The organism is Sporolactobacillus terrae, from assembly GCF_019930545.1.
In the GTDB taxonomy this organism is placed as follows: Bacteria; Bacillota; Bacilli; order Bacillales; family Sporolactobacillaceae; genus Sporolactobacillus; species Sporolactobacillus terrae.
On the sequence record NZ_CP082837.1, the window covers coordinates 2,074,219 to 2,189,561 of the forward strand.

120 protein-coding genes, 1 pseudogene, 5 riboswitches and 1 other annotated feature (2 of these 127 only partly in view) are annotated in these 115,343 nt (G+C 45.6%); of the genes and pseudogenes, 35 read left to right on the forward strand and 86 right to left on the reverse strand.

Annotation, left to right across the window (positions count from 1 at the left end; translation table 11 throughout):
- A protein-coding gene (locus K7399_RS09850) for an aldo/keto reductase (RefSeq protein WP_028975829.1) crosses the window boundary here: on the forward strand, positions 1-232 show its end. Its footprint begins 704 nt before the window's first position; the window shows 232 of its 936 coding nt (coding positions 705-936); the start codon falls outside the window, past its left edge; the stop codon is at positions 230-232.
- A gap of 501 nt (positions 233-733) precedes the next feature.
- Here K7399_RS09850 and K7399_RS09855 read toward each other — a convergent pair.
- Complete coding sequence (locus K7399_RS09855) at positions 734-1,624, reverse strand: DMT family transporter (protein ID WP_028975830.1); 891 nt, start codon at positions 1,622-1,624, stop codon at positions 734-736.
- 166 nt (positions 1,625-1,790) lie between these two features.
- Here K7399_RS09855 and K7399_RS09860 point away from each other — a divergent pair, with 166 nt between their 5' ends.
- On the forward strand, positions 1,791-2,306 hold the full coding sequence (locus tag K7399_RS09860; protein ID WP_028975831.1) for an O-acetyl-ADP-ribose deacetylase: 516 nt from the start codon (positions 1,791-1,793) through the stop codon (positions 2,304-2,306).
- A 349-nt stretch (positions 2,307-2,655) separates the two neighbouring features.
- On the opposite strand, the gene K7399_RS09865 is transcribed toward K7399_RS09860, so the two are convergent.
- The 5 genes from K7399_RS09865 to K7399_RS09885 form a co-directional block, all read right to left on the reverse strand.
- The gene (locus K7399_RS09865) at positions 2,656-3,855 is read right to left on the reverse strand and encodes an MFS transporter (protein ID WP_037562722.1); all 1,200 of its coding nucleotides are present in this window, start codon (positions 3,853-3,855) and stop codon (positions 2,656-2,658) included.
- Between the two features lie 56 nt (positions 3,856-3,911).
- Positions 3,912-4,355 (reverse strand): GNAT family N-acetyltransferase, encoded by a 444-nt coding sequence (locus K7399_RS09870; RefSeq protein ID WP_028975833.1) that lies wholly within the window; start codon positions 4,353-4,355, stop codon positions 3,912-3,914.
- Positions 4,356-4,372: 17 nt separating this feature from the next.
- Positions 4,373-5,170: an aminoglycoside phosphotransferase family protein gene (locus K7399_RS09875; protein ID WP_223362291.1), complete on the reverse strand. Its 798-nt coding sequence runs from the start codon at positions 5,168-5,170 to the stop codon at positions 4,373-4,375.
- A 124-nt stretch (positions 5,171-5,294) separates the two neighbouring features.
- Positions 5,295-5,816, reverse strand: a complete 522-nt coding sequence (locus tag K7399_RS09880; protein ID WP_028975834.1) for a GNAT family N-acetyltransferase — start codon at positions 5,814-5,816, stop codon at positions 5,295-5,297.
- Between the two features lie 218 nt (positions 5,817-6,034).
- On the reverse strand, positions 6,035-7,069 hold the full coding sequence (locus tag K7399_RS09885) for a threonine aldolase family protein (RefSeq protein WP_028975835.1): 1,035 nt from the start codon (positions 7,067-7,069) through the stop codon (positions 6,035-6,037).
- A 154-nt stretch (positions 7,070-7,223) separates the two neighbouring features.
- Here K7399_RS09885 and K7399_RS09890 point away from each other — a divergent pair, with 154 nt between their 5' ends.
- Entirely contained in the window at positions 7,224-7,337 is a 114-nt protein-coding gene (locus tag K7399_RS09890; RefSeq protein WP_223362292.1) for a putative holin-like toxin, read from the forward strand.
- A gap of 905 nt (positions 7,338-8,242) precedes the next feature.
- On the opposite strand, the gene K7399_RS09895 is transcribed toward K7399_RS09890, so the two are convergent.
- The 9 genes from K7399_RS09895 to K7399_RS09935 form a co-directional block, all read right to left on the reverse strand.
- A complete protein-coding gene (locus K7399_RS09895; RefSeq protein WP_028975837.1) occupies positions 8,243-8,800 on the reverse strand; it encodes a hypothetical protein in 558 nt (185 codons plus the stop codon).
- Positions 8,801-8,814: 14 nt separating this feature from the next.
- On the reverse strand, positions 8,815-9,594 hold the full coding sequence (locus K7399_RS09900; protein WP_028975838.1) for a creatininase family protein: 780 nt from the start codon (positions 9,592-9,594) through the stop codon (positions 8,815-8,817).
- 74 nt (positions 9,595-9,668) lie between these two features.
- A complete protein-coding gene (locus tag K7399_RS09905; RefSeq protein WP_010024009.1) occupies positions 9,669-10,484 on the reverse strand; it encodes an energy-coupling factor transporter transmembrane component T family protein in 816 nt (271 codons plus the stop codon).
- Positions 10,477-12,144 (reverse strand): ABC transporter ATP-binding protein, encoded by a 1,668-nt coding sequence (locus K7399_RS09910; protein ID WP_028975839.1) that lies wholly within the window; start codon positions 12,142-12,144, stop codon positions 10,477-10,479. The genes K7399_RS09905 and K7399_RS09910 overlap by 8 nt, the downstream gene beginning before the upstream one ends.
- Positions 12,145-12,159: 15 nt before the next feature.
- Positions 12,160-12,723 (reverse strand): phosphoribosyltransferase family protein, encoded by a 564-nt coding sequence (locus K7399_RS09915; protein ID WP_028975840.1) that lies wholly within the window; start codon positions 12,721-12,723, stop codon positions 12,160-12,162.
- Positions 12,724-12,869: 146 nt separating this feature from the next.
- Positions 12,870-12,972, reverse strand: a riboswitch (purine riboswitch).
- Positions 12,973-13,004: 32 nt separating this feature from the next.
- Positions 13,005-13,430, reverse strand: coding sequence for a hypothetical protein (locus K7399_RS09920; protein WP_028975841.1), 426 nt, complete (start codon positions 13,428-13,430; stop codon positions 13,005-13,007).
- Positions 13,431-13,648: 218 nt separating this feature from the next.
- Entirely contained in the window at positions 13,649-13,828 is a 180-nt protein-coding gene (locus K7399_RS09925) for a hypothetical protein (protein WP_010024014.1), read from the reverse strand.
- A gap of 219 nt (positions 13,829-14,047) precedes the next feature.
- Complete coding sequence (locus tag K7399_RS09930) at positions 14,048-14,533, reverse strand: GNAT family N-acetyltransferase (protein ID WP_028975842.1); 486 nt, start codon at positions 14,531-14,533, stop codon at positions 14,048-14,050.
- 46 nt (positions 14,534-14,579) lie between these two features.
- Positions 14,580-15,053, reverse strand: coding sequence for a GNAT family N-acetyltransferase (locus K7399_RS09935; protein ID WP_028975843.1), 474 nt, complete (start codon positions 15,051-15,053; stop codon positions 14,580-14,582).
- Positions 15,054-15,134: 81 nt separating this feature from the next.
- Here K7399_RS09935 and K7399_RS09940 point away from each other — a divergent pair, with 81 nt between their 5' ends.
- Positions 15,135-15,779 carry a copper homeostasis protein CutC gene (locus tag K7399_RS09940; RefSeq protein ID WP_028975844.1) on the forward strand — a complete coding sequence of 215 codons (645 nt, stop codon included), beginning with the start codon at positions 15,135-15,137 and terminating at the stop codon, positions 15,777-15,779.
- Here the strand turns inward: K7399_RS09940 and K7399_RS09945 are convergent.
- The 5 genes from K7399_RS09945 to K7399_RS09965 form a co-directional block, all read right to left on the reverse strand.
- Positions 15,776-16,810 (reverse strand): dipeptidase, encoded by a 1,035-nt coding sequence (locus tag K7399_RS09945; RefSeq protein ID WP_010026125.1) that lies wholly within the window; start codon positions 16,808-16,810, stop codon positions 15,776-15,778. The genes K7399_RS09940 and K7399_RS09945 overlap by 4 nt on opposite strands.
- Before the next feature lie 92 nt (positions 16,811-16,902).
- On the reverse strand, positions 16,903-17,541 hold the full coding sequence (locus K7399_RS09950) for an ABC-2 transporter permease (protein ID WP_028983503.1): 639 nt from the start codon (positions 17,539-17,541) through the stop codon (positions 16,903-16,905).
- Positions 17,531-18,400, reverse strand: coding sequence for an ABC transporter ATP-binding protein (locus K7399_RS09955; RefSeq protein WP_037562725.1), 870 nt, complete (start codon positions 18,398-18,400; stop codon positions 17,531-17,533). The genes K7399_RS09950 and K7399_RS09955 overlap by 11 nt, the downstream gene beginning before the upstream one ends.
- Positions 18,397-18,780 carry a GntR family transcriptional regulator gene (locus K7399_RS09960; protein WP_028975847.1) on the reverse strand — a complete coding sequence of 128 codons (384 nt, stop codon included), beginning with the start codon at positions 18,778-18,780 and terminating at the stop codon, positions 18,397-18,399. Before K7399_RS09960 ends, K7399_RS09955 begins: the two co-directional genes overlap by 4 nt.
- Before the next feature lie 238 nt (positions 18,781-19,018).
- Complete coding sequence (locus K7399_RS09965) at positions 19,019-20,557, reverse strand: C39 family peptidase (RefSeq protein WP_081791706.1); 1,539 nt, start codon at positions 20,555-20,557, stop codon at positions 19,019-19,021.
- A gap of 327 nt (positions 20,558-20,884) precedes the next feature.
- Here K7399_RS09965 and K7399_RS09970 point away from each other — a divergent pair, with 327 nt between their 5' ends.
- From K7399_RS09970 to K7399_RS09995, 6 genes are all read left to right on the forward strand, one after another.
- A complete protein-coding gene (locus K7399_RS09970; RefSeq protein ID WP_028975848.1) occupies positions 20,885-21,469 on the forward strand; it encodes a cupin domain-containing protein in 585 nt (194 codons plus the stop codon).
- A 129-nt stretch (positions 21,470-21,598) separates the two neighbouring features.
- Positions 21,599-22,255 carry an ABC transporter ATP-binding protein gene (locus tag K7399_RS09975; protein ID WP_028975849.1) on the forward strand — a complete coding sequence of 219 codons (657 nt, stop codon included), beginning with the start codon at positions 21,599-21,601 and terminating at the stop codon, positions 22,253-22,255.
- Positions 22,252-23,013: an ABC transporter permease gene (locus K7399_RS09980; RefSeq protein WP_028975850.1), complete on the forward strand. Its 762-nt coding sequence runs from the start codon at positions 22,252-22,254 to the stop codon at positions 23,011-23,013. The genes K7399_RS09975 and K7399_RS09980 overlap by 4 nt, the downstream gene beginning before the upstream one ends.
- Before the next feature lie 370 nt (positions 23,014-23,383).
- Positions 23,384-24,292 carry an RpnC/YadD family protein gene (locus K7399_RS09985; protein WP_037562727.1) on the forward strand — a complete coding sequence of 303 codons (909 nt, stop codon included), beginning with the start codon at positions 23,384-23,386 and terminating at the stop codon, positions 24,290-24,292.
- Positions 24,285-24,515, forward strand: a complete 231-nt coding sequence (locus K7399_RS09990; RefSeq protein WP_223362293.1) for an RpnC/YadD family protein — start codon at positions 24,285-24,287, stop codon at positions 24,513-24,515. The genes K7399_RS09985 and K7399_RS09990 overlap by 8 nt, the downstream gene beginning before the upstream one ends.
- The gene (locus tag K7399_RS09995; RefSeq protein WP_028975853.1) at positions 24,508-24,738 is read left to right on the forward strand and encodes an RpnC/YadD family protein; all 231 of its coding nucleotides are present in this window, start codon (positions 24,508-24,510) and stop codon (positions 24,736-24,738) included. Before K7399_RS09990 ends, K7399_RS09995 begins: the two co-directional genes overlap by 8 nt.
- A gap of 227 nt (positions 24,739-24,965) precedes the next feature.
- On the opposite strand, the gene K7399_RS10000 is transcribed toward K7399_RS09995, so the two are convergent.
- Positions 24,966-25,472 (reverse strand): type 1 glutamine amidotransferase domain-containing protein, encoded by a 507-nt coding sequence (locus K7399_RS10000; protein ID WP_028975854.1) that lies wholly within the window; start codon positions 25,470-25,472, stop codon positions 24,966-24,968.
- A gap of 134 nt (positions 25,473-25,606) precedes the next feature.
- Between K7399_RS10000 and K7399_RS10005 the strand changes: the two genes are divergently transcribed.
- Together K7399_RS10005 and K7399_RS10010 are read left to right on the forward strand one after the other, a co-directional pair.
- Positions 25,607-26,014, forward strand: a complete 408-nt coding sequence (locus tag K7399_RS10005; RefSeq protein WP_028975855.1) for a winged helix-turn-helix transcriptional regulator — start codon at positions 25,607-25,609, stop codon at positions 26,012-26,014.
- A gap of 136 nt (positions 26,015-26,150) precedes the next feature.
- Positions 26,151-27,188, forward strand: coding sequence for an HD-GYP domain-containing protein (locus tag K7399_RS10010; protein ID WP_051577774.1), 1,038 nt, complete (start codon positions 26,151-26,153; stop codon positions 27,186-27,188).
- A 52-nt stretch (positions 27,189-27,240) separates the two neighbouring features.
- Here the strand turns inward: K7399_RS10010 and K7399_RS10015 are convergent, their stop codons facing one another.
- The 11 genes from K7399_RS10015 to ilvB form a co-directional block, all read right to left on the reverse strand.
- Positions 27,241-28,311: a GGDEF domain-containing protein gene (locus K7399_RS10015; RefSeq protein ID WP_051577775.1), complete on the reverse strand. Its 1,071-nt coding sequence runs from the start codon at positions 28,309-28,311 to the stop codon at positions 27,241-27,243.
- 539 nt (positions 28,312-28,850) lie between these two features.
- The gene (locus K7399_RS10020; RefSeq protein ID WP_051577776.1) at positions 28,851-29,948 is read right to left on the reverse strand and encodes an ABC transporter ATP-binding protein; all 1,098 of its coding nucleotides are present in this window, start codon (positions 29,946-29,948) and stop codon (positions 28,851-28,853) included.
- Positions 29,938-31,677: an ABC transporter permease gene (locus K7399_RS10025; RefSeq protein WP_051577778.1), complete on the reverse strand. Its 1,740-nt coding sequence runs from the start codon at positions 31,675-31,677 to the stop codon at positions 29,938-29,940. The genes K7399_RS10020 and K7399_RS10025 overlap by 11 nt, the downstream gene beginning before the upstream one ends.
- Positions 31,678-31,696: 19 nt before the next feature.
- On the reverse strand, positions 31,697-32,731 hold the full coding sequence (locus K7399_RS10030) for an ABC transporter substrate-binding protein (protein ID WP_028983512.1): 1,035 nt from the start codon (positions 32,729-32,731) through the stop codon (positions 31,697-31,699).
- A complete protein-coding gene (gene surE, locus K7399_RS10035; protein WP_051575217.1) occupies positions 32,718-33,524 on the reverse strand; it encodes a 5'/3'-nucleotidase SurE in 807 nt (268 codons plus the stop codon). Before surE ends, K7399_RS10030 begins: the two co-directional genes overlap by 14 nt.
- Positions 33,521-34,306 (reverse strand): sugar phosphate isomerase/epimerase family protein, encoded by a 786-nt coding sequence (locus K7399_RS10040; RefSeq protein ID WP_128166962.1) that lies wholly within the window; start codon positions 34,304-34,306, stop codon positions 33,521-33,523. The genes surE and K7399_RS10040 overlap by 4 nt, the downstream gene beginning before the upstream one ends.
- Before the next feature lie 443 nt (positions 34,307-34,749).
- Positions 34,750-35,526, reverse strand: a complete 777-nt coding sequence (locus K7399_RS10045; RefSeq protein WP_128166964.1) for an ABC transporter ATP-binding protein — start codon at positions 35,524-35,526, stop codon at positions 34,750-34,752.
- Between the two features lie 15 nt (positions 35,527-35,541).
- Positions 35,542-36,546: a threonine ammonia-lyase gene (locus K7399_RS10050; protein ID WP_206612211.1), complete on the reverse strand. Its 1,005-nt coding sequence runs from the start codon at positions 36,544-36,546 to the stop codon at positions 35,542-35,544.
- 31 nt (positions 36,547-36,577) lie between these two features.
- Positions 36,578-37,612, reverse strand: coding sequence for a ketol-acid reductoisomerase (gene ilvC / locus K7399_RS10055; protein WP_028975860.1), 1,035 nt, complete (start codon positions 37,610-37,612; stop codon positions 36,578-36,580).
- 49 nt (positions 37,613-37,661) lie between these two features.
- Positions 37,662-37,922, reverse strand: a complete 261-nt coding sequence (locus tag K7399_RS10060) for an ACT domain-containing protein (protein ID WP_028975861.1) — start codon at positions 37,920-37,922, stop codon at positions 37,662-37,664.
- Positions 37,923-37,926: 4 nt separating this feature from the next.
- On the reverse strand, positions 37,927-39,633 hold the full coding sequence (gene ilvB / locus K7399_RS10065; RefSeq protein WP_028975862.1) for a biosynthetic-type acetolactate synthase large subunit: 1,707 nt from the start codon (positions 39,631-39,633) through the stop codon (positions 37,927-37,929).
- A 669-nt stretch (positions 39,634-40,302) separates the two neighbouring features.
- Between ilvB and K7399_RS10070 the strand changes: the two genes are divergently transcribed.
- Positions 40,303-40,878 carry a hypothetical protein gene (locus K7399_RS10070; RefSeq protein WP_028975863.1) on the forward strand — a complete coding sequence of 192 codons (576 nt, stop codon included), beginning with the start codon at positions 40,303-40,305 and terminating at the stop codon, positions 40,876-40,878.
- A 465-nt stretch (positions 40,879-41,343) separates the two neighbouring features.
- Here the strand turns inward: K7399_RS10070 and K7399_RS10075 are convergent, their stop codons facing one another.
- Complete coding sequence (locus tag K7399_RS10075; protein ID WP_028975864.1) at positions 41,344-41,703, reverse strand: DUF805 domain-containing protein; 360 nt, start codon at positions 41,701-41,703, stop codon at positions 41,344-41,346.
- A gap of 539 nt (positions 41,704-42,242) precedes the next feature.
- Complete coding sequence (locus K7399_RS10080; protein WP_028975865.1) at positions 42,243-43,835, reverse strand: alpha-glucoside-specific PTS transporter subunit IIBC; 1,593 nt, start codon at positions 43,833-43,835, stop codon at positions 42,243-42,245.
- A gap of 495 nt (positions 43,836-44,330) precedes the next feature.
- On the opposite strand from K7399_RS10080, the gene K7399_RS10085 reads away from it, so the two are divergent.
- The 6 genes from K7399_RS10085 to K7399_RS10110 all read left to right on the forward strand — a co-directional run bounded on the left by K7399_RS10085 (position 44,331) and on the right by K7399_RS10110 (position 48,672).
- On the forward strand, positions 44,331-45,692 hold the full coding sequence (locus tag K7399_RS10085) for a 6-phospho-alpha-glucosidase (protein WP_206612236.1): 1,362 nt from the start codon (positions 44,331-44,333) through the stop codon (positions 45,690-45,692).
- 191 nt (positions 45,693-45,883) lie between these two features.
- On the forward strand, positions 45,884-46,297 hold the full coding sequence (locus K7399_RS10090) for a MurR/RpiR family transcriptional regulator (protein WP_051577780.1): 414 nt from the start codon (positions 45,884-45,886) through the stop codon (positions 46,295-46,297).
- Complete coding sequence (locus K7399_RS10095; RefSeq protein WP_128166966.1) at positions 46,252-46,668, forward strand: SIS domain-containing protein; 417 nt, start codon at positions 46,252-46,254, stop codon at positions 46,666-46,668. Before K7399_RS10090 ends, K7399_RS10095 begins: the two co-directional genes overlap by 46 nt.
- Complete coding sequence (locus K7399_RS10100; RefSeq protein ID WP_028975867.1) at positions 46,665-47,162, forward strand: hypothetical protein; 498 nt, start codon at positions 46,665-46,667, stop codon at positions 47,160-47,162. Before K7399_RS10095 ends, K7399_RS10100 begins: the two co-directional genes overlap by 4 nt.
- Before the next feature lie 109 nt (positions 47,163-47,271).
- Positions 47,272-47,775 (forward strand): PTS sugar transporter subunit IIA, encoded by a 504-nt coding sequence (locus K7399_RS10105; RefSeq protein WP_010023382.1) that lies wholly within the window; start codon positions 47,272-47,274, stop codon positions 47,773-47,775.
- 42 nt (positions 47,776-47,817) lie between these two features.
- A complete protein-coding gene (locus K7399_RS10110) occupies positions 47,818-48,672 on the forward strand; it encodes a Cof-type HAD-IIB family hydrolase (protein ID WP_028975868.1) in 855 nt (284 codons plus the stop codon).
- Between the two features lie 207 nt (positions 48,673-48,879).
- On the opposite strand, the gene K7399_RS10115 is transcribed toward K7399_RS10110, so the two are convergent.
- Positions 48,880-49,473, reverse strand: a complete 594-nt coding sequence (locus K7399_RS10115) for a C39 family peptidase (protein WP_028975869.1) — start codon at positions 49,471-49,473, stop codon at positions 48,880-48,882.
- Between the two features lie 99 nt (positions 49,474-49,572).
- Positions 49,573-49,764, reverse strand: a complete 192-nt coding sequence (locus tag K7399_RS10120; RefSeq protein WP_028975870.1) for a hypothetical protein — start codon at positions 49,762-49,764, stop codon at positions 49,573-49,575.
- A 434-nt stretch (positions 49,765-50,198) separates the two neighbouring features.
- Between K7399_RS10120 and K7399_RS10125 the strand changes: the two genes are divergently transcribed.
- A complete protein-coding gene (locus K7399_RS10125) occupies positions 50,199-51,710 on the forward strand; it encodes an AMP-binding protein (RefSeq protein ID WP_028975871.1) in 1,512 nt (503 codons plus the stop codon).
- A gap of 221 nt (positions 51,711-51,931) precedes the next feature.
- On the opposite strand, the gene K7399_RS10130 is transcribed toward K7399_RS10125, so the two are convergent.
- From K7399_RS10130 to K7399_RS10165, 8 genes are all read right to left on the reverse strand, one after another.
- On the reverse strand, positions 51,932-52,558 hold the full coding sequence (locus K7399_RS10130) for a precorrin-2 dehydrogenase/sirohydrochlorin ferrochelatase family protein (RefSeq protein WP_223362294.1): 627 nt from the start codon (positions 52,556-52,558) through the stop codon (positions 51,932-51,934).
- On the reverse strand, positions 52,536-53,285 hold the full coding sequence (locus K7399_RS10135) for a sirohydrochlorin chelatase (RefSeq protein WP_028975873.1): 750 nt from the start codon (positions 53,283-53,285) through the stop codon (positions 52,536-52,538). The genes K7399_RS10130 and K7399_RS10135 overlap by 23 nt, the downstream gene beginning before the upstream one ends.
- A gap of 1 nt (position 53,286) precedes the next feature.
- The gene (gene cobA / locus K7399_RS10140) at positions 53,287-54,063 is read right to left on the reverse strand and encodes a uroporphyrinogen-III C-methyltransferase (RefSeq protein WP_010023394.1); all 777 of its coding nucleotides are present in this window, start codon (positions 54,061-54,063) and stop codon (positions 53,287-53,289) included.
- A gap of 14 nt (positions 54,064-54,077) precedes the next feature.
- A complete protein-coding gene (locus K7399_RS10145; protein ID WP_010023396.1) occupies positions 54,078-54,296 on the reverse strand; it encodes a DUF3906 family protein in 219 nt (72 codons plus the stop codon).
- A 6-nt stretch (positions 54,297-54,302) separates the two neighbouring features.
- Complete coding sequence (locus tag K7399_RS10150) at positions 54,303-55,931, reverse strand: nitrite/sulfite reductase (protein ID WP_028975874.1); 1,629 nt, start codon at positions 55,929-55,931, stop codon at positions 54,303-54,305.
- Positions 55,932-55,956: 25 nt separating this feature from the next.
- Complete coding sequence (gene cysC / locus K7399_RS10155; protein ID WP_028975875.1) at positions 55,957-56,565, reverse strand: adenylyl-sulfate kinase; 609 nt, start codon at positions 56,563-56,565, stop codon at positions 55,957-55,959.
- Between the two features lie 16 nt (positions 56,566-56,581).
- The gene (sat, locus tag K7399_RS10160) at positions 56,582-57,736 is read right to left on the reverse strand and encodes a sulfate adenylyltransferase (protein WP_176557804.1); all 1,155 of its coding nucleotides are present in this window, start codon (positions 57,734-57,736) and stop codon (positions 56,582-56,584) included.
- Positions 57,737-57,825: 89 nt separating this feature from the next.
- Positions 57,826-58,563 (reverse strand): phosphoadenylyl-sulfate reductase, encoded by a 738-nt coding sequence (locus K7399_RS10165; RefSeq protein ID WP_128167353.1) that lies wholly within the window; start codon positions 58,561-58,563, stop codon positions 57,826-57,828.
- Between the two features lie 230 nt (positions 58,564-58,793).
- Positions 58,794-58,910, reverse strand: a riboswitch (SAM riboswitch).
- Positions 58,911-59,552: 642 nt separating this feature from the next.
- Here K7399_RS10165 and K7399_RS10170 point away from each other — a divergent pair.
- From K7399_RS10170 to K7399_RS10185, 4 genes are read left to right on the forward strand one after another with little or no spacing between them, the layout of a single operon-like run.
- Positions 59,553-60,557, forward strand: a complete 1,005-nt coding sequence (locus K7399_RS10170; RefSeq protein ID WP_420542172.1) for a sulfate ABC transporter substrate-binding protein — start codon at positions 59,553-59,555, stop codon at positions 60,555-60,557.
- A gap of 49 nt (positions 60,558-60,606) precedes the next feature.
- Positions 60,607-61,440, forward strand: coding sequence for a sulfate ABC transporter permease subunit CysT (cysT, locus tag K7399_RS10175; protein ID WP_028975878.1), 834 nt, complete (start codon positions 60,607-60,609; stop codon positions 61,438-61,440).
- 23 nt (positions 61,441-61,463) lie between these two features.
- A complete protein-coding gene (gene cysW / locus K7399_RS10180; protein WP_028975879.1) occupies positions 61,464-62,330 on the forward strand; it encodes a sulfate ABC transporter permease subunit CysW in 867 nt (288 codons plus the stop codon).
- Between the two features lie 38 nt (positions 62,331-62,368).
- Entirely contained in the window at positions 62,369-63,424 is a 1,056-nt protein-coding gene (locus K7399_RS10185; protein WP_028975880.1) for a sulfate/molybdate ABC transporter ATP-binding protein, read from the forward strand.
- A 144-nt stretch (positions 63,425-63,568) separates the two neighbouring features.
- Here the strand turns inward: K7399_RS10185 and K7399_RS10190 are convergent, their stop codons facing one another.
- From K7399_RS10190 to K7399_RS10275, 20 genes are all read right to left on the reverse strand, one after another.
- Complete coding sequence (locus K7399_RS10190; protein WP_028975881.1) at positions 63,569-63,817, reverse strand: hypothetical protein; 249 nt, start codon at positions 63,815-63,817, stop codon at positions 63,569-63,571.
- Positions 63,818-64,060: 243 nt separating this feature from the next.
- Positions 64,061-64,621 carry a maltose acetyltransferase domain-containing protein gene (locus K7399_RS10195; RefSeq protein WP_028975882.1) on the reverse strand — a complete coding sequence of 187 codons (561 nt, stop codon included), beginning with the start codon at positions 64,619-64,621 and terminating at the stop codon, positions 64,061-64,063.
- Between the two features lie 168 nt (positions 64,622-64,789).
- Positions 64,790-65,725, reverse strand: coding sequence for an L-lactate dehydrogenase (locus tag K7399_RS10200; RefSeq protein WP_028975883.1), 936 nt, complete (start codon positions 65,723-65,725; stop codon positions 64,790-64,792).
- 189 nt (positions 65,726-65,914) lie between these two features.
- Entirely contained in the window at positions 65,915-68,089 is a 2,175-nt protein-coding gene (locus tag K7399_RS10205; RefSeq protein WP_420854097.1) for an anthranilate synthase component I, read from the reverse strand.
- 55 nt (positions 68,090-68,144) lie between these two features.
- Positions 68,145-68,385: a binding site (T-box leader), on the reverse strand.
- Positions 68,386-68,446: 61 nt separating this feature from the next.
- Positions 68,447-68,710: a hypothetical protein gene (locus K7399_RS10210; RefSeq protein ID WP_128166970.1), complete on the reverse strand. Its 264-nt coding sequence runs from the start codon at positions 68,708-68,710 to the stop codon at positions 68,447-68,449.
- Positions 68,711-68,743: 33 nt separating this feature from the next.
- Positions 68,744-69,196: a GNAT family N-acetyltransferase gene (locus K7399_RS10215; RefSeq protein ID WP_010025452.1), complete on the reverse strand. Its 453-nt coding sequence runs from the start codon at positions 69,194-69,196 to the stop codon at positions 68,744-68,746.
- A gap of 25 nt (positions 69,197-69,221) precedes the next feature.
- A complete protein-coding gene (locus K7399_RS10220) occupies positions 69,222-69,980 on the reverse strand; it encodes a MurR/RpiR family transcriptional regulator (RefSeq protein WP_128166972.1) in 759 nt (252 codons plus the stop codon).
- Positions 69,981-70,115: 135 nt separating this feature from the next.
- Positions 70,116-71,813, reverse strand: a complete 1,698-nt coding sequence (locus K7399_RS10225) for a glycoside hydrolase family 13 protein (protein ID WP_276530136.1) — start codon at positions 71,811-71,813, stop codon at positions 70,116-70,118.
- The gene (locus K7399_RS10230; RefSeq protein WP_128166974.1) at positions 71,806-72,225 is read right to left on the reverse strand and encodes a PTS sugar transporter subunit IIA; all 420 of its coding nucleotides are present in this window, start codon (positions 72,223-72,225) and stop codon (positions 71,806-71,808) included. The genes K7399_RS10225 and K7399_RS10230 overlap by 8 nt, the downstream gene beginning before the upstream one ends.
- A 48-nt stretch (positions 72,226-72,273) precedes the next feature.
- A complete protein-coding gene (locus tag K7399_RS10235; RefSeq protein WP_223362295.1) occupies positions 72,274-73,089 on the reverse strand; it encodes a PTS system mannose/fructose/sorbose family transporter subunit IID in 816 nt (271 codons plus the stop codon).
- A complete protein-coding gene (locus K7399_RS16170) occupies positions 73,082-73,570 on the reverse strand; it encodes a PTS sugar transporter subunit IIC (protein WP_241557109.1) in 489 nt (162 codons plus the stop codon). Before K7399_RS16170 ends, K7399_RS10235 begins: the two co-directional genes overlap by 8 nt.
- Positions 73,552-73,887, reverse strand: a complete 336-nt coding sequence (locus tag K7399_RS16175; RefSeq protein ID WP_241557110.1) for a PTS sugar transporter subunit IIC — start codon at positions 73,885-73,887, stop codon at positions 73,552-73,554. Before K7399_RS16175 ends, K7399_RS16170 begins: the two co-directional genes overlap by 19 nt.
- Before the next feature lie 69 nt (positions 73,888-73,956).
- Positions 73,957-74,433: a PTS sugar transporter subunit IIB gene (locus K7399_RS10245; protein ID WP_128166977.1), complete on the reverse strand. Its 477-nt coding sequence runs from the start codon at positions 74,431-74,433 to the stop codon at positions 73,957-73,959.
- A 427-nt stretch (positions 74,434-74,860) separates the two neighbouring features.
- Positions 74,861-75,379, reverse strand: coding sequence for a GNAT family N-acetyltransferase (locus tag K7399_RS10250; RefSeq protein WP_128166979.1), 519 nt, complete (start codon positions 75,377-75,379; stop codon positions 74,861-74,863).
- A gap of 306 nt (positions 75,380-75,685) precedes the next feature.
- Complete coding sequence (locus K7399_RS16355; RefSeq protein WP_476749665.1) at positions 75,686-75,850, reverse strand: glycine zipper domain-containing protein; 165 nt, start codon at positions 75,848-75,850, stop codon at positions 75,686-75,688.
- A gap of 50 nt (positions 75,851-75,900) precedes the next feature.
- Entirely contained in the window at positions 75,901-77,133 is a 1,233-nt protein-coding gene (locus K7399_RS10255; protein WP_128166983.1) for an IS110 family RNA-guided transposase, read from the reverse strand.
- 654 nt (positions 77,134-77,787) lie between these two features.
- Entirely contained in the window at positions 77,788-78,168 is a 381-nt protein-coding gene (locus K7399_RS10260) for a VOC family protein (RefSeq protein ID WP_206612213.1), read from the reverse strand.
- Positions 78,169-78,350: 182 nt separating this feature from the next.
- Positions 78,351-78,803, reverse strand: a complete 453-nt coding sequence (locus K7399_RS10265) for an HIT family protein (protein WP_128166984.1) — start codon at positions 78,801-78,803, stop codon at positions 78,351-78,353.
- 315 nt (positions 78,804-79,118) lie between these two features.
- Complete coding sequence (locus tag K7399_RS10270) at positions 79,119-79,631, reverse strand: GNAT family N-acetyltransferase (protein WP_028975892.1); 513 nt, start codon at positions 79,629-79,631, stop codon at positions 79,119-79,121.
- Positions 79,632-79,686: 55 nt separating this feature from the next.
- Positions 79,687-80,151 carry an ASCH domain-containing protein gene (locus K7399_RS10275; protein WP_010024934.1) on the reverse strand — a complete coding sequence of 155 codons (465 nt, stop codon included), beginning with the start codon at positions 80,149-80,151 and terminating at the stop codon, positions 79,687-79,689.
- Between the two features lie 223 nt (positions 80,152-80,374).
- On the opposite strand from K7399_RS10275, the gene K7399_RS10280 reads away from it, so the two are divergent.
- The gene (locus tag K7399_RS10280; RefSeq protein ID WP_028975893.1) at positions 80,375-81,313 is read left to right on the forward strand and encodes an aldo/keto reductase; all 939 of its coding nucleotides are present in this window, start codon (positions 80,375-80,377) and stop codon (positions 81,311-81,313) included.
- 99 nt (positions 81,314-81,412) lie between these two features.
- On the opposite strand, the gene K7399_RS10285 is transcribed toward K7399_RS10280, so the two are convergent.
- Positions 81,413-81,571 (reverse strand): NUDIX hydrolase, encoded by a 159-nt coding sequence (locus tag K7399_RS10285; protein WP_160168686.1) that lies wholly within the window; start codon positions 81,569-81,571, stop codon positions 81,413-81,415.
- Positions 81,572-82,021: 450 nt separating this feature from the next.
- On the opposite strand from K7399_RS10285, the gene K7399_RS10290 reads away from it, so the two are divergent.
- Genes K7399_RS10290 through K7399_RS10300 form a run of 3 tightly spaced genes read left to right on the forward strand, consistent with a single transcriptional unit; the run spans position 82,022 to position 84,649 of the window.
- Positions 82,022-82,540 carry a glycosyl-4,4'-diaponeurosporenoate acyltransferase CrtO family protein gene (locus K7399_RS10290; protein ID WP_037562745.1) on the forward strand — a complete coding sequence of 173 codons (519 nt, stop codon included), beginning with the start codon at positions 82,022-82,024 and terminating at the stop codon, positions 82,538-82,540.
- Between the two features lie 14 nt (positions 82,541-82,554).
- Positions 82,555-83,691 (forward strand): MGDG synthase family glycosyltransferase, encoded by a 1,137-nt coding sequence (locus K7399_RS10295; RefSeq protein WP_028975895.1) that lies wholly within the window; start codon positions 82,555-82,557, stop codon positions 83,689-83,691.
- Between the two features lie 40 nt (positions 83,692-83,731).
- The gene (locus K7399_RS10300; protein WP_028975896.1) at positions 83,732-84,649 is read left to right on the forward strand and encodes a lysylphosphatidylglycerol synthase domain-containing protein; all 918 of its coding nucleotides are present in this window, start codon (positions 83,732-83,734) and stop codon (positions 84,647-84,649) included.
- An 82-nt stretch (positions 84,650-84,731) separates the two neighbouring features.
- On the opposite strand, the gene K7399_RS10305 is transcribed toward K7399_RS10300, so the two are convergent.
- Positions 84,732-85,145 carry a CBS domain-containing protein gene (locus tag K7399_RS10305; RefSeq protein WP_028975897.1) on the reverse strand — a complete coding sequence of 138 codons (414 nt, stop codon included), beginning with the start codon at positions 85,143-85,145 and terminating at the stop codon, positions 84,732-84,734.
- 341 nt (positions 85,146-85,486) lie between these two features.
- Between K7399_RS10305 and K7399_RS10310 the strand changes: the two genes are divergently transcribed.
- Positions 85,487-88,048 carry an EAL domain-containing protein gene (locus tag K7399_RS10310; RefSeq protein WP_051577783.1) on the forward strand — a complete coding sequence of 854 codons (2,562 nt, stop codon included), beginning with the start codon at positions 85,487-85,489 and terminating at the stop codon, positions 88,046-88,048.
- 39 nt (positions 88,049-88,087) lie between these two features.
- Here the strand turns inward: K7399_RS10310 and K7399_RS10315 are convergent, their stop codons facing one another.
- The 9 genes from K7399_RS10315 to K7399_RS10350 form a co-directional block, all read right to left on the reverse strand.
- Positions 88,088-88,246, reverse strand: a complete 159-nt coding sequence (locus K7399_RS10315) for a Fur-regulated basic protein FbpA (protein ID WP_081788005.1) — start codon at positions 88,244-88,246, stop codon at positions 88,088-88,090.
- A gap of 88 nt (positions 88,247-88,334) precedes the next feature.
- Positions 88,335-88,442, reverse strand: a riboswitch (SAM riboswitch).
- Positions 88,443-88,508: 66 nt separating this feature from the next.
- Positions 88,509-89,687 carry an amidohydrolase gene (locus tag K7399_RS10320; protein ID WP_028975898.1) on the reverse strand — a complete coding sequence of 393 codons (1,179 nt, stop codon included), beginning with the start codon at positions 89,685-89,687 and terminating at the stop codon, positions 88,509-88,511.
- A gap of 18 nt (positions 89,688-89,705) precedes the next feature.
- Positions 89,706-90,812 carry an iron-containing alcohol dehydrogenase family protein gene (locus K7399_RS10325; protein ID WP_028975899.1) on the reverse strand — a complete coding sequence of 369 codons (1,107 nt, stop codon included), beginning with the start codon at positions 90,810-90,812 and terminating at the stop codon, positions 89,706-89,708.
- A gap of 26 nt (positions 90,813-90,838) precedes the next feature.
- Positions 90,839-92,149: an O-acetylhomoserine aminocarboxypropyltransferase/cysteine synthase family protein gene (locus tag K7399_RS10330; RefSeq protein ID WP_028975900.1), complete on the reverse strand. Its 1,311-nt coding sequence runs from the start codon at positions 92,147-92,149 to the stop codon at positions 90,839-90,841.
- 38 nt (positions 92,150-92,187) lie between these two features.
- Positions 92,188-93,264, reverse strand: a complete 1,077-nt coding sequence (locus K7399_RS10335) for an Ldh family oxidoreductase (RefSeq protein ID WP_028975901.1) — start codon at positions 93,262-93,264, stop codon at positions 92,188-92,190.
- 11 nt (positions 93,265-93,275) lie between these two features.
- Positions 93,276-93,692 (reverse strand): GNAT family N-acetyltransferase, encoded by a 417-nt coding sequence (locus tag K7399_RS10340; RefSeq protein ID WP_028975902.1) that lies wholly within the window; start codon positions 93,690-93,692, stop codon positions 93,276-93,278.
- Positions 93,693-93,699: 7 nt separating this feature from the next.
- The gene (locus K7399_RS10345; RefSeq protein WP_028975903.1) at positions 93,700-94,857 is read right to left on the reverse strand and encodes a trans-sulfuration enzyme family protein; all 1,158 of its coding nucleotides are present in this window, start codon (positions 94,855-94,857) and stop codon (positions 93,700-93,702) included.
- Between the two features lie 52 nt (positions 94,858-94,909).
- Positions 94,910-95,041 (reverse strand): hypothetical protein, encoded by a 132-nt coding sequence (locus tag K7399_RS16180; protein ID WP_263282744.1) that lies wholly within the window; start codon positions 95,039-95,041, stop codon positions 94,910-94,912.
- 132 nt (positions 95,042-95,173) lie between these two features.
- Positions 95,174-95,272, reverse strand: a riboswitch (SAM riboswitch).
- Between the two features lie 159 nt (positions 95,273-95,431).
- The gene (locus K7399_RS10350; RefSeq protein ID WP_201770037.1) at positions 95,432-96,091 is read right to left on the reverse strand and encodes a hypothetical protein; all 660 of its coding nucleotides are present in this window, start codon (positions 96,089-96,091) and stop codon (positions 95,432-95,434) included.
- 684 nt (positions 96,092-96,775) lie between these two features.
- Here K7399_RS10350 and K7399_RS10355 point away from each other — a divergent pair.
- The 3 genes from K7399_RS10355 (at position 96,776) to K7399_RS10365 (ending at position 99,763) form a co-directional block, all read left to right on the forward strand.
- On the forward strand, positions 96,776-97,813 hold the full coding sequence (locus K7399_RS10355) for an ABC transporter substrate-binding protein (RefSeq protein ID WP_028975904.1): 1,038 nt from the start codon (positions 96,776-96,778) through the stop codon (positions 97,811-97,813).
- A 199-nt stretch (positions 97,814-98,012) separates the two neighbouring features.
- A complete protein-coding gene (locus K7399_RS10360; RefSeq protein ID WP_201770038.1) occupies positions 98,013-99,005 on the forward strand; it encodes an ABC transporter permease in 993 nt (330 codons plus the stop codon).
- A complete protein-coding gene (locus K7399_RS10365; RefSeq protein ID WP_028975906.1) occupies positions 98,999-99,763 on the forward strand; it encodes an ABC transporter ATP-binding protein in 765 nt (254 codons plus the stop codon). Before K7399_RS10360 ends, K7399_RS10365 begins: the two co-directional genes overlap by 7 nt.
- A 128-nt stretch (positions 99,764-99,891) precedes the next feature.
- On the opposite strand, the gene K7399_RS10370 is transcribed toward K7399_RS10365, so the two are convergent.
- From K7399_RS10370 to K7399_RS10400, 7 genes and pseudogenes are all read right to left on the reverse strand, one after another.
- Positions 99,892-100,647 carry an undecaprenyl pyrophosphate synthase gene (locus K7399_RS10370; RefSeq protein WP_128167006.1) on the reverse strand — a complete coding sequence of 252 codons (756 nt, stop codon included), beginning with the start codon at positions 100,645-100,647 and terminating at the stop codon, positions 99,892-99,894.
- 165 nt (positions 100,648-100,812) lie between these two features.
- Entirely contained in the window at positions 100,813-101,607 is a 795-nt protein-coding gene (locus K7399_RS10375) for a DUF817 domain-containing protein (protein ID WP_128167008.1), read from the reverse strand.
- A gap of 204 nt (positions 101,608-101,811) precedes the next feature.
- Positions 101,812-102,287 (reverse strand): annotated as a pseudogene (locus K7399_RS10380) (DUF2975 domain-containing protein).
- A gap of 257 nt (positions 102,288-102,544) precedes the next feature.
- Complete coding sequence (locus K7399_RS10385; RefSeq protein WP_128167010.1) at positions 102,545-103,171, reverse strand: YcnI family copper-binding membrane protein; 627 nt, start codon at positions 103,169-103,171, stop codon at positions 102,545-102,547.
- A 21-nt stretch (positions 103,172-103,192) separates the two neighbouring features.
- The gene (locus K7399_RS10390) at positions 103,193-104,944 is read right to left on the reverse strand and encodes a copper resistance CopC/CopD family protein (RefSeq protein ID WP_223362296.1); all 1,752 of its coding nucleotides are present in this window, start codon (positions 104,942-104,944) and stop codon (positions 103,193-103,195) included.
- Between the two features lie 173 nt (positions 104,945-105,117).
- Positions 105,118-105,225: riboswitch (SAM riboswitch) on the reverse strand.
- Between the two features lie 52 nt (positions 105,226-105,277).
- Complete coding sequence (locus K7399_RS10395; protein WP_162198726.1) at positions 105,278-105,436, reverse strand: FbpB family small basic protein; 159 nt, start codon at positions 105,434-105,436, stop codon at positions 105,278-105,280.
- Positions 105,437-105,665: 229 nt separating this feature from the next.
- Positions 105,666-108,728: an MMPL family transporter gene (locus K7399_RS10400; protein ID WP_128167016.1), complete on the reverse strand. Its 3,063-nt coding sequence runs from the start codon at positions 108,726-108,728 to the stop codon at positions 105,666-105,668.
- A 345-nt stretch (positions 108,729-109,073) separates the two neighbouring features.
- Here K7399_RS10400 and K7399_RS10405 point away from each other — a divergent pair, with 345 nt between their 5' ends.
- From K7399_RS10405 to K7399_RS16260, 3 genes are all read left to right on the forward strand, one after another.
- The gene (locus K7399_RS10405; RefSeq protein WP_028983560.1) at positions 109,074-109,628 is read left to right on the forward strand and encodes a TetR/AcrR family transcriptional regulator; all 555 of its coding nucleotides are present in this window, start codon (positions 109,074-109,076) and stop codon (positions 109,626-109,628) included.
- Positions 109,629-109,729: 101 nt separating this feature from the next.
- Complete coding sequence (locus K7399_RS16255; RefSeq protein WP_307723003.1) at positions 109,730-110,068, forward strand: LysR family transcriptional regulator; 339 nt, start codon at positions 109,730-109,732, stop codon at positions 110,066-110,068.
- 25 nt (positions 110,069-110,093) lie between these two features.
- Positions 110,094-110,618, forward strand: coding sequence for a LysR family transcriptional regulator substrate-binding protein (locus tag K7399_RS16260; protein ID WP_307723004.1), 525 nt, complete (start codon positions 110,094-110,096; stop codon positions 110,616-110,618).
- Positions 110,619-111,595: 977 nt separating this feature from the next.
- Here the strand turns inward: K7399_RS16260 and K7399_RS10415 are convergent.
- The 4 genes from K7399_RS10415 to K7399_RS10430 all read right to left on the reverse strand — a co-directional run.
- Positions 111,596-114,064, reverse strand: a complete 2,469-nt coding sequence (locus K7399_RS10415; RefSeq protein ID WP_164875499.1) for an FAD-dependent oxidoreductase — start codon at positions 114,062-114,064, stop codon at positions 111,596-111,598.
- An 87-nt stretch (positions 114,065-114,151) separates the two neighbouring features.
- Positions 114,152-114,385, reverse strand: coding sequence for a glutaredoxin family protein (locus K7399_RS10420; protein ID WP_028976645.1), 234 nt, complete (start codon positions 114,383-114,385; stop codon positions 114,152-114,154).
- Between the two features lie 287 nt (positions 114,386-114,672).
- On the reverse strand, positions 114,673-114,975 hold the full coding sequence (locus K7399_RS10425; RefSeq protein WP_128167020.1) for a rhodanese-like domain-containing protein: 303 nt from the start codon (positions 114,973-114,975) through the stop codon (positions 114,673-114,675).
- Positions 114,976-115,051: 76 nt separating this feature from the next.
- A protein-coding gene (locus tag K7399_RS10430; RefSeq protein ID WP_223362600.1) for a rhodanese-like domain-containing protein crosses the window boundary here: on the reverse strand, positions 115,052-115,343 show its 3' portion. It continues 53 nt past the right edge of the window; only the last 292 of its 345 coding nucleotides appear in the window; its start codon lies off the right edge, out of view; the stop codon is at positions 115,052-115,054.

Consider the following 115,343-nt stretch of genomic DNA (forward strand, 5'->3'; position numbering starts at 1 on the left):
TCCAAAATTTCCAGAATTGAATCAGAAGATTGATGAAATCGCTAAGAAATACGGCGTCAGCAATAACGCCATCGCCGTTGCTTGGATTCTGCGTCATCCGGCCGAGATGCAGGTCATTCTTGGCACGACGAATATCGATCGTGTCGCCGCATCTGCCAAGGGTGCAGATATCACGTTAACGCGTCAGGAATGGTATGACATTTACCAGGCAGCCGGCAACAAACTCCCATAATAATAAAATTAAAAATCTCCGAATATGCCCCGGAGACGAAAAGACCGAGCCGCGGCTCGGTCCTTTTTTGTAGGTAAAGAAACATTCATGACCCGCTTGGGGGGCGCGGGACACCGCCGGAATGAAAATACCCTTGAGATAAAGCGTCTAACTTGTATTTACGTACAAAAGTGAACGATTTTACCCTGTCTTCAAACCAATAAAACAGTGTCATGGCTGAGCATCAAAGCGGAGGTACTCGGGCGCCTAGTTGATGCTTACCAGCGAGACTACGCAGATTCCTGCTTGCCTGAGTAGGCTCGAGGTGCGCGGTCGCGCCCTGTTGATGCGAGTAACCGAAGCGACGATTCACCACCATTCAATACAACAGTTCCAACTGCGAACTGGTTGATAAATCACGAAAAGTGGTCGATAAATGTTTCAAACTGGTCGATAAATCACGAAAAGTGGTCGATAAATCGCACAAAACAGTTGATGATCCAGCCAGATGTTACCGCGTCCCTAACTGACCGTACGCCTCGATCCAGCTCCCAGCTTCGTTTCAGTAATCATGATTGTACTGCTCAAGATCAGTACGAGCCCCGCAACCGTACCCACAGACAGCCTTTCACCGAGCAGCAGCATGCCCCAGATTACACCATAGAGTGGAACGAGCAGGGTCACACTCAGTGTCTTCGTTGGGCCAACACTTTTGATAAGGTAGAAATAAATAAGGTAGCCGACTGAGGTTGATAGCACAGCCAAACAGAATACGGATACCGCGATCGAAATCGTCATGCCCTGCAATCGACCGACTGTCGGTACACTGAAGGGAAGCAATACTAAACCTGCGGCTAGCTGTTGCCCAATCGCCAAAGTCAAAGGAGCTTCAGATGCAAAATGCAGCTTTGTGTACACACCGCCAATCCCATAGCAGACAGAAGCAACCAATGAAAAGAAAATCGAAAGCAACACAATCGGTGAATGGCCAAGATGGCCCCATCCGGCAAGAATGGCCACCCCGGCAATGCCAATGAACATACTCAGCATTTTACCGGCACGCAATCGTTCCTTAAGCCAAATCGCTGCCGCAAGCAAGGCAAAAAGCGGCGTGGTTGCGTTTAAAATTGACGATACCGAAGCCGTCACATGCAGCTCTGCAGTTGCAATCATGGTAAAAGGAATAGCCGCATTTACAGCGCCAAGAAGAAGATACTGCTTCCACTTTTGTCGAAAATCCGGCATCTTGCGGATCGCATAGGCGTAGATCAGCAAGGCAAAACCGGCAATCAGCACACGCAGATCAATTAATAAAAACGGTCCAAGCACCGGCGCAGCAACACGCATAAACAGAAACGAGCCGCCCCATAAAGCGCCGAGTATATTTAATAGTAAGAAATCTCTTAGTGCCATTGATTCCATCCCTTCTGCTCTTTCTTTTCATCTATCGTCATTGGATAAGCACGAGGCGTCAACGATAAAATGCAACATGCTTTATTTAACCGCAATCCTTTTTAACATGCATTGAAACGATGTATAATAACCTCAGAATAAACGTCTTGACATGGAGGGAAGAAAAATGAAAAACATAGCGATTATCCTCGGTGATATTACGCAAGTCGAAGCAGACGCGATTGTCAACGCAGCAAACACAACACTGCTTGGCGGAGGCGGTGTCGACGGTGCCATTCACCGCGCTGCCGGACCGGAGCTGCTTGCGGAATGCCGAACCCTGAACGGATGCCGGACCGGCGCAGCAAAAATAACCAAGGGCTATCGTTTGCCGGCGCGTTATGTGATCCATACACCGGGTCCCATTTGGCAAGGTGGTGCAAATCACGAGCGTGAACTGCTGCAAAGCAGCTATTTAAACAGCCTCAAACTTGCCGATGCACATGGCTGCCGAACGGTTGCTTTTCCATCCATCAGTACCGGTGTTTACCATTTCCCGCTCGAGACCGCCGCACCGATCGCCCTTCAAACAATCCGCGAATTTTTGAGTACATCCAAGAGTGTCGCACAGGTTACCTTGGTTTGCTTTGATCCCGTCACAAAACATGCTTACGATCGGTCACTAGCTGACCTTGATGAATAACAGCGATTGGATCCATTGGTTCCGGTCATCTTCACTCCATGGAGAAAACGGTTCACTTTTTTTCATTAAAAAAGGAAAGAATCATAAGAATGAGTCCCGCAAAGGATATTGCAAACATCAATGCTTGATATACCGTCATCGCTCTCGCCCCGCTTATCTAGAACTGCCGCGTCTCCCAGCTCCCACGTCTAAAAGATTATGTATCTAGTATACCAAACAGGAACATATGTTCTCAATAGTCTGTTTGTCCCCTTTTCTTTATCTGGATTGCAAAAGCAAAAAAATGCTTCAGATCCAAAAAATGAACGATTAAAGCAATCCCCGCATCGATCGAGATGCGGGGAGTTGATCACGCTTCTTTTGCGGTCAAGCTTCGTTCACTCGGAAGGAACAAGGTGAGAATGGCTGCGAGCATCGGAAGAATACCGAACAGGCCAAAAATCGTATAGATGCCATACTGATCGGAAAGCCAACCGATCAGCGTAGCACCGATTCCTCCGGCACCAATCCCAAAGCCGACCATCAGCCCTGAGACCAATCCAATGTTCTTTGGAAACATCATTTGCCCGTAGACCACGGTAACCGCAAATGAAGACAGCACGAAGAATCCGAAAAGGAACAAGACAATAATCGATAAAACGCCATGTACATGAGGCAGCAGCCAAGCAAAAGGAATGGTGACCGCCATTGAAAGAAACAGCAGCCATTTGCGGCTGATTTGATCGGAGACGCGGCCGCCGATAAAGGTGCCGACCGCACCGGCAGCTAGAAAAAGGAAGGTCAACAATTCCCCGTCCTTCAACGTAAACCCTTGGTGCAAGTAAAGAAACGGCAGGAATCCGGCAACACCAATCTGTGTCCAAGAACGCAAGATCACCACAAGCGTGAGCAGGATAAGACCAGTCACATGGTTGCGTCCTTGAATCAATTTCTGCCTTTTTTTATTCATCTCCAAACTTCTCTGGTACCAGGGCATCACCGAGAACACGAGCAAAAGCCCGGCAAGAGCGGCAATTGCAAACCAGCCGAGCCCATGCAGCCCCGTCGCAATTAAAAATAAGGGGAGTACCAGTGGACCGGCCGCCTGGCCGAAGTTCCCGCCGACTTGGATGATTGCCTGTGCAGTCCCTCTGGCTGTTCCCGCCGCCATGTAAGCACCGCGCATCGCTTCCGGATGAAAGATTCCAGAACCGATCCCGGATACGGCAACACATAAGAGCAGTAGCCAGTAGACCGAAGCAAATCCTGAGGCGGTCAACCCAAACCCGCACAGACAAATGCCCATTGGCATGAACCACGCATTCGGATATTTATCGGACAGTACCCCGAACACCGGTTGAGCAACCGATGACGTCAGCATCGAGACAAAGAGAATGAGTCCGGCTTGGGTATAATTAAGGTCAAACGCTTGTTTATATAAAGGCAAAAGCGCAGGTACAAGCCCGGTGGTCATCAGATCATTGATAAAATGCACACCACTGAGACTGAACAATTGTCGTTTTGCAGCCAGTCTTGGCTTCACCCCCGCTTCTTTTAATGCAAGATTCATTGATTTTCCTCCTAATCTAGCCGTGAATATCCGTGATGACCGCCATTTTCATTTCATCACCTTTTTTCCATCCGTACATGGGGAATGTCATCGAGCAGGAACACATCCGAGATTGTTTTGAATCCGAAACGGGCATACAACGCTTGAACATAATCTTGTGCTTCAATTTCAATCGGCTGCTTTGGAAAATGTTCTTCGATCACTTGCAAGACTTTGCCAATCAATTGATTCGCAAGCCCCTTTCCACGCTGATCCTTTCGGACAAGTACCCGTCCGAAGGTCACCAAACCGCCTTCTTGGAAAATCCGCGCATAAGCGGTCACCACACCGAACGCATCGGTTGTATACACATGAAGACTTTCCAGATCATGGTGATCGATTTCATGATAGGCACATTCCTGCTCAACAACAAAAACCGTCTCCCGTGCACGCAGCAGTTCATAGACTTCCTTTCCAGAGAGGTCGTCAAATCGTTTCACATGCCACTTTTCTGCTGTCATTTCTGCCTCTCCCCCATTTAACGCCGATACCATTTCGGTACAACATTTTGAAAATGATCGTACGCGTCCATTGCTTTTTTGATCTCGCGCTTCATCACATCAACCTCTCCGGCGCCATAATCAATCGCCCAAGGAATGGAACTGATCATATTCGTCGCCATATAGAGCGCCATTAATGGAAAAAAGGTCTCCGATATTTGGTTGTCGAAATAACCATTGATGCGTCCGGATGCAAAAGCCGGGCTCACTCCGGCACACCAGGAGATCCGGTTGAATTCTTCCCACGGATCCCCGTAATCCATCCGATCAAAATCGATAATTCCGATCATTTTCTCTTTTGTAATCACCATATTGCCGCAATGATAATCACCGTGCTGCAGAGATTGTGGGCGGTCCTTGAGTAGGCCGCGCTGCTCCTCAATAAACGCAATGATCTGCTCTGCGCCTTCTACGTGAATCCCGCAACGTACATATGCGGTTAATTTCCTGTCAATCTTATCATTGTAAAATTGAGTCCAGTTCGGCTGATCTTCCGGCGCCGGAATCGCGTGAATTCGGCTCATCGTTCTCCCCGCTTCGCGGCCGAGCAGGTACTGCTCTTCAAGATTAAGTGTCGAGAGCACTGCCGCTGCATCTGATCCGTCTAGCCAGGTCATCAATGTATAGCAGCATCTCCCATGATCACACCAGCCGAACGCGATCGGCTTGGTTGTTGCAATGGGCAGCGTGCGTAGTGCCTGTAAAGCATCAAATTCTCGTTTTCTCCGTTCGAAGAATTCGCCAGCTAGAGACACGCAGCAGAAACGTCTGCTCATCGGCAGTCACAACATATTTGCGGTCATGCGACCAACCGGCCTGAAGCGGTTTAACTTCTGTCCAAGCCTCTGATCCGGGTATTGATAAAAATTGGCCGGTCACAGTGTCACCCCCACCGCCTTATTAATCAATCAAGAGGCCCATATGTACGGTGCTATAAAACACACCGTCGATCAATAAATCACGCGTAATCAACCCGTCCTGAACAAAACCGAACGATTCATAAAGCCTAATCGCGCGTATGTTGTCCGAGCGAGCCATCAAGTTGATCTTACGGATGATTCCGGTCTTTTTGCTCCAATGGATCAAGTGCGACAGGAGCGCACGACCGATCCCTTTTCCCCAATAGTCTTTGCGCACGCTGATGCCGAATTCGCCGACATGTGCTGTTCGCTTGCGTTTCCCGCCCTCGAAGTTCAGAGTGCCGACAATTGTGCCGTCATATTCGGCAACAAGAAACACAGCGTTGTCTTTTTTCGCATAACGTTCAAAGAGGGCTTCCTCTTTCTCAACCGTCAACTGAAGCTCGTCAACCGAACCATAGGTTAAAAAGTCGGTCTCGCCTGCAATACGGCTCAGATAAGCCAAAACTGGTGCTGCATCCGATTTTCTCGCTTCGCGAATCGTTCGTTTGCTTTCACTCATGATCGGTCACCCTTTTCAGCGATGATGTTATTAATCGATTATTTTATCGAAACCGCAGTAAATGTCATGCACCAATGGCCCAATGCTGAGTGAGTTGCCGGAAAAGGAGTGCGGCAAAGGCCATGGTAGCAAAAATTAGCCTATTTAATTGGCCAACTAGTCGAAATCTCTTTACTTAATGGTCAAGCCATATCAGGGATTCTTTGCAGCTCTTTCATTCAATTCACTGCTTTTGCTTTTAAGGTTTCAATAAATGCGTCAACGGCTTCTTCCTTGGTTGCCCATGAAGTGACCAGTCGGACCGCTGAATGATCCGCGTCAATCTGCTCCCAGTCATAAAAATAAAACTGTCTGCGCAGCTGCTCAATCACGTCATGAGGCAAGATCGGAAAAATCTGGTTGGAAACCGGCGGCGTCAGGAAGGCATAACCCGCATCCTGGATGGCCTTACTGAGTTTGAACGCCATTGCGTTCGCATGCGCAGCAAGATCCGAATACAAATCGTCACGGAACAAAACGAGAAATTGGATCCCGGTCAGTCGTCCTTTGGCAAGCATCGCACCCTTTTGCTTCATTAAATAACGGAAATCTTCTTTAAGCGCGTCGTTACAAATCACCAGTGCTTCGCCAAGCAGCGCGCCATTCTTTGTCCCGCCGATATAGAAAGCATCGACCAATTTGGGCAGATCACTCAATTCCAGGTCATTGACCGGCGAGCTCAGCGCTGATCCGAGTCGCGCACCGTCTAAATAGAGGTAAAGCTGATGACTTTTGCAAAAGGAACTCAGCGCTTCGAGTTCGCTTTTTGTATAGACAGCGCCGTTCTCCGTCGTATCGGATATGTATACTAGCTTTGGTTTGACCATGTGTTCATCCGGGTGCGCATCGAGCATTGCCTGAATGCCTGCAACGGTTAGTTTTCCATCTTTTCCAGATGAGACCGCCAACACTTTATGCCCGGTCGCTTCGATTGCACCGGTTTCATGAACGTTGATATGACCCGTATGCGCGGCGATCGCCGCTTCATGCGGCCGCAAAAATGCCGCGATTGCGATCATGTTCGTCTGCGTGCCTCCAGTCAGAAAGTGAACGGCAACATCGGAACAAGCCATTTTCTTCTTAAGCAGCTCGGCCGCTTCCAGTGAATAACGGTCCTCACCGTAGCCTTCTTCCTGAACGAGATTGGTATCAACAAGCGTATTGAGAATTTGCGGGTGCGCGCCCTCACTATAATCATTTTTAAAACTGTACATTGCGACTTTTCACCTCAGCTGTCTGATTTTTCAAATCTACCCATTATGGCAAATGATCCAAATTTTGTTACTTACAGGATACAATAGAAATGGCGCGAATAAAGCAAAGAGCGGATTACTATGCCGATCCCCGAAAGAAGGGGGGCGGATAAATATGACAGTATATGAAGCACTAACACTTGCAATAGCTTTTTCTAGTTTATTGATCACACTAATAGGAGTCGTTGTAAGTATTATCGTCGTACTGTCAAATAAAGATAAAAAATAATCCGCCTCTTACGCTTTTGACCGAGCTGAGGTGGATTATTTTTGCTATTACCCTTCTGCGTAGGTTCTGCCCATTGCAGTTCGTTTGCCAAGCCGTTGGTGGTGGAACACCAACGGTATTATTTTATTCAGTATCTAAATTAATTATACACAAGACAGTGAGGGGAATCAATCTTGGAGAAAAATTACGCCTCAATGAATGTCGACGGATTAAGAAAGGAATATCATGACATGTGGCTGCCCGCAATGAGGGCAAGTGAACGTCGAACCCCTGTGAAAATCAAGATAAATGTGAAAACCACCATTTTTCTGATCCAGTACATAGACAGAGACGTACCGGGGGGCCTCAATATTTAGTGCCGCTTTTTCTTTTTTTTGGATATTTGATTTCATAAAGTAAACGTTCCTTGAGTTTTGGATTAAAGAAACTAGAAATTATTTTTTTCGTGTCCAATGTCCATCGAATTTCAGAACATACTCACCTTGCGTGGAATCCCATTCTTTATTGTAATTTGTCGTAGGATAAGCACTCGATATAAAGGTATCGGTCAACACATTTAGTGTAACCGATGGATTGATCCAGGGAAATCACCAATCCTCTTGCCCTAACAATGACTGGTATGTTGCTTTCTGGAATTACAACGCCATCAGCATTCCAAAATTTTCTAGGTTTTCGAGTCTCAATCCCATCAACCGCATGGCTAACGACCCACTGGCTCACCGTCTACGCTTAAAGACTGAAGTTTCCTTCAGCCTTCCAAGATTCGTTATGGATGGGTGGCGCTCTTATTCGATGGGGGTCACACCCACTATAGGCCACGACTTTGCTCAGTCGCCCTATTATTTATCAGGACAATAAAAAAACCATCCCACACCTGGTATGAGATGGCTCTGAACTGATGATCGTCAGATACGCGGAATGATCGTCTGAATCCGTTTGAGACGCGGTGCGAGCAGTACAACGACAAACGGTGTGAGTGCGATCGGCACAACATCTGCAATCCCAATCCATACGACACAGTACCAGTAGCCGAGTCCGGTGAAGAATGACAGAGAAAAGCTCGTTGCAAGAATCATCAAACAACCGAACAGGAGCGACCAGAACAATGATTGCCAAATAAAGGCCGCTTTATTTTCAAGAAGTTTTTCAAGCGGCTTTTTCCGCGTCATAATATAGGCTGGAAGTGCCGCACTTAAAGCAACGGTAATCCCGTCTGCAATTAAGGTATGAGGAGCAATGAAGTAACCACCGAGCAGTGACCAAACCAATGTGCCGATGTAGCCGGCAAAAAATCCGGAAACCGGGCCGAATAAGAAACCAATAGCAGGAATAATAAACGCAAAAGTTCTGAAATGCACGGCACCCGGAATCAGCGGAATCGGGCTGCCGTATGCCCAGAGCACGCCGGTAAATACACCAAAAATAACGAAAAAGATGATGTTGACAAAGGTAAATTTCTTCACGGGAAAACGCCTCCTCAATAATTTGTTTTTGCAAATGCGCAAATAATATGCTTAAGCTCTTTGACGGCATAGTCAAACAGCTTTTTGCCTTTTTCAGCAGTAGCGTAGGTTGGTGCACCGATCACGCCGCTTTTCGTCACATCTTTTGTCTTCCAGCCGGCATTGTACGGTCCGAATAAGGTCACAAAATCGTTGTCGCGCAGCGCCTCAACCGGATCCTCATCCACCGCAAGTTCCATATGAACCGTTTCAGGGGCCGCGTGCAGCATGAGCGATGTCTCCAGCTCGCATGCATGGAAGACGCCGTATGTACCGGATTCTTTCAAGCCTTCAAGCCCCTTGTCCCAAAATGAGGTAAACCACCAATCGAACACAAACACATCCATAGTGAAATCAATGCGCAGATCGCGGCTGATCATGTTGAGCATGTCGGTATTGCCGCCATGGCTGTTAAACAGCACCAGCTTCTTAAACCCGCTTGCTGCAATCGCCCCAGCAATGTCATGCAGCACGGAGTAGTAGGTCTGCGTGCCGTAGGTAATCGTGCCGGCAAAGCCCATGTGCTCATTGCTCTTGCCGACATTCAGCAGCGGAGCAAAGATCAGCGCGCCTTCATCGAAGCTTTGTGTAGCAATAAAATGATCGATTAACTGAGATAAAATAATGGCATCGGTGCCCACTGGCAAATGCGGTCCATGCTGCTCGGTCGCCGCAGTCGGCAGAAAAACAATCGCCGAATCTTTATCAATGGCTGCAAGTTCATCACGCGTTAAATTCTCCCATTTTGAAATCATTAGGAATTCCTCCTGTACCATTATTTAAAATGTTCAAAAATCAGCGGTTACAAACAGGGAATTTAATCAATTCCCTAGATTTGAATATAGAATCGAATTTGTAAAACAATCGTCATTACGGTCGCTGCGATCGTTGTGGCAGCAAACCAAAAATCGGATCGGCCGGCACTAATGGTTTGGTAGGAAGTCCGCTTTACTTTAAAATTGAGTTTGTAATAATGCATGGCCAGCGAGATCGCATGCCCTTTGCTCAACACGCGGAACAGGAGCGGCAGCGACACAATGACATAATTTTTTAATTTAGCAAATGCGCTGCATTTATCGACTTCCAGTCCGCGCGACTTCTGCGCTTCCATAATGGTCGCAAATTCCTGAACGATCATCGGAATGATCTGGAATACAAGCCCGACACCAAAAGCAACCGCGTACGGCACCCGCCATGATTGGAGTCCAAGAATGATTTGGCTGAAATTCGTCGTCAGTATCACGGTATAGAACGCGGAGATCATTAGGAAAATCCGCAGTGCGTACACCGCTCCTTTATAGAAATCAAACCATTCCAAACTGAACACATACGCATGACCGAACAATGAGAACCCTGATCGGAAGATGGCCGGTCCTTCATTCACTGTAAACAGCCCAAGCACCAGCCACAGCAGGAAAATAAATAGGAGCAGTACCTTGACTTTGTTTGCCAGCACCAGTATATAACTGCCGATTCCTCCAATCAGCCAGATGGCGATGAAAACAAGAAAAAGGAATAAGAGTGCCGCTCCGCTCTTCACAAAAGAAGTTAAAACCGACATGATGATAAAAAAGACAAATTTGCTGCGCGGATCAAGCCGGTGCAGGAACGAATTCAATTCAACATACTGCAGAAAGTCACCCACGTTCTGCACCCCCGATTTTCTGAAGTTCATCAATTTGAGCCGCGAAACTTGCGACGTCGCAGGCAAGCGGAGACAGTCCCAGTTTCTTCGACAAGCGAACCACCGGAGGAAGGTCGATTTGAATTTTCTCGAACAAAGCTTCATTTTCAGCAAGCTGCTGCACGCTGCCAGCCGCAAGCTTCTCTGCATGATCAAGAACGAGCAGCTGATCGGAGAGCTTAAAGACCAGCGGAATCTCATGACTGATGAGGATCACGGTCTTGCCCTGCTCCTTCAGTTTGTGGATAATTGCCTCCAAATGGCGACGTAAATGCAGATCCATACCCAGTGTCGGTTCATCCAAGATGACTACTTTGGCGCTTGAAAAGAGAACCGAGAGAATCGTTAGCAAATGCTTTTTACCCATCGACAGATTCACCGGAAGCTCCTCTTTGTCTTTTAACAGATCATAGTTTTCAAGCACTTCCAGCGCATCTTTTTCTGCGAATGGTATCCCTTGGGCACGCGCGCAAAAGGTCAGTTCACGGTAGACATTCTCTTCAAAAAGCATGTGCTCCGGATGCTGAAAAACGAGGATCACATCACGACTAATTTCAGCAACCGACTTAGTTGTCGTTTCCTTGCCAAGATAGGTGACCGTCCCCTCAGTAGGTCGGTGCAACCCGTTCAAATGCTTGACCAGGGTTGTTTTTCCTGATCCATTCTGACCAAGAATGGAGATGATCTTGCCTTTTTCAAAGCCGGCGTTGATCTTTTTTAGCGCTTGAAAACCATCAGTAAAGCTTTTGCTGAGGTTGTTCACCTCAAGCACTTGTTCCGCACGCTGAGGACCTTCGGCAGGCTTAGCAGCCTGCGGTACAACGCAATCCTTGAGTGCTTCATAAGCGGCATCAAGCGTTGTGAACGGCTTTAGTCCATCCGATTTCTTTGCCAATGCGTGATAAATGTCAACCGTTTGTGGAACGATGACGCCAAGGCGCTGAGCAAGCTGCGCGTCTGCAAAAAATTCATCTCGGCTTCCGTCAAACACGACTTCCCCATGGTCGATACCGACGACATGATCAACAATATCCGAAAACCAATCCAGATTGTTGTCAACGATGACCGTGGTCTGTCCCGCAGCGCGAAGCTGGTTCAATACCGACTGAATTAAGTGCTTTCCTTTTGGATCAAGCGAGCTGACCGGCTCGTCCATAATTACAAGATCCGGCTTCATCGCAAGCACCGATGCAATACACACTGCCTGCCGCTGCCCCCCGGACAGCGTTGATACGGCGCGCTTGCGCAAATGCTGAATATGCAGTAAATTGAGTACCGATTCAACCCGTTCACTAATTTTCTCGCTGCTGAGGCCTAGGTTCTCTACGCCGAACGCGAGCGCATCCTCAACGCCGTAGCCGAACAACTGATTCTCAGGGGTCTGACTAACCACCGAAATCATCACGTCATCCTCATGATGAAAGGTTCCCGTTAGCATTCCTTTGTTCATCAGCTCCGGGATGACGCCGCTCAAAATACTGACCAGCGTTGATTTACCGCTTCCGCTTGGGCCGACAATTGCCGTTACTTCGGCTGGACGGATTTCCATATTAATATTTTTTAAGATAAGCGGCGTATCTGCACTGTATTGATAGCTTATCTTTTCAATTTTGAAGCTCATAGTGATCTCCCCGCTTTATTGAATGGCATCCGATGACTCAATGGGAAAGAGCGGCAGTTCTCCCAGATAGATAATATCGTCACGTTTCACCGCGTCTTTTCCTTCTGCAAGGATCGCCGCTTTACCAACAACCGTACCTCCAGCACGGGTAACCAGTGCTTCCAATGCCCGCGAGGATTCCCCGGTACTGATTACATCGTCCACAATCAGAATCCGTTTTCCTTTAATTAGATCACTTTCTTCTTTTTCAATACAGAGCAGCTGCTTTCTTTGCGTCGTAATTGAATAGACCTCCGTCGCAAACGGATCACTCATATACGGTTTAATGCTCTTTCTTGCAACAAAATAACGTTTCTTACCGCAGAGTCGTGATAATTCATAGACAAGCGGAATGCCTTTTGCTTCGGCAGTGATAAAATAGTCCGCATCCGGTATCCGTTCTTTCAATTCTTGAGCAGCAGCCTCAACGAGTTCTGTATCCCCTAAGATAACGAAACTTGCGATCTTAATATTGTCCGCAATCCGAACAATCGGTAATTTCCGTTCGACGCCGGCAACTTTGAGTAAATATTCATCCATTAATCCTTCACCTGTATCCCTTTCAAAAAGTTTCACGGTTTCATAGAACAAAAAAGGCAGGGAACAGGTGTCCTCTGCCTATGGCGAATTCCGATGAGCCAAGTCAAACCTAATTACGCGGGCAACGCAAACCGCATTCGACTCGCTCGGAATAATCAGAACACCATAGTGCAGGCAATTTACGGTTGCCGCGTAGAAACATCTGCACCCTATTTGCAGACTTATACGGTTTCTTAATAGGTCTCTTCGACTTATTTCGATCTAACATTAATAAAATTATATCACCGTAATAATTTTTTGGCAACCGAATCATTTTTCAAAAAATTAGTCGACTGAGCGCTCGTCTTTATTCGATTTACACGTCTTGAGACGCTGCGACACGCATCAAAAAAGACGGGCAAAACTGCCGTATTCTCAAGTGGAACACGAACCGATCGCTTGCCGAATGCCGCATGCGACAGCTGTTCTTTGAGATGCAGCCATTCCCCGCTGTCATTGATGTAAAAGGCAAAGGACCCTCTTGATGCGTAGAAAGCAATGTAGTGATGCCCGTTTCGATACGCCGGCATGCAGCAAAAGGTTGTTTCCTGCCAATCCGGCAGATGTCTGCGCATAAACGAAACCATTGTTCCCATCCAGATGCGTTCCTCTCTGTTAAAATGCTGCAAGTACTCCAAGCGCTGCAGCAATTCAGAAACCGTTTCCATACTATCACTCCAGACCTGATGATCATTCGTTAGCATGGCAAACCGCTGCGGATCTTATACGCAGAAAAAAATTGAGACGCATCTGATAAAACTTTTAAGTGCATCCAAATTACGCGCTCTGCATCGCCTTAGTTCGTCGAAGCGATTCAATGCCTTCAAAGCATAAGGGGGGTCGAAAAAATAAAAAGGAGGGGCGTACCGTTCCCTCCTCTCCTGTCTCATTTCTTGATCTCCCAGTAGCAGCGCTTCGGTGAGACAATCTTCTCTTCTTTTTTTAATTTGGTCATGACTTTGTTGACTTCTTTTTTGTCGATTCCAGTTGCTTCAGCGACTTTACCCGCATTTGCCGGTGCATCAGCTTTTTCAAAAAAGGCTAACACGGCATCATAGCTTTCCATGATTGAATCCCTCCGATGATCTGTTATTGTAGCGCTCAAGTCTATTATAAGGACGCGCTCTGACTCGCACACGTTGAAAGTTTGTCAATTGTTTTCCACTTTCGCGTGAAGCCCGGCCCATTACTTATGGTTTGTTATGATGCGTTGTTTTTTTCTTTTTTTCATTGAACCAAAAGAGGTCCGCAAGTGTCGAAACCAAATGGCCAAGAAATTCAACCATCATCCATCATCCTCCTTAAACCATTCCAGTTCCAACTCATGCTCAATCGGAATCCCATTCTCAGCGGTAAGCGGAATTTCTGGTTTTATTTTTCTTGCCTTTCGAACTGCATGCTGTCGGAACGCCGCAAGCGAAAATCCTCGTTTTTGATAAAACTGCAGCGCGCGGACATTGTCGTTGGTTGTCGTCAGATAAAACCGTTTTGGCCCTTCAAGGTTCAAGAAGCGGTCAAGTAGCGCGGAACCAACCCCTTGGTTTTCTTCAAAACTGTCCAGCGACAAAAGTTCAGCGTCTGAATGTTCATCAATGCGGTAGATCAGCAAACCAATCACCCGATGATCGGCTTTCGCCATGAAACCGGGGAAATCAGCCAAGTCAAAGCATGCATCGTGAACCACCATCATATCGTTGCCCCAGTTTCCATGAGCAAGTTGACGAATCAACTCTCGACTTTTCGGACGAATCTCATCAATTGTCCATTTCATTTTCCAAACTCCTCATTGTCACTCATCCTCTCAATAGGACGTGTACTCAGCGTTCTTTGCAGCAATAATTCATCTTTAAAAATGGATAGCGTCCGCCATTTGTCTCCTGAAGAAAACTGCCTTCCTCGACAAATCCTGCTTTTTTATATACTTTTATCGCTCGCTGATTGAAGGTCGCAACAGACAGCGTCAGATGATCGGGTCTGCTTTTTGAGATAATATATTGAATGCCTGCCTCAACGAATTGCTGTCCCTTCCCCTTACCGGTTAGTTCCGGCTTCATTCCTAAACCGATTTCAATGGTTTGGTTTGAAACAAGAAAAAAGCAAAAAAAGCCAACCAGTTCCTGCCCTTGGATGACGCTGTAATAAGCATCGCCGCGAGCTTCAGCGCTGAGTAGTTCCTGCAGATCCTCTTCATCTGCTTCCATATCGTAAAAAGAATACTCGCCCTCATAATGCCAATGAAAGGCGATTTCTTCAGCTTGTTCCTGTGTCATTCGTTCGATTCGATTCTTCATTAGAAAACATCTGCCTTTGCAAAATCGTATCAAATTCATTTTCATGGTACGCTAACTCTATGAAGAAAAGAGGCGTATTCAATGACTTTAATCAAAGAATTCTGTGCAGAAAATTTTACCCATGTTCCGAAAGCAATTGAACGCGGTGCAGACCGGATTGAGCTGTGCGACAACCTCGCAGTCGGCGGTACCACGGTCAGCTCCGGCGTTATGGCGCATACGGTCCGCTTCTGCCATGCCCGCAACATCCCGGTAATGGTCATGATTCGTCCTCGCGGCGGTAATTTTGTCTTTACCCGAAATGAGCACTGCATCATGCGTGCAGACATCGATCAGGCAAGCCGCTTCGGTGCTGATGGCGTCGTTTTTGGATGCCTGACCGATCAAAATCAGCTCGATGTGGGTGCAACTGCTGACTTAATCGATGCAGCTTTCGATTTAGAAATCACCTTTCATATGGCATTTGATCAACTCTCCCACGAGGATCAATTTGTTGCCATTGACTGGTTAGCGGCCCGCGGTGTTAAAAGAATCCTGACCCATGGCGGACCAATGGATCAGCCGATCACGCATCACGTGAATCATTTGCGCAAATTGATTCACCATGCCGCCGGCCGCCTGATCATTCTGCCTGGCGGCGGCATCACGACCGTGAACGCTGCGTTCGTTGCTCAGCAGTTGTCGGTTCAAGAGGTCCATGGTACGAAAATTGTTCCGCTTCCTTAAAGCAGCTGCTGATAGAGCTTGAGAAAATTCCCGCCGAGGATTAATCCGATTGCCTCATCAGAGTAGCCGCGCCGGATCAGTTCCTCGGTAAACAGCGGCAGATGCTTATGACTCGGAATCACATCAAAGGATTCGCGCGTATGTCCCGCCGGCTTAAGCGGCAGTTCGGTCAGGAAGGTGCAAATATCGAGACCAACACCGACATGGTCGATGCCAACCAAGTTAACCATATAATCCAAATGATCGATCAAGTGCGCCACATCACCGTCTTCATAACGGTCGGAGACAAACGCATTGAACCCGTTCATTCCGATCACAGCGCCTCTTGCGGCCAGCTCGCGAATCTGATCGTCTGTTAGGTTGCGCATTGATGAGGCGAGCGCGCGTGCGTTGGAGTGTGAGGCAATAATCGGGCAGCGGCTGCGCTCCAGAACGTCGGCCAAACCAGCATCGTTCAAATGACTGACATCAATGATCATCTTAAGCCGTGCCGCCTCTTCGACCAATTTCACCCCAAACTCCGTCAGTCCGCCTTGCCGTCCTTCATCAACCGCTTTAAAATGACTGCCATCGGCGGCAAAGTTGCGCCTGCTCCAGGTCAGTCCGACAAAGCGCACCCCAAGCTGATAGAATATCTGCAAGAGTCCAAGATCATTGGTAAGTGGGTCCACGCCCTCAAGAGAAAGTAAGATTGCCAGCTTATTATGCGCGTGCGCATCTAAAACCGCATCATAAGTCGTGCAGAGCTGAAGTTTATCCGGAGACTCCTCAATTTCCGAATAAAGTGCACTAATCTGATCAAGTGCCATTTTCAAGCCCATTTCCGGCAGGTACTCACTTTCAATGAACAACGAGCAGACCAGTGCGCTAACCCCGCCCGCGCGTAGATCCGGCAGAAAATCCGTCTCAATCACTTTACGGTAGCCCAGCTTGCGCCGCAAATCCACTTCCATCAACAGATCAAAATGCGCGTCAAGCACGATATAGTGTTCATGCAGCCGCTGTGCATGTGCCTGAATCGATTCCTCCACAGCCAATTCCCCCTATGTATCACAAAATGCATCCCCAACAGCTGAGGATGCATTCATTTTCTTCATTATATCACGAGCAGAAACGGAGCAGATTACAGATCCTTGCGCGCAAAAATGCGCAAAGAAAGCATGATTGAAAGCAAGGTAATCAGCACACCGACTAGCGCCGGAATCCAATGCTGAATCATCGCTGGAAAAGGCAGCGCATACGAGAAGTGAATCGGATGCGTGCGCAACCCTTTCATCAAGTAGCCAAGGGCAAATGGCGTGCAGAAAATAATGACGAGAAAGATTCGACGCGTTTTTTCATAGCCAAACTTGTATTGAACCGGAATCAGAATAGCAAAAAAGAGACTGAAAAAGAGCAGGCTCACACTGAAGCCAGAGACCGACAGTCGTTCCATGTACATTGGAACCACCGTCGCGGTCATCATCTGAATCAACGCGCACAACATAAAAATGAAAAAGACATCGAGGTATTTTGCCAGAACAACCGATTTCCGCATATACGGGGTCGCGCACAGCAGTGAAGTCCCTTTATATTTATACTCATCGGTCATCACATGATTGTATGAAAGATAGGCAATAAACAGTACAACGATAAAAAAGCTGATTGAGCTGGCCATCATCTGCGAAGCAAGGTAGATCGGAGCAACAATGGCAAACGCCATAAAGAAAAGAAGATCTTTTTTGATCAAGATAAAGTCCTTCAATACAAGATTAATCAGCATCGTGGTCACCTCCAATATACGCCAGCATGATGTCTTCAATGCACGCGCGCTCAATCACTGCTTCAGGCATGACCGCACGCACGTTGTCCCTTTGATTCGTTACCGCTTCAAAACCGTATGGCGACTGGCGCACACTCAAAAAAAGTCCACGTGTCTCTTCATTGATCCAAGCGTTGTCTCCTTTGACACGCACATGCGTTTCAAGTAGCTCATCTTTTTCTTCTTCAAAGATTATTTGCCCATGATCAATCAGGATGAGCATATCAGCAATTTTCTCCAGATCGGACGTGATGTGGGTCGAAAAAAAGACACTTTTTCCTTCTTCCTGCATGAACTCAAGCAGAATATCCATCAACTCGCTACGCACCAGCGGATCAAGCCCGCTTGTCGGTTCATCCATAATCAAGAGATCAGCATGATGTGAGAGCGCAAGCGCCACCGCGTACTTCATCCGCATCCCTTTGGATAAGCTGGCAATCTTCTGTTTTAGATCCAACTTAAAGCGTTTGATGTAGCTGAGAAAAACAGCCTCGTCCCACTGTGAATACGCCGCGGCGAGTACGTTTTTCATCGCTTTGAGGGTCAGATTCTCATAAAAATAGCCTTCATCCATAACAAACCCGATCCGATCCTTCAGTTTGCGTTCATTTTTATTCAGGTCTTCGCCAAACAAACGAATCCGCCCGGAATCCTTAACCACGAGACCGAGAATCGATTTAATGGTCGTTGTTTTCCCAGAACCGTTTGTCCCGATAAATCCGGTGATACAGCCTTCTTCTAATGAAAAATTCACATGATCGAGGCAAAAACGCTGAAATCGTTTAGTCAATTGATTTACTTCTAACACCGCTTGGGTCATCGTTCATCCTCCTCTTCAAATAAGAGATCCAGCATCTCATGCAATGCGCTCTTTTCGATCCCCAGTTGACGCGCCATCCGGCAGGCAGCGAGCAGCTTTTCTTCTACCATTTTCCGCTTGGATTCAATCAGCAGCTCTAGGTTTTCCGGCGCAACATACGAGCCTTTACCGACCCGCGTGGTGATGAATCCTTCCGCTTCAAGTTCCGCGTATGCCTTCTTTGTGGTTAAAACGCTGACATGCAGATCATTGGCCAACGCGCGTATTGTCGGCAGACGCTCGCCCTCTTCCAATGCGTTCGTCATAATCGCTTGCTTGATTTGATCCTTAATCTGTTGATACAAGGGCTGATTTGATCGATTTTGAATAATAATTTTCATTCTGCAACCTCTTTATGTGCTCATCTGTACAAATTGATTATATACAATATACACAATATGTACAATAGGTTTAAGAAAAGCACCTCCTGATGAGTTGCATCATCAAGAGGTGCTTTTACTTTTGGAGTTTTCGCTTTAACTCCGCCGTTCTGCTTTTTGTATTCGCTTTCGCAATGATCTTCAATAAAAAAAGTGCCTCTCAAGTCTTAGTCTTAGCAGGAGCGCTACATCCCTTTCCTTATTTGTCCAAATTAAGTGTCGCAACATAGTTGTCACCGGTTGTGCTCAGCACATAAAGCGTCAGCTTGGCGGTCTTTCCGTTCTGCTCGCTTTTTATCGTGTCAAGATCAAGAGCAATGTTGCCGTCCGACGTTTCATGTGTATAGTAAAATTTCTTGTGCGCGTCCGTATCATATTTTTTCCCATCGGAAATCGTATAGGCCAATGTTCCGGACTCTTCCGTCAATGGACGGACATCTGCAGTAAAGTTTGCCGGAATCTCAATTTTTTTCTTGCCGACATAGAGCGCATATTCATGTTCACTGCTTGTCGGACGCAGGTCTGCATGGATACGCTTTGCAGCTGAATCCCCCGCGCCACCTTTTTCTTTGCTGTGAACAATATAAGCAACGCCGTTCGCCCACGCCTTTTGGAATTGATCAACCTTATACTTTCGCACTGCGGTATCGTCGGACGGCGCGAACGAATCATTAACAATCACATAATCCTGCCCATTCATTGTCTCGAAACCGCGCACAAGAATCAGATGCCCCGGTGTCGTACCCGGTGCACCTTCTACATACGGCTCATGCGTATTCGACGGGTCATTCGTGTAGCGAACGCTGACAGCGACCGGATACCCCGCTTTAATTTCGCGCTTCAAACCGTCAAGATCCGTAAAAGTTGAATACGATTGATAACCGTAGCTGCCGGCAAGCGCTGAGCTGAACGCCCAGTTTCCGAATCCTTCATAGTCATAATCATAATCACGAAGCGCCGTCTCCTCGAGAAGTAGGTTTTCACCCATACGATTCAGTGCCATTGTAATGGTCGTTGGGCTGCAAATCGAATGAGCGATTTTCGGATCACGAATCATCTGCGAGTAGGCAGGTGTCTCAATATCTTTATTCAGTTTAATTGTCGTCGGATGCTGGCTCATCGTACCCCAGCCCAGCGCAGTGGATGCCGCAAGCAGCCGAACCGTCGGCGCCGCCTGTGGATTATCGGTATGCAAAAGCGCTCTGATCTGGAATTTGTCCGCCGTTTCGCCGCGGCTGCCACGTACCGTGAATGTATCCACATCAATATAAGCAAGCGGATCCGATTTGTCGCTAACGCTCGATCGTTTGATGTTCGTCCCCCATTTTCCCCAGGTTCTCCATGTCGACCAATCCTTGACCTGCTCATTGTCCCCATGATCATGCTTGATTAAGGCACGCACCTGAATCTCAACATGAGTTCCTGCCGGCGTGTCGCTGTTCCAAGAAGCAATCAGATACTCGAATGGATCGGTTGAAATTTCCGGGGATACAAACACACCGTCGCGCGCATAGCTGCCGTGCGTTTTTTTCAAGGTCACCGCACCGTCGCCGGGACGTTGATGAATCGTCACATTTTGGAGTGCTCCTGTTGAAAATTCCTTTGCTGAACGGATGATGTACGTATGATCACTTTCTTTCCCTGATGCTTTGGCATGCCGCGCAAAGGTTTGTACCGGAATGCCGGCAATCAAACATACCAGAGCAATCGCCAATGCAGATTTGAGTCCTTTTTTCATTCGGATGCCTCCCCACTATTATTTATTGCGAGTGAAAAGATCGCAATAAATAATCTCTTAATTTCTAACATAAGCCGATAGAAACAAAGAGAATAGAGTCGGTACGACTATTTTCAATATATTTTTTTAATTCTAACTTTTAATCGATTAATGGCACAGCAATGCATATCGGCGCGAACTATTCGCACCTACTGATCACTTTTCATAGGACAAATCAACCGTGCAGAACGATGGAAGGTTATGCTCAGAAGCTTTGATTCGTCGCGCACCGTTTCAAACGCCCTGACATACAGTGTGTTAACCGATAGGAACGAAAGGATGAATCCAATGTATTCAAATCAAATGTACCCGATCCCCTATAATTGGCGGGATTCTGGGGATGCCGGCCGTGCTGAATTTTCGCCGTATCCACAGAATCCTGCCTGGCAAATGCCCGTTTATTATCCTGACCCCGCCTACGCGCAAGGCTCGGTTTATGAACCGGCGTTTCGACCGGCTGTCATGAACCGGAACGATTACGGTCCGGCTCCGATTGCTTTTAATATAGAAGAAGTAACCAAGCGGAATAACGCCTATCGACGCGCATTATGGACGGGGAGTCATCTGCAACTGACGTTGATGAGCATCCCTGTTGGCGGAGATATTGGGCTTGAAGCTCATCCGCATCTGGATCAATTTATCCGTATCGAGGAGGGTCAAGGACTTGTCATGATGGGTGATCGGCAAGACCAGCTCACGTTTCAGAGACCGGTATCCGATGACTTTGCCTTTATCATCCCTGCTGGAAAATGGCACAACTTAATCAATACAGGCAATCGACCGATCAAACTGTACTCGATTTATGCGCCACCACAACATCCACATGGAACGGTTCACGAAACAAAGGCCGACGCCATGGCTGCCGAACATTGATACTCACACTACCGCCGAATCCTATTTTTTCGTACCCATTCGACTTTATTAAATGCTTAAAATAGGAAAATAGTCTACACTAACAAGAGCAACAATTCTCATGCAGAAAAAGGAAACGGCGGTGCTTTTGTGTCTTTACTTGAGTTTTCACATGTCTCGTTTACTAGAGAAAACAGAACTATTGTTAACGATCTCTCATTATCCATTGAAGCAGGGGATTTTCTGTCGATTGTCGGTCCATCTGGAAGCGGAAAGAGTACAGTGCTCAGGCTGTGCTGCCACCTCATCAGTCCCACTGAAGGAACGATTCACTTTCACGGGCAAGATCTGATGCGCTTCAATCCAATGGAACTGCGCAAACAGATCAGTTATTGCTTTCAGATGCCCTACTTGTTCGGGGATACGGTGCGCAACAATCTGGAGTATCCGTTTTTGCTGAGAAACAAGCCCGTCGATCCGGACCGGCTTGAGGAATTATTCGCGGCTTTTCAAATGTCGACAAGCAATTTGGAAAAGGAAATTCAGCATCTCTCCGGCGGAGAAAAGCAGCGCATTGCCCTGATGCGCAGTATCGTCTTTCAGCCGGAAATTCTGCTGCTGGACGAAGTGACCTCGGCGCTCGATGTAGCAAACACGCAAATCGTTGAAAAAGTCATTGAGGCGCTGAATCAAGCGGGTATAACCATTCTGTGGATCACCCATAATCCGGAGCAGAGCCGCAAGTACGCGAATAAGATCCTGACCATTGATACCGGGGAAGTCCGCTCATTGGAGGCGATTCGATGAACGGCTCAGCTGCGATTCAAACCAGCTCGCTCTTGATTGCTTCTTCGCTGGTACTTGTCACGCTCTTTTTCTCGTATTGGCAGAAGCTGAAGCTTGAAAAAGAAACGCTGATCAGCGTGATTCGTGCCGTCATCCAGCTTATTGCGGTCGGCTATGTTTTGAATTATGTATTCGGGGTGAAAAATCCCCTATTCACAACCTTTTTGCTGCTCTTCATGACGTTTAACGCCGCGTATAATGCAGCAAAACGCGGCCGCACGATAAGACATGGGCTCGAGATTTCGTTTTTTTCCATTTTGATCGGCGCACTCGTAACCTTGACGGTGCTTCTGCTCTCAAAGACGATTCACTACGAACCGTACCAAATGATTCCGATTGGCGGCATGATTATCAGCAACGCCATGGTTGCGCTCGGGCTGTGCTATAAACAGATGACCGCCGACTTCAAGACGAAACGTGAGGAAGTCGAAACTAAGCTGGCGCTCGGTACAGACATTCGCGCCTCTTCGATTGACATCATCCGCGATTCAATAAAAACCGGAATGCTGCCGACAATTGATTCTGCTAAAACACTGGGGATCGTATCCCTACCCGGGATGATGACCGGTTTAATCCTTGCCGGCGCTTCGCCGCTTGAGGCGATCAAATACCAGCTGATGGTCACCTTCATGCTGCTGTCGACAACGGCAATTGCTTCATTCATTGCTTGCTCCCTCGCCTACCGCGCCTTCTTTAACGCGCGCATGCAGGTGAAGTGATTGCCGAAACAATAAAAAGCGGATGCATGTTGCTCCGCTTATTTCAATTCAACGGCTGCTGGGAGAAGCAGCCGTTTTTACAGGTAAAGAAAGTTTATAAATTACCTTGCTGATACGATGATTAGCGTTATAAAAGTGAAACTTTCGCTAATTGTAAAAGGAACTTCCGCTAAAGGCGATTGAAGACCCACCCGATACCGAGTTTTTAGTCACATCAACCCGGCACTGTTTTCTCTAAACGACTTGAAGCATTTTCAATATAAGGTATACTAATAGCAAGCACGATCATTTGTTCTCATTTGTTCTCTTCTCGATTCGCTTCACACATTCCTCTCGAATGACCGAAACATACCTCGCAAGGAGGCTTCCTATGTCTATAGACCACGATCGACGCTTTAAAGTCCTGCTTCACGCGTTTTTTGATGAATTTCTCGAAGCATTCTTCCCGAAAATTTACCAGGCACTTGATCTTTCCGAGAAAAAATTCCTTTCCGAGGAACTGTTTGCGGATATGGTCGAAGGCGACAAAAAACGGGCAGATGTTATCGCAGAAACGAAGCTGAAATCAAAAAAGGATGTCATCCTGATTGTCCATCTTGAAGCACAGAATTATTACCAAGATGATTTTTCCGAACGGATGTATATCTATTACAGCATGATCTATCTGAAATTTCGAAAACCTGTTTTACCAATCGCCATTTTCAGTTATGATGGAGTTAGAGATGAACCGGACGAATTTGTGGTCAAAGTGCCGCATCTAATGGTTGTTAGCGCGTTCCATTTTTTGAAACTCGAACTTTCCAGAATGAGCTGGCGAAAATTTATGAACAGCAATAATCCTGCCGCCGCCGCGCTGATGAGCAAGATGAACTACTCGAAAAGGGAACGTGTACAAGTACGACTTGCTTTTATCAGGCAAATGATCACCATGCATCTTGGAGAAGCACGTGAAAGCATGATCAATGGATTTTTCGAGACCTATCTTCAATTAGAAAAGGAAGAGGTGGATCAATTGATGGATCAAGCAAAAAAGCTTCCGGAAGAAATTCGAGAAGAAGTGCTCAAGTGGCCCAATTCCTTTTATGATCGCGGAAAGAAAGAGGGAATTGAGCAAGGAATTGAACAAGGGATTGAAGAAGGAATTGAACAAGGAGAACGAAAAGCAAAGGAACAATTTGCACGAAAGCTGTTGCAAAAAGGAATGGGTCATGCTGAAATCAGTGAACTAACCGGATTGAGTGATAAAGAGATCATTAAGTTGGAGGATCAGAATGGGTAAAATGAGCATAGAAATTCGCGAAGAAGTGCTCAAGTGGCCCAATTCCTTTTATGATCGCGGAAAGAAAGAGGGAATTGAAGAAGGAATTGAACAAGGAGAACGAAAAGCAAAGGAACAATTTGCACGAAAGCTGTTGCAAAAAGGAATGGGTCATGCTGAAATCAGTGAACTAACCGGATTGAGTGATAAAGAGATCATTAAGTTGGAGGATCAGAATGGGTAAAATGAGCATAAAAATTCGCGAAGAAGTGCTCAAGTGGCCCAATTCCTTTTATGATCGCGGAAAGAAAGAGGGAATTGAACAAGGGATTGAACAAGGAGAGCGAAAAGCAAAGGAACAATTTGCCCGAAAACTGTTGCAAAAAGGAATGGGTCATGCTGAAATCAGCGAACTAACCGGATTAAGCGATAAAGAGATCATTAAGTTGGAGGATCACAATGGGTAAAATAAGCTGAATTATAGTGTTCACCCAATGAATGACCGCCTGCCGTATTTGCTTGTACAGGTGAAGTTGGATCCACGTGTTCCAAGAACGGTCTTGGGACGCGAGGGTTTAATTTTTTTATTTGTGTGCGTACAAAAAATGCCTTAAGCGAAGCAGCTGTTTCGCTTACTCCGCTTAAGGCATGAAACACCGTAGATTTAGTCGTGTACTCACACACGCAAGTTCAATTAGGCCAGTGCATCAACAATCGCTTTGTTAAATGTAGGCAGATCATCAGGAACGCGGCTGGTAATCAGCGCATGGTCAATCACAACCGGTTCGTTCTCTACAACCGCACCTGCATAGTACAAATCCGGTTGAATGGATGCGTAAGCTGTTAGCGTGCGCCCCTTAACCAAACCGGTTTGAATGAAGAGCTGCGGGCCATGGCAGATTGAAAACAACGGTTTATTATAAGCCAAGAAGTATTTCGTGAATGCAACAAACCGCGGATCAACGCGCAGCTGGTCGGGCGAGAAGCCGCCTGGAATGAGCAGCGCATCAAAGTCTTCCGGATTTACCTCATCAATCCCTTTATCCACAGGAATCTTCGTGCCATGTTTGCCGGTTAATTCGGTACCTGCTTCTTTCTCAATCACGGTAATTTTATGGCCGGCAGCCTCCAAAGCTTCTTTCGGTGACGTAAATTCAATATCTTCAACATCATTTGTTACAAGAACGGCTACTTTGCTCATATCTTAATTCCTCCTAAGGTTCTTTTTGATACCAACAACTATATGGTATACTTGGTATATTAATTTTTAAAGTACGCACTTTTTTGTTATCCAGTAACCAGAAAGTAACCAAGGCGAAGAAATGAGGGATTCAAATGACCGATGTCGTACGCAAAGACGTCCAAAAGAAATTGCTGTCGGGAGATTACGGCTGCGCCAAAGAACTCACCCTATCGATGTTCAGTGGCAAATGGAAGCTCGTTATTTTATATCATTTAGGGAAGGACGGTATCTATCGCTTCGGTGAATTAAAAAAGCTGTTGCCGCATGCCTCCAATAAAGTGCTGACCCAGCAGCTGCGTGAGCTTGAAGAAGACGAACTGATCACACGTACTCTGTATCCTGAAGTGCCGGTTCGCGTTGACTATGAGATCACAGCACTAGGGCAAACGCTCCTTCCGATTATCGATCTCATGTTCGAATGGGGGACAAATCGGCTGAAACAGCTCAAACACGTTGCGCCGCGCAATATCAATGAGGAAGCAATTAAAAAGAAAGAATAAAAAAAAGATGCCACCTATTTGTTCGAAAAAGATGAACACAACGAATAGTCTATAAATTCATTTCCAATTGGTGAAAAAATTGCTATATTAATAAAAACAACATCCTTTCGAAACAACGAGATAAAGGTGATTAGCTGTGAAAACCCGGACCAAGCGCATCACACAACACGCTGCATGTACTCAACCGTTTCTTCTTGTCTGCTGCTACATCTGCTCGATGATTATTGCACTGATCATCTATTTAGCCGGAGGAACAGTCTATGCCTATACCAACCTGATGTATTTGCCAATTACGCTGGTTGCAGTGACTCGCGGCAAAATTCATGGAATGATCCATGCCTGTGTAAGCGGATTGGTGATCGGTCCGTTCATGCCCTTAAATCAGTTTCAAGCCACACAATATCCGGTAAATTGGTTGATGCGCCTTGCCATTTTTGTCATGGTTGCTTTTGTGATTGGTTTTCTCGCCGACTACTACAAGGCAAATTATGAACAGAATCTTCGCCGTGAACGCACGCTTCAAAAAGCGCAAAGCGCCACCCTATTCTCGCTTGTAAAGCTGCTTGAATCCAGAGATGTGACCTCAGGTGCCCATGTCGAACGCGTTTCCTCATCGTGCAAGCTGCTCGCTGAAGAACTTCAACGCCTGCCAAAGTTTCAAAAACAGGTGGACAGCGCCTATATCGAAACGCTTTATGAAGCCTGTCCGCTTCATGATATTGGGAAGGTCGGCATCGCTGACGACATCCTGCTCAAACCGGGAAAATTAACGGAAAAGGAATTTGAAGTGATGAAGACGCACACCGTGATTGGTGCCGAAACCTTGTCGGAAATCCAGCAAAAATATCCGGGCAATAAATTTTTACAAATGGGGATTGCACTCACTCGCTCGCATCATGAAAAATGGGATGGCAGTGGTTATCCCGACAGAAGCGCAGGCGATGCCATCCCGCTCTCGGCTCGTATTGTCGCCCTTGCCGATGTCTATGATGCCCTGCGTTCAAAACGCCCCTATAAACCCGGTTATTCTCATGAAAAGGCAGTGGAAATTATAAAACATGAACGAGGACGACATTTCGATCCGGTCATCACCGATGTTTTCCTCGCGCATGAAAAATCATTTCAAACGCTTTATGATCAGTTTAACGAAGAAGGAGCAGTTCCCCTGCGATGACCAAGGTGTTCGCACCGCATCCTACGCGATCACTTTTCCGATCATGCTTGGTTCAAATAAATGAAACCACGCGATTCCGTCCGTCTCTTTTCGCTTGATAAAGAGCAAGATCTGAATTCGCCATCAGAAGATCCAATCGTTTCTCATTTAATTGTGGGGCAGCAAGGCCAATACTTGCGCTTAGGAAGAAACGCTTCCCATCCTGAAACGTTAAACAGCACGATTCAATTTGCTTTCGAAGCCGCTCTGCAATGCTTATCGCTTCATTCCGCGACGTGTTTGCCAAGAAGACGGCAAATTCCTCCCCACCGATTCGGGCAAAGAGATCCTCTTTGCGCAGCACATGCCGGCACGCCTCCGCAACCATCTTTAACGCACGATCTCCGGCCGCATGCCCATAGGAATCATTAATTCGTTTAAAATGATCCAGGTCAAAATAAATGAGTGCGCACTCATCCTGATGATCCGTTTGTACCAGTTGAACTTGTGCTCTGCATTCAAACGACCTGCGATTGTGAATTCCCGTTAAGCCATCCGTATTTGCCTTCCGCAGCAGTTGTCGTTCCAATTGTTCCGAATGCGCACGATAGAAGTAGGAAGCGTAACCAAGCCCAATAAAGTTGATTGCCACATTAATCAAATACATTGACGTTGCCATATATGGAATGAGCGGTGTAACCGGTGAATGCGTCTGTGTATAATCGTACAAAAACAACGTATCGCCGAAAAGAAAAAGCGCAACGGCAATACGCAAAGCACCGGGCCATCGCGCAAAGAAAACAATTGGAACCAAGGAAAAAAGATAGTAATAATGGCCCTGTTGCCATCCAAATACAAGCACGCAGCTGCTCGATAATACCGAAAGCTCAAGAACCCAGAGGAAACTGGCAATACGTACATATCGTTTGCGATTAAGTGTTAAGCAGAACAGATCCAAAGCAGCAGCCGATAGATCGAGCGTGAGAATCAAAGGATTGCCAAAAAAAGAAAAAACAGGCATGAGCAAAACATGTGCAATAAACGAAAAGGTAAACAGATTCGTACAGAAAACAACAAATTTCCGGTCATTCTCAGTCCCGTTTTCACCATAAGGATCATTGGTTTGTATGACTATTTTTTTCATAACGATTCAACCTCTGTAATACCAGATAAAAGTCGCAAAAATGAAGAATTGAGGAGCAGGAAGGAGATGTCAAGATGCACGTATCTGGCGCTCCATTGTATTATATTGAGCCAATGATGAGTCATGCAGACAAAATCTAAAGTGCAGTTTAATCGACCCAAGAAATGCCGTCGATATACCGCCAAGTGTAGAACTAATATGATAATTATTATCATTATACCTTATTATCCAGGAAAAACTAGGAAAAAATACTTAGGAAATAGGTTTATTTAAATAAATATCCTACTCGTTTCCTTTTAAGTCTTCTTCAAAAGCATCCATAATTCCTTAGTCATGGGTCTGATGAAGAGGCGTGGCTATTCATCCGCTTGCATCAATTGCACCTTCAAAAGGATGCTCGATCACTGATTTTATGTAAAAAAAAGAGAGACGGAAACAGCGAATGTTTCCATCCCGCGTCCCGAACTCTTTTCCAACGAAGTGTCCGTTTTGCTATCAAACCATTACCCAAATCAACAGCAGGTTTCTTTCACGATAAGTTATACGCTTTCACCAACGTTCTCGCTCCTCCCCGTCTCAACTTCTTTCGCATCGGCAAGGGGAATTGTTTTGAACACAAGGAATACCGACTCGCCCAGCTGAAAGTAATCCGTAAGGTCCGTATCAACCTGCCTGCTGCCTCCCGCTGTCTGCACCGTGTAACGCATTGCTTTTCCTTGATATTGACGGTTTGTAATTGTTCCTGGTATCTCGCCGCCATCCCGACGAATGAAAAACTGTTCTGGTCGAACTGGGTAAATGGACTCCTGTTTCAATTCCTTCGACACACCGAAATCCGGCCAAGAGATGTGCGCAGCCTCTTCTGGAAAAAAGCGCCGTCCCTGCCAGCTGCCCTTCAGCAAATTTGCCTTGCCGACAAAGTGAGCAACAAAGCTTGTGCGCGGATGTGTATAGATTTCCTGCGGCGTTCCAATTTGTTCAATCGAGCCTTGATTCATCACAACAATGCGATCGGCCATCGCAAGTGCTTCACCCTGATCATGCGTCACATAAACGATCGATGTGCCGGTCAAACGGTGGATTTCTTGCAATTCGCTGCGCATCGCAATGCGCAACTCAGCATCCAAACTGCTCAGCGGCTCATCCATAAGCAATACTTTTGGCTCCGGGGCAATCGCCCGGCCAAGCGCAACGCGTTGTCGTTGACCGCCGGATAATTCAGCGGGCATTCGACCAGCTAAATCTTGCAATTTAATTATTTTTAATACGTCATTGGTGCGCTGCTCCATATTCTTTCTTAACGATTGATTGACAAACTGATGGTGTTTCAACGGAAATTCAATATGTTTGCGCACCGTCATATGCGGCCAAAGCGCGAACGATTGAAAGACCATGCCGATATTTCGTTTTTCAGTAGGCAAATGGTGTTTCGGGCTGCTAACCTTGTTTCCTTCCATTTCAATGGTTCCTTCAGAAGGCGTGTCAAATCCGGCAATCAGACGAAGCAACGTTGTTTTTCCACACCCGGATGGTCCCAGAATAGCCAGAAACTCGCCATCCTTAATCGTTAAATTAATGCGTTTCAACGCTGCAAAACGAGCAAACCTGCGCCCAACATTCGTGATGTTAATGGACATGATGTCCCCCCTCTTTTCGTCTCCAGAGTGTTTGCGCCAAAGCTAACAGGGCAAAACCGATCAGAATAATCAGTACAATCAAACTGGAAAATGCGCTAGAAAGCATGGTATAACCAGCTTGTTCATAGCTAAAGATGACCACCCCGATTGTTTTCGACTGCGCTGAATACAGCAGCGCGGAAACGGTTAGTTCCGTAAGCGCCGTCAGAAACAGCAAAGCAGCGCCACTTAAGATTCCCGGCAGAAGCAGCGGAATTAAGATTTTGCGCCATTTCGTCCATCCCGTTGCCCCGCTGACGTGCGACGCTTCTTCCATGGACACGTCAACTTGAAGCACCGCCGTCACGCTCCCCCTCACCTGCAAGATAAGAAATCGTGTGAAATAAGCAAGAAACAAAATCGTCATCGATCCATAAATACCGGGGTTCCAGCCGGGAATCGGCTCCATCCAGACAAAAATCATGGATAACGCCATGACCGTGCCTGGAAGCGCGTAAGGCAAACTCATAAATGTTTCACTCATCTTCAGCCAACGCGACGGTCTGCGCACCTGGTTGTATGCAAAAAGTGTCCCAATCACTGACCCAATCAGCGTAGTGACCAATGCGAGTTGAACACTGTTTCGAATTGCCAGCTGCGTGTCCGGACTCTCAAACAGAACGAATCCGTAATTTTTCAAACTCAAATTTTGCATCGTGAAGGTTAAGCCATAAGCAGGAAGCAAAGAAGTCATCATCATTGCCAGAAAAGGAACCATTGCCGTTGCAATAAAGAACAACCAAACCGTACACTCCAAAAACCGCTGTGAAAACCCGGAAAGTTGATCACGTGGCTGCCGATCAATGCTGGCTGTGCTGCCAACTTTAAACATGCGCTGCAGCAGCCATTGACCGAGCATCCCAATAAGGGCCAATACGCCAAGCAGTACCGAAAAGACCGAGGCGCGCCCAAAAGCATCGGGGCCGAAGCCAATCATTTGTTGGTAAATATGCGTGCTGAGCACGCTAATATGGGCCGGAATCCCCAAGAAAGCAGGAATACCGAAATTATCCAGTCCCGCGAGAAAGGCGAGAAAAGCACCGCTGGCAATACCAGGAAGTGCCATCGGCAAGGTCACCTTGCAGAATGTCACGCCTTTCGAAGCGCCGGATGCCCGGCACGCTTGCTCCATTTCCCGAGGAATTTTCCTTAAAACATTTACCGTAAATAAATAAACGAGCGGATAATGCGTGATCCCAAGAATGAAGATCATCCCGGTATAGCTGTACAGATTCCATAGATGCACTTGTCCGGGAAGCAGTGCAAGCACTTGGGCCAAAATCCCATTTTCGTTAAAGAGTTGCGTCCATGCGAGTGTCGTAATATAAGACGGAATGATAAACGGCAGAACAATAAACAGCTGCATTAATTTCTTCCCACGTAGGTTGACATAGGCCATCAGCCAGGCAAAAAAGAGTCCTAGAATCGTAGCGAGCACCGTTGATCCGGTGCTGATCACCAGCGTATTTGCCACCACTTGCCACGTCAACGGATCGCTAAAAATACGCTGATAGTTTTCAAGTGAAACGCCATGTTCCGAAGTAAACCCAAGTGCAACAAGGCGTGCAATTGGCCAGACAAACAGCATCACCAGACCTAAGAACGCAACGGTTCGAATAGGAAAAGAGAGCCAGATTGCTCTCGGCTCAACACGTCCTTTTCCATAGAAGAAAAACGGTGGGTGGTTCATGAATACGGGTCACTCCCTCTCACTTGCCGAACACGTTCGTAAATTGCTCTTTATCGGCGCTTCTGGACTCATTCAGCTGCTTAATCTCTGCATTCAATACATTAAGCTCATCAATATTTTTCAACCCTTCCGGTGCCTGAACGCCTGGACGAATCGGTGTATAACCAAGGCTGGAGGCGAGCACTTGTCCTTCTTTAGAGAGCACGAAGTCAACAAAAGCTTTCGCCGCTTTTTCATTTTTTGCATTCTTCATAATTCCGATCGGCTCAGTAATTACTGGAGATCCTTCAGAAGGATAAATCAGTTTGATCGGCGAACCTTGTTTCGCTGCATTGGCAACCACAAAATCAACCACCATTCCATATGCCTTATTGCCGGATGCAACAGCCTTCAGTACGTCGCCATTGCCTTGAACCACGGTGATTTGGTTTTTCTTAAGTTCCTTATAGAAGTCCCAACCCAGCGCGTCATCTCTCGTGAACACACCCAGATTATATGCGGCGGCTCCCGAGTAGAGCGGACTTGGCATGATCGCCTGTCCCTTTGTTTTTGAATCGGTCAGCACGTCCCATGAGTCCGGTGTTTCCTTCACTTTGTTTGTGTTGATTGCAAGTGCGGTTGCCATGACTTTTGTCCCTGTATAGTACCCATCGGCGTCGACCAATTCTTTTGGAAAATCAGCGGCTTGCTTTGATTTGTAGGCCAGAAGCAAATCTTCATCTTTAAGCGTTTCAAAAGTAACCGCATCAGCAAGCAGAAGCACATCAGCCTGAACGTTGCCGGACTTTTTCTCCGCTTGTATTTTGCTCATTACATCTTCGGTTCCTGAGCGAAAGACATTGACTTTAACCTCCGGATACTTTTTATTAAAAGCTGCGACAAGTTTCTGCTGATCCATATCCGGCTGCGAGGTATAAAAGTTCAGTGTCCCCGACAAGGTGTTTTCTTTTTCACTGCTGCTGTTGCCTGAGCTTCCCGTTGATTGAGACGTGCCGCACCCAGCAAGAATGCTGATTGATAGTAGCGCAACAATGAGATACTTAACGATTTTCATGAATAAATGCCTCCTTTGAGCGGTTAAATTCCTTAAACCATTGACTCATCTGATCCATTCTTCGTTTTCCATTTTTTCCAATTTGAACTGGAGTGATCGTGACATAACCATCTTTCAAATGAATAAAGTCCGAACCCTTGGTCAGCTCATCCAGTTGCTGGTAGTTGTCTTTGAGCCAGTAATAAACATTGCCGTATGGGTCATTCATGCCGACATATTGATAGCGCGACACGGACAGATCGAGTGGCGCAACTTTTACACCTCTGCAGCATTCACGCGTCGTATAGGGCAGATTGACATTTAAAAAGAAGTCTTTCGGAATCGCATTTCGAACAATAATTTCACTGATTTCGTAGACGAGCTGCTGCACGTTCTGATAGTTGATTTCACGTCCGTCAAAAGCAGCGAGCGACATGGAAACGGCCGGAATACCATAGAGAGTAGCTTCAACGGCACAAGCGATGGTTCCCGAATAAAAGACATCTCTGCCGATGTTCGGGCCAAGATTAATGCCTGAGAAAACAATATCCGGTTTTTCCTTCATCAGCACTTCAATCCCCATCTTGACGCAATCCGCCGGTGTCCCATTCACTGCCCATGCCGATATGTTGGCAGGAAAAATGTTCAGCGGGGTCGCTTTAATCGGGTAGCGGAGTGTAATGGAGTGACTAACTCCGCTCTGTTCGCGATCCGGACAAACCACACAAACCTCACCCAGATGCCCGAGTACATTAACCAGTGCCTCAACCCCAGGCGCAAAAATACCATCATCATTCGAAATAAGAATTTTCAAAGAAGCATCCCCCTCGCCGCTGTACCCATCTGCTTGATAAACACAAGATCTTGTTGGAGAATCTCGTGTGTCGCGCTCAGATCAAACCCTTCGAGAACCACCGGGACATCCACGGTTTGCAAAAAAGGAAAAAGGACATCCATCGGCAATGCTCCTTTGCCGAGCGGTACGTGGTAGCGCTCAGAACTTGAGTCGCTGAAATGAATCTTGCTAACTCTGTTTAAGCGTTTAAAGGACGCTAAACAATTTACTTTCAAAGGAACATGAGCAACGTCAAAAGTCGTTGTGACCGATGGCGGCAATGCGCTCAGCAATTGATTGACCATTTCCGGGGTTGTCACAAATTCTTTCGCGGTGGGCTCCATCATTTCGATAGAAAGCGTCACTTGCAGCTGCTCTGCGCAGTTTGCCAGTTTCGTTAGGCTGTCTATCAACCACGTCCATTGAAGTTCTGAGAGCTGCGGCAAAGTATAATGTCCAGGATGAACGGTGACGTTAGGAGCACCAATGCGTCGCGCTAAGTCCATGGAGCGTTCAATTTCCCGAAGCGATTGCTGCCGTACCGATTCATTAAGCGCGCATAGATTCAGATCCCAGCTTGCCGCATGCAGCGTCAGTTCTTGCTGATAACGCGCACGTGCTGCTGCTATAGATGATTCATCCGTACCATGCTGCCATACCTGTTCCGCCCAAACCTCAACACCTGAAAATCCCAGATGGGCCGCCAAAGCAATCACTTCGTCAACTCCGTTGTCCCAGCAGAGCGTTGATGATAGATACATCTGAATCCCCTCCTTTCCCGTTCATGCGAATTTTTCGCAGCGTTCAGCTGCTTGTCTCTCCTTTTCTTAATCTGCTTATCGTACCTTTAATGATAGAGAAGAATTTTTAACCCCGATTAAATAAAAACAGGTTTTACTGTATCGTTTTTGTAAATAGCCAAAAGAGATTATGAAAGCGGAAAGGCGAAACCATTTCGCCATAAGCACGGTTCGATCAACATTTATCTGCACCACGGTTATGATCAGATCTGAATTTTTGTTAACGGAAGGTTAAGGATTTACGTTTTTTTAATATTCAGCAGCAAAGATGCAAAGAAGTGAGCGAATGAGGAAATGCAATCTTCGCGGCATAAAAAAAGCTTCTCCGTCCACGCGCAGATGCGCGAAACAGAAAAGCTTCAATAAATTTATAGGAGTTAAAAGGATTGAATCCATCGAATCGATTAAGCGTTCAGGGACACGGCGAGTCGTCCGTTTTGCTGCTGCACGGAAACGCGATAGTCATAAAATTCACTCATGCGTTCAGGCGTCATGACGTCGCTTGCTGAACCTGATTTAAAGACGGTACCGGCTTTGAGCAGGAGCGCATGATCAAAGCATGGTAGAAGTTCATCAACATGATGGGTTACAAAGATCATTGTTGGTGCTTCCTCTGAGCCCGCCAGTTGTGCAACAAGAGACAGTAAATGCTCTCTTGCGAACAGATCCAGCCCGTTGCATGGTTCATCCAAAATCAGCAATTCAGGCTCAGCCATTAACGCGCGGGCGATCAAAACACGCTGCTTTTCGCCTTGCGACAAGAGACCGAATGCTCTGCCCGCAAACGATGCGCAGCCCAGCTTCTGCAATAACGCATGCGCCTTCTCGCGCTGATTGGACGATACTTGGTCGTAAAGACCAATGGAGGCGAATTTACCGCTCAATACAATCGTTTCCGGTCGTTCATCTGCCCTGAATTTATCAACGAGTGCAGGACTTACCCAGCCGATTTTCTTGCGCAACTCGCGCAAATCGCATGTTCCGAACGGACGATTGAGCACGGACAACGTGCCGCTTGTCGGCCAGATGTAGCCGTTAACCATTTTCAGTAAGGTTGTTTTTCCTGAACCATTCAGCCCCACCAGCGACCAATGCTCCCCTTTATGCACTTGCCAATCGACATGTTTCAGAACGGTATGATCTGCGCGTACCCAGCTGATATTTTTCGCGTCAATAATCATTCAGCGTTTCCCCTTTCAAAGCGTGCCGACCTTTGAAACAGATTCTGCAGCCATGTGTTTAATCTGCGGCAATTCCTCCGGATCGGCATTGCCTCCGCTGACAATTAAACCGGCGTGCTGGCCGCGCACATCAACCCGGCCGGCAAGTACCGCCGCAAGTGCTGCGGCGCCGGCACCTTCGACAAGCAGCTTGCTGCGTTCAAGCATGAGTACCATTGCCTGGGCAATCTCTGAATCAGAGACGGTGACGAGATCGTCAAGATAGCGTTGGATGACCGGAACCGTACGTTCACCAGGACAATCAACCAATATGCCCTCAGCGATGCCTGGCGTCTGCCGATTGGCCGGCTGTTTCTCATGATGAAAACAATTATACATCGCCGGTGCGTGATCGGATTGAACACCGATCACGCGTACACTTGGCCGGACACTCTTCAGATAGCAAGCGGCTCCTGCGGCAAGTCCGCCGCCTCCGATTGGTACAAGTACCGTATTTAAATCCGAATATTGTGCCAGCATTTCTGCTGCAACAGTGCCTTGTCCGGCAATCACTTGATGATCGTCAAATGCATGAACGAAAACAGAATGATTTGTCCGGCAGTCCATGCGCGCGGCTTCGTACGCTTCCTGGTAGGATGCACCCGCAAGTACAACTTCTGCGCCATAAGCGACCGTTGCCCGAATCTTAGCCTTAGGCGTTTGTTTGGGCATAAAGATTCGTGCCGCAGCCCCGCGCCGTGCTGCTGCATAGGCAATGCCTTGTGCATGATTACCGGCAGAGGCGGTGACAACGCCGCGACTCAGCGCTTCATCAGACAAATGAGCCACTTTGTTAAATGCGCCGCGAAGTTTAAATGATCCGGTTCGCTGCATATTTTCCAGTTTCAGATGCAGGTGCGCCCCGCTAAAGCGGTTCAATGTCGCCGATTCTATCAGCGGCGTCCGATGCACGACAGGCATCAGCGTTTCACAGGCTTCTTGAATTGCTGCGAGCGACACATAATCCCCAATGTTCTTCACCCTTTCTCCCCTTTCGGGTCAACCCCACATTTTATTGTGCAACGTTTGCTGTAATGTCCTCACTGTCCTGCTTGCCTTCTTTAACAAACGGCATCAACTTGCGCAGTTCGCGTCCCACGCGTTCAAGCTCTGAATTGTTTTCTTTTTGCTGCAGTGAGTTGAACATCGGGCGGCCAACTTTATTTTCAAGCACCCAATCGCGAGCGAATTTGCCGGACTGGATATTTTCAAGGACTTTTTTCATACGCGTTTTTACACCGTCGTCGATCACATAACGTCCAACCGTAAAGTCACCGAACTTGGAGGTATCGGAGCATGAGTAACGCATCCCGGTCAAACCGTTCTCGTAGATTAAATCGGTGAGCATTTTCATCTCGTGACAGGTCTCAAAATAAGCATTTTCCGGCTGATAGCCTGCTTCAACAAGTGTTTCAAATCCAGCTTCGATCAAGTGTGTCAGACCGCCCATCAGCACCGCTTGTTCGCCGAAAAGATCCGTTTCCGTCTCTTCCTTGAATGTGGTCTTCAGCACACCGGCACGCGCTGCGCCAAGCCCTTTCGCCCATGCGAGCGCGAGTTCTTCCGCTTGACCGGATGGATTTTGCTGCACAGCGTAGAATGCCGGTACGCCGCCACCATTCAGATATTCACGGCGGCAGAAATGGCCTGGACCTTTAGGCGCAACCATGAATACATCAACATCCTTCGGTGGCACGATTTGAGTGAAGTGGATATTGAAGCCATGCGAGAATGCAAGTGCATTGCCCGGTTCAAGTCCTTCCTCAACTTCCTTGTAATAAACCTCAGGCTGACGTTCGTCCGGCAGCAGCAGCATGACAACGTCTGCTTCTGCCGCTGCTTCCCGTACCGTTTTTACCGGAAATCCATCGCGTTCCGCTTTTTCCCAAGATTTTCCTGGCCTTACGCCGATCGTCACGGAGAAGCCGCTGTCACGCAAGTTCTGAGCCTGTGAGTGTCCTTGCGAGCCATAGCCCATGATCGCTACTTTTTTCCCACGCAGTACATTTTCATTGATATCTTTGTCATAGTAAACCTTTGCCGTCATTTTCGTATACCCCTTTTCTTTTTTGTCTATTGCCAATAGTTAAATTGTTTTAGTTAGACGCGTCCAGCGATCCATTCTTTTCGCTGCATGGCGCAACGTCATACACATCAATCAGCTTTGCTGCCTGGCTGACAAACCGCTTCAGCTGGGTTGCGCTTTCTGCTGTCAGCGTCAGGTGCATGTAAAAATGCTTGCCCTGACGTTCCGCGTTCATGTTGACAATCGACAAATTGCCACGTCCAAGCAACATCGTGACCCGCGCCAGAACATCAGGGTTCGTTGCCGTTTCAACCCGTACTGTCTGCTCCATCTGTTCACCCTCCCGTCATTTCCATCAATCCTTTGCCAGGAGGAACCATGGGCGTCACATTTTCCATCTGCTTCACCCTGCAATCAACCAATGCCGAAGCATCCGTTGCAAACACCGCTTCAACGGTTTCGGCAACCTGAGCCGGATCGGTCAAACGCCGCGCGCGGATCCCGTAGCTTTCCGCGAGCCGGACAAAATCAGGCTGCATTTCCGGAATCGATTCCGCATAACGTTTGCCATAAAAGGATTCCTGCCATTGCCGAACCATTCCGAGCGTATGATTGTTTAGAATAAAAATTTTCACAGGCAGTCTCTGTTCGGCAATGACTGCCAACTCTTGAAGCGTCATCTGAAAACCGCCGTCGCCGAGAATCGCCGCCACCTTCGTCTGTGGGCAGGCAACCTGTGCACCAATGGCCGCCGGGAGACCGAATCCCATCGTGCCCAAACCACCTGAACTGACAAATTTCCCAGGCCTTTCGAAACGGTAATATTGGGCCGACCACATTTGATGCTGTCCAACATCCGTTGCAATGATGGCGTCCGGGCCAGCAAAACGGCAAATCTGCTCAATAACAAATTGTGGCAGCAATTGATGGCTTGCCTTCACAGGATCATATTGCAGCGGATGCGCATCGGCATAACCGTGCAAATGATTCAGCCAATCGCGATGACTGGGCAAGGGCACAGCCAAGACTTGTTTCAACTGAACGAGTACCGTGCCGGCATCGCCGACAAGACCAAAATCCGTTTTGACCACTTTACCAATTTCCGATGGATCAATATCGACATGGGCGACTTGAGCATTCGGCGCAAATTTTTCAAGATTTCCAGTCAATCGGTCATCGAAGCGCGCGCCGACATTAAGCAGCAGATCGCATTCGGAAAGTGCCATGTTGGCGGCAAACGTTCCGTGCATCCCGCCCATACCAAGAGAAAGCGAATGCGATGCTGGGAAGCTGCCGAGGCCAAGAAAGGTGGTCACCACCGGCAAATGGCAATGTTCGGCGAAATGGCGAAGTTGCTCGGATGCTCCAGAATGAAGCACACCGGCGCCGGCCAGTAGTAGCGGACGATCTGCTTTCACCAATGCGTCTGCTAGCTGCAACACCACGCGGCCATCCGCTTGCTTGGGCACATGATAACCCGGAAGCTGAACCGTACCGGGCGGCTCCGCTACTTTTTCCGAACTCCCGGCACAAATGTCCTTGGGCAGATCGACCAGAACCGGTCCCGGCCGGCCGCTCGCCGCCAAATAAAAGGCTTCGGCAACCACTCGCGGTAATTCACTGACACTACGGACGCGAAAATTATGCTTGGTCGCCGCCGCAGTCATGCTGACGACATCGGCTTCCTGAAACGCGTCGCTGTTAATTGCCCGGCGTGTTACCTGACCGGTAAACACAACCAGCGGCAGCGAGTCGATCAGCGCATCCATCAATCCGGTGACCAAATTCGTCGCACCAGGCCCGCTCGTTGCCAGCACGACTCCCGGTTTCCCGGAAACCCGGGCATAGCCTTCAGCTGCATGTACGGCACCTTGCTCGTGCCGCGTCAGCACATGACGCATGCGCTGTCGATAAACCGCATCGTAAATTGGCAGTACCGCACCGCCCGGATAGCCGAACAGCACCTCTGTCCCCGACCGCTTGATTAATCGGAGCAGCAGATCAGCGCCCGTTTCGGTACGCCGTTCTGTTTTTTCAGTCATTTAGGTTCCTCCTCTCTTTTTCTGATTGCCTTTTTGTTTCTGAGGCTCTTCATCCTTCTCTGTGTTTGGCCTCAATTGCCCCACTTTCCGGTTTGGTTTCGAAAACCGAAGCGGAAATTTTTGGGGTTGGCACACATGTTAATCACTTAAGAAAAATCAGTCAACCCCCTCTTATCCATTTTTTCCATAGGTTTTTGGGTGCTCTTATGGAAGAAAAACAGCTTAAATTTTTTTCGGAATTTTCTTGTGCGATCAAAAACACTTGTCTAACAATGATTCGAGCAGAGCAATACCAGCACAGCATGAGCGCCTGTAAACGACTGGCCCGTGTGACTCAAACCTGTGTATGAGCTTTCTTAACGGGCTCCGCCACGTCGATTAAAAATAACGGCAATTTTTTGATTATTTTCTGTTGACACAAATTTTCAAGCGTGCTATAGTGACAATACTAAAATTTTGACAATTCCGGTTAGGAGCCATTTGCTATGAATCGTCCATTACAACGCATGGTTAAAGCTATTCTTATTATTAGCTAGGGTCCCGGCATCCGTTGACAACTAACGAATGCTTGGACCCCGATTCGCGTTGAATGGGTTCAGGCAAAGCCGCCCATTCAAACGAATGGGCGGCTTTTTATTATGCTTATTAGAAACAAGGAGGCAGTTTTCGATGAACCGTTCCTACGGTAGGAAACCAAACGTACAAATGCATGTCCGATGGTTATTATTCCGTTTGTTCTGCAGTATGCTTGTCCGTCCGTGTGCTCGAGAAAATGCGATGCGCAACGTTCAAAGATTAGATGCGCCTGTTCGGTTCTTGCAGGCAGCATTTCTGCAACTGCGTGCAGCAGTACACGTTTTACTGAGCCAACAGATGTTGCGTTCATTCTTCCTGACTCGCCGCAAAGCGGCAGCTTTCGAAGACATGTCATTGTTCTCCGCGAGCGAACCACACCATGCAAAATCAGCAGTTAAAAACCGGGCTGCTACCCGCCCGGCTATTGATCGCCTGATTCAATGGCGTCAACCCATCATGAGAAACGGCAGCGCATGGCATCAAAACCCGGTACAGAAGCTCACCATGATTAATGCTGACAAGGAATTGCTCATCACGCGGATTCTGAAAAAGATCAACCGTTTCGATCCGCGTGCAGGTTGTAGGCACGAATGTCACGTTCACGATCCACGCCATTACATGCTGCAACCATCGAACGCGTTAACGCGTGTGCTGCGCGCTCTGCCCTAGCTACCCAACACCAGAATGCGACTGTCCTGTTCAATTGAAGATCTGATTCAGCGCACAATTATGCGACTTTGGACCTTGCGCAGATTCTCGCCGCCGCCCAGCTTAAACGAAAAGTCGTTTCCCCGCTGCTTGACAAAAGCGTGAAAATTCTTGATCCATCCGACTACTTTCTGTTCACGGAATTCTTCAATATTATATAGGAAGATTCTTTTTTTGAGCAGACAATTTTCTCGTAACACTCATACGTTTAACAGTGCACGAAGATACTGGTCGATCTCTTATTTCTCAGGAAAAGCTGCAGTCGGTCATCATGAATCCGAATCTGATTCCGCGTGACGAACAAAATAAAGCGTAGTCATTGACAGAAGTCCCTATCCTTTCCCCCATGTATTTTCGAAACGGATAAAAAATAAAAAATGGCCGCCCCTGTTAGAGATCAACCATTTTTTATAGTTCGTATTGTTCCTATTCCTGTAGGGATTCTTTTGGATTCGCCCCATAACTGTTTTCCTTATCCTGAGTATCTGTGCAGAAATAAACGATCAAAACAATCCATCCTAATACAGGTATAATTCCGATCAGCTGCCACCAACCCGTTTTTCCAATATCATGAAGACGTCGAGCGCCAACTGCTAAAGCGGGAATCAAAACAGCTAAATTATACAAAGTGGAAAAAACCCGCAAACCGTTTAGAATGAATTTATCAATCAGTTCTACAAAAATGGCAATAAAAAAGTTAACTAATACAAACATCCAAAATTCCGTTCGCGTCGCCCGGCCACTAAAACCAACATAATTCTTAATTACATCAACATACCAATGCATCGAACCACCACTTTCACCAAATTTGGTTAAAAGACTATTGATTAATAATGATGTAATTATAACTTATGATCCCACTTAAAAAACCGCACAAATCATGCGTGATCCCGCATAGTTTATGCGGGCGACCATACGTGGTCATGCGCGCTCCCGCATCGATTGTCGGTCAGCTAATGTCGAGCACACGAAAGCTGTCGCAATCACTGTGCATTATGACTGTGAAAAAGATGGTCATTTGACCATCTTTTTTGCGTTTTCTGGCTTTACTGATGCTTATAGTTCTTTATAAACTCTTGTGATGGCTGAAAATCCAACTTCTGATACAAGGCATCTCCCATGCCAAACCACTTAGCGAAATCCGACACCCTGAACGCGACCTGTGACCAAGAGGCGCACGCACATTACCTTTTCATTTTCAAACCCCATCGCTTGCGCCTCCTTTAACGAATCCTTCTCCAATTATAAAAGAAAAACATCTTGCCGCTATTGTTGCGACAAGATGTTGCACAAGAATGAACGGCTTTAGCCCACTCATTGATTGATCATTGAATGCCTTTTTTCAGCAGCTTCTCAAATTCCTCGCGAACCTGTGGCACAGAAAGGCCAACAATAACTTGGAACGCTTTTCCATGTCGAACAACACCGTGCGCGCCACCCGCTTTGAATGCCGCATCCGGCTGAACGAGGGCCTCATCTTTAACGGTTACACGAAGGCGCGTTGCACAGTTCGTGACGTCTTGAATGTTGTCGAAACCGCCAAGCGCGTCAAGATAGACGGCAGCGGATTCCATGTATCGATTTGTACCTGCTGCTTTGTCGCCTGCTTTTTTATTCTTATAATCCGCTTTGGTGTAAAGCTGCGTTTCCTCATCATCGGCCTCACGACCCGGTGTCGCAAAATTGAACTTAACAATAAGGAAGCGGAACAAGAAAAAGTAGATGACGATGAAGATCAAGCCAATGATCCATTGGGTCACATAAGTCATCCAGTGATTGGCAAACAACGGAATCCAGTTCTTTGTTGCCATATCAATGAGACCACTGTCCATGCTGCCAACTACACCGAAGAAATACATCGCCGCATCCATGAATCCGCACAGCAATGCGTGAACGATGAACAGCACCGGAGCCGCAAACAAGAACGTAAATTCAAACGGTTCAGTAATTCCTGCCATAATCGCCGTCAGCACCGCAGGAATAAGCAGAGCGAGCACTTTTTTTCTTTTCTCCGGTTTCGCAGTGACATAGAATGCAGCGGCGATGCCAATCGGCGGCCAAACTTTATCATTCCCAAACAGCGCGAACCCGCCGGCTGGGAACAACTCTTTTAACGGTTTCGTTGATTCAGCGAAACTTTGCATATTGGCAAGCCAGGCCTTAACAATACCATCCGGCGTCACGGCTGGGCCAAACATGAATGGAAGATAGATAAAGTGATGCAGTCCGGTTGGAATCAGTACACGTTCAAGGAAACTATAAATGAATACACCAATTACGCCAGATGAAGCCATGAATACTTGCAGCGATGAAATGCCATGCTGTACGATTGGCCACAGCCAACAAGCTAAGAAAGAAACGGGAAGCATCACGAAAAAACCAAGCATCGTAACAAATGTCGACCCTTGGAAAACGCCGAGCCATTCCGGAAGCTTCACATCAAAGTAGCGATTGTGCAGCCAGACAACGATTGCCGAAAGGACAATAGCGCCAAGCACACTTGTATCCAATGTCTTGATCCCGGCAATCAGTTTCAAGCCGGTCCCTTGTACCTGAGTCGGATCAACATTAAAATTGATGCCAAACGTCTTCCCCCAAAAACCAAGGATTGTACTGACAAAATAATTGAACGTCAAATAAACAATTAAGGACTCCATTGCCGCCCGGCCGTTGGCTTGTTTTGCTAGACCGATCGGAAGTCCGACAACAAACAATAGTTCCATTTGATTGAAGACTGTCCAGCCACCATTTTGAATAATCGTCCAAAATTTATACCAAAACGTACTTGTATCCGCAATACCGCCAACGATCATTGGATTGGTCAGCATGATTGATAGTGCCAGGATTAATCCTGAAAAAGCAAACAACAACACGGGTGTAAACATCGCCCCGCCAAAACGTTGAATTTTTTGCATCATTTGAACCGCCTCCTAATAAGGTTATGAATTCCACACAGCGATAATCAATAAAATTCTGAACCCTTTAATCATAATATAAATGTAAACGTTTTCAATAATGTTTCGTTAAATGGGGAACAGATCATTGTTAAAGAGAAAGGGTCCAAGAGTTGGGAATTGTCACAAACTTCTGCGCAGCATGCATAACCGTCTAAAGCCCAGTGTATGAATGGGAGCCACAGGAGCACTTTTATTCATCAATGATTTTCACACTGTGTTTAATGAGATAAAACATGTGCTTCAGGTCTTACCTATACATGAGAATAAACGAAACGTAACATGACCGGTTGTCACCGGTGAGAAAATTCCCAGTTGACGTAACTTTATCCAGAAAGAAAAGCGCTTTCCCTAATCATGCAAAACGTATTGTAACCGCTTCAAAAACGTGTAACATGAGGGGTGTAAACGAAAGAGAATCAGAAATAGAAACCCAATAAGAAACATTACAATGGAGGGATTACCATGAAAAAGTTTTCAATCGTCATTGCTGGCGGAGGAAGTACCTATACCCCTGGAATTGTTATGACTCTGCTGAAACATTTGGATCGTTTCCCAATCCGTCAGTTAAAACTTTACGACAACGACGGTGCACGTCAAAAAGTGATTGCCGATGCATGTGAAGTCATTCTTCGCGAAAAGGCTCCGGACATCAACTTTGTCGCTACGACCGATCCGGAAGAAGGTTTTACCGATGTCGATTTCGTTATGGCGCAAATCCGTGTCGGCAAATACGCGATGCGCGATAAAGATGAAAAAATCCCATTAAAATACGGTGTGATTGGTCAAGAAACCTGCGGCCCCGGCGGAATTGCTTATGGCCTTCGCTCCATTGGCGGCGTGCTGGAAATCGCCAATTACATGGAAAAGTATTCACCGAACGCTTGGATGCTCAACTACTCGAATCCGGCTTCAATTGTTGCCGAAGCAACGCGCCGCCTGAAACCAAATTCGAAAATCCTGAACATTTGCGATATGCCAGTCGGTATTCAGGAACGGATGGCGAAACTTGCCGGTCTCAACTATTATAATGATTTGGAAGTTCGCTATTTCGGCTTGAACCACTTTGGCTGGTGGACCGCGGTGCGTGACAAACAAGGCAATGATCTCATGCCGAAGATCCGCGACTATATTGCCGAACACGGCTACTTGCTTCCGGGGATGAACGAAGAACCCAGCTGGAAGGCAACATTCGGCATGGCAAAAAACACCTTTGCCCTTGATCCGGACCGTTTCCCGAACACATACCTTCAATATTATCTGTACACAAAATTTGAAGCGGAACACATGGACCCGAACCATACACGTACCGATGAAGTGCGAGAAGGTCGTGAAAAATTTGTCTTCAGTGAATGCCGCAGAATTGCTAAGTCGCAGTCCATCGAAGGATTGAAGTTTGAACCGGACGATCACTCAAATTATATTGTTGATTTGTCACGGGCGATTGCTTACAACACGCATGAACGGATGTTGGTCATTGTTGAAAATAACGGTGCCGTCGCCAATTTTGAACCAACGGCAATGGTTGAAGTGCCTTGTATCGTTGGTGCAAATGGTCCGGAACGCTTGGCCATGGGCGACATTCCACGTTTCCAAAAGGGACTACTGGAACAGCAAGTTGCCGTTGAAAAACTCGCTGTAGACGCTTGGGTGGAACATTCCTATCTGAAACTGTGGCAGGCACTCACACTGTCACACACGGTTCCCGATGCAGCCGTTGCAAAGAAGATCCTTGATGACCTCGTTGAAGCAAATAAGGGCTTCTGGCCGGAGTTGAAAAAAGATGCGAAGGTAAAAGAACTCGAGCTTAGTTTAAATTAAACCTGATCATTGCCAATTTTCGAATACCCTGCTATGATTCTAATTAGCAGGGTATTCGCGTATCAGGGCTGGAGGTTAAACGTTTTCCTTCTATTGAAAACGCTTAACGTCTAACACCCCTTTCGATCCCCGCTCATTAAAGGAACTTAACAGGCAACAGCGATGGTTCCAAGGAGACAAGGATCACGACCATGAAACTTGAGATGCTGATCAACAAGAATTACGATCAATTGAACGAAACGGATCTGTCCACACTGCATTACATCATTGATCATAAAAAAGAATGTGCAGCACAGAGCATTACAGAGTTGGCGAAAAGCTGTAAAATCTCAAAATCTTCTATTCTGCGTACAGCTCAAAAACTCGGTTTCTCCGGTTTCAGTGAATTTAAGTATTCCTTAAAAAATGATTTGGAGCCTGACATGACGCATGCCATGGATTATATTGAGCAGACGCTCACAAACATCGACAAGACCATGGACCTATTCAAGAAAACCGATTTAGTGCCCATTTATAAAAAAATACAATCAGCAAAAAACATCTTCGCTTATGGAACCGGGTGGCGCAGCGCAATGCAATCGGTGAACTGGAACGTAATTTTCTAAACAGCGGGAAAATGATCCACAATCTGGCAGCCAAGCGTGAATTGGAAATGATTGTTCCCTATCTCAGTGAAGAGGACCTTTTAATTATTATTTCACTGAGCGGCGACATTTCAGATATTATCGAAATTGTTCGCTTTCTCAGTTTAAAGCGTGTACCGATACTCTCCATTACCAATACACGGTTTGATCGTAATGAATTAGCAAATCTTGTGCCATACAATCTATATTTTCTTGCAGCCGAATACCCAATTCATAAGACGATGCATGTCTCAGAGGATCCGACGTCTTTAGCTGCATTATCAGTCCTTTGTGAAGCATTCTTTTTTGATTACGTCAAACAAATCTCAACTAAGGATGGTGATATGAAATGAAGCAGAGAATCCGGAGCTTGCTGATGATTCACCTGTCGTTTAAAAAGTTGTATGGTTATCTGACTGCTTTTACCTTGGTTCTCCCTTTCCTTTACATTGCCTATCTTCTTTTGACGATGGTACGAAGCAAGACCGATTTTCAAACCCTCTTGCTCACCCATCCGCTCTATTCAATAATGTTTCTTGCGGTTATGCTGAACCTGCTGTGGGGATATCTTCTGTTCCGGCTGACACAAGAATTTAGCCATGTGGAGGGCAGAAACTATACGTATGCGCTCTTGGTTCTCTTTTCAATTAGTCAACTTCTAGTTGGCAATATTGTAATCGCTATCATGTCCGCCTTTGTCATGCTGCATTCAGAGGCACGTCTAAGCGATGGATTTAAACTTCACAATCTGTTGCACTACCGCCTTTATTCAGCAGCAGCAGCAGGGCTGATCCTTCTTTCTCTGTTTTGCAGTTTCGCCTTGATTCGACTGACCTTCTTTGCTTAGTCCCGGTCTTACTTCAGCTGCTCACTCGGGCGGTTATGCGTTGGATTCACAACCCTTTTGTTTCTGTTAAAAATTAGATACATTTTTTATTTTATAAGGAGTGATTGATATGTTTGGTAAATTATTTCAAAAGCAAACGGTTAAAGAAGAAAAGGTTTATGCACCCATTTCGGGTCAGTCACAGATGGTCACGGATGTTCCGGATCCGGTTTTCTCTGAAAAAATGATGGGTGAAGGGATGGCGGTTACGCCGGATATTCGTACACATACCGTCGTCGCACCGATTGACGGCGAAGTCATTCAACTTGCGTCAACCAAACACGCATTTGGCATTCGCTCGAAGTTGGGTGAAGAAATTCTTGTGCATATCGGACTAGATACGGTCGAACTCAATGGTGAGGGCTTTGAAAATCTGGTCAAGGTTGGCGATAAAGTCAAGGTCGGCCAACCGGTGATGAAAGTCGATTTTGATTTCATCAGCAAGCAAGGAAAAGGGATCGTTGTTCCGATTGTGATTACGAATACGGCTGAAGATAAATTTTCCTTTGAATGGTCGGAATTAACCCAGGTCAAAGCCGGGGAATCCGTACTCTTTACATCGACACTTAAGTAAAAAGCTCAGCCATGCATCAGAAAAATAATGAGGAGTGTTACTGTGAAGCTAGTCGCGATTGATCTGGACGGAACGCTACTGAACAAAGATCATCGAATCAGTGACGAAAACATGAATGCACTTTCCGCGGCGTCCGAACATCATCTTGTTGCGATTGCAACCGGGCGGGCAGTCATGGATGTTCAGGCAATGCTTGGCGGACGCGTAAGCCTGCCGGTGATTGCATCAAATGGGGCAACCATTTTTGATCACAGCGGCCAATTGCTAAGCGAGACGCCCCTATCCCAAGAAACTGCCGAACAATTGATTGCGTACGCGGAAAACCATCGCCTCTACTATGAAGCGACAACCGCCCATCATTTGCTAATTCCTTTCGATGGAAAGCAGATTATCCGCGAGGAACTGGACGTGAGCGATAAGCGGCTGTCAAAGGAAAGCGCGCAAAAGGCATGGGCACGAGCGGAGGTCCAATTTGCTCAGGCAGGCTGGCAGCCACGTTCAGAGATACGTTCGCTCATCCGCAGCGGTCACGCGGTTTATAAATTACTCTTTTTTTCCTTTAATAAGCAGGTTCTTACTGAGCTCAGGGAACAGTTTGCTAACCAAACAGATTTGTCGTGCACCTACTCACTCGGTTACACGTTAGAGTTCAACTCGAGTAAATGCGATAAGGGTAAGGGCATTCGCCAGTTAGCCGGGCATTATGGGATCAATCAGAAAGATACCATTGTCATTGGAGACAGTGATAACGATCTGCCCATGTTTCATGCGGCTGCAACACGAGTTGCCATGGGCAATGCCATTGCCTCGATCAAAGAAATCAGCTCCTTTGTCACGCTCGATTGCAATCACCACGGTGTCGCCTATAGTCTGAAAAATCAACTGGCATTGTATTAAGCCAATAAGAAAACGACCACTCGCGAATTTAGTGAATGGTCGTTTTCCATTTTATTAATTGAATTTTTCAATGACCTAAGAATTTAACACAGACCCGATTTGGCACAGCTATCGAATTTTGCAGCTCTGTTAATAAAGCCCATTACCACATTCAGACCGGTTCGTGTAATAATTGGATCACTTTCAAAAACACATGGTTAAACTGCTTTAGTTCACTACAAGTGCTCTGCGACCCATAGCATCATATATTTTAATAAACTTCTTTCGTTCCACGGTAACATCTTTGCCGCTCCGTTCTGTGGATTCACAGTCATTGAAAGAAACACCGTGTTCATCGATGCCGGTCATCACAATGCAATGCAGCGGTCGCGGCGCAAAGATGCTTTTGCCTGCAGGTGTGTGCCAATATCTGAGAATCGGCATTTCGTGTGAAATCGTAAACCAAACGAGCACCGGCTTGCCCTTTGCAACATAGTTTTCAATGACACTGAATGCTTTTCCATAGAGTGCCACCCCACCGCTCCGGTATTGGTCGAGCACCTGCTTCAAAGGATTCGGATTGATGGTTATGCCATCACCGTACGGATCGCCGACAAAACCAGCTTCCGGATCGCCCCAAGTCTTGATCGTTCCCTTCTCATCTCGCGTTAATGGGGTCGCATCCCGCGGCATTTGTGCTACAATTTTTTCTTTATCCACGTTAATGCCGTAGTAGTGCAGTGCCATGGTTAAAGCAACCGCCTCGCAACCGGTCGGCAGTTCCGGTCTTTGCTTGATTAAGGGTATATCCAATCGATGCATAGTTGTCACTTCCTCATCTGTACCTATTGATTCTTCGACGAACCGTGTTGAAATAATCTACCCATCGCGTAATTGATCGAAACGGTTCGTATTGCTAAATTATTCTTTAGAATCTTTTCCTTTCACTGGAAATAAAAAGAAATAGAGCAGTGCGACAAATAAAAGCCAATTCACCGGCCTAAATAGATTGTAATAGGCAACATGCGTGCGAAAACCAAACAGAATATCCCCGATTGTGAGTAGAATCAAATAAAAAATAAGTGCTTTCAGTACCGTTTTTACTGTGTCCAAAATACTTGTCCCCTCGTGTTCGTTTTTCATGATTCAATTAAAAGATGACATGATTCAATTTAAAGCGCATCTAATGGGAAGACTTTGCCGTAGATGAATCCGTGTATCCATCCCCTCACCCTTTCAGCGAAACACTTTTTATTCATGATACCATACACTAGACACGCCGAGGACGATCCTCCCTCAGGCAACGGGTGATGGTTTATCTTTGAAACTATTTGTAAACACTAGACGTAGTAAAATGGTAGCGGTTTTCGTTCTTGCTTTTTGATTGGAATCACGCTATAAAAAAGAATGAGCCATAGTTTATTCATTTTGTGTTATTCATCGTTTCTAAGACGCATGCGAGACCTAAGCGTTCCTGCTTCAATCGTTGTGAAAAAGGGAATAGACGAATGAAGGCTAAATTGTTAGTACTCTGGGAGTGACTGTTTTTGACGTTGCAAATACCTGATGATGTGAACCTGTTTGATGAGATGGTAAAGCAAGCGAAGCTGCATCCGAAGAAAGTGATCATTGAGGATACGCAAAATAAATTCACCTATAAGAAGTTTCTGATTGCCGCCAACATTATGAGCAAGAAGATTCGTGAAGTCGTTGATGATGAGAAACGCATCGGTCTTTTTCTTCCAAATGTTGTGCCACAGGCAATTGTCCTGTTCGCGCTCTTCAAAAATGAGCAGCAGCCGTGCCTGTTGAATTTTACAATGGGCGCGCAGAACATTATTGACTGCATTCAAACGGCTTCCTTGAAAACCGTGATCACTTCACGCGAATTCATTAAAAAGGCTGATCTCGGTTATGTCCTTGAAGAGATGGAAAAAGAAGTTAAGATTATCTATCTTGAGGATTTGAAGGCCGGGATTTCGACAATGCATAAAATCTCCGGTTTGGTCGAGGCCCGCGTTGCCGGACTGAAGAAACGAGAGATGTCGGAGGTCATCCTGTTTACCTCAGGCACCGAATCAAAACCAAAGGGCGTCATCCTGACCCATCGCAATATTTATGCAAACATTATGCAAGTCAAGGAACATATTGAACTCAGTGAGGATGATCGGATTTTCAACCCGCTGCCGCTGTTTCACTCGTTCGGCATGACGGTCGGCGCGGTTCTACCGTTTATTCTTAATATGAAAGCGTTCCTCTATCCGTCACCACTGAATTTTCGCGACATTCCAAAGGCGATCTACAAAGATAAGAGCACCTTATTTGTTGCGACCAACACGTTCTTCGCCAATTACGCTAAATTTGCGAGCAAGAAACAGTTTAAAACGCTGCGTATCGTTGTTGCCGGTGCAGAAAAGCTGAAGGAAGACGTCCGCGAAACGTATAAGAAAAAGTTTGGCATCACGATTCTGGAGGGCTATGGAGCAACTGAAACATCGCCGATTATCTCGCTCAACACACCGAAACATGTCAAAGAAGGCACAGTGGGCACACTGGTTCCGCTCATGGAAGCAAGAATTGCAAAAGTAGAAGGTGTTGAGGAAGGCGGCAACCTAATGCTGAAAGGGCCGAACGTGATGAAAGGCTACCTGATTCACGGCAAAGGTTTCGTGCCATGCGGCGAATGGTACAATACCGGCGATATTGCGCAGATTGATGAAGATGGATTTATCCACATCATTGCCCGCCTGAAGCGCTTTGCAAAAATTGCCGGCGAGATGATTTCACTTAATAAGGTGGAGGAACTGGCAATGGGATGCTACGGAAGTTCCGACTTTTACGCCGTCAGTATCCCGGATAAACGAAAAGGCGAACAAATCATTCTGTTTACCACCAAGGCCAAGGTCTCTACACGCGAGTTCAAAAAATTCATCAAAAGCAAGAAGATGTCGATGCTCTACATGCCGTCGAGCATTGAAACCGTTGATGAAATCCCGCTCCTCGGCAGTGGAAAAGCCAACTACTGGAAGATGGAAAATTGGGCAAAACAAAACAACTAAACGATCGACAGAGCGGTCCTCACTTACAAGACAATCATTCTTGCAAGTCAGGGCTCTTTTTTTGGTTTTAAGGCATTGATTTTCATTTTAAGCAAGTTAACGTTTGAAGCCAGTCAAACCGATCCTATACTTTCTTCCTATAAAAAACAGAGCATCGTCACCGAGTCTCTGTACGGATTATGCGGTATAGGACATGTTTTCGTATTGCTTTGCGCCACTTTTTATTGGGATAGGCTTTCGGTGATAAATGCATCAATATGATGCAAGGTTTGTTCCTGGATTTGCTTCTCTCTATATTTGCGGTCAAGCAGGTTGCGCAGACAGAGGGTCTTATCGGCCGGACGGGTAACCTTTCGTTTAATTTCCTGACGCATCTGAAACAAAAACTCGAGATAGTCTTCGGTTTGATCATCCAGCCGCGCAGCCGCTTCATCTCGAATCCGTCGAGCGAGCAGCGGACTCGCTCCGCCTGTTGATACCGCAAGTGTCAACCTTCCTCTGTGACATACTGCTGGAAGTACAAAATTTCCTTCTTCATACCGATCGATGATGCTGACGAGCTGATTTGATTGGGCCTGTTCAGCAATTTGCTTGTTCGCTTCACGATCATCGGTTGCTGCAAAGACTAAAAAGGCTGTTTCGGCATCATCTATTTTCCAGGCGCGCCTCAACCAATGAATTTGACCTGTTTCCGACCACTTTTTCAACTGCTCGGATCCATGAACGCTGACAACCGTAACCGCAGCGCCCGCAGCGATCAAGGCTTTAATTTTTCGGCAGGCGACCTGACCGCCTCCCGCCACAACTGCTTTTCTTCCCCTAATGTCAAGCATAATCGGATAATACATGGTGAAGCGACTCCTCAACCCTTTTTTTCATTAATTGGATTAAATGCGGGTGGTAACCAAGCGGCCGACACAGAGTGATCGATGCACCTGCCTTGTTTTTCACATCAATTGACCGATGGATCGTTTTCATTAAAACACCGCTGAAAAGCAGATAAGGAATGACATAGACATGCCGCCACTGCTCACGAATGACTTGGTCGAGTCCTTCTTCAAAGGTTGGTTTGGCAGCGGCCATATAACAGACCGTCACCGACTCCATGCCTTTCTGATGCAGCAGATGACGAATCTGGGCAAAATTGCGTTTTGTATCGGGATCACTGGAGCCCCTGCCGACAAGCAGAATTCCCGAACCCTGAGGCAGAGGGTTTTGCTGCTCATGCAGCCGTTCAATTAAGAGCGACACGATCCGTTCATCGACACCGAATGGCCGGCCATAGATAAATCGCACATCGGGATAAAGGCGCTCTGCTTGTTTGATGACTCTGGGAATATCTCGCTTAGCGTGACCTGCCGTCAATAACAAGAGCGGCTGAACCAGAACCACTTCTGCGCCGGCTGCGATGCATTGGCGGATGCCGTCCAAAATCCCGGGCTGAACAATCTCGAGATAGCAGACCCGTTGAATCGGTGCATCGACTTGTTTCATGCATGACGAAAGAAACTGATTCGCCTGCTTTACGCCTTCATGAATGCGTGTTCCATGGCTAACGTACAGCACGGCAAGCATCTTATAAAGCCTCCTTGACGGGATCTGCGGACGGCTCCATTGCTTCGAACCCTTTTAATTGATCCCTGAGCCTGACCACTTCGCCAACAAGGATCATTGATGGGCTCTGTATTTTTTGTTTCGCTGCTTCATCAGCGGCATGGCTCAATGTACTCGTGACGGTACGCTGGTGTTCTGTTGTTCCCCATTCAATCAATGCGACCGGTGTTGACGGATGCCGTCCGTTTATAATTAGTTCATTCGTAATATGGGCGATATTGCCGACACCCATGTAGATTGCCAGCGTATCGACGCCGGTAGCCAGCTTTGCCCAGTCGATTTTTTCCTGTCCACCCGCTTTCGCATGCCCGGTTACAAAGGCCAGTGAACTGGAGTAGTCGCGATGGGTTGCTGGAATGCCTGCATAAGCCGGTGCAGCAATTCCTGCGGTAATACCCGGCACCACTTCAAAAGCAATCCCTTCTTTTGCAAGAAATACCGCTTCTTCACCGCCTCGTCCGAAAACAAACGGATCGCCGCCTTTCAATCGAACAACGCGCTTATTTTTCTTAGCCTGGTTGACTAAGATATGGTTGATTGCTCCTTGTTTTAGTGGATGCGAATGCGGCATTTTTCCGCAATAAATGCGTTTGGCAGTCGGTTTTGCTTCATTGACCAAAACGTCATTCACCAGTCGGTCATAGACAATCACATCAGCAGTTTGAATAAGCCGAAGACCTTTGACAGTGATCAAATCCGGATCACCCGGACCGGCACCGACTAAATATACTTTTCCCATCCGTTCTTCCTCCCTTACTCAAATCGTTCCCTTGGCAGAATCGCAAAGCCTGACCCTTTTTTTGAAATACTCTTTTTTTGCATCAGAGCAATATGATCGATCTGCGGTAATTTTAAAAGGGTATGATCCAATTCCCGGTCGACAACTCGGAAGGCTGCCTCTTCATTTTCTGCTACAGCGACGACTGGAATCTCCGATGTACCGGCCGTCACAATAAAGCGAAACAACTCCATGGCCCTTCACCCGACTTCCTGTGTGCGCGATTTTAGAATTTTATCAAGTAATTCTTGCAGAAACGGTATACCGACACGGTTGCTGAATGCATAGAAGCTCTCACCAAGCTCCTTGTTGTCTCGGAAATAAATCAGGAAGTCTTTCAAAACATCCGGTAATAGATCGTTAGGAATTCTCCCTTTTAACCGTTCGTTAAATTTGCCCTCACCTTCAAGTGTCCCACCGACAAACAGTTCATAGGCATCAATCAGCTTTTTATCCTTCGTGCGCAGCTTCAGTCCTTGCAAACCGATTTCGGCGATTTGACGCTGCGCGCAAGAATTCGTACAGCCAACCATATGAATACGAACCGGAACATCAATATCAATCTCCCGATCAAGAAATTCTGCGATTTCTCTCATGCGATCTTTCGTGTTCGTCAGGGCCAGATTGCAAAATTCATTGCCGGTGCAGGCAACTGCGTATCCGATAAAATGTGACGGTCGAATCGGAAAACGTTTGAAAATAACGTTTGCGAGCAAGCTTTCAACTTGGTTATCCGGAATATTGGGGATAATCAGATTCTGAGAATTAGCGGTTCTCAATTCGCCGCTGCCATAGGTTTTTGCAAGCTGAGCAAACGCATAAAAATCATTCGCTGCGATACGTCCAACCGGTACACTGACACCGACATAGCTGAATCCTTTTTGCTTCTGCGGATGCACGCCGTAGAAGAAACCTGCATTCCATCCTTTAAATTCATCATGACCAGTCGTTTCAAATGGTCCGGTCTGCTCCAAAACTTTCTTCTCGAACGTCTCAATGCCCCAGTCGGCAATCAAATATTTAAGCCGTGCGCGTGCGCGACTTTTTCGATAACCATAGTCGCGATACAGATTAGTAACCGCTGCAGCGATCTTCACCACTTCTTGCGGACGAACAAACACATTCAGCTGCCGGGCAAGATAAGGCTTCGCCGCAAGACCCCCGCCAACCAGCACATGAAACCCCTTAACCAATTGACCATCGATCACTTTGGTCGCCGGAATAAAAGCAAGGTCATTGATTTGGGCGTGCCCCGCGTTATAAATATTTGTGTTCACTGATATTTTGTACTTACGCGGCAGATTGGAATAATCCGGATTATCCTGGAAAAAGTCAAAGAGGTCTTTTACGACCGGACGTGTGTCAAACAATTCGTCTGCATCGATACCGGCAAGCGGATTACCGACAATGTTGCGCGGTGCATCGCCTTCTGCTTCACTTGTTGTCAGACCGACTGCATGCAGACGATCAAAAACTTCCGGGAGCTTCTCAAGAGGAACCCAATGATATTGGATTGCCTGACGCGTGGTGAGGTCCAAAAAACCGCGCCCGAATGCGTTGCCAATTTCTGATAGAACGACTGCCTGATTATTGTTCATAATTCCCGTCGGCACTTTCACCCGAAGCATGAACAATCCTTTATCCTGGGGTTTCTGTACCGTCAACCCAGCATATTTAAAATACATGTACTGATCTTTCGGAATGGATGCGAATCCTTCTTTCGCATACTTCGGAATATCATCAAAGATTGACAGCCCGTCTTTCTTTAACTTATTGATTTCATTTTTGTTGAGTTTCTCATTATTCGCCCAAACCTTTTCATAAGCCATCGGCGTCTTCCTCCTCATTACCGGATCATTTGTTGCCGATCACCCGGTTTTTTTCTAATAGATCCATGACCCTCTGCGTGCTCTCCTCCAAACGCTGTTCCGATGTATCAATAATCAGATCAGGCGCCGGAGGTTCTTCATAGGGCGATGTGATACCGGTAAATGCTGTAATTTGACCGGCGAGCGCTTTCTTGTACAAACCTTTCGGATCACGCTTTTCGCATACCTCAAGTGGGCACTTTACATAGATCTCAAAAAATTCATCATCCGCGACGCGCTGTCGTGCCGCTTCGCGATCTGCCTGAAAAGGCGAGATAAAGGCAGTCAGCACAATCGCATTGCTGTCGACAAACAAGCCGGCTACTTCACTGATTCTGCGAATATTTTCTTTTCGATCCGCTGCGGAGAAGCCCAGATCGCTGTTCAACCCGGTTCGGATATTGTCTCCGTCAAGGAGATAGGTATGGATTCCGCGCTTAAAAAGTTCATGTTCAACACGATTGGCAAGCGTCGATTTTCCTGAGCCGGACAAGCCGGTAAACCAAACAACGGCGCCCCTGTGTCCGCTTCTTCTTTCTCTGTCCGCTTTCGTTACGGTCGTTTGATGCCAAATGATATGCTCTGCATCCGCCATGTGCCCTACATCCCCCTTACTTCGCAAGATCTGCCTTTTCTCTTAATCCATCAATCAAAACCCGAGCGACTTCCGGCCTGCTGAACGTTTCAGGCGGACGGATTCCCTCCCTAAGCAAAGCTCTTACTTTCGTTCCGGAAAGGGAGACATGGTTCGACGGATCATGCGGGCAGGTTTTATTTGACGCCATGCTTCCGCACTTTTTGCAAAAATAGCTGTTTTCAAAGAAAAGGGTTTGAATATCCAGTTCATCACGCGAAAAGTTAGAAAAAATCTTCTGCGCGTCATAGGGTCCATAATAATCCTTAACCCCGGCATGATCTCTGCCGACAATAAAATGCGTACACCCGAAATTTTTCCGGCAAATCGCATGGAAAACAGCTTCACGCGGCCCTGCATAGCGCATCGCAGCCGGGAATACGGCGAGTGCCGTTCGCTCCTTCACGTAATAGTTGTCGATCAAGGCATGGTAGCTTCGCATACGAATATCCGCAGGAATATCATCTTTTTTTGTTTCGCCGACCAAGGGATTGATAAACAGCCCATCAACCGTCTCAAGCGCTGTCTTTTGAATATGCTCGTGAGCGCGATGGATCGGATTACGCGTCTGAAAGCCAACAATGGTCTTCCAGCCTTTTCGATCAAACAAACGCCGCGTTTCTGCAGGATCCAAGAAATCGTCCGCAAACTCAGCAGGTCGTTTCGAGCGCTTAATCAGTTCAATCGGACCAGACAGATACACGTCGCCGCGTTCATACAACCGTTTCACACCCGGATGTGCGGTATCATTGGTTAAGTACACCTTTCTTGCTTCATTTTCCTTATCCGGATGATATTTTTCGGTGATCTCAATCGTACCGTATACCTCACCTTGGTAGGTCAGTTTAACTTTTTCGCCAATGCTTACCCGTTCAGCTGCGTCCTCGGTTACCGGCAATGTCACCGGAATTGTCCAAGCAAGCCCAGTTGTCAGCCGCATCGTTTCGACGACTGAACGATAGTTCTCCTCATTAAGAAAACCGGTGAGCGGGCTGTAAATGCCACTTGCAATCAATTCCAGATCACTCAATGCGACTTGGTCAATCTGAAGTTCTTTATCCAGTTCATCAACGGCTCCCCCAAAGTTTTGCCGATTCACCAGTGTGCCGCCATGCGGTATGCTTGTCATGATTTTCCCCTCATTTCCGTTTCTAAAATTGCATTTCTTGCATGTTTTCAAATACCAATAATCGTATTATTCATCTCATTATACTCGGATTTTCAGCCTTTTAAATGAAGCCCGCATTCCGTTTTATCAAACGCGCTCCACCTGCCTGCGCGCTGATCTTCGCCGGCTTTCACCGGTCGCGTACAATAGGCGCAGCCGATACTAGGATAGTTTTGATCATGCAGCGGATTATACGGTAAATCATGTTTGCGCACATAATCCCATATTTCCGTCCATTTCCAATGGATAAGCGGACAAATTTTCACCGATTGAAAGCGTTCATCTTTGTTTACAAATGAAACGGATCGTCTCAGTGGAGACTGCTCACGCCTTAGCCCGGAAATCCATGCGTTATAGTGTTTTAATCGCCCCGCAAGCGGATCGATTTTGCGGATCCGGCAACAGAGATCGGGTCGCCGCTTCCAAAGCTCCGCGCCATATTTTTCAGCTTGCTGTTCAGGGGTAAGCGAAGGTTTTTCTTTGATGATCTTCAGTTGCGGATAACGCTTTTCCACGCGATCGATCAGCTCATAGGTTTCCTTGAAGTGAAAATCAGTGTCCAAAAAAATAATCGAAGCAGTTTTATTTATTGAGTAAATCAGATCAATCAGCACCATTCCTTCAACACCGAAACTGCAGGAATAAACGACTTTATCCCCATACTCCTGGAAGGCCCACCCGAGTACTTTTCTGGACTCAAGCAACGCTGTTCGATCACTGAATTCAGGGAGTTTCGCATTGCCCCATTGACTGTAAGTTACTGTATTCGACGTTGCGCTCACCTCTTTTATCAATTTCGCAGTCTGCGTTTAGGCAAAAAAATCCCGCTAGTTGTCACTGTTTGTGCCTGCCGCCATCCGGCATTGCATCCTCCAGCATTGTTTTCACAGGGCAAGCGTCTGCGCATTTCCCTGCATGTTCGCCGATACAAACCGATGTAATGACAAATGCCACTCGTTTTAACCTCCTCCTAAAAAAATAAACCTTCTTCCATTTTGTAGGAAAAAGGGTTGCGTCGTTTTTCCTATCTTTCAAAATGGTTGACCATTTTGCTGGAATTAGCACCTTACAGAGAAAACGAATCTGTGCAGGTTGCCGGATGTCATCGGGCCAGTCCCTCCATCACTCTGGATAGATCATTTAATTGTGTTTGATTTTAGAATGAATCGCAAGGGATGTCAATGATCCTTTATTCATAGTTTACAAATTAATTAAAATTCTTTATTGATTCATCGGATAAACGGAGTTGCTGAATGATAGAAACGCAAGACCGGTTGATAGAATTGCAAAATGTAACAAATTCTGATTTTAGTAAATTTATCCCTTGTCTAATACCAACTATAGTGATAGGATTAATCCAATTTAAGTGACGCTTATCGTGAACAGCGGAGATCCCGTAGCTACCCGGAAACCATTTTTTGTAAGAATACGTAAAGGCGCTAAATCGAACAGGTTCTCCCTAATAGACTAGGGATCTCCGGATTCTTGGTACGTATGTAATCCTCTTCACACCGTTTTCAGAGAATGGGGATTTTTCGTGAAAATTATGGAGAAAGAATTGAGGCGAATCCTTATCGACTGCCCGATGGCTGCCGCAGACCCTACCGATTCTTCTGCCTGAGCGTTGATAAGTGTCCTTAATTGCAGCTTTTTTCAAACCCGTTTCCTTTGTTGCTGATTGTTTGCTTTCGTGACACCATCACTTAAAAAGAAAAATGCAATGCTATTTAAGGGGGAAGTTAAAATGAAAAAACACAGCTTGTTGCTTCTTGCTGCATTGATGATTATCAGTGTGCTCAGCGCCTGCGGATCAAGCAATGCTTCACAAGGATCCGGCGACAATACGAAAAAGTCGATCAAATTGCTTAATGTTTCCTATGATCCAACTCGAGAACTTTACGAACACTATAATGCTGCATTTGCCAAGTACTGGAAGAAGAAAACAAATCAGAATGTAACCATTCAGCAATCCCATGGCGGTTCAGGCAAACAGGCCCGCTCGGTTATTGACGGTTTAAAAGCAGATGTCGTCACACTGGCCCTTTCTGGTGACATTGACGCAATCGCCGATAGCACGGACAACCTGAATAAAAACTGGCAAAAACGACTGCCTGATAACTCCACCCCCTATACCTCAACCATTGTCTTTCTTGTGCGCAAAGGCAATCCGAAACACATCAAAGATTGGGATGACCTGACACGAAAAGGCGTTTCTATTGTCACCCCGAATCCTAAAACCTCCGGCGGCGCACGCTGGAACTATCTAGCGGCCTGGGCTTATGCGGACAAGAAATATAATAACGACCAAGCGAAAAGCAAGGCATTCGTCAAAAAACTCTACTCCAACGTAAAAGTGCTTGACTCCGGTGCACGCGGCGCAACCACAACGTTCACGGAGCGCGGTGTCGGTGATGTGCTGATCGCCTGGGAAAACGAAGCGTTTTTGAGCATCGATGAACTCGGCAAGGACAAGTTTGATATCGTTACGCCGTCACTAAGTATTCTTGCAGAACCACCCGTTGCAGTTGTCGACAAGAACGCGAAAAGCAATGGAACAACAAAGGTCGCTACTGAATACTTGAAATACCTCTACAGCGATGAAGCTCAGAATATTATTGCGAAGAATTATTATCGACCAAGGAACCAGAAAATTCTGGCTAAATATAGTGATCAATTTCCAAAACTTAATCTTGTAACGGTTGAAGATCACTTCGGCGGTTGGACAAAAGCTCAGAAAACGCATTTTGCTGATGGCGGTACATTCGACCAAATTTATTCTAAATAATCACTGTACATTCGCTTCTGTTAATCCGTGCGCAATGGAGTTGAGAAATTTGTCACGTATTCAGCATTCAAAAAAGAAACAATCCATTCCCGGTTTTGGCTTGACGATGGGTCTGTCGACGCTCTACCTGTCTCTGCTCGTGCTGATCCCGCTTTCACTTGTCTTTATTTATTCAGCTCGGCTCGGCTGGACAGCTTTTTGGAATGACGTTACCGACCCAAGAGTGGTCGCTTCATACAAGTTGAGTTTTCTAACTGCATTTTCAGCTGCCCTCGTGAATCTGGTATTCGGGCTCCTGTTTGCTTGGGTGCTCAGCCGGTATACCTTCCCATTGAAGCGGATCGTCGATGGTCTTGTTGATTTACCGTTCGCTCTTCCAACTGCGGTAGCCGGTATTACCCTCACAACGCTCTATTCTGAGAAGGGATGGATCGGCAAATGGCTGCCGTTTGATGTTTCGTTTACGCCAATTGGCATTACGCTCGCACTTATCTTTGTCGGACTGCCGTTTGTCGTGCGAATGGTTCAGCCGGTTCTGCAGAATTTTGAACACGAAGTCGAAGAAGCCTCGGCCTCTCTCGGCGCGACACCGTTTCAGACATTTAGAAGAGTTATTTTCCCACAATTGCTGCCTGCTGCACTGTCCGGGTTTTCGCTTGCATTTGCACGTTCGCTTGGCGAATACGGTTCCGTCGTCTTCATTGCCGGAAATATGCCATTTAAAACGGAAATCGCGCCGCTGATGATTATGACAAAACTGGAACAGTTCGACTACCCGGCTGCGACAGCTATTGCCGTTGTGATGCTTGTCATCTCGTTCGCGCTGATCCTGCTGATTAATTTAATCCAGTGGTGGTCGCGCATACGTTATGCGAGCCATTAACTCGGAAGAGGAGTTGCTGTTTTATGGAAAGCACGGTTCAACCGAATCTACCTGGTCAAGCGTTTACTGCCCGTCATTCACTGAAAGGGGACATTGTACGCTGGTCGCTCATTACCATTGTCCTGCTCTTTTTCTTCAGTTTTCTGATCATCCCGCTTGTTTCGATTTTTTTTGAAGCGTTTAGGCAAGGGGTCAGGGTCTATTTGTCATCGATTGTTGAAGCGGATGCTTTATCTGCAATCCGGCTGACACTCTTCGTCACACTGATCGTCGTCCCAATCAATGCGGTTTTCGGAATCCTTTTTGCTTGGGTAATCACAAAATATTCTTTTAGAGGCAAAAATTTTCTTATTACGCTGATCGATCTTCCTTTTTCTGTTTCACCTGTGATTGGCGGTTTGATTTTCATTCTTTTATTTGGACAGCACAGTTCACTTGGTCAGTGGCTGATCAGCCATAATATCAACATTGTTTTTAACGTCCCTGGGATCGTTCTGGCCACCCTGTTCGTGACCTTTCCCTTTATCTCCAGGGAACTGATCCCATTAATGCAGAGCCAAGGAACCGTTTCAGAGGAAGCGTCGATCATGCTCGGCGCCAGCGCCTGGCAAACGTTTATTCATGTGACTTTGCCGAATATCAAATGGGCACTTTTCTATGGGATTATTTTATGTAATGCGCGCTCCATCGGCGAATTTGGTGCCGTCTCTGTTGTTTCCGGTCACATCCGTGGAATGACGAATACAATGCCTCTGCAAATTGAAAACCTGTATAATGAATACCAATTTGTCGCTGCCTTCGCCATTGCATCGATTATGTCGCTCTTGGCTATTCTGACCATGGTCATTAAAGTGATACTTGAAAATTTCATTAAAAAGCAGACCCTGTGAAGACTTGAATGGTCTACTTTTTTCAGGAGGTATTCATGTTGAGTATTGAAATTAATCACGTATCCAAAGCATTTGACTCCTTTCAAATTCTTAACGATATCAACTTAACGATACCGACCGGCGAACTCGTGGCTTTACTAGGGCCATCAGGATCAGGAAAAACCTCATTGCTTCGCATTGTCGCCGGACTGGAACAGCCGGATAATGGGCAAATCGTTTTTCACGGACAGGATCTGACCAATGCTCATATTAAAGAGCGTCAAGTCGGATTTGTTTTCCAGCATTATGCGCTTTTTCAGAACATGACGGTGTTTGACAACATTGCCTATGGCCTTAGGGTGCGGCCGAGAAAAATCAGACCTTCCCGAACAGAAATCAAGGCAAAGGTTGATAAGTTACTCCGTTTAGTTCGCCTCGAGCCCTTTGGCAAACGCTATCCGTCTCAGTTGTCCGGTGGGCAACGGCAGCGGGTTGCGCTTGCCCGTGCTTTGGCTATTGAGCCAAAGATTCTGTTGCTTGATGAACCTTTCGGCGCACTGGATGCCAAAGTGAGAAAAGAACTGAGGTACTGGCTCAGGGAACTTCACGAATCAGTCAAAGTTACAAGTATTTTTGTAACCCACGACCAAGAAGAAGCCTTTGAAGTTGCCGATCGTGTTGTCATCATTCAGAACGGGAAAATCGAGCAGATTGGAACACCAGAACAGGTCTACAATCACCCTGCTAATCCCTTTGTCTATGACTTTATCGGTAGTGCCAACAAGTTCGAGGGAAAGATCATTAACGGTACCTTTATCGATGGCTCCTTTGAAACCGAAGCGCCGATTGATCCCAACATCGAATCCGCCGGACTTGGATTTGTCCGACCTTACCATTTCATCATTGAAAAAGATCGTTCCGGAAAATATTCCATTCCCGTGCAGATCAAACATATCCATGCCGTTGGACCGACCGTTCATCTCGAAGTCGAACGCTCAGACAGCCACCACGTGCTTAATATCGAAGTTAACTGGGAAGAGTTTTCCCTGTTAAACTTGAAAAAAGATCAAACCATCCATATCAAGCCAAAAAAAGTGCAAATATTTGCTGTATAAGATTCAAGATCGAGAGACCTGGAAGGAAAGCCGTCCAGGTCTTTTTTTCTGGAAGCCAAAATAACGCTGAGTCATTGATTTACTGTTTGACTCAGCGTATCTGATTAAAGCAATGATACGAAACTCCTGCACTCTGATGGTCGATTACAACGCGATATCCAGTTTGCCTTCGCCTGTAATCAACACCGTTTGATCATCATGGATCTCAAGCAGCAGCTTTTTCCCGCTTCCGGTCACCGATACTGCCTTGATGTTATTCAAAATGAGTTTAAACGAGTCATAGCCGTTCGGATAACCGCCCTGCTTCTTCTTAATTGATACATAAAGTTTACTATTGAATTTATGATAGCCGATACAAGGAAATCGCTTACAAATATTTGATTGACGGCTCATCTCACTTCGGTATATAACTATATGCCACCGAATGCGCGCATAACACCAGCCTCCACTTCTGAGACTAGCAATTAGGGGATGAGAGGATCAGCTGGGCTGATTTGTGGCAGCTTTCGCTTGGTGTATCCCCCTCTCCAACCGTCCGCCGCGATCTTCCCTATCCAACGATAAACCGGCGCGGGATCACCGGATCATCGGCGGGTTCCGCGTGCCGAATAACCAGAAGCTACTGGAACGGCCTTCCTATTCCTCAATCGTCTTGATGATTCTTGCCGGATTGCCGCCGACAACGACATTGTCCGGCACATCTTTGGTGACAACCGAACCTGAACCGACCACAACATTGCTGCCAATCGTGACACCAGGATTGATCACCGCTCGTCCGCCAATCCAAACATTATTGCCAATCGTCACCGGCTTCCCAAATTCTGCACCAGAAATGCGCAGTGCCGTATTAAGCGGATGTGCCGCCGTATAAATATGCACGCCCGGGCCGAACATGCAGTTGTCGCCGATATGAATGGGACAAATGTCTAAGAACACACAATCAAAATTGGCGTAAAAATGTTCACCGACATGAATGTTGTACCCATAATCGCAATGAAACGTTGGCTCTAGATATAACCTTTCTCCTGTTGAACCAAACAGCTGTTTTAATAAAGACGTTCTCTCGTCTTGGTCGGTTTCGATCGTGCGATTAAATAGACGTGTTAATCTTCTAGCATTTAAGCGATCCGTTTTTAATTCTTGATCCATTGCGTTGTAAAGCGCTCCGGCAATCATTTTTTGTTTTTCAGATGTCATGGGTCCGCTCCTTTTTTGACGTTTTTTCTTGACCGTCTTCTTCTATTCTATAGGAACAACATGCAAATGGCATGCCGCACCGTTTAGAACATTAAAAAACTCGGTGATCCGAGTCCGGGTGTACCGAACTCAAATCGCCGAGCAAATGATCGTTCGCTTTTTCGCTGATCAGTTGGTTTGTTTTTCAAACGTTTGGAATTTCTCTTTAATTGTATCTGCAGAGTGTTTAAATTTAGCTTCTTCTTCAACAGTCAGTGGCAGTTCGGTAACTTCTTCGACACCCTTTTTACCAATGATCGCCGGCTGACCAATATAAGTGCCATACTTTTCACTGTAGCAGGAGCAAATGTACGCGGAGCGAGCATCAGAAAGCACAGCCTGACTGAGTTTAACGGCGCAGGTTGAAATGGCCCAGCTTGTATAGCCCTTGCCTTTATAGACTTCCCAACCGCCGCGACGTGCTGCTTCTTCCAAATCATCTAGGTTTAGGTTCCGTTCTTTCGCAAGTTCCGTAATGTCCAATCCATTCACGCGAACCGTTGACCACGCGGTGAATTGCGATTCGCCATGTTCGCCATATACATAGCCGGAAACGTTTTTCGGATCACAATCGAATTGATCGGAAACCACTTTTTGCATCCGCGCCGTGTCAAGGAACGTTCCGGTTGCAAAAACCTGCTGACGGCTGAGTCCGGTATTTTCCTGGAAATACTGCGTAATCGCATCACAGGGGTTCATCGTATCGATGGCTACACCATGGAAACCGGACGCCTTAACTTTTGGCGCAATAGCTTGCACGATGTCCTTCGTATACTCGAATTCTGCCCAGCGGTTTCCTTGTGCTTGCTTCTCTTTGTATGCAAGAATATTGCCGGCAGTAATGAACAGAATGTCCGTATCGGCAAGTTCGCTGTAATCATTGATTTTAATGATCGTTCGCGTGTCGATCCGTCCCTGCATATCCTGCAAATCAAGTTGTTCCGCGCGCGCCAGTCCTTCGTTCGTATCAATGAGGATCAGCTCATCGGCAATCCCCCTCGATACAAGCTGGAATGCAACTGCTGCGCCCACATGTCCAAGACCAATAATCGCATACTTTCTCATTTCTCTAGCCTTCTTTATAGTAAAATTTAACATCCTATCATTATCATAACATAGATTGAGTTTTCTGAACCCGAAGATTTGCTGTTTTTTTAGTCATTCTAGAAAACTCGAAAAAGAAGCTGCCTCAATTTAAGTTTAATAAGAAAAATAGGCTCGGTAATGTATCGATTCGGTGTGAAAGGTCTTAGTTCAGCTGATGCTCTCTATTACATTTTCAATGATCTTCAGTCCGATATTATGCCGTGCGGTCAGAATCGATTCCGGGTGAAATTGTACCGCGACAATCGGTAATTTTTTATGTTCCAAGGCCATGACCATGCCATCCTCAGATCGGGCAGTAACGGTCAAACAGTCGGGCACTTGCTCCGCATAGAGGGAATGATAGCGACTGGCGGTAAAGCAATCCGTGATTTCATTGAAAAGCTTGCCGTGCTCTGTAACGGTGATCGTGGATGCTTTGCCATGCATTGGCTCTTTTGCGTAACCTAATTTCCCGCCAAAGTATTCGACGATGCCCTGCAGGCCGAGGCAAACGCCGAAAAGCGGCAGTTCTTTTTCGATGCAACGGTCAATCGTCTCGTGGATGGCAAAGTCGTTCGGCGTCCCGGGTCCTGGCGACAGGACAACGAGATCAAAATCCGCTGAATCATTGAGCAGTTGTTTTGCTAATGCTGTTCTGGCAGTAACGACGCAGGCGCCGGTTTGTTTAAAATAGTTGCCCAGTGTGTGGACGAATGAATCTTCGTGATCGACAATCAAAATCTTCTTCCCGCGACCGACCGCGTCCTTTTTATGATGCGGATTGCGCGATACTGCTTTTGTACCTTCGACCGCTTGCCTCAAAGCTGCTGCTTTTGTTAACGTCTCATCCTCTTCATCCTGCGGTACGGAGTCAATCAGCAGCGTGGCACCCGCACGGATTTCAGCGATGCCTGCTTTAATTTTCATTGTACGCAAGGTCAGCCCGGTATTCAGATTGCCGTCAAAGGTCAGATAACCGACGGCACCGCCGTACCAGCCGCGCGGCGACGCTTCGTGCTGTTCAATCCATTTAATCGCATTGCGTTTCGGCGCACCGGTAATCGTGACCGCCCACATATGCGTGATGAACGCATCAAGAGCATCACGTTCGGGCTTGAGGCTGCCCACCACATGATCAACCGTGTGAATCAGATGCGAATACGTTTCCAGCTGGCGGCGGCCAATCACTTTAACCGTGCCCGGCAGGCAAATTCTTGACTTGTCGTTACGGTCCACATCCGTGCACATCGTCAATTCCGCTTCGTCCTTTTCCGAGTTCAGCAGTTGCCGAATACGATCTGCATCTTCAATCGCATTTTTTCCGCGCCTGATCGTTCCAGAGATGGGACATGTTTCAACCCGCTTGCCTTCAACTCGGACATACATTTCCGGTGAACAGCCAACAAGGTGTTCGGTTCCTAAATTGATCATAAATCCATAGGGACTCGGATTAATCGTACGCAAGTTTTGAAAGATTTCCGATGGACTGCCCGAGCATGGTTCATAAAAGGTATGCGAAGGAACCACTTCAAATAAATCGCCACGTTTGAATGAACGGATCGCTTGCGCAACCAGTTTGGCATATCTGCCTTTTTTGTACTTCTTATCCTCAGGAATGTCTTCACGTTTGCGGTACTCATAGAACGCGCCATCTCTTGGCAGTCCCGCGGTCGACTGCCCTGCAATCTCAAAATCGTAGGACAGGCAATACGCACATTCACGCTGATGATCGACAATACTGATTTCATCGGGAATAGAGAGCACCAAGTCCGGTTTCCGTTCCTCACGTTCCTGATGCAGCGTTATCGGTTCCAATCGAAAAACAAGATCGTAACCAAAGGCGCCATACAGACCGAGAAAATGATCTTCAGATGATGCAAACAGTTCTTGAATGGACCGCAACACCGTAAAAATCGAAGGTTGCCGCGTTCGCTCTTCTTCACGGAACAGTTCATGGTCCGATTCGATCGTACCGATGATTGATTCAGCGGACCGCTCAATCACTACAATTTGGCTGTTCTTAGTTAACTGCTCATCAATAGCCGCAAGCAGCAGTCTGCCTCTTTCGTTCAGGGCAGAGACAACAAATTCGTTGGGATAGGAGCGAATTTCGATTCCCGGATTCACAAAGCCAATATCCCAGCGTGTATATCTGCCCGGATATTCATAGCTGCTTGAGAAAACAGCACCTTTTTGATGGTCAAGTTGCCGAAGCAAATCATCCATTGTACGTGCTTCATCAAGCGCTCGCGCATGGCGGGTAATTTTCACGCCTGCTTTCGTCGTATACGTCATGGCACCTGTCTTAGCTTCAAAATGAGATAAAATACTCAATCTCGTCACTCCTCTACTGTTCTCATCTGCACTCTTCTAAAAAATAAAAGGGGCCGCTCATCCTAATAAGGACGAGAGACCCCGTGGTGCCACCTTTGTTCGTTAAAAAACGCGCTCATGTACGGAAAGCGGATCACCGCTCGATACATTCTCTCTTTTATCGGTAAGAGTTTCCGCCGATGCCTACTATGCGTTCAGCCCGGATGCTCAAAAGCCCATTCACCAGAACGTCCGCACTGATTCACACCTACCATCAGCTCTCTGAAGCGTTCGCTCTGCCTACTCCTCTTCATCATCGCATAAATCATCAATTTGATTGCTTTTCATTTTATTGCGAATACGCAGGAAAGTCAACTGAAAAAATGATCATTTGCTCCGTTTCCTGTTGATTTTATCGACTAGATTTCTTATATAGTCATCATCATGCTGAAGCAAGAGTGCAACATACTTTTTTTCACAAATTTCTTTATCCGGACAAGTCAATCGATGGTTATTCAGATCCAATCGGAGATTAAAGGTTTCTGAATGCGTTTCAGTCAAGTCTGTTCTGAAGGTTAAGTTAACAAGCCCTTTATCCTCATCTTCCCATTCCCAACCTTGTAATTGGGTATAAAAAAAGTACTCATCCATTGGGTATCCCTCATTTCCCCATGTTTTCGACTCTCACGACAAGCGTTTAGCAAAACGAATCCTATCGCGGCACTGGATGCCATTTTCAAAAATAGGCTCGGCATAATGATCAATAAAATAACCTTTATCAATGCCGGTCATCGAAAAGCCGCATTTTTGGTAGAAACCAAGCTGTAAAATGCTTGAATTTCCAGTGCAGACTTCCAATCTGCGAAAGCCTTTTGTTTTTGCGTAGTCTGTTGCATGCTCAATCAGCTTTTTGCCATTTCCTTTGCCCTGTTCTTTCTCACGCACGGCGATATTGACAATCTCCATTGTAAGCGGACGCGTCTCAATCAACACGCAAACGCCGACTATTTCGTTTTCTTTAACCATCGCCAAGCATGTCGATCGATCCAGGTAACGTTCAATCATTTTCTGGGAAGGATCAGCAAGCAACAAGAGATCCATCGGAACTTGGTCATTTCGTTCTAATTTCACAATCACGATTTATACCTCTCCATTTCCTTTGTCACTCATCAAAGAGAATAAACTCGCGATATTTTCGAGAAACCACATCAAGGATCAATTCTAAACCAATCAGTGAATGAATTTGTTGCTTGTACTGATGATCCGGCAGCGGCGTCGCTTCAAAGAAAAAGGAATAATTAGCATTTTCACTCAAAAAATTACTACCAAACTTAGTAAACGTGGCAATCGGTATATTCCTCATTTTCAACATTCGCACTGCGTCTTTTATACCGGGCGTCTCTCCACTCAATGAAGTAAAAATAATCAAGTCATCTTTCCTTATAATCGAACTGCTCATTAACAAATTGGACTCTCCGGAGATCAGCATATTGGCACGTTTTGCGAGCATCAGGTCCTTAGAGAATTCTTTGGTGAAGTTATTCTGCGAAAAGCCGGTAGCATATAAGAAAACCATGCGTGCATCTTTCAATTTCTGCAAAAAAGGCTGGAAATTGGTTTGTTCCACATAGCGCATGATCCAATCCAAATCCTGTTTTAATAACTGAGTCAAGTCAGAGGGTTCTAACGCGGGGACCTTCATGGACTCGCGAATGACATATTTTAATTCTGAAAATCCGCGATACCCCAATTTTTTTGCAAAGCGAAGTACGGAGCTTTTTGAACTGAGCATTGCTGCTCCCAATTCAACAATACTCATATTAACCACATCCTGCGGTCGCCTCATCATGAACTTTGCCATTTCTTTTTCTGAATCGGTCAGTCGATCATAATTCATCTTTATACTTAATTCAAAATCCATACGCTTCCACCTTATAAAATCGATCGTTTCAAGGTCTATTATCGACACGGCACGTTTTGCTCTGCTCCTTTTCAGTATACCGCAAAAAAGGCGAGTAAGAGACCGAGACCGTCTCTTACTCGCCACATGTATCGTTTATTCTTCAATAAGATAGATAACCGCTTCATAGGGACGGAGTTCTAAATCCGCCAATACCTCTTTGCTGTCATGATAATTTGAGAGTAACAATTTTCCAGAAGCATGCTTTAATTCTTCAGGCAAATGATAGTTTACCTTATTATCCGAGAAGGAACAGATGACCACTAACTTTTGCTTTTGAAGAACACGCATGTAGCCATAGACGTCGGAATCGGTTGGATTAATCAATTCATAAGTCCCATCAATCACAACCGGCAACGTTTTGCGGAGGCGAATGAGCTCCTTATAATGATAATAGACCGAGTCTTTATCTTTCAGACAATGCGCCACATTAATGCGTGCATTATCCGGACTAAAATCAATCCATGGTGTCCCAGTAGTAAATCCAAACTTTTCTTTTCCGTTCCAGGGCATCGGTGTACGCGCGTTATCCCGAGATTTCAAAAAAATGGATTTTTTGATATACGCTTGCGAAAGCCCCCGCGCTTCAAAGTCCTTCTTCACTCCTATGGTTTCAATATCCTTATAGTGATCTAGCGAAGCAAAGCGAACATTGCGCATGCCCAACTCTTCTCCTTGATAAATATAGGGCGTCCCTTTCATCATATGGAGAAGGGTGCCAAGCATTTTCGCAGACTCCACCCGATAGTCCCTATCATTCCCAAAACGAGTCACCGCGCGTGGCTGGTCATGGTTACTCCAATAAAGTGAATTCCACCCATGACCTTCCAGCTTGCGCTGCCATTCGGTCATAACCTCTCGCAAATCACTCATCTTAAAACGCACATCTGAAAATTTCCCATAGGGTCCGTAGTCTAAGTGCATGTGGTCAAAATGAAAGACCATATTTAATTCGTTACGCTCAGGATCCGTGTATAAAATCGCCTGATCACTCGTCGTATTTGCTGTTTCGCCGACAGTCATAATCTTGTGTTTACTTAATACTTCTTGATTCATCTCATGAAGATATTCATGGACACGCGGACCATTCGATGCGCCAATATAGTAGGATTTACTATAAACGGCATCATCCGGAGCATCCGGCCAATCCTGACGTTTGCTTATTAAACTAATGACATCCATACGGAATCCATCAATTCCAAGTTCAAACCAAAAATTCATCATGGCATAAATTTTTTCACGAACGTTTGGATTTTCCCAGTTTAAATCCGGCTGTTCTTTCGCAAATAAATGGAGATAGTATTGCCCGCGACTTTCCACATACTCCCAAGCCGGACCACCAAAAGTGGAGCCCCAATTCGTTGGCGGACTTCCATCAGCTTTCGGATCTTTCCAAATATAGAAATCAGAATACGCGTTATCACGCGATTCGCATGATTTTCGAAACCATTCATGCTGATCGCTTGTATGATTCACGACCAAGTCCATGATAATTTTGATACCGAAAGAATGTGCTTTATTTAAAAGGCGTTTGAAATCGTCCATGGTTCCATATTTAGGATTAATTTTGAAGTAATCGGAAATGTCATAGCCATTATCGACCATCGGCGATTGATAAATCGGATTCAACCAAATCACATCAATGCCTAATTCAGCCAAATAAGGCAGTTTTTCATGAATTCCATTTAAGTCGCCTACTCCGCTCCCCGTTGTATCTTTGAAGCTTTGTGGATAGACTTGATAAACGACGCTTTTTTTCCACCAGTCTTTTTCCATCATTTTCTCCTTACTCATCGTCTTCATCTTCAGGCCTATTTGTTATAAAGTCATTCACATAAATCAATTGTTCCTTCGCCTCATCTAGCGACGAGCGAATTTGTTCCGCTGTTAGATACGTGTCATCTGGCTTCAATGCTATGGTCAAGACAATGGGTAGATTGATTCCGATAATCACATGGAAATGCGGACGTGCTGTATATTTGGCAAAGGATTGATTGACCGATCCTCCTAATAAGTCTGTGAAGACGACAACTTCATCTTCTTGATCCACCCCTTTTAACAAGGCGTCAATTTCTTCCTGAATCGGTGTATTCGTCAAATATGCAGAGAGTGCAGAAACGTTGTTGCGTTCACCCGTAATGTAGTTCAACGTGTCTTTTATTCCTGTTGCCATTTTGTGATGACTCGCAATGATAATTTTTCGCATTATATTTCTTTTCCTTTCTTTAAATGAAAAACGACAACTTGCCTCGCTTTAAACGCCTAATATTCCAAAGAATGAACAAACCAACGCCAATCCGATCACTAGAAAAATAATTTGTGTGATACTCAGTTTCTTTGAAGCGATTAATTTGTAGACGACATAAGTTAACACTGCCGGGAGTAACGCCGGCATAATTTTATCTAAGATTTCTGTTTGAATGGGCAAGGTCACTTTTCCGGTTTTAAATTCAATCGGAATGTTCATTTTCACGACTGAGGGAATTAATGCGCCGACTACGGTTAGTCCCATGATGGAAGCGGACTCGGTAAAAATGTTCAACCGATCGCCAAGGGCAGTAATCAATTTCAATCCAGAGCTATGTCCCATGTCGAATAATTTCATACGAAAAAAGAAGAAAATAACATTTAACAACAACCAAATGATGGCACCCGTTGGATTGCCTTGCAGTGCCATATAGCCAGAAATTGATCCCATAATCGTCGGATAAAGTACCCAAACGAGTGTATCACCAACACCAGCTAATGGCCCCATCATCCCCGTTTTGAATGCTTGAACGGCATTTTTTGACTTAATCCCATCTTTTTCTTCCATTGCTATAGAAGCACCTAATAGCAAGTTCGCCATCCATGTTGTTGTATTGAAATAATTAAAATGATTATTTAACGAGGCTTTATAATCTTCATCCTTTTTATGGATTTTCCGTAACACTTTACTTAGCCCATACACAACGGCAGGTGCTTGCTGATTTTCATAGTTAAATGTATTACACGCCATAAACATATAACGAATGGATGCTTTTCGAATGTCTTTTTTCGTTACCACATCGTTCTTCTCCGCGCTATTCATCAAAATCATCTCCTTCACCGGCATCACCCGTATCGCCAACTCCGGCTACCGCCGGTGTCTTTTTCATATTTTGCGTGAAGTAATAATAAGCAAAGGCAAATCCTAAGAGTGCAATACCCAGAATTGGTAATTTAAGATATGCAGAAATAACAAAGCCAATTATAAGCATCGTTAAGTATTTTTTGACGGGCATAAATTGTAGTAATAGTGCAATTCCGACCACTGGAAGCATTGACCCTGCAATGGATAGTCCATCTGTAAACCACTTTGGCACAAAATCTAGGATCAAACGCACAAGCCGATCGCCAAACAACACACAAAGTGCTGTAGGAAGTGCTGTAGTCAAACCAAAGATGAGCGGGCCTATCCAAAAAATGCGTTCCATTTTCTTAAATTTTCCTTGATTTAACGCTTTTTGAGCGGCATGAGAAACATACGAATTCAACAATTTACCGAGAACATCTAATTGAATGCCCAACATTCCGACAGGAACACCGACTGCTCCAAGGCAATCGCTTTCGCATTTTCAATATCATGGGTTGTTCGAAGCGCCACATAAACGCCGACAAGGGTTGCAAGACCATAGTTTGGTACCGATGAACCGCCAATGTTGGCTACTCCCAAAGCCATCAATTGAAAGGTTCCGGCTATAATCATTGCTGTAGTCACATCGCCCATAATAATACCTGCAATCATTCCAATAATCGCCGGGTACCATGTGGTAATGACAAATCCCTGTTGGTCAAGAACCATCCAGAATGCCAAGGCAATGATGAGTATTCCTTGAATAATCTCCATTTTTTTCTCCTCTTCCTAGTCATGAGTCATTACGGACATCATGTGCAAACTCCACTTTCTATCGATTATTTATTTAATATAAGTTTCTAGTGGCTCTTCTACTTCTCCCGGTACAAAGTGGAATGTAACTGGAATTCCTTTTTCTTTTAGCGCTTTCAAATCAGCAACTTCCTTTTCATCGACAGAAACCATTTTCTTCACTGTCTTTTTTCCCTCACCGTCAAAAATGATTCCTACGTTCACCTTCGGAATGTGAACGCCGCCCTCAGCAAGTTTTAATAATGTTTCCGGCTCACGAACAACTAATAAAACATTATGGTTGTCATACTTTCCCTTATTAAAGTTGGTAATTGCCGTTTCCGTATCAATGATTGACATCCCTGTTCCTGCAGGCTTACTCATGCGCATCGCTACTTTTTGGGTTTCATCTTTGCTCACTTTGTCATCGACGACCATCAATCGCTTTGCCTTTGTATGCGCTGCCCATTGGGTCACTACAATTCCGTGAATTAAACGTTGATCAATTCGTGCAAGTACCAGTCCCATCGTACAGACCCCCTATTGAATGCGTTTTCTTTTTAACTACGGGTAGAGCATAACACCCTATGAAAACGCAAACAATAGATTTTAAACAAGGCGGGAAATGGATAGGAACATCGAGAAAAGGTGTCCAATCATAGGGAAATTTCCCGAAACTTTATTGATTCAACTAGATAATGGTTAACGATCAGCCAATAATGAGGAATCATTCAAAAGCTTCAGAATGAGATGAAACATATAGAGGAAGAGAACGAAAAATCACTAAAACGATGGAGAGTGAGAAGATCCGTTTTTCCGAGGCATCTTTCGTAATTATTGTAGCTAAAATTTTATAAAAATTTATTTCTATGTTCATGCATAGAGTTGCTTTTCGCTCGCTAATTTAGCAGAAAGGCACTATCGGCTTTCCTATTTATTTCAGTGGTCTGTATTTTTATCTCTTCTTAACTGAAAATAAGTAATGTGGCATATCAAGCTCATGGTAATGCTTCATGAATCTCGTTTTGATTACCATGCCATTTCTAATCGCTAAATTCATTGAAGAAATATTTGTATCTCTGACAATGGAAACAACTTCTTCTTTATTTAGCTTTTCGAAGGCATAGTGTTTGCAAGCTTTTGCAGCTTCTATCCCATAACCTTTATGCCAATGCTTCTTAACAAGATGGTAGCCAATTTCTAAATATGATTTGCCTTCAACCGTTTGATTAGTAAGACCGCATTCACCAATGACTTCGCCTGTATTGCAACGTTCAATAGCCCACAAGCCGTACCCATTTTCCTGATACGACTTCATATTCCATTGAAGCCATCTTTGAACTTCTTCATCTGAAAACGCGTGCTCATAAGCATACATCACTTCCATGTCTTGCAAAAACTGTTTAAGATGATCGATATCGTCAATTCTCCAAGTACGTAATCGAAGCCGCTCAGTTTCAAGAATATAATGCATGCAATTTTCACCTCATTAAAAATTACGTTCAGGATTTTCCTATTACCCATTGAACTTAAATAAGCAGGAACACTATTCAGCACTTTAGCATTTACTGTTTATATTTTCCCGCAACAAAAACGGCGCATAACAGAAAAACGATTCCCAATCCGAGACCCATGATCATGGAATAGTTGAAGATATTTTTTAAAGCTAATCCTCCAGCGACTGAAGCAATGAACAATAGGATGAACTGAACGAAACGGTATAATTTCTTTTCAAATTGCCCGCCTTTCAAGATGCGAAGTTTCGAGAATGAACACACCATTAATTTTTCTTTTCATAAGATCCTAACGCAAGTCCTAAAGCGATTCCAATACAGATACCAAATAAAATATTATTAAGGATCGACCCAACTCCGGCTCCTAAACATATCCCAATAGCCAAATAGATAGTTTGCTTATTTTTGTACGTAAATGTGATAACGCTCAAAAAAAGTAAAAAAAGACTACTCCTGATGCATGAACTGAATTTTTTTCAATTCATGCTGTTTTTTCGTGAATTTCTATTTCGTAACCGAGCAGCTTCTCTAATTGTCGTTGGTGATACTCAGCGTTACTCTTCTTCTTTGGCAGGTAATCTGGACCGAGTTCCCTATAGGGTTCCTTCTTTTTAAGCATCGAATAGATCATCCTTAAAATAAGGTGAGCGAGTGCCATATTGGCTTTTTTCGGACCTCGTCGCTTCACCAGTCGATAATAATAAGCAGACAACCGTGTTTTTTTACTTCGGGCAGCTGCCCAACTCACTTGGCAAAGGATTGATTTCAACGCCTTATCACCTCGTAGGGTTCGGGTCGGTTTTTTTTTACCTGCACTTTCATTATTTCCTGGGCTGAGTCCGCCCCAAGAAGCAAGATGAGCTGCTGTTGGAAACCGAGTCATGTCCGGACCGATTTCAGCCAGGATTTCCGCCGCCGCATCCTGGTCAATGCCTGGAACCGTAACCAGCAGACCCAGTTCTTCTTTATACGCTTGCACGCTGTGATCAATTTTCGCTTCAATTTCACCAATATTGTCTTCAAGGACGAGCAGTAGATCATATTGCCGGCGCATTAATTCCCGGTGATGCGCACGCACTTTTCCATTTAACGCGTCGACCAATTTGGGTGCCTTGACTTTCAGTTTTGTTTTGATTAATCGACGGACCTGTTCCAAGGTCAGTGATTCGCCATTCATGATCGATTCCAAAAGTAATCGACCGGATACCCCAAAGACATTACTCATATAACTGGTGAGTTTTATGTTGGCATCCTGAAGTACTTTATGAATTCGATTTTTTTGAGCCGTCGCCATCTGCATCAAGCTACGTCGATAGCGCGTTAAGTCACGCAAATTGCGAATGTCAACCGGAGGCACAAAACTCGCTTCAATGAGCCCGTTGAGTAATAGTTTGGCAATCCATTGGGCATCACTGATATCCGTTTTTCTGCCTGGAACATGCTTAATACGCTGTGCATTAGCCAGTACCAACTCGAATTCCTCTTCGAGGATATTCCAAACGGGTTTCCAATAGACACCTGTACTTTCCATCGCGACGTACCGAATCTCCATTTTGAGCAGCCAATCACTTAAAGCAAGTAATGCCTTGGTGGTTGTGCCGAAGGTCCGAATCTGTTTGTTTACCTTTTGACCCGGTTCCCCATAAAGAACACAAGCAACCACGTTTTCCTGATGTACATCTAAACCTGCACAACGCGATAATAGAGCCTCCATGATTGATCATCCCCTCAATAAAAAATGGAAGGACAGGCCCCGCACCTGAGTCAATACGAATTTTTGTACACGTGCTTAGAAAAGCCACAATAGGCGGTACTCAACAATGCAGGAGATCGGTTTCTTTAACGGAGTTCACCCAATGAGACTACCAAAAGTATTCGACCTCAAGTCTGTCCTTACTTTACAAGTACCCACTCTATATCGCGAATAAGCATCACCTACATTTTCATTCAAGCGGTGTCCCGCGCCCCTCAAGCGGGTCATGGATGTTTCTTTAATTTATTATTTTTATTTTTGGGGGGCACAGGAATTATCCTTTCTGTTTGGTTTGTACGATTATTCATAGAATGTCAAAAGTTTTCGTAAAGCCATCACGGAGTTTATCTCAGTGATGCTGCCTCGCCATAAAAAATACGTTGTCATCAATAAATCAGGAGCGTTACACTTAGATTAGTCAATCTGACTTTTGTGAAGAGAAGGACACGAACAACTCAACGTTTACAAAAACCTGGTCTGAACGCTGTATTTTACGTCAATCAAAAAGAGAGAAACCACATCAAGGATTCTCCCATCCAATTAAAAGCATGGTCATCATTCAATCAGCAAAAAACATTAATAACCTGCTCCATCATTCTTTTCTGCCGCAAATGCTTACTTGTGGCAGACTGCTTCAATGTTATAGCCATCAGGATCTAAGAGATAGGCGGCATAGTATTGAGGGTGATAATGCACTCGGTATCCAGGCGCACCATTACTTTTTCCACCATAATTTATCCCTCGTTCAAAGAAATCATGGACTTCCTTATGGGTATCGGCCTGAAATGCAAAATGGCCAGATACAGGTTTCCCAACGGACAGCCACAAATCCCCGCCTGGGTCACTTGAAAGGCCATCACTGAAACTCACCGTTTGCTCGCTAACTAATTTCTTGCGATAACCTAGCACCGTAAGAACACTTTCATAAAAATCAGTACTGCGTTTCAAATCACTAACGATCACATTAATATGATTAATCATTTGCTTATCATCCACCCTCGATCTCTTTTTCTTATCTCTATTATAAAACGTATGTTTTCTTATCTCCATTATAGAACATACGTTCCTTTCTTTTAACAATTTATACCAAGGTTACGATATTTGTCAAAAATAAAATCAAGGTATGGAATGTCGCATCATTAGTGCTTAGCATTAATGTTTATCGTTGTTCATCCCTGTTAAAACGTACGATCAGACAGATAACTAGCGAGTTCTTTTTTCATTTTTCCATGCTTTTCTTCACTAAATTGCTTGTCATCATCAAACCAGTTCGACGAATCATAGAGCCACACCGGCTTTTTTCGTCGTTCTTCGCTTTCCCACTCGTAGCGGGGAAAAATGTGTGCGTGTAAGAACGCATCAGCATTGCCCAATAGGTCGTAATTAACGCGGAGCGGGTGACAAACCTTGAGGATTGCGTCACCAATTAAACTCATATCAGTTAAAAACTGTGAACGTTCCGGAACGGCTAAGTCATTAAGGCTAAACACTTCTCTTTTCGGAAGCAGAACGCAATAGCCCGGCAAAAATTGTGTATCACCAATTACCGCGTAGCCGCTTTTCAATTCTGCAAGAACCATCGGATTGGTTCCGTTTTTCGCTGATTCGATTCTGTTTTCCTTCCAGTTCATGATGCGTAACACCTCCTTTTTTTCTTGTTGCACCACGATATTCCGGTCAAAAAGGATCGAATAACGTATCCCTTTTGCTATAATGAGGAAAAAAGAGAATTCACATGATGCAAACCGCAACAGCTGTCTTACCCATTTTTATTTTGATTTACATCGCAATTCCTGTCTTCATCATCTGATACATGCTTCAATTTTTAAAAATACATAAAGAATGAAACGATGTGCTCAAAGCGATTGCCCAAAAGCTAGATAAAAAGGATCAGTGACAGGGGAACCTGTCTTTTTCGTTTTCCAAAAAACGGGAAGGAGTGCGCTCTATAGCTCAATCCAGTACCGCTGCGTGATTCGGTCCCCATGCCGCAGCTCATTTTCAAGAATACCGCCATTATGAATGATTGTTTTTGCGGAACCTCTATTGTTCTTGTCACATGTGAGGAGCACGCGTTTCAGATGAAGCGCCCGCGCCTTATCGAGTGCAAGCGCCAGCATCTTAGTCGCAAAGCCCTTGCAACGTTCCGAAGGCCGAACACCATACCCAATGTGACCGCCAAGATCGAGTAAAGCTTCGTTCAATTCATGGCGCAAATGCACCGCCCCGTACAGACGTCCGTTCGCGTCCGCTAAAAAATACAAGGTTGCCGGAACCCAGCCACGCTTGCGCACCGCAGCGGTTTTTCCTTCCTCAAGCTCCGCTAAAAATTGTTGGTAGCTGATCGCTCCTTTCGCGGAAGCACTCGGAATGATTTCTTCCCCGGAAGCTACCCATCCCGACAAATAGTCGTTAAACGCATCTTCTAGTTCCGGAGTCAGCTCTACTAATTGAACCATACGATCACCTCAATGGTAGACTTTGATGCAGAATCTGCGGTTAGCCGCAAATCGCTCAAACTTGCTTGCGATAAACCACCTCAAAAACTTCGCAAAAGCACGGAATCTCGTTGTGAAATGACCGCCCTGCTTCTGCATATTCCTGCTTAAAAAAGGCCTCGTGGACGCGTCGCCAATAAGTAAGGGAACGGTCTCCTTCGCCTTCGTGATAAGCGTGTTCCCATGTGACCAAGTTATAGGGAACAATTTCCGTGACAACGGTCTTGGTAATCGCTTCCGGCTCACCATTACCATTAAGAATAATGTTGTACTCTCCGACTTGCGGAAGCGGTTCCTCTTTTTCATAGAGTTCATAGGCGGAGGTTGTCGCCGTTTTGATTCCCCGAACAACCAACTCTGCCAAATCATCAGCCATTTCAGGGGTATTGCCGAACGCCCAAGCCTGGTAGTTGTCATGCGTTAGGCCTTGCTTTGTTTTATACTCGTTCCAGAACTTTATAATCGCTTCATCGTTTGCCATTGACGTACTCCTTTTATCGACTTGATTTCTGAATTTAATATCCGCTGCCACCTATTAAATTGATTGTACAATGACGGCAAATAAAAATCCAAGGAGGAGCGCGACCAATAGATGTTGGGGGCGGTTAACGTATCGATCATTGAGCATGAAAACGGATTTTGATCAAGCGTTATGATACATTAGTGACAACGTTAGCTTTCCTATAATAAAAGGAGGTATCTTGATGAGCAAAGTGAAAATTGGAAAAAGTCAGGTTGAAACGGTTCCTCTTGGTCTGGGTACAAACAAGGTCGGAGGTCATAACTTGTTTTCCAATTTATCAGAATCGGATGGTCTGGAAACCGTTCATGCTGCGCTTAAATCGGGGATTCAATTGCTTGATACAGCTTTTATCTATGGAAAAGGACGCTCTGAAGAACTGATTGGTGAAGTCATTGCTAATTTTCCAAGAGAGCAAGTGATCATTGCCGATAAAGCCGCCCATGACTTCTCAAGCGGTGAGATGGTGCTGAATAATAATCCCCAGTTTCTGAAACAATCGGTGGATGACGCACTGAAACGACTGAAGACCGATTATATCGATATTTTTTATATACACTTCCCTGACAAAGAGACGCCAAAAAGTGAAGCAGTCGGCGCACTTCAAGAATTACGAGAAGCGGGTAAAATTCGTGCCATCGGGATTTCCAACTTTTCATTTGAACAGACACAGGAAGCCAATCAGGATGGCTATGTTGATGTCATTGAAAATTACTACAGCTTGATTCACCGTGATGAGGAAGAGAAACTATTTCCTTACTTGCGTGATGCGGGTATTTCTTTTGTTCCGTACTTCCCGCTTGAATCCGGATTGCTCACAGGCAAGTTTAACAAGGATACGACCTTTGCAGAAAGCGATCCGCGCAGTAAAGATGCGAAGTTCAATGGCGAAGCGTTCCAAAAAACAATCCAGAACTTAGACGCCATTCGCTCAATTGCACAGAATCATCATGTTGACGTCCTTCAAGTCGTACTGGCATGGTACTTGGCAAATCCCGATCTGACTGCAGTGATTCCAGGTGCGCGTAATGCCGGTCAAATTCCAGGCATTGTCCACGCGCTTGATGTAAAGCTCTCAAAAGAAGAGTATGATCTCATCGACCGAACCTTCACAAACCGATGAACACGATCAAAAAGAAGCGCTGTACGGCGCTTTTTTTGTTTTGCTGACCTGCCACTTAGTCAATACTCGGACTCGAGCGTTTTGATAAAGGCGTATTGATCACATTTGATGATCGACAAACAGATGATTAGGTATATCATCCAATGCAAAAAATTGATTATTCATCGATTCTTCATTGGATTCACTTAGCTCACCTTCAAAGTCGTGACAGGTAAACGAAATGAGAACAAGTGAAACTTGGTCGCCAGTTGCAAACATTTTATCATACTGTGGTCCTGAATGAATGCTGAATGGCCCAAGTTGTCCCAAGTACTGAAGATGTCAGTGGTTTTTACCACCTCAATAGTTTTTTTCGCGTGGACAGAAAAATACAAGACAGCTATGGCTATCGACCACTTTTGTGCTTTTATCAGTCACTTTCAAAAGTTTATCGACCACTTTTGCATTTTTATCAGTCACTTTCAAAAGTTTATCGACCATTTTTACATTTTATCAGTCACTTTCAAAAGTTTAATTTCCCGAGCAATGGTGACGATGCTCTTCTGCCTGTCCCTTGTCCCAAACCGCTTATATTGATTCTGCCGATCTTTTAATCTATAGTTATAATAAGTGTCCCTTTGATTATTTATCCGCTGATTTTCATCAAGCGGTCATTTTTGCATAGATTATGTACGGAGGTTCCTCGGCCTAGAAAAGAGATGGACAATTGTGAGATTACTTGTACTGATTAATAATTTATTTATTTTTATAATCCTCTCGTTAATGAATACGCTGATTTCGATCAAGCTTCCGCCAACCATCTTTCATATCGATGGTTGGCTGTTCCGAACAAGACGCTGGGAAAAAGACGGCGCTTTCTATCAGCAATGGTTTGGCGTGAGAAGATGGAAGAGCCTCTTGCCGGAGCTCAGCGATTTTCTGTCCTTCCTTTTTTCCAAAAAGCAAATGGAGCATTCCGGTTCTGATTATTTATATCGCTTTGCCCAAGAGACTTGTCGTGCCGAGCTTGTCCATTGGTGCATCATTATCAGTATGCTTCTGTATATGCAATGGACGCATACGGGCATGTCCGCACTGATGTTTTTCATTGCGGTTCTATGCAATCTTCCCTACATCATCATCCAACGCTATAACCGGCCTAGAATTTTAAACATTTTGGTCAATAAAAGGAATGGACTTAGCGAAAATAGTATCAAAGAGCTAGAACTACTTCATAAAGACATCTAAAGGGGAATTATTCTGTGGCTAGAATCCTGTTTCTTTCTTCGGAACATACAGGCTGCGGGCATAAAAGCATTACCGAGGCCTTGAGCGAGCAGCTAACGCTTCTTTCACCGGATAGTCATTACATAGTGATTGATGGATTTGAACTCGGCAATCGGCTTCTTCGTTCATCAAGCCGCAATTATGACTCGTTTGCGGTAAAACGTCCCTTATTATGGGGACTCTTCTATCAGTTGAGTAATCCATTTAAGGGTTTCATTAATACATTTATTGCGCACAGCATTCGGAAACCGCTGTTAAAAAAGGTTCGCGCCTTTCGTCCGGACGTCATTGTGTCCGTGCATAACCTCTTTGTTGGTTCGGTGATCAGCGTCTTAAACCAAGCACATCTGGATATCCCGGTCGTTTCGTTGATTGCAGATTTAGACAATGTCACAAACTTGTGGGCGGACAAACGGGCAGCCAATGTGATCTGTCCGTCTGAAGAGACGCGGCGGCAGATGCTGAAGGCCGGCATGGCACCGGAGCAATTAGTGAAGACCGGCTTCCCGGTACGCAGCGCGTTCTGCACATTACAACGTCCCGAACTTTGCCTTGCAAACAAGCATTTCATTTCAATTTTATTAATGAGCGGGAGTCAGGGATCGGCTCAGGTGCTGAAAATCGCTCGAACATTGGTTCACAATAAAATGATCCGCCTAACCATTATTGCCGGACACAATACAGTTTTAAAGAAAACACTCGAACAAACCCTAGCTCCCTACATTGGCAATCAAGTGACCATTTACGGGTTTACTTCGGAAGTGAAGGCGCGGATGATGGAGGCGGATCTTCTGATCATGCGGGCAAGTCCTAATGTCTTAATGGAAGCAGTCAACCTTTGCAAACCCGTCATCGTAACCGGTGCGCTGCGCGGACAAGAGGCGAAGAATCCCCAGTTTGTTGTCACTCATAAATTAGGACTTTATTGCAGAGATGTGCAGGATTTGCCAGAGATGATCGCAGAATTATCGGCGCATAGCGGTGAAAAGTTGCGGCAAATCGCTGAGAACCAGTACCATTTCAGGAAGCCTGAGTCTGCTCGCGTGATCACTGAGCGGATCATTCAGATCGCCAAAGCGAAAAACTCGTCCCAAGATCGGCCGATCGCTTAATCGATTGCGCCGTTCAAAACCGATTCCAGGGTGCAGGTATATGACCAAAAAAACAAAACTCAAACTTATAGTCGGTATTATCATTACAATGCTTGTGATCTATTATTCATTCAAAACACTTGGTCGTTTAGACCTTAGTCCGCTGTTCCATGCGAACATTAATGGATTTCTGGTCTTCGTTTCCGTTGTGCTCACCCTCTATTCAAACTATGTTCGCGGACTTGGCTATACATTGGGCATCGATTCGGCGATTGATCGGCTGACCGCCCTGCAGATCGTCGGCATCGGACATGCGGCAAACATGATCCTTCCGCTCCATATTGGGGATGGTTTACGTTTCGCGTTCTTCCCGGATGGCTACAGCGCGCTGCGGCGAACAAAACTCGTCATGATCCCAGCGGTTGCGGATTCGATTGCGATTATCCTGATCTCACTGCTTGCGGTTCCATTTTCCAGATTTACCGACCCGGTGATTGTTCACCTACTCTGGATGCTTTTCTTTGCCTGTATCGCGCTGATCGTGTTGCTTCTCGCCGGTTTCTGTTTTGTGCCGCGGCTGCGCCGCTTCATTCGTCGTTATCTGACCATCAGCATGTTGAACATGATGCTTTGGGTGCTTTTCTCCTATGTTCTCCTGCTTGTGGCCACCTGGGCGGGACTGGCCGCATTCGGTTATAGCTGGCACCAATCGCTTCGCTTATCGCTGGCGGTTTTTGCTACAACGAATTTCGTCGGTTTTATCCCCGCCTCGCCCGGTGCCGTCGGTCTTTTCGAATACGGTGTCATCGTTGCTCTCGCCGGACTAGGCATACAGCAGAATGCCGCATTGTCGGCCGGCCTCTTGCTCCACGTCATCCAATACGCGGCATTGCTTCCATTGGGTCTTGTCCTTTTTATTCTGGCGCTACGCGGAAACTATGGAAAAACAGTCAAAAGGGCACTGCATCAGAAGTTATAACCCTTGCAGTGCACATCTTCCTGTAGGAACAACCAATGATCATTGGTTGCAGCTTTCATTGCCTTTGATTGTCCCTTCCTGATCAGCATCGGACTTTTGTTTGTTGCGCTAACAAATAGCTGATGATCTCCTTTCGTCGAATAATGCCGATAAAGACGCCGCTGTCGTCCACGATTGGAACAAAATTTTGTGTCAACGACGTTTCGATCATATCTTCAATGGCGACATTAATCGACATCGCCGAACTATCCCGATGGCGCGGCACATGACTCAATGGCAGATGTTCTGTATCTTTAAAATCGAGCGATGCATGGTTCTTCAAGTTCCAAAGCATGTCGCCTTCGGTTAGGGTCCCCACATACCTCCCACTTCGATTTAGCACCGGAATTGCGGTATAACGATAATGCTCCATCTTTTCAAGTGCCTGCCTGATGGTCCAATCCTCATAAACAAATTCCACTTCGTTTTTCGGAGTAATCAGAAATGCAGCGTTCATGCTCGACTCACTCTCCATCACTTTGTTTCATCGTCCACCTAACCATTCGATGAAACCGTATACATTGTGGCTATCGTATCGAAAGGGGAGGCAATTTGTTCCGTATTCGCCGGATCAATAGGGATCATCCGCACGTGATTCTTCTATAGAAAAAGACGCGCTTGTTACCTGTGCAGCACCAGTGGTTCATCACGGCACTGCTTTTACTGATAAAAAATTTCTATTTCAACATTCTTCGATAGTCAAAATAAGCCATTTATACTATTATCTTTATATCACAAAAAAAAATAATGAATCATGAAACCGAGTGACATTCATGCGAATTACGGAGGCCCGCGACCATGCATAACGATCAAAAGCAGTGTGCAGATCATCAGAATGGGGATACCGCCCAGTATCCTGATTTATTTTATCGTTCATTATTTGACAACAGCCCTGATCTCATTTTCTATATGGATGTGAATGGAGTCATCGCTTTACCAAACAAACGCTTTTCTAAGTTTATTGGCTATCCGGTCAATGAGATCATCTTAAAGAAAATGGATCAGTTTCTGGCAGATGAACAAATTCCCTCATTCACCACTGCTTATCAGAGGGTGCTGCTTGGTGAGAAGCAGTACCTAAATTCCGTTTTCGTGCACAAGAACGGCAGGCGTTTCGATGTCCATTTAACGATGCTCCCGACTACGTCTGAGAATAAAGTGATTGGCATGTTTGCGGTTGCAACCGATGTGACGCAAACCAATCGTTTGAAGCAATCGCTTATCGAATCGGAAATACTCTTCAAAAGCATCACAGACAGTGCTTCTTTTGCGATCTTTATTTTTCAAGGAAAAAAACTCATTTATGGGAATCCGCAACTCTATGCATTTCTTGAACCAGAGCTCGCAGGAGATGCATGCATTCTTGATGTGCTGCATCCGGATGATCAATCGAACGTTCGATCCATTACCGATCAATTAGTCGCTGGAGAGAAAGGCATCGATTTTTCATTTCGAAAGATCAGAGATGGTGAGATGCATCACTTTGATTGCTCGATTAAGAAAATTATCTATCGCGACAAAGCAACGTTTATCGGCAGTATTCAAGACGTAACCAAACGCAAAGAAGCAGAAGCGTTAACCAAATACCTGATTAATCATGACGAATTAACCGATCTGCCTAACAGCAGATTTTTCCGCAAAAAACTGGAACAGGAATTGATTGTCAGCAACTCGCTGCACCAGAATCTGGCTGTAATGTATTTGGATCTGGAGCGTTTTAAATACATCAATGATACATTAGGCCATCCGACCGGTGATGAATTGCTAAAACAGTTTGCGAAAAAACTGAGAGCTTTACTTGATGTGCGTCATTTTATCGCCCGAATCAGTGCCGATGAGTTTCTCATTCTCTGTCCAAATGTCTTCTATCCAACGGTCGTCAATCTCGCAGAAACCATGGTCAGCGCATTTGACGAACCGTTCCTCATTAACGATTACCGGATCCCGGTTTCACTCAATCTTGGGATCAGTATCTTTCCTGATGATGGCGATGATGGCACAACTTTAATGAAACATGCCGACGCTGCACTTCATTGGGCACAGAAAGACAAACATAACCGTTACCGGATCTTCACATCCACGATGGATATCACTGGCTACAAGCGGTTCACCTTAGAGTCAGACTTGAGAAATTCACTCGATTTGCATCAATTCGACTTATATTATCAGCCCAAGGTCGATCTCTTTACCAATCAAATTGTGGGCGCTGAGGCACTGATCCGCTGGAATCACCCAAAATGGGGGCTTGTATCACCAACGGAATTCATCCCGCTTGCAGAAGAAATCGGCGTTATGCGTCAAATCGACCGCTGGATCGAGGAGACGGCATGTCGCCAAAATAAGGCTTGGCAGGAAGCTGGACTACCCGAACTCCCAATTTCCGTCAATTTAACGGCGTATCGTTTTCTAGAAAACGACCTCGTTACACGTATTCTGGAAATTTTAAATCAAACAAAACTGGACCCGCACAATTTGGAAGTTGAGATTGTGGAGACCTCGCTTCTTGAAAATGAAGCAACGGTTCTTTCGATTTTAGATGGCCTCAGAGCAAACGGAATTGGCATTCATCTTGACGACTTCGGCACCGGCTACTCATCGCTTTCTTATCTGAAACGATTCAAAGGCAAGATCGATACGCTGAAAATTGATAAATCGTTTATTGATGACTTGAATGCAACTGGCGATAACAGCTCTCGGTTTATTACGCAATCAATCATCGATCTCGCTCACCATTTGAACATGCGCGTAGTCGCAGAAGGAGTCGAAACGCAAGAACAGCTGCAGTTGCTGAAAGAAATCAAATGTGATGTCGTACAAGGTTATTTATTTTCTAGACCCATACCGGCCGACCAGTTTGCCAAATTTGTGCGCAAACAACGTGGCCGTTCCGCCGACATAAGCCGACATGCTCAAAGAAAGCCTCATAAAAATAGGCGTAAGTTCTTTAGAGTCGCCCTTAAATCGCCGTTAAAAGCGTCCGTCACATTAGATCATTTCCATGGTCAAACGGTTCGTCTCGGGCAATCGCGTATTTTAATTGAAAATATCGGGCTGGGCGGATTGCGCTTCTTATCGGATTTACGGTTCGGGATTGATTCCTCAATGATCTTAAAAATAGAAACAACGATTCTTGGGAAGGCAGCTACATTCTATGGTTCAGTCGTTTGGGCGAAGGAACTCAAAACAGAGATTTTCCAGTACGGGTTCGTATTTAACATGAGTGAGAAGGAGCGGACACTCCTCTCGCAGCAGCTCAATCGTTTGGCACATATGCTCAAAACCGCTTCGCCTACTCCCAATCCTGATTTCGTAACGACGGACAAGTTCGACTTTTTCTCAAACGTAAAGGATTCACGGTAAGAAAAAGCCGACCATGCCATGGTGCGTGAATCCATGAATTTAAGCGCGCTTCTGCACCTGTTTATATTCATGTTCGAGTTCTGATAAGGATAATTCAAAGAGATGCTTTCCATTTTTCTTGTAGACATGATGGGCAATCAACCGTTCAATTAATTGTTCACGCCTGTTTTCAACGGTCTTTCGAAGCGCACTATTCATGATGCTGACCACTCCTTACAAAAAATTAAAACCTGCTTTCCCTTCACGTCTAAGAGGAGGAAGCAGGTTTTTATTCGATCGTGTCCTCGACTTATCTTCAAGCAACGTATTCTGCTTGTGGAATTAGCACCGTGCCACGTGTGGGTCGGTTGCTGAGGCTTCGCAGGGCCAATCCCTCCGCCTCTCTGGATAAGCATGACTGAATCATGGCTATTCTTTTGGTGGTGATCACAGATCTGTCGTTTACAATGTGCATGCTTTGCTAACGTTCATCAGGCAGCGACGGTTCGGGTCTTTCTTCATCTTTTAATGCTTGCAGAACAGCGATAGCCGATCGGTAGTAGAAGGTGGCTGCTGTTTGAATTCCGGCAGGATCAACACGGAACGCAGGATGATGCCAGTCCTCCGGTCCATTCGACCCAATAAAGGCAAATACGCCCGGAACTTCACGCTGGAAACATGAGAAGTCATCGCCGGCCACCGATAAGTCTGGGGTAACCACGTTAGTCTCCGCTTTGTTTGCATCGTAAATGATCTTCGCTATTGTTTCATTATTAAATACTGAAGGCGTGCCTTGCCCCCACTCAACCTGAACCTGCACATTGTACGCATGTTGAAGTCCAGCAGCAATTGCTTCAAATCGGTCAATGATTAACACGCGGTCCTCATCATAAAAAGTGCGTACCGTACCCAACAGTTCAACTGCTTCAGGCAGCACATTCCAGACATCGCCGCCGTGAATACTTGTGACACTCACCACTGCTTCATGCTTCGGGGTGATGTTGCGGCTGACAATCGATTGCACCGTTTGAATGAACGATGAGGCAGCAACGATCGCATCTCGCGTGCGTTCAGGAATCGCTGCATGTCCGCCAATGCCATGAAATGTAACTTTAAACTTATCGCAAGCAGCCATTAACGGACCGGATTTGATGCCAATCGTTCCTACCGGCAGATCCGGTTTATTATGCACGCCGATCACCGCACGAAGTCCTTTGAGCTGACCGTCATTAACCACCTTAAGCCCTCCGTGTCCCGCTTCTTCAGCAGGCTGGAAAATCAACCGAACCGTACCCGGGAGTTTCGGCTGATTTTGCTTTAACAGATCGGCAGCCCAAAGCAAAGCGGTTGTATGAAAATCATGGCCACAGGCATGCATGACACCGTCATTTTGCGACTTATAAGGCAGATCGGTTTGTTCAAGGATCGGCAAGGCATCAATATCCGCGCGAAGTCCGATAGCCGGACCGTCCGGATCACCTGAGATATCGGCGAAAACTCCCGTTTCAAGATGGCTCTCCCTTAGCGAAATGGAAAGGTCCTGAAGCCTTTTTTTAATCAGATTGGTTGTTTCATGCTCGTGCAGCGATCGTTCCGGGTGCTGATGCAATGTTTTAAAAAGCGTGAGATATGTTGTTTCTTCATCTAAAATTTGGCTCATCTTTTCTATTCATCTGCCTTATGATCGAGACTGCGGCGTAAGCGTTGCATCGCTGCTTTCGTTTGCAAGCGTCTCCACCTGATTTAATGCATTCAGAATAAACGCTTCATCAAATGTTTTGAAGACAAAACGGAAACCAATCTCCGTCTCCACGCATTCTTTGGCCAGAATTTGCTTCGCCTCATTGACATTCTTCAGTCTGAACTGCTCCAATGCGTCAATGAGACCAACTCGCCTATAAAAAGGCAGCAGCTTGCGCACTTCCGCATGCTGTCCCAATGTGGCAAGCAGGACAAGCAACCCATATGCGACCTTGATGCCATGCTGGTAGCGGCTCATGCCTTGGATCTTGATCATCGCATTATGAATCGCATGGGCACCGGAAGCGCGCCCATAATCGCGGGCGAAACTGCCGACCGTTCCGGAAATTCCGACAATAACATCAGAGATAATTCGGAAGGCCGGACTGATTTGGTGGCGTTCCATGCTTGTTACCGCTTCTTCGGAATACTGAAGCAGCAACTTTTTTGTCTGCAGAGCTGCACTTAGTCCAAGTGAAACAAAGGGATCGTTTTGCTGACTCTCATCTTTCCGAATCGCCTCTGCTTCATACCACTTGGCTAATGTATCGCCAATCCCGGCAATATAATAATCCTTTGGTGAATCAATGAGTAAGGATAAATCGACGAGCACGGCATAGGCGGTTTCTTGAAAATGATCGCGGCCGACATGCTCATGCTTTTGATTGTAGATGATGGCCAGTGGTGTATAGGCGGAACACGTACCCAGAACGGTCGGAATGCAGATGTACTGCGCGCGCAGCCGGTGATTGACGCCTTTTGCAGTATCTAGAACGCGACCACCGCCGATTGCGATGATCAGATCTGCCTGCCCGATTTCACGAGTCAGCCGATCCATATCTTCATGGCTTGATGTGCCATCGTAATGATGGACCGGCCACTTAATCTCTTTCTGATAAACCGTTTGAAAAGCAGTAAACGACTTTTTTCCTGTAATAATATGAACGGATGCAAACGGAACCGTCAATTCATCGAGATGACAGATCGCATCCTCTGAACAGAGATATTGACTCGGACCGCCTCGGACAATCTTACCTAAATCCATGGATTTTTCTCTCCTTCAATGATGACTTAGTCAAACGCTTTGGCCAATGCTTGATCCAGATCAGCAATGAGATCGTCTGCATCTTCTAGACCAATTGACAGACGAATCCATGTGTTAGTCAGGCCGCTTTTTTCTCGAGCAGCTATGGGAATTTCACGGTGAGTGGTTCGGCCTGGATTCACAATCAACGAGCGTGCGTCGCCGACATTGGGCAAATAACTAAAGATCTTGACCGCATTTAAAATTTTCTTTGCTTCGGTTTCGCTGCCATCAACTTCAAATGCGAAAATCGCACCGACGCCTCGGGGAAAATCACGGGCAACAAGTTCATGCTGCGGATGATTCGGCAATCCTGAGTAATGCACCGCTTTCACGTGTGGATGATTAGACAGGTGCCGAGCAATTTTCTCCGTACTGGCAACTTGTTTTGCGAGACGTTCCGACAACGTTTCAATACCTAAAAGCACAAGGTAGGCATCAAACGGACTCAAGGCTGCCCCAAGCAGCCGAAGGTACTTCACACGAATTCGTGCTGTGAATGCTTTCGCTCCGAATGTTTCGACAAAACTTCGTTCAACCTGTTCCTCTTCATCTCCCAGGACATAATCCTTCTCTTCAAATTGTTTGAAACGCCCATTGCCGTAATCAAACTGCTCTGCATCAACAATGAGTCCCGAAACCACCTCACCATGCCCGCTGATTCCTTTTGTTGAAGAATAGACGACAAGATCGGCACCGTGACGAATTGGGTTAAATAGATAAGGGGTCGGAAAAGTATTGTCGATGACCAGCGGAAGTCCATGCTGATGTGCCCGTTCCGCAAGTGCTTTAACGTTTGTTACCATTGTATCAGGATTTGTGACACTTTCTGCAAAAATCGCCTTGGTATCTGCTTTGATTGCCGCTTCTACTTGTGCCAAATCGTTGATGTCATCGATAAAGTCAAACTGAATGCCGAATTTAGGAAATAGCGTGCGAAATTCGTCAAAGCTCGATCCGTAGATATTCGCAGCGGTAATGATTCTGCCGCCGCCTTCAGCCAAATTAAGCAACGCATAAGAAACGGCAGCCATTCCTGATGCAACTGCCACCGCTTCTTTTCCACCATCCAATTCGGCAATTCTTTTTTCCAACACAGCAGTCGTTGGATTACCGATTCGCGAATAACTGAAGCCTTTTTCTTTAAGATTAACTAGCTGTTCTGCACGTTCTGTGTCACCAAATCCGAAGGCGACCGTTTGATAAATCGGAACTTGCGATGCATTGTTATGCTGCGTGCGGTCATAGCCTGCATGTATTTTTAATGTGTCAAAACGATGCCTTGATTCTTCCATCATTGATCTTCCTCCATTTCTAATTCAACACCTGCACATGCTCAAAGGTATTGCTGATAGGGAATATGCAACCGATCTGAGAGAGCCGTCATTTCATTGAGCGTTTTAAGATCAATTGGAATACCATTTTTCACACGATCTTCAAGTGCGTCAGCCTCTTTGTCACCATGTATGTAGATTTTCTTTCCCGGCTCAGGGGGCAGTCTGCGTATGCGTTCAAGCATTTGCGATAAAGCGTCTGTAATCTTGTTGGCATCCCCGAACAAGTGAAGATTAATTGCGGCAAAAAAATGGCTGATCCCTTTCGTCCTTCCGTCGCCGAGATCGGCGGAAAGATTGCCTTGTGAAAGAATGGACGTCAAAATTTCTACGAGCAAAGCATTACCAAAGCCTTTGTACCCGCCGTTTTCTTCTCCTTGCCCACCCACAGGAAGCATGCCGCCGATTTTAGGAACATGCGATAAGTTTCGCTGCAACGTACGCGCATCGCGGCTGATTCGGTTCTTGTTGTCGACCGCCCATGCTCCAGGAATGCTTTTTTTCTGTTTGGCGTAAATCTCGATTTTTCCGAGCGATACGACCGTTGTCGCCGCATCATAAAGAAAATCATGCGGCGCAGCCGGCAGTGCAAAAGCAATGGGATTACTGCCGAGAAATGGACGCATGGCATAGGTCGGAATTAAAAAAGGATTCGAATTGGTTGCCGAGATACCGAACATCTTTTTCTTACTGGCCAGCTTGGCATAGTAACCGGCCATGCCATAATGATTGGAATGGCGAACGGAGACAATGCCGATGCCGCGCTGCTCCGCTTTCTTAATCGCCAGCTCCATGGCCTTAATGGCAACAAGCTGCCCCATTCCCTCATGCCCATCAATCACCGCGCTGACCGGTGATTCACGAATAACCTCCGCAACTGCACCGACACGGATGTCACCGGCACGGATTTTCCGATCGTACATGGCCAGACGCTGCACGCCGTGTGATTCAATGCCGAACAGATCAGTTGCTACGATGGATTGGGCAATGGCCGCGCTGCTTTGTTCTGAAAACTGATAAGCTTCAAAAATGCGTTTTACCCATTGCTGGATCCCGCGATAATCGTACCGTTTACTCATCTTCAGTTCCCTCACAGATCCCGATCAAGATATACAATATCGTCTCTGAAGTTCCAACCTTTTTGTCTCCAAAATTGTTTTCCCTCCTCATTATTAATGACGACAAACAAACCTATTTTTGTAATCTCATCTCGTTTAAACTGTGCACAGACTCGGTCAATCAAGGCCGTACCGATGCCTTGACCTTGTTCTTTAGGATCAACTGCCGTGTGGTAGATAAAACCTTTTCTTCCATCGGTACCGCCAAGAATCGTACCAATAATCCGGTCGTGATCGGCGGCAACAAAACAGGTCTCCGGATTTCTTTGAATCATCCGGGCAATTCCTGCGTAGCTGTTGTCCAGAGACGCCAAGTTCATCCCTTGAACCCGCGTCCATAGATCATAAGCCCTTTCATAATCGTCAGGGATCATTTTGCGAATTTCCATCCATGTCTCACTCCAAATGTTTTTTTTGCTTGGCTTTATCCAGTGCCTGAGTCAGATCCTCAAGCAGGTCTTCGCCATTTTCAATGCCGATCGCTAGGCGAAGCAATCCCTTTGTGATGCCTATTTTTTGCTGAAGAGCCGCATCAAAGGATTCATGCGTCATCGTCGCCGGCTGGCAAATCAAACTCTCTACACCGCCTAAACTGACAGCTAGATCAAATAACGATAAAGCGTCAACAAACCGATCCTGATCATACCCGGGAGTAAGACGAATGGAAATCACCGATCCGTGCCCCGAAGCTTGCCGCTCCTGAATGGCCTTTTCTTCACGCGAAAAGGATCCTGGATAATACAAGTGTTCAATACCTGGATGAGTGCTGAAAAACTTGATGATCCGATCGGTGTTCTCTTCCTGACGATCGAGACGAACGCTTAACGTCTTGATTCCGCGAATCAGCGCATAGGAATCGGTCGGACTCAGAATTCCGCCGAGCGTATTTTGTAAAAATTTCAGCTTCACGGCAATGGATTCCTGATTAGTCGCAACCAGTCCGGCAAGCACGTCCGCATGACCACTCAAGTATTTTGTGGCTGAATAGAGCACGACGTCTGCGCCCAAAGCAAGTGGATTCTGATAATAAGCGGTTAGAAATGTATTATCGACAATAAGCAGTTTGCCTTTCTGATGCGCGACTGCTGCGAGACGCTGAATATCTGCAACGCGAAGCAATGGATTTGACGGTGTCTCAACATAGAGCGCTGCCACATCATCATCCAAATCCGCTGCCGTAAGATCGTTAAAATCATGAACCAGTTCATAATTAATCCCCCGATCCTTGAAAAGGTTGCTCGCATAGCGATAGGTTCCACCATAGACATTATTGTTCAGCAACACCTTGTCACCGGAATGAAGCAGACTGAACACAGCCGACACGGCCGCCATGCCCGATGCAAACGCATAGGCATAATCCGCTTGTTCTATTTTTGAAAACAAGTGTTCAAGATTATTCCGTGTCGGATTCCCGCCTCTGGCATAGGCATAGGACTGAAAGTTATGCAGATCCTCCTGTACATAAGTGGTTGCGAGATAGATTGGCGGTACAACCGCGTGGTCTGGATTGTCTTTGGCGTCAATCCCCTTTACAATCAATGAATCTATTTTCATCCTGCTCTTCCTCCTTGATGCATTATCTTGCGCCGTCTACATCATAAAATGATCAGACCTTTTTTCGGCATTCATCCTTGCTTGCAACGGCGCCGCAGAACGCTTCGGACTCCCATGGCAGATAAACCGGATCCCAAATGAGTGACTGAATCAAAAAAAAGAACTGCTTTCTCACGCTACCCATGATCACATTCCTCCTCTAGCACGGATTTGAGCCTGTGGATTTCTGCATGAACCAATCAACGATGAACCGCCTAAAAGGCAATAAAAAAATGTTTCCTTAGTGAAAGATAAGAAAACATTCGTTGCCTGGGTTCTCTTATCTCTCAGTCTAAACTGCTGGAATTAACACCATACACCATGTGCTGGTTGTCGGGTTTCATTGGGCCAGTCCCTCCGCCACTCTTGATAAGAAGTTTGCTATTCACTTTTCAATGGAAAGGCAACAGACTTTTGCGATGCATATATCAAAAAAGCACGTGCAAATAATTCGCATCTGTTTACTGGGTAATATAATTCAAAATCGATGATGTGTCAATGTTTTTTTTCAGATTCTCTATCCGCGTCACACCATTCACCAGACGCAGCCATCTTTCTTCGATACGTTTTGCCGATCGTTGAATGAAACCGGAGCGATTGAACCCTGTTCACGGTTAAAATAAACAATCGCCTCCCGTTTCTCCACTGGACCGAGGGCATAGACATGATGCGCGTCATTTGCTTCAAAAAAGTTAAAAGGGACCTTGCGATTATAGGCAAAGGGGGCGTCGTCTACGAAGACAATCCCCTTCGTATCCTTTAAGGCTTCATCCAGATAAGGATCAAACAGATACAAATAGTCTTGCTGCGTATCTGCCTTCGTTGCCAGCACATAATGTTCCCCACCATAATTTAATCTTAAAATAACTGCGCCACCCTGCTGCACCGCATCAATGAGTGGACTGTCTTTTTTCACACGTACATGCGAACCGACATAATAGTTACCGTAAATGGGCAGCCCCTTAATCGGTCCGTTACGATTCAACCAGTCCGCAATAAACCGCATTGCCGCCTTTGACGTTCCATGTTTGCCCACTTCGCCATCCGTATTGTAAGCATCAAGCGAATACGTTGTAATGGCTTTAATGACATCAGGCGGAACCGCTTCCCGAGAAAAAAGATAGCTTATGGCATTCAGGAGCGTCACCATGCCGCAGTCATACTCCGACAGTTGATAATAAAGTGGTCGCTTCATACGCATAAGGTTCACCTCGCATTCAGAGTCATCGCATAAAATACCGGTGCGATCAACGGGCAACCGGAATTTTGCAATTACCCAAATAAAAACATAGTTTTCGGCGGTTGCCAAGCATTTTTCCACGAGACTGGAGGATAATTCATTTTTTGTGGGGGTTGACAAGTGAATTTTAATGGTTTAAATTAGGCGTCAACTAAGCACGATCATCATCGGATGCTCATCAACACGTTGAAAAGAATGAGTCAATGCACTTCACTCATGTTGCCGGATGGAAAAGTCGGAGGATGACTTGCTTGCTGTTCGCTTTCAACGTCCATTGCGAATTGATCACTGCTTATCTATTTTTTTATCCTTTATTCCAAGAAAAGAGGTTGGTATACTACAAATAAAAAATGAATGGATTATGCGCATGTTACATGAATGGGGAAGCTATTGGAACGGAAGAACGTGTTCGCAGTTGCAGTGCAGACTATTGATTGCCTTCATTAACGCCACATCCGCTCAGCAAGTCCGACCATGTTGGCAGCCCCCTCGTTTCCAACATGATTAGCGTCTTTTTAAGTAAATTCCAAGTATATAGGGATGTTTAGTTTTATAAAAACACTCCTCCGCATTTCCTTTAGCTGCTGCACTGCAATTTGACACAACCTGTGATTTTTTTAAGGGGAGGCTAAACAAAACATGACAAAGAAAAGTAAAACGAATCGCTTGACAAAGTGGCTGCTTTACGTTGGCGTGGCCGTTATTGTGCTGATTGCCGCTGTATTTTCGGTTAGCCATATCACAAATAAGAAAAGTGCGGCTACGAAAAAAGATGACAATTATGTTTTGAAACTGGCAGATTCATCCGGCTTATGCGAAGCACCACAGCAAATCGCCATTGAAAAAGGGATCTTTAAGAAATACGGCATCAAGTATAAAAATGTCAAAATTGGCGATCTATCCGGTACAGAAGCACTGACTGCAGGAAAAGTCGATGCGACGAACTCGCTGCTCGCCAGTATCGTACAACCGTTGACAAATGGAGCCGAATTAAAAATCACCACTGGACTGCATACCGGCTGCCTGCAAATCTTAGTGGGAAAGAATTCTAAGATTAAGTCCGTGAAGGATCTTAAAGGTAAAAAAATTGGTGTCGGAACCGTGGCAGGCAGTGCTGCTACCTTTGCAAAACGGGTGCTTTCCTACAACGGATTGCATGTTGAAACGAAAAACTCAGATGTTCAGTTTATCGCTTATGATTCTGCCAGCTTGCCAATCGTCCTCAATAAAGGACAGGTCGATGCCATTGCCGTCGGCGATCCGGATACACAAATTGCGATCAAAAACTATGGTTTCAAATCTCTGGCTAGTTCTGCAACCACAGAACCATTCAAGGATGAATATTGCTGCGTTGCTTACGTTTCTAACAAGCTTGCCAAAGAACATCCGGAAATCGCACGTAAATTCACTTTAGCGTTACAAGAAGCAGCACAATGGATCGCAAAGAATCAATCGAATTCGGTCCATATTCAAACAGAGAAAAAATATATTGCCGGTGAAGAAAAAACGAATCTGTCCGCTTTGGAAACGTACCAATGGGAACCCTCCTATGACGGTGCAAAGAAGGCATTCAAACAAACTGCCGATAGTTTGCAGGACATTGGCATCATCTCTAAAGATGTTGATACCCAAGCACTTACCGATCACTCATTCTTGAAAATTAAAGGTGTACACTAAATCTATTTGTGAGAAAAACTAGGTCCCTTGCCATCGATCTTTTGCCTGACGGGCACTTCAGCGGCTCGCTTGCCGCGGGCGTACCGCGAGCCTCCTCAGACAGGCAGGCATCTGATGCTTGGCCAAGACACGGGTCTATCCATTTGAAGACGGGGTAAAACCCTATGCTTTCTGTACTTGAAACAAAGGGGGAGTTTTTTTGGAAAAGGATACGATTTACGTCAAAAAAATAACCCGAATAAAAGATCGCCACATCGGTCGTGCGTACTTTGCAAGCATTGCCATTGCAATCACGCTTATTGCTCAAATCGTGATTCCTAAAAGTGACACTTTGTTCACTAAAGCACTGCCTTGGTACACGGGGTTATTAGTCATTGCGCTTGCGATTACAACCATACTCGCCATCTACTATACGTTTTTCGGTGGATTAAAGCGATTTGTTTTTAAAAGTTACTTTATTGGCGCCGCATTCCTAGCCCTTGGTTTGTATAATCTGGTCACGCTTAAATTTACATTGTTGAAGCCTGTTTTCTTTCCCGCGCCGGAAAAAATTATTGATGTACTCATTGGCGATTCAGGCTTTCTACTAAAATGTCTGTTCCATTCTGCTCAATTGCTTGCTTACGGATTAGGCATCGGCATCATCACCGGACTTGCGACCGGAATATTAATTGGCTGGTATTCATCGTGGAATTATTGGCTGGAACCAATTGTAAAATCAGTCGGACCCATTCCATCCACCGCGTTCATTCCGGTTGCTCTATCCGCTTTTGCGACCAGTTATCAAGCAGCAGTTTTCTTAATCGCATTAGCCTCTTGGTTCCCAATTGCGGTATTAGCGCAATCCGGTGTTGTGAACGTCAAAAAAACATTTTTTGAGGTCGCCGATACACTGGGTGCAACCGATTTCCAAAAGATTTTTCACGTCGCAGTCCCCGGCGCGCTGCCAAATATTTTTGTCGGGATTTTCAACGGAACATGCGGGGCTTTTCTTACTTTAATGTCCGCCGAGATGATCGGCGTTCGCTACGGTATTGGCTGGTACATTAACTGGCAGCGAGAAATTATGTCTTATGCAAATGTTTATGCCGGATTGGTTGTGATCGCAGTCAGCTTCTCATTAATGATTGCGATTCTCTTTAAAATACGCGACTATGTTTTAAGATGGCAGAAGGGGATTATTAAATGGTAGCTACAGGACAAATCACATTCAACAATCTTCGAAAAGTCTTTCCACCGCGTACAGAGACCGGTTCGCCGGTTGAAGCGTTGCATCATGTGAATGCAGAGGTTGAACCGGGTGAATTTATCGCACTGATCGGGCCTTCCGGTTGCGGCAAATCAACACTGTTACGGTTATTAGCGGGGCTGGATCAGCCTTCCCAAGGCAAGATATTGGTTGATGGTAATCTTGTTGAACGACCAAGCCGCGAACGTGGCTTAGTTTTTCAAGATCCAACCTTGTATCCATGGCTGACGATCGAACAAAACGTCGGCTTTGGCCCAAGATTAGCTGGTGAGTATCGCGAGAAACGTCAATCCATCCACGAATTCATCGAATTAGTCGGTTTAAAGGGATTTGAAAAAAATTACCCTTACGAACTCTCCGGCGGTATGCAGCAGCGCGTTGCCTTAGCACGCACGCTGATTAATTATCCGAAGGTTTTGCTGTTTGATGAGCCGTTTGGTGCACTTGATGCGTTTACTCGGATGAAAATGCATGATGAACTGCTCAAAATCCGGGAACGGACAAACATCACAATGGTCATGGTCACGCATGATGTTGAAGAAGCCGTCTACTTAGCCGATCGCGTCTTCACGATGACGCCGCGTCCAGCCATTCTGAAAAAAATCGTTGATGTAACGTTGCCACGTCCACGACGCCGGGACAGCACGGCATTCATCAAGAAAAAAGAAGAGATCCTAGACATTCTCAATTTTACGGCATAATGCTACTAGGCCATGCAAAAAAAGCAATTAGAAAAATCATTCTCTCACGTTATCGAGGGAATGATTTTTTGTTGTTCATACGAGTAGGTTAATCAGGATTTTTGTGCTCGTTGCACAAATCGTACAGCCTAAATTCCACCAAACCTTCTCTTTCGTTGTTGGTATTCATCAAGCGCACGCATAAATTCCTCCTCCGAGAAATCCGGCCACAGCACATCAGTAAACCAGAATTCCGTGTACGCAAGCTGCCAGAGCAGGAAGTTGCTCAAACGCTTTTCCCCTCCGGTACGTATCAGGAGATCAGGCTCCGGCATACCGGCCGTATTCAGATACTGTGAAAACAGCTGTTCATCCACATTATCGAGCGACAATTTCGCATGATTAATATCCAAGTACATTTCTTTCATCGCTAGCAAAATTTCGTGCCTGCTTCCATAGTTCAGCGCGAAGTTCAACTGAAGACCATCATTGTTGCGCGTACGTTTAGTTGCGTACTGCAGCGCTTTTCGCGTATAGACGGGAAGATATGCCACATCTCCAATTGTTTCAATTCGTACATTATTAGCAATAAGCTCCGGCAGGTATCGATTAAGAAACTCCATAGGAAGTTTCAGTATAAAATCGATCTCCGATTTCGGCCGTTTCCAGTTTTCTGTTGAAAATGTATAAAGTGTCAAATACTTCACCTTGCATTTGACTGCCGACTTGACGACCTTAACAACGGTTGTCAATCCTTCTTTATGACCGGCAACTCTTGGCATACCCCGTTTCTGAGCCCAACGTCCATTTCCATCCATAATTATTGCTATATGGTTGAGCTTATTATCTCCCAAACAACTGATCCGGTCTTCTGATTGCTTTTTATCGATAAAAGAAGTTTTCATTAATGGGTAATCCTTTCAAAAGGTATTGTTATTCATTTCTCTTCGCGTACTTCCGAAGTGCGTACCCAGTTTCGAGATGGCACAGTGAGTAATAAAGACTCAACCCACTTTTATACTTGCCCGTTCTTCACTCTGCCTGATATAACCGTGTGTTATAATCGAACATCATTTCGATTCACTAACCCTGACCTCGTCAGCCTCTTTTCTTTCCTTAATCTGCTTTAACGTTGCTACTATAAGAAAGCTTACAATCACTAACAATACCCAAGAACTCACCTTTCCAAGGTGAACGAGTCTCCACGAACCCGTTTGATTGGGGTATTTCCAAGCACCAAAAAGCGTTGCAATATTTTCAGCAATCCATATAAAGAATCCAATAAGCACAAAGGAAAGTGTGAGCGGCATACGATATCGAATTCCATTAACTTCGTATATGACCCACGATCGCCAAAAAACGATCACGACAAGTCCGGTGAGCCACCAACGAACGTCAAGCCAATAATGGTGAATGAAGAAATTCAAATAAATTGCAAGGGCAAGAGTTACAACAATTAGAAACGGTGGCCATCTAACCAGTTCAACCCTTAGCCTTCTCCACGATTGACAAAGATAGCTTGCTACACTTGCGTACATGAATCCGCTATACAAAGGCACACCGAGTATTTTAAAATACCCCTTCTCCGGATAAGCCCAGGCGCCCATGTGCACCTTGAAAATTTCAAGTGCCAGTCCGATAAGGTGAAACAACGTGATCACCTTTAATTCATCCTTTGTTTCCATCCCGGAATAAACCATCCACCACTGCATCAGAAGGAAAATGACAAGCAAACAATCGTAACGTGGCAAAAAAGTGAAGGATACACTTTGTGTAAAAGCCAGAGAAGCAAAAATGACAACAGGAAATATACACGCTAGAGTCTGTTCCCAGGCGAAACAAATAAGCTGCTTTAGTGCGTCCATAATCTTTAATCTTAAATCCTTAAGTGTTTTCATTTTTTTGTAGTCAAAAATGTCTCCCGGCTGAGGGTCCAGAGACATACAGAATGCTCCTTATTGAGTTCCCAATTATTTAGCCTTTTAAGGTCGAAGATTAGCATCATTATCTAACCCCTTCCCCAAAGCCAGACTTGCACAAAAATTAATGATCCTAGCAATACGTTCATTTCAGACGGTTAAATTATTTTCTGATTTTATAACAATTGCTTCTTTTATTAGTTTTTGAAGAACAGCAGCAAAAGCTGCGATAACCATTGATGCAAAGATAGGAGCCATTCCAACTATAATAAGTCCTGGGGCATCGTCTTTTTCTGCCAAGAAATAAATAAACGGTATCATTAACACAAACATGCCGCTGAATATCATGGCACATTTATTTATAACTTTAAGGCTCTTACAGATAACTCGGAGAAAGCATGGCCATTGTCAATAGAGTTTAAAATTCTTAAAGTCTGATACAATGCAATGCAAAAGGGTATCACGGATCCATAGATGCCAATTACTACGGGGTACAGTATATGAGCATACTCCGGACTCACAGGATTATTTGCTAACCACGGCAGTCCAAAGATACACAATGTAAGAGCTGGAGTTCCAAAAAGACAAACAGCTATTTTTAAAAGAAGTAGTGAACCTTGTTTCATAATAAAAGCACCTCACTATGTTGTTTTCAAATTGATTTTATACCAATATTTATTGTTTTTCAATAAATATTTATTGTTTTAAGATATTTATTTGTTTTTTTGCTACCGTCATGGATAAACAAATCTTATCGATAAATGATGCCTCATCATTTGGTTGTCCGGACAAAATAAAAACCACCTTCAGTTGAAGGCGGCTATGTATTCTGATCTTATTTGTTACAGATTCAACCTATATGGTCTGCGCATGCACTCGTCAATTACTTGGCATCAGAAGATACTTTGTCTTTTTTCTTTCGAAGTGCAACGAGCGTAATGACGGAAAGAGCGATGGCAATTGCCGAAAGAACGATCGCAGTGAGCGAAAGGATTTGATTGCCTCTGTCGCCATGCGGCACACTGCGCGTTGTATCCGCGCTTTTAACGACGTTTGTTATCGCGTGAGGTGTTTCGCCATTTTCTTTGCCTGTCCATTCAACAATACTGCCATCCTTATACGTTTGATAAGCATTCCAAGCAAGAGCGCCGGTTTGTTTCGGGTTCAGTGCGCGAAACTGAAACTGTTGGAACGCTCCAGGCGCAATTCCGCTCTCCTTTGCTGTCCAGCTCACCGTTTGCGCCTGTCCGTGCGCATTCTTGATGACTTCAGTCGTCCATCCCGGCACCGGTTGGTAGCTATAGAATTGAACGTTTTTCGGAATGCGCAGTGCCACTTTAGTCGTCGGAATGTTCTTTTCAGTGGGGACAGTGATTGTATACGTTTCGCTCGATCCTGTGATCGACTGAACCGGCTTGACGGTTACATGGGCCGATGCACTGTCGTGAAAAGCGAAAAGGAGTACAGCAGAGAAGAACGCAGCGGTGATGGTTTGGCTAAACTTTTTCATTGATCGCTTGCTCCTTTTGGGTCATTTGATGTTTACAATGAAGTCTTTATCGACAGCTTGATAATCCTTATCAAGAACATGGACATTGATGAGAAAACGATGCTTCATATCAAATGCATCGTTAACAACAAATCCCTTGCCAAGTTTCGCTAGCGGCACTTGGACTTTGGTTTCCCCCATATCCATATCAATGCAGCGGATCTTTAGGACAACCTGCTGTAGATTGCGCGCCCGCCTCCCATGATCAAGAACATCTAAGTACAGCGTATTGGGTCCGAGTTTGAGCGGTTCGACGCGCAGCGTCAGTACGTAGCTTTTTTCCTTAGCTCGTATCGTTTTTTTCGGATCTTCCAATACAGTCGGCGGATGGGCAGTCTTCGTAGGTTTACCATTGTTGAACTTTGCACTAAATCCCTCAAAGGTGCCCTCGTCGACCGCTGCTTTCGGAACAGGAGGAGAAACGTTGGTCAAGACGGCTGCAGCCAGTAAGACCGTCAGCCCGATCAGAAGCTCACCCAGCACACTTTTTCTCAGAAAATCCCCCTGCTTCTGCGCGCGCATGTTCGAATAGAGCGCAAACAGCAGCATGATCAACAGAAGCGCCGCTTTTATGATGATGATCCAACCATAGATTGAGGTATAGAACGCACGAAATGACGTCAAGTGAATCAGCGTGCCGATCAAGCCCGTCAAAAAGATTACCCCAACTAAAAGAAGCGCAACATTTGAAAAACGGTGCAACGTTTGCCAGTAGATCTTCTTTTGCAGTTCAGGGGAATCATTATTTTTAACAGACCTGGGCAGGAAAAGCAGTAGGCTAAGTAATGAACCGATCCAGATTGCTGCGGCGGACAGATGCAGAAAGTCCGCAGCCACGGCCCAAAGCCGCAATTCCTGATCCTCTGTACTTGCAGCATGGCCGATGAATGCTTTGGATAATGAAAAGACGAACAGCAAACCGATGAGCACCCATAAGAGTCCACGAACCGTTCGCTCGGATCGCGTGCGAAACAACCAGAAAAGCAGGGCGATACACAGAATCAAACTACTGATCTGTAGGAACCATGGTGTACCGAATGAAGTGGCCATCAACGTTTCGCCAACGGCTTTACCCGAAAACGCATGCAGCCAGTTCACATCCGCGTTGCGTGTCACTTGAAGCGGCAGCGCGAGCAGAACGCCAAGCAGCAAAATTCCTGCGGCACTCCAAAGCGTTCGCTGCAGCGCCTTTTTCTGATAAATCGGTAGATTTCGTGCCGGATTGAAAAATTTTAGGAAGAACAGGATGCCAAAGAAGAAGGACAGTCCCAGGTAGATCAGCCATTTAATCACAACTTGATCCACACCTGGAAGATCGCTGCTTGCATCACTGAAAGCCTGCCCATTTGCGGCACTTTCTGTCGGTTGTCCAACGTGAAAACCGATCGTTCCGTGAACGGCATGCCCATCTGCCGATACGACTTTCCAATTCATCCGGTAATAGCCGCTGGTGAGCGGCTTTTTCACACCGTTTTCCAATACGGTTCGGTTCTTCTTGTTGCGCTGTGCGTGATCTGTATCAACACGGCTGCCCTTTTGATCCAAAACCTCCAAGGTCAGAAAAGTCGGTTGGATTTCTTCATTAAATTGAATCGTGACATGCTTAAGATTCCCGTTTACCTGTTGATTCTGAGCAGGGTTCGATTGCACAACAAAAGCGTGCGCCGATGCAAAACTAGCAAACATTAGAGAAAAAAAAATAAGAGCGAGAAACGCACTAATTTTTTGTTTCATAATTATTTAACCATCCGATCTTTCAGAATCATTGTTGTGCGTGATCCCGCATGAAACACCTTGAAAATGACATGACATAACGAAAGGAGCACAGAAATCTGATTTCTTTAAAAAATAGTGCTGATAAAAAAACAAGCCTGACGCCGATGCGAAAGGTTTGCTGCGCTTGCCCTTTCTCATCTTCAAACACCCTTCAGTGTTTCTGGAATTGACACCGTGCATGCAATCATGCGGGTTGTCGGGGTTCATTGGGCCAGTCCCTCCCCCACTCTAGATAAGCATTCAGTATTCAATTCTCAACAACCACAGCATCCCGTTAAGATAGGCATTATTTTACCGCGTTTTACTTTGCGGCTTGCTGTTCACTCGTTTTGCCGCTCGTCTTTGGTCCAATTTCGCCTCTAATGCTTGCATCGCTGATTCTGTACTTAATAGTTCAGATATATTTTGCTGTACCAACTTATTAAAAGACACGAAACGCCTACGCACCATGATTTCCCTCCTCTCATCATTAATCCTAGTATTATTATATGTTTTAGGTGTTTTACACATTGTAATACAAATTGGCATCCGTATCAATAGTCAATTCTTAGCCGTTTATCCCCGTTCAGCCATCCCATGACCCTAAACGTTTGTATCCTTGTACGAAAAAAAATGCCTCATCGTCGTCGACTTTTGAGGCATCTTCATTTTTTATATTAAGTTCAATCGGTAAAATTTCTTATTCGTTTACTGCTGATTCCGCGCTCCGTTTAAACGTTGGCGGAGAATCAAAGAGTGAAATCATTGCCGGAACAAAGATCGGCAGCATAATGAAGCAAAGCACGATCAGACCGGTAATCACAGCCGTTGCTAGCTCAATAAGGAGTACAATTCCTGATGGCATCAAGGTTGCAAAGGTTCCTCCAAGAATGACGAAGGCCGATAAGATCACAGTGCCGACTCGTTTTGCAGCTTCGACAATCGCTTCCTTGCCCGACATCAGCGGATATTCCTTATAACGCGCGAGCAGGAAGATGCTGTAGTCTACACCCAGCGCAACGATCACGATAAAGGCGAAGAAGGGAACGAAAGAAGAGATCCCTTCTAAGCCGAGCATAGTGATGAACAGCGCGTTCAAGACAAACATCGCCGCATAGTATGCACCCATTAGAGACACCGTGATAAACACCGGGATCCAGAAGGAGCGCATCACAACGATCAGCACGAGCAACACGCCAATGAGTACGATAACCGTTAAGCGATTCAAATCTTTTGTCAGAACGTTGTTTGTATCATAGGTTGTCGAACTTGGACCGGCAACGGCTACGTTCGCATCAGCCAATTCCGTGCCTTTCACTCCGCTCCTCGACAGTGTATTCATTTGTTTTATCGTGTTTAAAGCGTTCTTTGAATACGGATCATTGTCAAGAATTACCGTGATCTTTGTAATCGTCCGGTCTTTAGACATGAACGCATCCAAAGCCTGCTGATACTGTTTATCTTTCAGTGCTTCATCCGGTATCGAGAAGGCGCGATTTTCATTAAGCTGTGAAAGGAAAGCGTTGGTCTTTCCCAAGCCGCCCGATAGTTGATCCAAACCTTTATTCACATCGGCGAGTTTATTACTGAATGTATGGAACCCGTTAAGCCCATCTGCCAGCTTCTGCTGACCGGATTTCATTTGCCCCAGTCCGTCCGTTACCTGATCCATGTTGGTGACGATCTTGCCGATGCCTGAGGAGGCACTGTCAAGGCCACTTTTCATTTTTTCAAGTCCTTCAGCCATTTTGGACAGGCCGGCACTCATCTCAGTCAGATGAGTGTTCGCCGTTTTGAATCCGCTCGTCAGTGCATTGTAGTTCTTGTTTAATGCATCGATGCCTTCCGGTGTAATCTTGGCCAATGATGCAGACAACTGATCGATGCCTGCTTTTAATTGAAGATAATTTTGATCATCGGCAACTCCCGGACTGCTGTCACCAAGCGCCGATGTCAGCATTTGCATTTGCGTGAGTGCATTTTTGACACCCAGCAGTGCCTTTGCCGTGTCTTGATAACTGGTGCCCATTTTTGCATAGCCGGACTGCATCTGCTCATAGTTACCGGCAAGTGTGTTCACAGCACCGCTCATTTTTTCAAGATTACTTTCCATTTGTCCGATCCCATCACTGATCGTCTGTGATTGACCCGTGCCGCTGATCCCATTTTGGATTTGCTTAAGTCCGCTGGTCAGGGCAGTCATGCCGTTCTCAAGCTTGGCGGTTCCATCGACCATCTTATTGACTTGAGAGAAGTCAGCAGAGCCAAGCTTTTTCTGAGCCGTTTTCAGGCCGCCGCCGATTTGGTCGATCCCCTTCCGCGTCGCGGACAATCCGTCTGTCACCGACTTCGTCTGATCACCGATGTAAAAGCCATTCACTTCTTGCCCCTGAGGCCTTGTTATGGAAGAAACTTGTTTTACGCCTTTAATTTTTTCCAGCTGTCCGGTTAGTCGATCGATCGCCGCCAGCGACGCGCTATTATCCAACGCTTTTTTATTCTCAATGACAACCGTTGCCGGCATCGCATTGCCTTTGCCAAAATGATCCGCCACAATATTCATGGCTTTAGACGAAGGATAGCTGTTGCCCAGTTCGCCGATCGTATCAAAGTTTAATTTTTCCTGATAGAAAAACACGGCCGGCACAATCAGTATGGCCACCAGAATTACGGCGATAATCGGATGCCTGGTTGCCAGCGACGCAGTTCCCGCCCACATCCTGTTCTCACCGTGTCCCTTAGTACTTTTGGATGGCCAGAACAGCTTTTTGCCAAGCAGTTTCATGGCAAATGGTGTTAAGGTGAGTATCTCGAGTAATAAGAACGCAACACCAATGACCACGACAATGCCCGACTGATAGATCGGCGATTGAGAGAATAGAAGTGCTGCAAAAGCGATAAAGACCGTCAGGATGCTGTAGACAATCGTTTTCCCCGCCGTTTGATAGGTCGAGACAATCGCATCGTCAACAGACAGTCCATTTGCCAGCTCCTCCTTAAACCGGTTAAACAGCAGTATATTATAATCGGTCCCAATGCCGAACAGGATCAGAATAAGCAGCATTTGCGTCAGACTTGTAAGCGGAAAGCCTGCTTTGTCAATCAACTGCGCTGCAATCCCCATCGAGCAAAGATAGGAGAACATAACCGCAAGTAACGAAATAACCGGTGTAACAATTGATCGGAACATAATGACAAGGACAATTAAGATGAACAGAACGGTCAGTGCCGCACTCTTCTCAACTCCGCCTTGAGATGCCTTTAAATAGTCATTATTAATGAAATCCTCACCGCTTAGGTAATGAGTGACCGTCACCTTGTCCAACCGCTGATCAATAGCTTTCTTAATGTCATCGATTTCGCGAGACTTTTTGTCTAACTTGAAGCTCACCATTACCGTTGTTTTATCTTTCGAAATCAGCGAACTTTTCGCTTCAGGGATACTGAAAGGATCCATGATATCGGCAACTCCGAGTGTATCTGCATCATCACGGAATTGTGTCACACCCTGCTCGATCTGATTCAGCTCGTTATTGGAAATTTTAGTCTTGTCATGAAAGACAATCAGGTTATTGGTTCCCTTCGACTTTTCCATTTTACTCAATATGGCGTCAGCTTGTACCGATGGGCTGTCTTCGTTTAATGCCTTCTGCCCTCTGTCTCTAAGAATGGCATTGATATCCGGCTGCATGGCAACGAGCACAACCGTTGCAACAAGCCATAAGCATAAAATGATCCAGCGCGCTTTAATGATTCCTCTCACTTCTGATCCTCCCTGTAAAAACTAAATGAATTTCACCTGCTCGCGATCATTACTCATAAGCAGAATCATCTTTTCTCGATCAAACAGCGTACGTTCAGGCAGTTGTTTATTAGAGAGAGGCAATGATCGTCGAATCCCCCGGGCATCGTTTAAGCCCGTTCTTGACTTCTAAAAGCCTCATTTATTCTCTCTCCTAGAATCCATTGAACATCGTGTTGATTTGATATCACGTTGATAGTATAGTGAACGTAAACGTTAAGTTCAATATGTAATTTTTTGTTTTCTGTTATTGAATAAACAAACACATCACGCATTGTTTAATAAATGAAGGAAAAGGTGAATCTGATGGTGGGTACAAAGAATAACAGACGAACCCAATATACGATCCAAGTGATCAAGGAGGCCTTTTTACGTCTTCTGAACACGAATGAGCTCTCTAAGATAACGGTTACTCAAATTTGCAGGGAAGCGGATGTCAATCGGGGAACGTTTTATTTGCACTTTGACGACCCGCTTGATTTATTCCATAAAATTGAAGCAGAGCTTGTCGATCAAATCAGACCGATTTTAGCCATGCGTCCGCAAGAACAGCTTCATGATTGGTTAAAAAGACTGATTATTAAATTAAAAGCTAACGAAGCAGTTAGCCGAATAATTCTGGCAAATTACCGTGACGGCATCATGATCAATGAGCTGTTTTCTGAAGTACAAGAACAAGCGATTGAGGAATTTAAAGAGGATTTTCATGAGCAGAATCCTCACATTCTAAAGTATTATTTTTCCTATTTTGTCAATGGTTCAATTAGCGCTATTTTAAGTTGGTTCGCAGATGAGGAAGATCAATCGATTGAGGGAATTACTAAGGCTTTAGCCAACGTCTTGTCGCGATCAACGGAATAATTTGAAGAGAGATTGTAATAGTAGATATCGATTAACAGAACAAAGGTGAATTCATATCATCATGAGCATAATGACTTCAAATGAAAAGTGGTGAAAATCATATGGACATGACCATTCAAAAATATATGGCCTTTGTCAAAACGGTTGAACTCGGCAGCTTTACCAAGGCAGCAGAACTATTTAACTATTCCCAATTCGGCATCAGCCGCATGATCAATGATTTGGAAAAAGAATGGAGCGTATCGCTTCTCAAACGTGGGCGCGCCGGTGTACGCCTGACTTCCGACGGATTAAAGCTATTGCCGTTTGCTCAAAATGTATGTAACGACTATCAGAAGTTGCAGACGCAGGTGGATGAACTGAACGGCTTGCAATCAGGGCTCATTCGGATTGGCACAATCTCAAGCATAGCAAACCCATTGGCTTCCAAATGTCATTAAAGCGTTTCAAAAGGACTACCCTAATATTGATCACGAACTTTTGTTAGGCGACTATACGGAAATTGAAAGCTGGATTTCAGAAGGGCGTGTGGATTGTGGTTTCCTCCGTCTTCCTACACACCCTGAGTTTGAAACACTATTTTTGACGCAGGATAAGCTACTTGTTGTTTTGCCGGAAGATCATCCGATGGCTGACTATGACTGCTTTCCTGTGAAAGCGCTATGTGATTACCCATTCATGCTTCTCGAAAAAGGCGCTAAAGCCGAAATATCGGAAATATTCGAAGCGTTTACCCTTAAACCAAACGTACATTTTACGACATGGGATGATTATGCCATCATGTCAATGGTCGAAAGCGGGGTGGGGATCAGCATTTTGCCGGAGCTCATTTTGCAGCGTATTCCCTATCGAATCATAGTAAAGGAACTGGACAAACCGGCATACCGTCAGCTTGGTCTTGCAATGAGAGATAAAAAATCTGCACCGCTTGCGGTTAAGCGATTTTTAGACTACCTGCAATTTAGGCACAACATTGGGAATGAACAGTAATGAAATTCTGGTTTACCTGCTCTTTGTTTTTTTGCATCCATGCAATTTAACTCATTTAGTTTTGCAAATAAAGTCAAGTTACAATCTCAACAAAGTCTCGTATCTACGTCATAATCCCCCCTTCATAAGAAAAACTGGGTAAAGAGCGCCTGATCCTTGCTTTCCGCAGGATGCGGTGGTTTTCGCGTTGCATACAGGACGTACTTTCACAGGATGTGATGACTTTCGCGTTGCATACAGGACGTACTTTCACAGGATGTGATGACTTTCGCGTCGCGTTGCATACAGGACGTACTTTCACAGGATGTGATGACTTTCGCGTTGCATACAGGACGTATGCGCACTTAGCGAAAGCTCCTTTATAATTAGCGGAAGTTCCTTTTACAATTAGCGAAAGATCCCTTCATACGGAAGTTCCTCTACTGTTAGTGAAAGCTCCTTTGCTCTAAATACCGTTTTGAATCATCGACCTTGTACTTGAACAAACATTTCTGTTTCATTAAGCATTCTGGTCGCTCATTAAGTAGCGAGTAAAATAAGCGGAATTTTTCCGGTTAAGCACAGAAAAACCCTCCATTTTCACGTTTTTCGATTCGATAAGCGGAATTTCTCCGTCTATTTAAGTAATTTTTTCATTCATTTTCCAATTAAGCGGAATTTTTCCGTTTATTTCTCAGATTGGGCGATTACCTGATCGCCCATCCGATAGGCTTGAACGACACTTCAGCTGCTCGCTTGCCGCGGGCGATCCGGAAGCCTCCTCGGACACGCATTTATCCTGCGGGGTCTTCCCTGGCTCGCTGTCCCGCAGGCGTCTCGCGCTTACGTGTCTCGAACCAACTTATTGATAAAATGCCGCTTATCGTCGTACCACAAAGCAAATTCATGAACTTTCTTTATCTGCAAAAAAGGTGTTTTACTAGTTAATAGACTAGTGAAACACCTGCATCATTGGCATATACAATCAATTGATTTAGTTAGATAAATAGATTCACATTTGATTTTGCTGCTTCGCCTAGATAGCTGGCAACCCCACCGAATTCAACACCGTCGATGATTTCTTCACGTGCAACGCCCATTAACTCCATACTCATCGTACAGGCAACCATTTTAACACCAAGCTGTTTTGCACGCTCGATCATAACAGCAAGACTGTCAACATTCTTGTCAGCCATGACTTTTTTTATCATTTTCGGCCCCATGCCAGCCATATTCATTCGTGACAGCGGCAGATGATCCGCGTTCTTCGGCAGCATCATACCGAACAGTTTGTCGGTACCCGACTTGCTGATCTTCGCATGAGCCTGCCGCTTAATGATATTAAGCCCCCAGAAGGTGAAGAAAAGTGTGACCGGCTTACCCATCGCAGCCGCCCCAGTCGCAATGATAAACGTTGCAATTGCTTTATCCAAATCCCCGTCAAAAACCACCATTGTTGTTGCTCCGCCATTATTTGAAGCCGTTTGTAATGTTTGCTGAGCATCGTCATGGCTGTCCTTTGCTCCCTTCATCAGCGTCGCGACAACCTTATTGCCGACAATGTTGTTTTTCAGCAATTGATTGCCTGTCGCATCGGCCCAAGCAACAATATCCTTGTGAAAGCCAAAGTCAGAGGCCTGGACCTTCAGGACATCGCCCTCATTCAACTTTTCCATAGATTGTTTAACTTTAAGAATCGGGCCTGGGCACTGCAGCCCGCAGGCATCTACTACAATTTTTGCAGCTTGCGTTCCGTGCTGTACCATTGTTGAAAACGATTCACCTTGATCCGCAGTACGAGGCTGTACTTTCATGTGACCCGTCTCATACTTGGCTTGTTCATACGTTTTCAAACCGCCGTCGAGATTATAGACATCAAAACCATTCAGCGCCAATATGCGCGCCGCATTATAACCGCGGAGTCCAACAGAACAATATACGTAAATCGGCTGATCCTTAGGAAGCTCCTCAATCCGCCCTCTTAGTTCGCCTCGCGGAATATGATGGCTGCCGGAAATTTTTCCGGCGGCCAGTTCGAATGATTCGCGCACATCCAAAAAATATGCCTGCTTCCCAATCAACGCATCGACCTCATGCCATTCAATCGTCTTCACTAACCCCTGCCGCTGGTCTGCAGCAAGATAACCGGCATAGTTTACAGGATCTTTTGCCGATGCATACGGCGGCGCATACGCCACTTCAATCAACTGCAGATCCTCAACCGATCCGTTTAAACGCATGACTGCTGAAATCATGTCGATCCGTTTATCCGCGCCTTCCGTTCCAATCGCCTGTGCACCAAGAATTTTGCCCTGATCGTCATAGATCACCTTCAACTCAATCGGTGCCGCGCCAGGATAATAGCCGGCATGGGAATTCGGATGTAAATGAACAACATGGCAGACAACACCGGCCTGTTTCAAAAGACGTTCATTTTTTCCCGTTGTCGCCACGGTGAGCGCGAAAACCTTAGCCACGGCTGTTCCCTGCACAGGAGGATTTTTCGCCTCTAAGCCATTTAGATAGTCTGCGAGAAACCGTCCCTGCCGATTAGCCGGACCTGCCAGTGGAATTAATGTGGGCATGCCGGTGACGAAATCTGTCACTTCAATCACATCGCCAATCGCAAAAATATCGGGGACACTCGTTTCAAAATGTTCGTTAACGACAATCGCACTCTTAATGCCTGTCTTCACACCCGCTTTTTGCGCCAGTGCACTGTCGGGTAAGATACCAATCGCCATCACAGTCAGGTCGGTATCTATTTCTTCACCACTGCTGAGTACGAGCGTACGCCCGTTGTTGGAAAATTGCGCAACGCCGTCGTTCAAGATGAGCGTGACACCGTGCATTTCAATCTGTTCATGGACAAATTGTGCCATTTCGAAATCAAGCGGCGCCATTACTTGCGGGCTCGCTTCAACTAACGTAACCGCCAACCCTAGTTCAACAAGATTTTCAGTCATCTCCAGTCCAATGAAGCCGCCGCCGATTACTACGGCCTTGCGCACGTTATCGGAATCAATATAATTTTTTATACGCGCAACATCCGGTATATTTCGTACGGAGAAGACATGATCCGCCTCATCGAGTCCCGGGATCTTGGGCACAATCGGTTTTGCCCCAGTAGAAAGAATCAGCCGATCATAATGATCTGTCGATATTTCTCCGTTCAGCACATCTTTTACCGTAATGATGTGTTTTTCTGGCTCTATATCAATCACTTCTGTATTATTGTGAACATCAACATTGAATTCCTTAACCATGTTCTCAACGGATTCAACAAGCAACGCGTCCTTTTCACGGATCGTCCCGCCGACATAATAAGGCAGCCCGCAATTAGCAAAAGAAATGTAAGCACCTTTTTCATACATGACAATTTCATTTTCTTCACTTAATCGCCTGAGCCGTGTTGCTACACTTGCACCCCCGGCGACGCCGCCGACAATAATGATTCTTTGTTTCACAATGGGTCCTCCTGATTCATGTATTTGAGTCGTTGCATTCGCCATAGTCCTGATTAACTTTCTTGGCTTGTTGTCGGTAAAGTAAGATTATTCATGAATCAGACTCATAATCCGACTTGGATCAAATCCGAGTACCCATTGTCCATTAACATTTGTTTGGGGTACACCCATTTGTCCGGTTGTTTCCACAAGACGTTGACCGGCAGCCGGGTCTTGCTGGACATTGACTTCTTTAAATAGCATCCCTTTTTCACTCAGAAAGTTCTTCACCATATGACAATAGGGACAAGTATTGGTCGTATACACGGTAATTTCATTCATCGTTAATAACTCCTTTAAAAGTTTTTTTGCTCTTAATAAGTCAACAGTTTAAGTGTTAATCGTCTCTCGGATCATTTATTTGTTGCACTCTACCCGTGGATTGCTGTAGCAAGCACATACATGGTCTGATCAATCCCCTTCTTACCAACCGCTTGAGCACCTAGTAGCTTTCCCGATTCCGGGTCGAAGAGCAGCTTAAGTGTCATCTGTGAGCTGCCACGCGTGATCCTGCGTGCAACGCCTCGCCTCATAAGGGATCTGTCTGATATCTCTGTAGCATTTTTTCCTTAGCATTCAATTGGTCCGTGCCAGTTCATCATCCCGCCAGCCATATTTTTCACCTTAAATCCACTTGCGGATAAGATGGCGTAAGCCACATCGCTTCTGTTTCCGGAATGACAAACCATGACGTGTTCTTGCTCTTTGTTGATTTCACCGATTCGGTTCTGAATCTCATTAACCGAAATATTAATCGCCCTCGGAATATGTCCCTCGGCAAATTCAAATGGTTCACGAACATCAATAATACTTACTGGTGTATGGTTGCGTATCAAACGTTCCACTTCTTCAGGTGTCAGTTCTTCATACATGCTGTTTTCCTCCTTGAATCATTCAAAATCTATGCAATACCATACCCCCATAGGTATATATCAATCTATAAAAAAACTAAATCCAACGATTCATCCCGCCGCGCACATTGGTCACTTTTTCATATCCCGCTTTTTTCAAAAGCTTACAAGCAACTGAGCTTCTCATACCGCTTTGACAGATGACAACGACTTCTTTTTCTTTCGGGATCTTGTTGAGATGATTATGCAGAGTTTGCAGCGGAATATTGATAAAACCCGGAATTGATCGACTGCTGAACTCCGGTTTTGTGCGTACGTCAAGAAAGTATTTCCCCTTTTTATTAGGCAGATAAGCCTCTTTTAGTTCCGAAGTGCTTATCTTTGTAATT

Coding starts and splice junctions, on each gene's coding strand:
- K7399_RS09855 (WP_028975830.1), bottom strand. CDS start 1,624: ATGGCACTAAGAGATTTCTTACTATTAAATATACTCGGCGCTTTATGG.
- K7399_RS09860 (WP_028975831.1), top strand. CDS start 1,791: ATGAAAAACATAGCGATTATCCTCGGTGATATTACGCAAGTCGAAGCA.
- K7399_RS09865 (WP_037562722.1), bottom strand. CDS start 3,855: ATGAATCTTGCATTAAAAGAAGCGGGGGTGAAGCCAAGACTGGCTGCA.
- K7399_RS09870 (WP_028975833.1), bottom strand. CDS start 4,355: ATGACAGCAGAAAAGTGGCATGTGAAACGATTTGACGACCTCTCTGGA.
- K7399_RS09875 (WP_223362291.1), bottom strand. CDS start 5,170: ATGAGCAGACGTTTCTGCTGCGTGTCTCTAGCTGGCGAATTCTTCGAA.
- K7399_RS09880 (WP_028975834.1), bottom strand. CDS start 5,816: ATGAGTGAAAGCAAACGAACGATTCGCGAAGCGAGAAAATCGGATGCA.
- K7399_RS09885 (WP_028975835.1), bottom strand. CDS start 7,069: ATGTACAGTTTTAAAAATGATTATAGTGAGGGCGCGCACCCGCAAATT.
- K7399_RS09890 (WP_223362292.1), top strand. CDS start 7,224: ATGACAGTATATGAAGCACTAACACTTGCAATAGCTTTTTCTAGTTTA.
- K7399_RS09900 (WP_028975838.1), bottom strand. CDS start 9,594: ATGATTTCAAAATGGGAGAATTTAACGCGTGATGAACTTGCAGCCATT.
- K7399_RS09910 (WP_028975839.1), bottom strand. CDS start 12,144: ATGAGCTTCAAAATTGAAAAGATAAGCTATCAATACAGTGCAGATACG.
- K7399_RS09915 (WP_028975840.1), bottom strand. CDS start 12,723: ATGGATGAATATTTACTCAAAGTTGCCGGCGTCGAACGGAAATTACCG.
- K7399_RS09920 (WP_028975841.1), bottom strand. CDS start 13,430: ATGGAAACGGTTTCTGAATTGCTGCAGCGCTTGGAGTACTTGCAGCAT.
- K7399_RS09925 (WP_010024014.1), bottom strand. CDS start 13,828: ATGGAAAGCTATGATGCCGTGTTAGCCTTTTTTGAAAAAGCTGATGCA.
- K7399_RS09930 (WP_028975842.1), bottom strand. CDS start 14,533: ATGAAATGGACAATTGATGAGATTCGTCCGAAAAGTCGAGAGTTGATT.
- K7399_RS09935 (WP_028975843.1), bottom strand. CDS start 15,053: ATGAAGAATCGAATCGAACGAATGACACAGGAACAAGCTGAAGAAATC.
- K7399_RS09940 (WP_028975844.1), top strand. CDS start 15,135: ATGACTTTAATCAAAGAATTCTGTGCAGAAAATTTTACCCATGTTCCG.
- K7399_RS09950 (WP_028983503.1), bottom strand. CDS start 17,541: ATGCTGATTAATCTTGTATTGAAGGACTTTATCTTGATCAAAAAAGAT.
- K7399_RS09955 (WP_037562725.1), bottom strand. CDS start 18,400: ATGACCCAAGCGGTGTTAGAAGTAAATCAATTGACTAAACGATTTCAG.
- K7399_RS09960 (WP_028975847.1), bottom strand. CDS start 18,780: ATGAAAATTATTATTCAAAATCGATCAAATCAGCCCTTGTATCAACAG.
- K7399_RS09965 (WP_081791706.1), bottom strand. CDS start 20,557: ATGAAAAAAGGACTCAAATCTGCATTGGCGATTGCTCTGGTATGTTTG.
- K7399_RS09970 (WP_028975848.1), top strand. CDS start 20,885: ATGTATTCAAATCAAATGTACCCGATCCCCTATAATTGGCGGGATTCT.
- K7399_RS09980 (WP_028975850.1), top strand. CDS start 22,252: ATGAACGGCTCAGCTGCGATTCAAACCAGCTCGCTCTTGATTGCTTCT.
- K7399_RS09985 (WP_037562727.1), top strand. CDS start 23,384: ATGTCTATAGACCACGATCGACGCTTTAAAGTCCTGCTTCACGCGTTT.
- K7399_RS09990 (WP_223362293.1), top strand. CDS start 24,285: ATGGGTAAAATGAGCATAGAAATTCGCGAAGAAGTGCTCAAGTGGCCC.
- K7399_RS09995 (WP_028975853.1), top strand. CDS start 24,508: ATGGGTAAAATGAGCATAAAAATTCGCGAAGAAGTGCTCAAGTGGCCC.
- K7399_RS10000 (WP_028975854.1), bottom strand. CDS start 25,472: ATGAGCAAAGTAGCCGTTCTTGTAACAAATGATGTTGAAGATATTGAA.
- K7399_RS10005 (WP_028975855.1), top strand. CDS start 25,607: ATGACCGATGTCGTACGCAAAGACGTCCAAAAGAAATTGCTGTCGGGA.
- K7399_RS10015 (WP_051577775.1), bottom strand. CDS start 28,311: ATGAAAAAAATAGTCATACAAACCAATGATCCTTATGGTGAAAACGGG.
- K7399_RS10020 (WP_051577776.1), bottom strand. CDS start 29,948: ATGTCCATTAACATCACGAATGTTGGGCGCAGGTTTGCTCGTTTTGCA.
- K7399_RS10025 (WP_051577778.1), bottom strand. CDS start 31,677: ATGAACCACCCACCGTTTTTCTTCTATGGAAAAGGACGTGTTGAGCCG.
- K7399_RS10030 (WP_028983512.1), bottom strand. CDS start 32,731: ATGAAAATCGTTAAGTATCTCATTGTTGCGCTACTATCAATCAGCATT.
- K7399_RS10040 (WP_128166962.1), bottom strand. CDS start 34,306: ATGTATCTATCATCAACGCTCTGCTGGGACAACGGAGTTGACGAAGTG.
- K7399_RS10045 (WP_128166964.1), bottom strand. CDS start 35,526: ATGATTATTGACGCGAAAAATATCAGCTGGGTACGCGCAGATCATACC.
- ilvC (WP_028975860.1), bottom strand. CDS start 37,612: ATGACGGCAAAGGTTTACTATGACAAAGATATCAATGAAAATGTACTG.
- K7399_RS10060 (WP_028975861.1), bottom strand. CDS start 37,922: ATGGAGCAGACAGTACGGGTTGAAACGGCAACGAACCCTGATGTTCTG.
- ilvB (WP_028975862.1), bottom strand. CDS start 39,633: ATGACTGAAAAAACAGAACGGCGTACCGAAACGGGCGCTGATCTGCTG.
- K7399_RS10070 (WP_028975863.1), top strand. CDS start 40,303: ATGAACCGTTCCTACGGTAGGAAACCAAACGTACAAATGCATGTCCGA.
- K7399_RS10075 (WP_028975864.1), bottom strand. CDS start 41,703: ATGCATTGGTATGTTGATGTAATTAAGAATTATGTTGGTTTTAGTGGC.
- K7399_RS10080 (WP_028975865.1), bottom strand. CDS start 43,835: ATGATGCAAAAAATTCAACGTTTTGGCGGGGCGATGTTTACACCCGTG.
- K7399_RS10090 (WP_051577780.1), top strand. CDS start 45,884: ATGAAACTTGAGATGCTGATCAACAAGAATTACGATCAATTGAACGAA.
- K7399_RS10100 (WP_028975867.1), top strand. CDS start 46,665: ATGAAGCAGAGAATCCGGAGCTTGCTGATGATTCACCTGTCGTTTAAA.
- K7399_RS10105 (WP_010023382.1), top strand. CDS start 47,272: ATGTTTGGTAAATTATTTCAAAAGCAAACGGTTAAAGAAGAAAAGGTT.
- K7399_RS10115 (WP_028975869.1), bottom strand. CDS start 49,473: ATGCATCGATTGGATATACCCTTAATCAAGCAAAGACCGGAACTGCCG.
- K7399_RS10130 (WP_223362294.1), bottom strand. CDS start 52,558: ATGTATTATCCGATTATGCTTGACATTAGGGGAAGAAAAGCAGTTGTG.
- K7399_RS10135 (WP_028975873.1), bottom strand. CDS start 53,285: ATGCTTGCCGTGCTGTACGTTAGCCATGGAACACGCATTCATGAAGGC.
- cobA (WP_010023394.1), bottom strand. CDS start 54,063: ATGGGAAAAGTATATTTAGTCGGTGCCGGTCCGGGTGATCCGGATTTG.
- K7399_RS10145 (WP_010023396.1), bottom strand. CDS start 54,296: ATGGAGTTGTTTCGCTTTATTGTGACGGCCGGTACATCGGAGATTCCA.
- K7399_RS10150 (WP_028975874.1), bottom strand. CDS start 55,931: ATGGCTTATGAAAAGGTTTGGGCGAATAATGAGAAACTCAACAAAAAT.
- cysC (WP_028975875.1), bottom strand. CDS start 56,565: ATGGCGGATGCAGAGCATATCATTTGGCATCAAACGACCGTAACGAAA.
- K7399_RS10170 (WP_420542172.1), top strand. CDS start 59,553: ATGATTATCAGTGTGCTCAGCGCCTGCGGATCAAGCAATGCTTCACAA.
- cysW (WP_028975879.1), top strand. CDS start 61,464: ATGGAAAGCACGGTTCAACCGAATCTACCTGGTCAAGCGTTTACTGCC.
- K7399_RS10190 (WP_028975881.1), bottom strand. CDS start 63,817: ATGAGCCGTCAATCAAATATTTGTAAGCGATTTCCTTGTATCGGCTAT.
- K7399_RS10195 (WP_028975882.1), bottom strand. CDS start 64,621: ATGACATCTGAAAAACAAAAAATGATTGCCGGAGCGCTTTACAACGCA.
- K7399_RS10200 (WP_028975883.1), bottom strand. CDS start 65,725: ATGAGAAAGTATGCGATTATTGGTCTTGGACATGTGGGCGCAGCAGTT.
- K7399_RS10210 (WP_128166970.1), bottom strand. CDS start 68,710: ATGGATGAGTACTTTTTTTATACCCAATTACAAGGTTGGGAATGGGAA.
- K7399_RS10220 (WP_128166972.1), bottom strand. CDS start 69,980: ATGGATTTTGAATTAAGTATAAAGATGAATTATGATCGACTGACCGAT.
- K7399_RS10225 (WP_276530136.1), bottom strand. CDS start 71,813: ATGAGTAAGGAGAAAATGATGGAAAAAGACTGGTGGAAAAAAAGCGTC.
- K7399_RS10230 (WP_128166974.1), bottom strand. CDS start 72,225: ATGCGAAAAATTATCATTGCGAGTCATCACAAAATGGCAACAGGAATA.
- K7399_RS10235 (WP_223362295.1), bottom strand. CDS start 73,089: ATGAATAGCGCGGAGAAGAACGATGTGGTAACGAAAAAAGACATTCGA.
- K7399_RS16170 (WP_241557109.1), bottom strand. CDS start 73,570: ATGTTGGGCATTCAATTAGATGTTCTCGGTAAATTGTTGAATTCGTAT.
- K7399_RS16175 (WP_241557110.1), bottom strand. CDS start 73,887: ATGGAGATTATTCAAGGAATACTCATCATTGCCTTGGCATTCTGGATG.
- K7399_RS10245 (WP_128166977.1), bottom strand. CDS start 74,433: ATGGGACTGGTACTTGCACGAATTGATCAACGTTTAATTCACGGAATT.
- K7399_RS10250 (WP_128166979.1), bottom strand. CDS start 75,379: ATGCATTATATTCTTGAAACTGAGCGGCTTCGATTACGTACTTGGAGA.
- K7399_RS10255 (WP_128166983.1), bottom strand. CDS start 77,133: ATGGAGGCTCTATTATCGCGTTGTGCAGGTTTAGATGTACATCAGGAA.
- K7399_RS10265 (WP_128166984.1), bottom strand. CDS start 78,803: ATGAACTGGAAGGAAAACAGAATCGAATCAGCGAAAAACGGAACCAAT.
- K7399_RS10270 (WP_028975892.1), bottom strand. CDS start 79,631: ATGGTTCAATTAGTAGAGCTGACTCCGGAACTAGAAGATGCGTTTAAC.
- K7399_RS10275 (WP_010024934.1), bottom strand. CDS start 80,151: ATGGCAAACGATGAAGCGATTATAAAGTTCTGGAACGAGTATAAAACA.
- K7399_RS10280 (WP_028975893.1), top strand. CDS start 80,375: ATGAGCAAAGTGAAAATTGGAAAAAGTCAGGTTGAAACGGTTCCTCTT.
- K7399_RS10285 (WP_160168686.1), bottom strand. CDS start 81,571: ATGTTTGCAACTGGCGACCAAGTTTCACTTGTTCTCATTTCGTTTACC.
- K7399_RS10300 (WP_028975896.1), top strand. CDS start 83,732: ATGACCAAAAAAACAAAACTCAAACTTATAGTCGGTATTATCATTACA.
- K7399_RS10305 (WP_028975897.1), bottom strand. CDS start 85,145: ATGAACGCTGCATTTCTGATTACTCCGAAAAACGAAGTGGAATTTGTT.
- K7399_RS10310 (WP_051577783.1), top strand. CDS start 85,487: ATGCATAACGATCAAAAGCAGTGTGCAGATCATCAGAATGGGGATACC.
- K7399_RS10315 (WP_081788005.1), bottom strand. CDS start 88,246: ATGAATAGTGCGCTTCGAAAGACCGTTGAAAACAGGCGTGAACAATTA.
- K7399_RS10320 (WP_028975898.1), bottom strand. CDS start 89,687: ATGAGCCAAATTTTAGATGAAGAAACAACATATCTCACGCTTTTTAAA.
- K7399_RS10325 (WP_028975899.1), bottom strand. CDS start 90,812: ATGGATTTAGGTAAGATTGTCCGAGGCGGTCCGAGTCAATATCTCTGT.
- K7399_RS10330 (WP_028975900.1), bottom strand. CDS start 92,149: ATGATGGAAGAATCAAGGCATCGTTTTGACACATTAAAAATACATGCA.
- K7399_RS10335 (WP_028975901.1), bottom strand. CDS start 93,264: ATGAGTAAACGGTACGATTATCGCGGGATCCAGCAATGGGTAAAACGC.
- K7399_RS10340 (WP_028975902.1), bottom strand. CDS start 93,692: ATGGAAATTCGCAAAATGATCCCTGACGATTATGAAAGGGCTTATGAT.
- K7399_RS10345 (WP_028975903.1), bottom strand. CDS start 94,857: ATGAAAATAGATTCATTGATTGTAAAGGGGATTGACGCCAAAGACAAT.
- K7399_RS16180 (WP_263282744.1), bottom strand. CDS start 95,041: ATGGGTAGCGTGAGAAAGCAGTTCTTTTTTTTGATTCAGTCACTCATT.
- K7399_RS10350 (WP_201770037.1), bottom strand. CDS start 96,091: ATGAAGCGACCACTTTATTATCAACTGTCGGAGTATGACTGCGGCATG.
- K7399_RS10355 (WP_028975904.1), top strand. CDS start 96,776: ATGACAAAGAAAAGTAAAACGAATCGCTTGACAAAGTGGCTGCTTTAC.
- K7399_RS10365 (WP_028975906.1), top strand. CDS start 98,999: ATGGTAGCTACAGGACAAATCACATTCAACAATCTTCGAAAAGTCTTT.
- K7399_RS10370 (WP_128167006.1), bottom strand. CDS start 100,647: ATGAAAACTTCTTTTATCGATAAAAAGCAATCAGAAGACCGGATCAGT.
- K7399_RS10375 (WP_128167008.1), bottom strand. CDS start 101,607: ATGGACGCACTAAAGCAGCTTATTTGTTTCGCCTGGGAACAGACTCTA.
- K7399_RS10385 (WP_128167010.1), bottom strand. CDS start 103,171: ATGAAAAAGTTTAGCCAAACCATCACCGCTGCGTTCTTCTCTGCTGTA.
- K7399_RS10390 (WP_223362296.1), bottom strand. CDS start 104,944: ATGAAACAAAAAATTAGTGCGTTTCTCGCTCTTATTTTTTTTTCTCTA.
- K7399_RS10395 (WP_162198726.1), bottom strand. CDS start 105,436: ATGGTGCGTAGGCGTTTCGTGTCTTTTAATAAGTTGGTACAGCAAAAT.
- K7399_RS10405 (WP_028983560.1), top strand. CDS start 109,074: ATGGTGGGTACAAAGAATAACAGACGAACCCAATATACGATCCAAGTG.
- K7399_RS16255 (WP_307723003.1), top strand. CDS start 109,730: ATGGACATGACCATTCAAAAATATATGGCCTTTGTCAAAACGGTTGAA.
- K7399_RS10420 (WP_028976645.1), bottom strand. CDS start 114,385: ATGAATGAAATTACCGTGTATACGACCAATACTTGTCCCTATTGTCAT.
- K7399_RS10425 (WP_128167020.1), bottom strand. CDS start 114,975: ATGTATGAAGAACTGACACCTGAAGAAGTGGAACGTTTGATACGCAAC.